This is a genomic window from Algibacter sp. TI.3.09 (assembly GCF_038154905.1).
Taxonomy (GTDB): Bacteria; Bacteroidota; Bacteroidia; order Flavobacteriales; family Flavobacteriaceae; genus Algibacter.
This window is the reverse complement of the sequence record NZ_JBAKAN010000003.1, coordinates 180,515-295,857: the sequence shown is the minus strand read 5'-3', so window position 1 is coordinate 295,857 and position 115,343 is coordinate 180,515. Positions and strand designations below refer to the sequence as shown.

The window sequence follows — 115,343 nt, the reverse complement described above, 5'->3', positions numbered from 1 at the left end:
CTGCGTATCTAAAAAGTATTCTCGTCTTAAGAACTCTAAAAAATAAGTGATTTTTTTATCAATAATAGTATCATGCTCCTTGGTTTCGTAATACAAATTACCAATGGTTTTGGTGAATGCTACGGTTGTATTCTCATTAGGTTTTATAATTTTTACGATACGTTGTCTGCGTTTTGCATTAAAAATCATGAAGCAAACCATTGTAAACAAAGCCAAATACCAAGCCCAACGCAAGGCTGGTGTTTTTAAAATAAACCTTAACGGTGAACTGCCTAAATCTTGCCCTATTTTATTGACCGAATCGAAATGAATGGTATCGTTTTCTACATAAGACAAAGCTGCTTCGGCATATTTTTTATTGTTCTTTTTAAGTAAATGATAATTAGTAAACACAACAGGTTGCAGATGTAAATAGAAATTCCCTGCTCCATATTCTATTTTTACAAAATTAATATTTTGGATAGAATCGAATTTTTGATAGCCTAAAACAGTTGTTGATACTGAATCTAATTTCGTGAAATAATAATTCCCTAAACCTTTTTCAACGGTTATAGAATCGGTTTTAAAGTTTGGGTTAGCAAAACTTAAAAGCGCTTTTCCTTTAAAATTATAATCACTTTTAATATCGACTCCTAAAGAATCTTGAATGTTTTTAGAAGGAAAATGAGACGCTAAGAAAACATCGTTTCCATGCGCAGCAAAGTCTAATAATTCTTGTGAAGATACATCGTCTAAACCAGAAAAATTATTAACCGCCATATACGTTCCGCTCGTATCGTAAAGACTATCTTCAAAATTGTAAAGCGCATCAAAATACTCGTAGGGTGTTGTTTTAATTGTTTTTATATCACTTTCTGGAAATAGATTTTTAAGTTCTTCGTAGAAAATAAAAGTCCCGTAAGGAATTTTATCAGTCTCATCAAAGGTTCTGTTCCAATTTATAGGTTCCTCTCTCGAAAACTCTATAGCTGCCGCTCCGGCAAATAGAACAACAAGCAAAACGATATATATCTTTATTGTTTTGTTCATGCTTTTATCGATTTTAAAAATTGAATAAAAGCTTCTTTCGCCTTATTAAACTCATGCTCGTTAACATCAAATTCGCCATACCATATGTAGTTGTACAAATATGATGTATATGAAAAACCCTTTTTTAAATCCTGCGAAACAATTTCGTTTTGATAATCACTATTTGTTTTTTCAACGTCGTATTCAATAATTTCGGCCGTAGTTAATCCTTTTAAAAGCCATAAATAATAATACCGAATAGCCAATCTATAATTGTGTTCTGCTTCCGCGGAAGCGATAAGTGTTTTAAAATCTACAGCATGAATATTAGCTTCTATATCACTAACAGGAATAATACTTTTATCCGATCCTTTGCCGAAAACCCATTTGCCTTCGCTATTCATTACAGCTTTAAAAATAAAGAAGATGACTAACAGAATAACGAGAACGGCTCCTATTTTAAGAGCTATATCTGCAAATGCAAAAGATTGCCCTTTATCTTGAACTTGAAAGAATTCTATAAAAAGTTCGTTTAACCATTGCTTAAATCGTGTCCACCAACCAGAACTCTCAACGGTTCTATCGTAAACAAATTCTTCACCAGTATAGATTTCTTTTAAATTTTCGAAATGTCGTTTTTCACCCCAAGTCGTATCTATTTGTAAACTATCCTGCTCAACCAAAACCACCTCTAAAGTTGTGATGCTTTTAGCTGAAATAGTTTCAGAATAAAAAAATAATCCGAATACTAAAAAAACGATATGTAAAGTTTGTTTTCTATTCACCCGAACCTATTTGATCGATAACACTTTTAGTATTTATATTCTCTTTATCTTCTTTTAGACTGTAAAACACAATACCTTGATTAAGCTGCACAACGTTACCTAAAACTGCACTAACAAAAAATGTTAAGAAGAATACAGCCAGCATAACCACCGTCATGGTAGCACCTAGATCTTCGTGAGAAGGTCCATCTTGCACCGTAGTAAACATGCTTGCCATACCAAAAAAGTAAGGGATAATTGAAATTATATTCTGTATAATGTAAACTATTAAATAGAACAAACCAACGCTACCTACTGCTGCCCAAAATTTAGATTTCAGTAACTCCCATGAGTATGTATAACATTCCCAAATGCCTTTTTCGCCTTCTAAATATTCCATTAATGCCATGCCATAAAAAAGCATAAACGCACCTGCTAAAAGCGGAAGCGCCATGATACCAATAATAGTAACGGTTAGAATTAGCGCACCAATAGAAAAAATAATAAGCATAGGTATACCAATAAGAAAACAGCAAAGTATAAATGTGAAAAGTTTACCGAGGTTTGCTTTATAAGCTTTTAAAATATCTCGCGTTTCAAAACTTGTACCATCGTTATGGTTATATAATCTTAAATAAATAAAGGGAAATGCATAAGATACTATTCCGGCAATAATAGCAACAATAACGAAAACAAAAACCATAGCCATAAATAGCACAAAATTATCATTTAGATACTCATCTAAAAGCGTAGTGCTTTTATTGTTTAGAATACTCCCAAAAACAAAATCGCTATAAAACTTTGTGAAGAAATAACCCAAAACTGCTAAAACCAATAAAAAGATACCATTTATAATAAAATATTCTCTAAAAAAGTGTTTTCCGTTTTGTTTAATAAACGCGAATGTATCTTGAAAAAACTCACTAAAACCTCTTGATTTATATAATTCCATATGATTTTTTAAGTTTTTTATTTACGATAAATGGGTAAACTAAATAGTAAAATGAAATAATACCTAGCGTTATTAAAATGATGCCAACCGATAACCAATTTGGCATAATGTTAGAATATCGAGTTACAAAACCTTCTAAAAAACCGGCTGCAATAGTAAACGGAAACGTACTAATTAATATTTTAACACCATCTTTCATGCCTCTTTTAAAGCTTGTAACTCTAGAATAGGTTTTAGGAAACAAAATACTTGCTCCCAAAAGTAAACCTGCTGCACCTTCGATAACAATAGCAAAAATTTCCATGGCGCCATGAATCCATATACCACGAACACTTTCCCAAAGCACGCCATGTTTTTGAAACATAAATTGAAAAGCACCAAGCATAATACCATTTTGTAGCAAAACATAACCTGTTCCGAGTCCGCCAAAAACCCCAAATATAAAAGACTTAATACCCACGTATAAGTTATTGAGCGTAATACCTATAAAACTCCCCCAATTACTACCACTTTTGTAAACAGCAACCGGATCTCCTTTTTCAATATTCTCCAAAGTCATGTTTACATAATGATCGCCTAAAATAAGACGAACAAACGAATCATCGAAAGCAGCCGACAAAACACCAATGGCAACAAATGTTAAGAAAATAGCGAATGCATAAAGTACATATCGCCTGCTTTGATAAACAATTAAAGGCACTTCTATTTTCCAAAACTGTATAAATCTATTACTATCTTCTCGCTTAGTTTTATAAATTTTTTGAAAAGCTTTGGCTGCTAAGTTGTTTAAATAAAGAATTGTTTTACTTTTGGGATAATAGGTTTGAGCGTAAGATAGATCGTTTACCAAATGAATATAAAGAGAAGCCAACTCGTCTGGATTTTTTAAAGTTTTTCCAAAAATAGCTTTTTCAAAATCTAGCCATTTCTCTTTGTTTTGTTTAATAAATGCAACTTCTCTCATGTGTAATCAAATTAAAACAATTCATGGTAGAGTTACAAATAAATACTACACAAAATGTTAATATAAATTTTACAGCAGCAAGTGTTGGTGAACGTATTTTAGCATATGGTATTGATTGGATTATAAAAATAGCCTACATTATTGTTGTTTATCAGCTGCTTTTTAACCTGTTTAAAATTCCTGCTTTAATTCAGGATATGGATAATTGGTCTCAAGGCGCTATATACGTCACCTGCTATTTTCCTGTTATTTTTTACACCTTAATTTTTGAAACTCTTTTGGACGGACAAACCTTAGGTAAACGTATCTTAAAAATAAAAGTGGTGAAAATAGATGGTTACCAAGCCTCTTTAGCCGATTTTTTGATACGTTGGCTTTTTCGTATTATAGATTTAAATATGCTTAGCGGTGTGGTTGCATTAATCTCTATTATTACCAGTAGTAAAAACCAAAGACTAGGTGATATTACGGCTGGAACATCGGTAATTACGTTAAAAAACAATGTAAACATTAGCCATACCATACTAGAAAATCTACAAGAAGATTACAAACCGACTTACCCGAATGTTATAAAACTATCGGATAATGATGCTCGAATTATAAAAGAAACATTTACCACTGCAAAAGCATCTCTAGATTATCCAACTTTAATAAAACTGCGCGAAAAGCTTATAGAAGTTGTTGAAATCAAAGAAGTCAAACAAAAAACTGATATGGAATTTATTGATGTTATTATGAAAGACTACAACTATTACACTCAAAATATGTAAGTGCGATATTTCTGTTTTTATCTTAAATAATTATCGAACATTTACCCATAAATAAATCTTATTAAAGAAAACCGAAACACTCCTTAAAAAGAATTAATTTCGCGCAAAAAAATAAGCGTTGTTAATACGTTAAACTTTTCAGCAATTACATATATCTACTGAATTTTCTAATAAAACATTTAACAACTATAAATTGAACTCATATGTTTTACATCGATATTTTAGGTATTGTTGCTTTCTCTATTTCGGGTGTTTTAATTGCGCTAGAAAAAAAGATGGATATTTTTGGTATTTTAATCATTGCCTTTGTAACTGCTGTTGGTGGCGGAACGTTGCGCGATTTGCTTATTGGCCATACACCAGTAAGTTGGATGCAAAACATCACGATTTCTTACGTTATTTTAGGCTCTACCATTGCTGCAGTACTTTTTAGAAGTAAAATTAATTACCTACGCACCTCGCTATTTTTATTCGATACCATTGGTATAAGCATATATACTATGGCAGGTGTTGAGCAAGGCATTGAAGCCGAGTTACACCCGTTAATTTGTATTGCTTTAGGAACAATAACAGCTAGCTTTGGAGGTGTAATTCGTGATATATTATGTAATGAAATTCCTGTAATTTTCCGAAAAGAAATTTATGCTACCGCGTGTATTATGGGTGGTGCCACTTATTTTATTTTAAAAGAATTTCCTATTCAAGAAAACTGGATTTTTATAATTTCTGGTGCTGTAGTTATTTTAATACGCCTACTTGCTGTTAAATTTAAAATCTCTTTACCACGACTTTATAAGGAAGAATTTGAACATTAAGTTTTTCGATTTAAGATACTTTTTTCAAGTATACCAAGCCTAGAAAATTCTTTCTTACAAACGGTATTAATGATATTTTCACTGCTTATCTTTTCTAAATAGTTAGAACTTACAAACTATAATAACCATAGTTCTTTTCGTTATTTTATTCTAACTAAACCAATATATCCAAGAATTAGAAGAAGCATAATCCCTCCCTGCTATTAACTCTATATATTTAACCCTTTTATGTTTTTTTTTATTGCTTAAACCATGCATTAGTTTTGGGAACAGTATTATCCAAATTTATCAAAACTGCACCCTCACAAAAAAATCGATGAAACATCGCTATTACAGATTTAACAATAAGAAAAATCAACATTATATAATGACTTGAAAAATAAATACTACATTTGGTTTGTTAACTTTATAGCTATAATAATCATAAACTAAAAATAAGATGGGATTAAAAGATATGTTTTCAAAATTAGTAAACAAAATGACTCCTGCATTTGATACTGAAGACTACACCTATGAGCAGTTGAAAGAAATGGAAGGCCAAGGCTTTGACGTCAAAGAGCTACTCGAGAAATACGAAAAAGGAGAAAATAAGAATCAACTTTTAGATCGTATCAGATTTGAAAATGTTGATATAGAAAAAGAAAAAATACCAAACCCTACAGATGTTAGTTTATTAATGCCATACATGAACAAACAACTCGATGAAAATTCTGAATTAATAAAGCAAAGTATGTCTGCTCCACTAATGGGAAAAGATAAATGGAAACAAAAACTGAAAGATGGTGAAGTTATTTTATCAACAGTAGTTCAATGTGCACCTAAATTATGGGAGATGAACGAAGATATTAGCTATGCCATGCTAGTTTGCGCAATGGTTGAAAATAATGACTACAAAAATAACCCTACATTTTTAAAAATTATTAGTGAGCTACTTAATAATTTTAGAGATGAAGATGAATTACCTGAAGGTTTATCAGAAAAAATGATTACACTTTATAATGATTTAGATAACCCAGATTCAACATTTGATATTAATCTTGATCAAACTTTATTAAATGCTTATAACCTTGAGTTTGAAAACAAAAAGGTAATATCTAATGATATTAGAGTCGCAACTATATGTTTTACTGGTATTAACAAGGAGAACTTACCTAAAAAAGCCTTAGCTACTGATGGAATATTACCCTTCTTCGCTTTTAATAACAGAAATGAATTTCATGTTCGCAATTACAACGTAATAAATGGAACATTATATAGTATCTAACGTTAATAAATTATAAAAAAAAAGAGTCTCACGAATAAAATTTGTGAGACTCTTTTTTATAATAAATACTGCATTTACTCTTTATAATAAAAGTTTAATTATCTGATTACTCTATTTAATAAAAACTAAGCATACAAATCAATTAGTTTAGTTTTTTACAATTCTTTTTATCATCGCTTTACTTTCTGTATTAATTTTTAATAAATAAACTCCATTGGGTAAATCCTTCATATCAAACTCAACAACTTTTTTATTATCTATAGAGCTATTATAAAGAGTAGAACCTAATACATTAAGAATTGATAAATTAGTGATATTATCACTTCCAATGGTACTTAATTCTACTGTAACTATAGAAGCTGCTGGATTAGGATACATTTTAAAATTTGAATCGTCATATTCTAATTCTACACCTAAAGAATTCCCGTTATCGTACTCAAATGCGCCAATATCAGGAGCGGTTCCGCTATACGATCTACTTAATTTTTGACCAGAACTCCAAGTTAACGCAACATCTAAAGTGAGCGTGTTAGTATCGTAATTTATGCTAGTAATAACAGCCCTTTCATTTTGGCCTTCTAATTGTATTGTATCTCCAGTAAAATCATCGATACCAAAATCATCAACAAAATAAGAAGCATCTGCGACTAACATTGTTTTGCCACTTCCTGATGATGAAGTTTCGGTAAGAAAACCACCTGCATCAATCATAGGGCTTCCTTCTGATAAATTAAAATTATAAGTCGATGCATCTACAAAACTAGGATCGACCTGAAGGCTGTTCAAAAATAATTCGGGGTAATTAGTTTCCCACCAAGTTAGCGATTTAGAGTCGGGGTTAGACGAAGAATCACGGCTACCATAAGCAATAGTATACAATTGGTCTATTTCAGAATTAAATATATTATTGTTATCTAATATTACATCTGTTGTTCTACCTGTAAAAATCTGAACCGGTTTATCATTTAGTTCTGTATACCACGACCAACGTGAATCTCTCTGAATAAATTTATTCCTAAAAAGAATGTTATTTTTTATTTCCTGATCATTGAATGTGTAAGATGTTGATCCCGATATGTCTATTGCACCAAACTCATTGTTATAAAAATCATTATTATAAACTCTGTTTCCATAATTAAAAGTAGCCTCATCGGAGTATAAGGTTAACGATATTGGAGGACCTTGACAATCGTAAAACACATTGTTTCTAATAATACCATTTTGTCCCGCGTATTGAATGCCTGAATAAGGAGATGCATTAACTGGAGAAGTTGTAAATGCAAAAACATTATGCTCTATTACATTATGCTTTGTATCGTTAAGCGAAGTAATTTTATTGTATGGAGAATCGCCATGTCCAACATTATCGCAATCGTAAACTTCCCCTATTTTTTGTAGCTCATTATGAAAATAATTTTCACGAATTACATTATAGTTACTACATTTTATTGTCCACAAAACGTGTTCGGCTCTAGTAATTGTGTTGTTATCAATTAAATTATAATTAGATTGAATTAACCCAATATTATCTTGAGTCGAATTATCTATTACATTATCAGTAATTCTGTTATAATTTGAGTCTTGAAAAAACAATCCTGTTTTAGAACTACCACCAGAGTCTAGAGCGTCTTTAAATGTATTGCTTTTTAATATAATATTATTGGCTCCTAGGGCATTTAACCACCTCCTTACATTTTTAATATTTAAACCTTCTATTGAAATATAATCTACTTCATAAATATAAACAGCTGGAGAAAGTGAAACTCCTGTAATGATAACTTCTTCGTTTTCAAAGTTTTTATAAACCACTCTCTCTATAGCTGTACCAGAGTTCATAGGTCTTAACTGAGAGGTAAAAATACCTTCTCGAATGTAAACAATATCACCAGCAGAAGCAACTGCTGCTGCACCAGCTAATGTATTGTAAGCATTACCATCGCTACCCATACAATTGCGATTACTAATTGAATATGTACCTAAACAAGGTGAACTTAATTGATTGTCTACATAAATTTCTTGTTGTGAAAATGTATTGATACATGTAAATAAGAAGATAAAAGACATTGATACTATAATCTTCTTATTGAAAATTGTAATTCTTTTTTTCATTTGGTTAACTTAATTTGGGGATTAAAATATATAGGTGATATTTTAACGAAAATAGGGTTAAAATGTCTCTATTATTTAAAATCTTAAGACTATTTATTCCTTTTAAAATAATAGCTCCATAAATAATTTAAATCTACAAATACCTAACAATATAAAATTAACTTTAAAATGATTAAAACAGAGAAAGATACCAATAAGACAAACCAAAATTTCCTCTTGTTGTTTAAATCTTTGTGGTATAAATAAAACTACATATACAAATCAGTACTGCAAAGCTTTGAAGACTATAAATAGAATTAACCCTTTTAAAGACTCGAGAATAAACTATTTATTTCCTTTAAAAAGACATTAATATAAGCGGGGAAAATTCACTTTTCACTTTATCAATACAAGTATTAAATTAAAACATTTTACGATTCCGTCAAACTTCCCCACTCTGTCCAAGAACCATCGTAAACCGATAAATTTTTATAACCAGAAATATCGGCCGCTAAAGCCAAAACACATGCTGTTAAACCAGATCCGCACGAAAATATAATATCATCATTTTTATCGGCTAACATATAAAAAGCTTTTTCTAGCTCTACTTGAGGTTTTAAAACACCGTCGGCTAATAAATCGGTAAAAGGTAAATTAACAGAATTTGGAATCGTCCCCATACGCAAACCTTCGCGAGGTTCTGGTACTTCACAGTTAAATCGTCCGGCAGAACGTGCATCTATAATTGTATGTGTTTTATTTGCTGAAGCTGTTTTTACATCATCAAAAAATTGCATGAATTTAGGTTGAAGGTTCGCGAAAAAATCGCCTATTGCACCTTCATAATTCGTCATAGATTCTGTGGCATAACCAGCCTTTAACCACTCAGGAAAACCTCCATTTAAAACCGCAACGTTATTATAACCAAACGCCTTAAATAACCACCAAACACGTGCGCTCGAGTAAATTCCCTTATCATCGTAAACTACAATGACACTATTGTTATTTACACCTAAATTCCGAGCTTCTCTTTGAAACTGTTCTTCGGAAGGAAAAGCACTAGGAAACGGATTCGACACATCGCTAAATTTCTTTTTAATATCGAAAAGCCTTGTTCCTGGTATTTGTTTTTGAGAAGCATTAAAAACTTTGTTTATAGTACCATCTAAAACAATAAGATTTTCATCGTTTAAATGCTCTTGAAGCCATTTTACAGAAACAATTGGTGTTGGTAAACTAATAGAAGTGCTCATGTTGATTTTGTGGTTTAATCAAATATAAAGAAATAAGTTGTTTTCTACATATATCTGTAATGTCCAATAATTTTAAAATCAAAAAGACAGTCTTCTAAAACTTGTCCGCTACCAATATTATGAACAATTAAATTACGTTTTCCGTCTGTAGATTTTTTATCGACAACTATACCTATATGTGTTATTGCACCTCCCAAATTCCAACACACTACATCTCCAGGTAAATAATCTTTAGCCTGCTCGGTGATTGCTTTTTCGGCGCCTTGTCTTTTAAAATATGTCATTAAATTAGGAACTCTCCGGTGATCAATATTTTTATCAGTTCTTTTAAGTCCCCAAATTTTAGGATAAACATTGAAATTGACTTTCATATCTTCATGAACATTTTTCTGCAAGTCTATTCCAATTTCCCGATAAGCTCGAATTACAACATCTGTACAAACTCCTTTATCGCTTGGCACATCGCCATTTGGATAGTCGATTGAGAAGTAACTTGGGTCGTAAACCACTTTTTGTTTTGTTAATTCTAAAGCACAGTGAGATAATTGAACAAATTCAACTTCTGCTTGTGAAAAGCAAAGATTGATGCTGAAAAATAAAATTATTAGAAAAGCCTTTTTCATATAAATAATAACGATAGTCTTCTGGGCATATTACACATCTACAAGCAAAGGTTTCATATAGATTAATAACGCAAAAGGTAATTATAATGAAAAACTACTAAACTCCCCTACTTCACATCCGCATAATTATCATCCCATTCTTGAGGTTTTGGATCGTGTAGTTTACCTAAAGATTTTGCCACAATCATAGCCACAGTAGCATCACCTGTTACGTTTACAACGGTTCTACACATATCTAAAGGTCTATCTACAGCAAAAATTAAGGCTAAACCAATTGGTAGTAATTCGGCAGGAAACCCAATAGATTCTAGCACAATTACAAGCATTACAATACCTGCACTTGGTACAGCTGCACTACCAATAGAGGCTAACAACGCCGTACCGATAATAACTAATTGATTGGTAAATGTTAAACCTTCTGGCCAAACTACTTGCATAATAAATACCGCTGCAATACCTTGGTATAAACTGGTACCATCCATATTTACTGTAGCTCCAACGGGTAGTACAAATCCGGCAACTTCACCGTCTACTCCCAAATGTTCTTCTACACGTTCCATAGTTACAGGTAATGTTGCCGCACTACTACTTGTTGAAAATGCTAATAATTGTGCTGGGCTAATTTGCTTTAAAAACCACATTGGCGATTTTTTAGTGTACACAGCAACCAAAATTAAATAAACACCTATCATTAAAACAAGACCTATAAATACACATAAAGCATATAATAGTAATTTTAAGAGTATCTCAGTATCATCGAAAGCTATAATTACATTTGCCATTAATGCAAACACAGCATAAGGTGCAGAAAGCATAATTAAGTCGACCATTTTCATGACCACATCGTTTAAAGAATTAAAAAAACCTGTTAATGGTTTTGCTTTTTCTTCTCCAATTAATAACAAACAGATACCAACAAAAAGTGCGAAAAATATAATTTGCAACATTGAAGCTTCAACAAAAGATTGAAAAATATTACTCGGAAAAATATCTACCAAAGCTTGTAATGGCCCAGCATTTGTTCGTGCAGATGCTTCGCTAATTTTATCGGCTATACCGGTATCGTTAGCGTAACGTAATTTAATTTTCTCAATAGTTTCTTCTGGCATTCCAACTCCTGGCTTTACTGTATTTACCAAAGCCAAACCTATAGCAATAGCAATTACGGTAGTCCCCATATATATTCCAAGGGTACGTAAACCCATGTTTTTTATTTTAGAGATATCTTTTAAATCGGTAATTCCTTTTATTAAAGACGCCAATATTAAAGGTACTGCAATAAGTTTTAGAAGATTGATGAATATTTTTCCGAAAGGAGCAACCCAGTTTCCAACAAAGCCGCGGCCTCCGTCTATACTATTCATTATAAAACCAAAAATGATTCCGAGAATCATTCCTATAATAATCTTCCAGTGCATTGCAAGTTTCTTCATAAATTTTAGGATACTTTTTACGTCTTTAAAATTTTGACACAATATAAGTATTTTTGGTATGAAAAAAAGCAGATTACCTATGAGTTTACTGCAAAAAAATGAAGATAAATTAGATTTTTAATTACAAATACGAATATTTGCACACAATAAATGAATGAAAAGTGGCTAAAATTGATATTTTAATAATTAAATTGAGGTGTTTTTTAGGTAAAACAAAACCTTCTTGAATTCTATAAATTGGCAGATAGATTTAGCCCCGATTGCAGCGACATCCTTTTTATGTGCTTAATATTTAAGTTATTAAACAAGGAAACAACCACAGGTTAAACTATAACTTTTTAAATACAGATTATGTTTCTGCACATAAAAAGATATAGCGAAAAGCGGGAAATCGCTTCTAAAAAATATTTTAGTTATAAAGCTTATTGATTAATTGAAAATCGGCTATTACAAGTGCTGCCATAGCTTCTACAATTGGTACGGCGCGTGGCACAACACATGGATCGTGACGTCCTTTACCTTGCATTTCTACATAATTACCATCTTTATCAATGGTTTCGTATTTTTGAATTAGCGTGGCTACGGGTTTAAATGCAACACTGAAATAAATATCCATACCGTTACTTATTCCGCCTTGAATTCCGCCAGAATAATTTGTTTTTGTAGTACCATCACTATTGAAAGCATCGTTATGATCGCTTCCATACATGGTGCTTCCATGAAATCCACTACCATATTCAAAACCTTTTACTGCGTTGATGGATAGCATGGCTTTACCAAGTTCGGCGTGTAATTTATCGAAAACCGGCTCGCCTAAACCAACAGGCACGTTTTTGATAACACAGCTCACAATACCACCAACGGTATCGCCTTTTCCGCGAACTTCCTTGATGTAAGTTTCCATTTTTGCTGCCATCTCTTGATCTGGACAACGCACAATGTTAGATTCCACTAAATTTAGGTCTAGCTCGTTATAGGGCTTATCTAATTTCATGGTACCAACTCCAGAAACGTAGGCTGTAATTTCGATACCTTTTAGCATTTGCTTCGCAATGGCTCCTGCCACTACACGACATGCGGTTTCGCGTGCAGAGCTACGACCACCACCACGATAATCGCGTACACCATATTTTTTATCGTAAGTGTAATCGGCGTGACTTGGACGGTAACTATCTTTGATATGACTGTAATCGTGAGATTTTTGGTTGGTGTTTTCGATAACAAAACCAATAGATGTGCCTGTGGTTACGCCCTCAAAAATGCCTGAATGAAATTTTACTGTATCGGGTTCTTTACGTTGTGTAACGATAGCAGATTGGCCTGGTTTTCTTCGGTTTAATTCGTTTTGAATTTCGTCTAAATCTAACTTAATTCCTGATGGACAACCATCTATAACACCGCCTAATGCTGGGCCGTGAGATTCGCCATAAGTTGCTAAAGTAAATAGTTTTCCGAAGGTGTTACCTGCCATGATTTCAATTTTTGGCTAAAATAAACTATAGTCGTGAATTTGACGAATTTAGTTGAATAAAAATATTGAGTAAAAACATGATTTATCTGCTTTTTACTTAATTATTATGCTTTTGCCTGATGCATTATTTTGGAATAAAAATAAAAACTATCAATGTTTGTTTAATTGAAAAAATCTTTAAATAAAGATATCTCGTATGTATGCCAATCTACCTAATTATCAATAATTAAATGTTTTAACAAAGCTAAAACACACGTAACACTTAGTTAACAATTACCTCATAATTAATTAATTATATAGTAAAGATTAAGTAATACAACTTCGATTTAATTATTAGAAATTTACAATGAACAACACCTCAGCTTTTGAAAATAAAACGTAAAATAGAAATTGCCGTAATATCGGATGTGCACCTTGGAACCTATGGTTGTCACGCCAAACACCTACTTACTTACCTAAATAGTATAGAACCTAAAAAACTTATTTTAAATGGTGATATTATTGATATTTGGCAATTTAGTAAGCGTTATTTTCCGAAATCGCATTTAAAGGTTATAAAAAAAATAATGACTATGGCTTCTAATGGTGTGGAGGTTATTTACATTACTGGTAACCACGATGAAATGCTACGGAAATTTAGCGATACCACTATTGGAAATATTTCTATTGTGGATAAAATAGTTTTAGACTTAGACGGATTGAAAGCTTGGTTTTTTCATGGTGATGTTTTTGATGTTTCGATACAAAACGCCAAATGGCTAGCGAAACTCGGCGGTTATGGCTACGATATGTTAACACTAATTAACCGTGGTGTAAATTGGTATCTAGATAAACGCGGAAAGGAACGTTACTCGCTTTCTAAAAAAGTAAAAAACGGCGTTAAAGGTGCTGTAAAATATATAAATGATTACGAAAAAGTAATATCGGAGCTTGCCATAGAAAATGGTTACGATTATGTAATTTGCGGACATATACACCAACCTAAAATGGAATATATTGAAAACAAACACGGCAGAACCATGTACTTAAACTCTGGTGATTGGGTAGAAAACTTTACTGCTCTAGAGTACCAGTTTAAACGTTGGAAAATTTACAACTTTAGTAAAGATAAACTAGCGCCTTTTATAGTTGACGAGGATTTTGAGGAAATGAAAATTAACGATTTAATTGCCGCTATTACCATAGTAGATCGTGTTAAGAAGAAGTCTAAAATTTAAAATTATCTAGTTACTCTACAGTTGAGTAGCAAAAATCTACATTTCGGTAAACTGTTTTATAAATACCTGAACATAAGTGAGATCTTTGAAGTGTTAAACAATTAAAACACAACATTATGAAAACTTTATCTCTTATTTTCGCTTTATTATTTTCAATAACTTTTACTACCGCTCAAACTTCAGAGAACAAAAGCAACAGTATTCATGTTAAAATAAATAAATTACCTTCTAATAAAGGGCATGTTATTTTAACTCTTCATAATGAAGAAACTTTTATGAAATCTGCTGGTGTAAAAAACATTAAAGCCGAAATTATTGATGGTAAAATTGATATAAATTTTGAAGATATTGAACCTGGAACTTACGCCATTTTAGTGCTACATGATGCCAACGACAATAATAAAATGGATTTTGAAAACACAGGAAGACCAAAAGAGGCTTATGGTACATCTAACAACTCTATGAGTTTTGGTCCTCCAAGTTTTACAGATTCTAAATTTGAGGTTAAGCAAGAGAATATTGAAATGGAAATTATACTTTAAATGTATTTTATTAAACATAAAAAAACTATAATGCCATTAACTGAAACTAAACAAAAGTAGATATCATTAATGAATCTTCTGAGAGTATAAATTCGAATAGCTAAAATCAATATTTAATTGAATTTCTCTTTCAAATATAAATTATCAGGGTATATTTTTTTATTGATGTTATTTAAAATAATAGCGTTTTCTTTTTCATTGCGTTTTACAGCCAAATCTACGACTCTATCAAGGTATGCCGCTTGTGGTTTAAAGGGAAACGCTAATTTTTCTGATAAATCTTGAAAGTGTTTGTCTAATAATGAAGGTTCTTTTATAAGTGCTTTCACATTAATTCTATATCCTTTAAAAACCGAACGTAAACCATCAATAAGCGACGGTAAAACAACACTACCATGATCTTCATCTTTATAATACTTGGTATCGAAATTTAAGCTTTTGGGACTAGTAGCTTCGATAAGTTTCAACATGTTTTTTTTAGCTATAAAATGTGCATCATGCTGTTTACTAGGTTCTTTTTGACTTCCTATGGAATTTGCATTTGCTAAAAATAAAGTGCTGCTTTTAAAGTCTGTTGTTTTGATAATGCGTTCTAGTTTTTTCACCAACACCTCATTATCCCACCATAAACTAGGATCGATAGCGATATAGGCATTAAAATCTCTCGATTCGTTTAACAATGTATTGATTGCAAACAATCCACCAAATGAGTGCCCTACTAGAATTTTATAATCTAATGTGTTGTAATTCTTGTTAATTTCAGGAATTAATTCTTTACTTATAAAGGCTTCAAATTTATCGGCACCTCCATTTTGATACGATAAACTAGAAACAGCTGTAGGAGTTAAATCTCTAGATCTATTTGTGTTTTTTATGGCAACAACAATACATTCTGGTATAAGCGGATAATATCCGTTAGATTGATTTTTTACCATACCAGATAACACGTGAAAATATTTTTCGCCATCTAATAAATATATTATCGGATATTTTTGATTTTTAAAGTCTGGATTAGAATAGTTTTCTGGTAGGTAAACCCAATATTCCCTAACCTCGTTTAACTCTTTAGATTTTATTGTTTTTATTTGTCCGATCTCAATATTTTGTGATTGCGATAAAAAAGAAAACAAGCAAAACGTATAAATTATTAATTTTCTCATAACTGTGATGGTATTAAACTAGAAAAGAGAACGCTAAAAAACGTTCTCTTTTTTTATTATTTCTTTTAACTAAAATACGCTGTAAAATAGGCCTACTTTAAAGTTGAAAGGTTTTTGAGGTATTCCGTAACCATTATAATATTCTTGATCAAAAAGGTTGTCTGCTTTTAAGCTTACTTTATATTTTCCTTTTTTATAAAACACAGTGGCATCTACAGTTGTATAAGATTCTGATCCAAAATTATTGGCTGTACTATTATAAATTTCACTCATGTGATTTGCACCTAAACCAAAGCCTAAACCTTTAGATTTTCCTTTTAAAACTTGATAACTTAACCAAAAATCCCAAACCGTTTCTGGTGTATAACTTAAACTATTACCAACAATGGATTCGTTACCAAAATTCACTTTTTCGAGAGTTGCGTTGTTTTTAGTGTACCCTGCAACAATATTTAATCCAGGTATTGGGTTAGCAATAAGATCTATTTCAAGTCCCTTACTTAAGGTTTCACCTGCTTGCGAACTAATACCATTTTCATCAACAATAATATCATTATCAATTTTAATATTATAGTAACTTATGGTACTTAGTAGTTTTCCTTCAAAAAAGTTCAACTTGGTTCCAATCTCAAATTGTTTAGCACGTTCTGGATCCCAAGTTACAATTTCCCCAGCTCCATTATCAGATGGTGCATTGTTACTCAATCCATCCATATAATTCGCAAATATCGCTGCCTTATCATTAAAAGGATTATATGCTAAACCAAGCTTTGTGCTGAGCGCATTTTGATTGTATCCGTTGGTAGATTCTGCACCATTCGCTATAGTATTATCAGCCATAAAACGATCAAAACGCAAACCTCCAGTAAAGGTCAATTCTTTATTTATCGTGATAGCATCAAAAGCATAAAAACCTAAAGTTTGAAACTTAGTAATGGTTTTATTTTTGGTTTGATCTGCTAAATTAGCTTCAAATTGTTCGTTTGTAAGCCCTGTAATTATAGGATTTGTAGTATCTACAGGATCTATAGCATTCCAAACACCTGTACGTTGTGTATCATCTAAATTATTGAAGTAGCTAACTCCCGTAACAAACTTATTATCTATTTTATCTACTTCAGTAACATTTAAAAAATCTTGCTGAATATGTGTACTTTGCGTTTCTCTTGGATCTAATTGCAAGTAATATCTACCTACAGTAGTTTCATCTAACATCACTGCTCTAAGATAATTAGCGTCTGTAAAACTACTAGCCTTTGTAAATGTTGTTTTGGCCGTCCAAGTATCTGTTAATTTATAATCTATTTTTATTTGACTTACTAAAGATGAAAAATAACCAACCATTTCATTAGTGCCATAATTGGTATTATAATCCCAGCTTAAATCGTCCCAAGAATTTACCTCATCAGAAATAAGACCACCAGCAACACCTCTAGCAAAGCTTAAATTACGCTTGCCTTGGTTATACTCTAAGTTTGCCATTACTGTTAACTTATCCGATAGTTCAAAGGTTAAAGATGGTGCAACCATAAACTCTTTAATTATTCCCTGATCTTGAAAGCTACTCTCGTTATTGTAAGCGCCATTAAATCTAAGATAAACATTTTCGTCCTTACTTAAAACCGTGTTATAATCTACCGTTGCTCTATTTTGATTCCAGCTACCTGCGATATAACCTAAATCGAGTTTTTTACCTTTATAAGCCTGTTTGGTTACTTTATTTACAATACCTCCAAAGTTTGCAATATTGTTAACATTAGAACCATAAAATAATGCAGCTGGTCCTTTAACAAGCTCTATGCGTTCTATATTTTGTGGATCTATTGGTGCTTTTATCCAAGCTATACCTCCGTTTCTAATATGAACATCAGATCTAAAACCTCTTAAATATACACTCACATTACCATCATTAGTTTGTACATATCCACCACCAGTGATACTCTTAAATGCTGAAGGTAAATCTGTAGCAATTTGTTCTTTCAATAAAGCATTAGTAACCACTGAATAAGATTGCGGATTATCAATATTTTTTAATGGCACTCTAGAAACATATTCAGATTCTTTATGTGCAAATTGATTCAAACGTTCGGCAACGATAATTACTTCACCTAATTGTTCTTCGTTTTCATCTAAAAGAATGTCCTTTATTTTAACATTAAGAGCATTTACTTCTATTTCGATTGTTTTGGTTTGCATCCCGATTAACGAAAATTCTAAAGTGTAATTTCCGTAAGGAATATTTTTAATTGCGTAAGTTCCATCAGCATCCGTAATGGCTCCCATTTTTGTAGACTGAACAATCACATTGATATAAGATGCCGCATTATTGTCTGATGTTATAACTTTTCCGCTTATACTCCCCTTATTCTGTTGGGCATATGTTGTAGTTATTAAAAACAATGCTAGAATTGTTTTTAAGATTTTTGATACTTTCATAATATTAATTTATTTTTTGTTTGAAATACAAATCGTTAGTTTTCTGATACTAAGCATACCTTTTTAATACATTATGCACTGCTATATCCTTAGTGTTGTAATTGCAAATAAGTTTGATATTTATACTTTTATTTATTTTAATTTAGACTAATTATAAATAATATTTATATTTTTGTGCAAATGTATATAATAAAGCACCTTGCGATATAACGCAAAACGATTTTTAACCAACGTAAAAGGAAGTCATGAAAACCACATTAAAAAGTTCCATTTTCAAAAACAATGTGTTGGTTAAAACCTTTGAAAAAGACTTTAAGGCTTCTATTTTTATTGAAAATACAACACCAATAGATTACGCTTTAGTAAAAGGAACGCTCACAGAACTATCTATTAACGGGTTACGGGTTTTAATAAGAAATGTTAAAACAGAAGATTACAGTATTGGTGTACATCACGATTTTCCGTTTTTTAAATTACAATTTGAAATTGAAGGTTCTAGCCTTTATAAGCCTTTAGATAAATGTGAACCTGAAGTTTATATCCCTAATGCACATTACAATTTATTCTACTTACCAAAAGTTCATGGTACATTAACCTATAAAAAAGGGCAGAGAAAAACCTTAGAAGTTTTATTTACGGAAAATTATTTAAAAGATATAATAGGTGAAAATTTCAAGGAAATACTTCATCGATTTGGAACGGCAATATCAAGAAAAACAGCTTTTTTTATGTGGCAGAAAAGCCAACCCATAACTAATGATTTGCAAAACCATATTAATGAAATTGTATTTTGTAATTATCATAAAGATTTAAAAAAACCTTATTTAGAAGCAAAAATAAAAGAGTTGCTTATTTTATTATTAGCACAAACCAATGATGAGATTAATAAGGATACACCTTTTAATCTTCCAGAAATCGATTATAATGCCATACTTAAAGTAGAAAACTATATAAACGCACATTTAAAAGATACCTTAACCATTCCGGAATTAGCAGTTATTGCAGGCATGAACACCACGAAACTAAAACAGGGTTTTAAGCTTATATTTTCAACAACTATTTTTAAATACATATCTTGTTTGAGGATGGAGCAAGCTAAAAAACAAATTGTAGAAAAAAAATGTACAGTAGCAGAAGCAGCATATCATGTTGGTTATAAGCATCCGCAACATTTTACAGTCGCTTTCAAGAAAATTTACGGCTATTTACCAAGCAATCTAACTTAGTGGCAAAACAAATATTTTTAAACATAAAAAAGGCGACCTAAGTAGGTCGCCTTTTTTCGCTATTAATCAATTGGTTTATTTTAAATCGTTTCGTTCAACCAAGCTTTCATCATCCAAACTGTTTTTTCTTGTTCGGTAATAAAATCGCTCATCATAGAACCTGTTCCTTCATCGCTAGCATCGCCAGCTTTTCCTAATATTTCACGTTCAATTTTTAATAATTGAGCTAAAGAATCTACAATTAACCTTACAGCTAAATCATCTTGAGAAATATTTTTACCAACTGGTACTTGTGCTTTTGCAGCATAATCTTCAAAGGTATGTAAAGGTGTATCGCCTAACGTTAAAATACGCTCTGCAATTTCATCTACCTTGGTATTAGCATCGGTATACAATTCTTCGAATTTAACGTGTAAATCGAAAAAACGTTTCCCTTTAATATTCCAGTGAATACCTCTTAAATTTTGATAATATATTTGAAAATTAGCTAAAAGATGATTCAAATCTGTTGCTATTTCTTGTGTTTTTATGGTATCTAAACCTATTGTATTTAAAGTCATTACGATGTGTTTTTTATGTTCATACAAATTTAAGCCATAAAAAAACCTTTTTAGCATAAGTTTTATTGATAGTTTTTATATTTTTATAGTCAAAATTGATTCTTATGACAATTACCCAATTATCTTATGTTTTGGCTGTTGCCGAAAACCAGAACTTCACTAAAGCTGCCGAAAAGTGCTTTGTTACGCAGCCTACTTTAAGTATGCAAATTCAGAAATTAGAAGATCAACTCGATATTTTAATTTTCGATCGAAGTAAAAAACCTATTGAACTTACCGATGTTGGGCGAAAAATTGTAACGCAAGCTAGAAACATTGTAAACGAATCTTACAGAATTCAAGATATTGTAGATCAACAAAAAGGTTTTATTGGTGGTGAATTTAAATTAGGAATTATACCAACGGTAATGCCTACGCTACTACCTATGTTTTTGAAAAACTTTATAAAGAAACATCCTAAGGTAAAACTTAAAATTGAAGAATTAACTACGGAAGAAATAATGACTCGTATAAAAGATGGTCATTTAGATGCTGCCATTGCCGCAACTCCTTTAGAGGATGAAAACATAAAAGAGCGTGTACTCTATTTTGAGCCTTTTGTAAGCTATATTCCCAAAAGCCATAGATTGCATAAAAACAAAACAATTGATGTATCAGATTTAGATGTCGATGATATGCTGCTTCTAGAAGATGGCCACTGTTTTAGAGATGGTGTAATAAACTTATGTAAAGCGTTTAAAAATCAAACCGATGAAACGTTTCAACTAGAAAGTGGAAGTATAGAAACTTTAATTAGACTATCTAATGAAGGTTTAGGCATGACGCTTCTACCCTATTTACATACCCTAGAAATTAACGAAAAAGAAAAAGAGAATCTACGTCACTTTAACGAGCCATCGCCCGCTCGTGAGGTGAGTTTAATTTATCATAAAAGTGAATTAAAAATGCAGATTATCGAAGCCTTACAAGATGTTATTTCGGGTGTGGTTCGTGGAGCGATTGCTTTCCAAAATGTAAAAATTATTAGCCCATTACCGAAGTAGAAATTATTCCGATAAGGTTTATATAAAATAAAAAGATTCACAGCGGTTTAATTTCTCTGTGAATCTTTTTTGTTAGCAAACACTTGGTTTAACTCTATTTTTAATAAAATCTCTTAAAGCGCAAAGTTGACGTAAATAGAAAAACGGTTTTTAGATTTTACATTCCCACCAAATAAATCTTGACTTAATGGCGCAGTGTAATTTGCTCCGAAAATAAATTTTTCAATAGCAAATTCAGAACCTATAGTACCGCTTAATATCTTTCCATCAGTATCTGCTAAGGTTTCACCGTATTGAGTGATTTTATCGTAAACATCACCAGAAACCCCAATAAATGGCATTATATTATAAGTTTCCTTCGGAAAGGTTGTGAACAAATTAGCCGAATAACTAAACTGATTTCCAAATTGATAATCGTTTTTATTTTCGCCTTTCACATAATACGTCATAAGCGTATTTACTCCAAATTTATTAGTTCCATAATTATAGCCAACAGCAAAAACACCATCTACACTACCGGTACCAACCTGAAAACCAGGATTAACATTATCTGCTAGGGCTTCTTCAAACTTACCCGTTGGTAGTTTTGCGCCAACGCCAAATTGTAACGAATGTCCAGAAGCTATACGTTCGGTATTAAAGGTTAGAGAGTCACTTTCTTTTTTATAAAACTGTAGTTTATACCAGCCCATAACACTACTATCTCCCAAACCATTTAGGTTTTCATTATTCCCTTCGGAATATTCTCTATTTAAATCTTGATAAGGCACATTCACACTCACATAAAAAGCGTCATTTATTGGTAATTGCGCCCATAATTGATACGTGTTAAAGGTTTCTTTAGTTATCGGAGAGTTAGAAAAAATTCCATCTTTAGATTCGAAGTTTTGATAGATATAACGGATGCCAACAAAATTAGCATTGCTTAATGTACCAAAACCAAAACTACCTGAACTAGTAGAACAACCACACAAATCGCACATAACACTTAATGGTTCAAAAACATGTTCGTGAACACCAAATGGCGGATCGATCTCGCTTGCCTCCATTGCCACTATGTTTAACATAAAAGCAACCACAAGAATGCTTGTTTTTTTAATATTCTGAAAATCGATCATCGGTTAAAAATTCGTTATCTGTTAATGTATAAAGAAATGCGATAATGCTCTCTTTTTCGTAATCGGAAAGGGCGATACCCAAACTTCCATCTTCTCTAGTAAATACCTCATCTACATTACCATTATCGGTCATGCCAGAATCGTAAAAATCTAAAACGGCTTCTAAAGTAGAAAAACGCCCATCGTGCATATATGGTAATGATAACTCTATGTTACGTAAACTCGGCACCTTGAATTTGTATAAATCGGTTGGGTCTTCAAAAATAACATAACGTCCTTTATCATCAAGCTTCGGATTTATTGACAAGCCATTGTTGCGGTAACTATGGTCCGTAAATAAATCGGTAGCATGGCATGTTGCGCATTTATTTTGAAAAGTATTTAAACCGTCTAATTCAATTTCGGTTAATACCACAGCATCTTCACTTCTTACATATTTATCATATTTTGAGTTTGATGATACCATCATGAGCATAAATTGCGAAAGTGCTTTTAGCATGTTTTCGCTATTTATCTCACCATCTTCAAAAGCTTTTGGAAATTGTTTTTGATAATAAGCATCTGCACTAAGTTTACTTAATACATTGCTTAAGGTTTCTCCCATTTCTACGTCGCTCGTTAATGGAATTATAGGTTGAAAATCTAGATGTGTTGCGGCTCCATCCCACATAAACTCCGATTGATACGCTAAATTTTGAATGGGTTGCGCATTACGCGTTCCAATACCTCCATTTACACCATGGCTAACCGTATGTTCGTGATGTGTAAAAGCAAAGGCTTGCTCATGGCAAAAGGCACACGGAATAGCATCGTTAGCCGATAATTTACCATCGTAAAACAAACTTTTCCCTAGCTCGAAACCTGCTTCCGTTACCGGGTTATTATCGAGGTTATAAACCATTTCTGGGAAATTAGCCGGTTGATCTACATTTAAGTAAACCGGAACATAAATTTCTGTATCGGACGATTTAGAACAAGACAACACACTGATTATTGCCCATGCAATAAGAACTATTTTTTTCATTTTAATAAGTGTTAAACCAGCGAAGTAAATGCTACTTCTTTGGTATTAATAAAGACACTCCTTTGTTTGTTAAAACAAATAAGTTTCCTCGGTAGATTGTACCGAGGAAATTATTATCTAAAAAAAATTAGTCGTTATGTACGTGGTGTACAGAAAATATACCACTCATGTTTGTTGCAATAACACCTGTTGTAATTTCATCGGTATGCACTTGCGCATAACCATCATCGAAACTTACAGAAGTTGCACCATCAAAAACCTGAGCAATATCTGCCTTAATATGTACAGATGGCTCATTACCTTCTCTTACTAATACTTCGTTTGGAAAAGTTAACGTTGTTTCTTTGTAGTTATCTATAGCCGTACCAACGCTTCCCATGTGAATGTTTAATGCTACATCAGTTTCTGTTTCAGAAGTATAAGTTCCATCGAATCTCATAAATCTGTATCCGGTTGCCCAAGACCACATCATACCTTCATCTTGAGCTGTGGTAAGGAAATCTCCTTGACCATCTGCTCCAGAAGCATAACGCTCTTGATCGACACCAATTCCAAAAGTTACTTGAGTATAATTTGCTGCATCTACATCTTCTAAAGTAATATAGATTTCGCCTGCATTGTTTCCGTTTGCTTCGCTTACAATAAAGATGTTATCTTCTGCTGGATATGTGTAAACATTACCGTCGCTATCTGTTAAGCTTACATTAGATATTAAATATTTTAACGTTTCTAATTGGTAAGTTTCACCGTTATCTTTAGTGTAAGTTGTTCCAAAAATAAAATCTTGATCACCAACACCGTTATCGAATTTAAGGATTAAATCTCCTGTTTGACCTGTTAAATCTTCTGTATTATCATCGTCGTCTGATGAACATGAAGCGATAGTTACACATAGTAAAAGTGCGAATGTATATTTTAAAATTTTCATTAGTAATGGTATAAGTTTATAACAGCCTAATCGTCATTATTTGGACGGCTGCTAAATTATTGTAAAATTGATTTTAATAAGTATGTTTAAGGCTGGTTTGCCTTTTTAAGAAATCAAATTACACCATTGGTGGGCGAAAATGGTTATGCTCGTATAAATAAGCATAACTACTATTGCAGATTGTATTTACTATTTTATTTAAAGGAATTTGAGTTTCCTTAAAATTGAAATTTTCGTTTTCTTGAAAGTATAAAGCGAATAAATACTCGGTTAATAGTACTACTGTTTTACTATCGTCTTGAGGATTGGTATCGGTTTGTAATTGTTTTGCTAAATGACATTTACCGTTACAGGCGAGTTCTTCTTTTTCTTTGTTTATACAAAAAACTTCGGTAATATAATCCACATTTATTTCGTAATAAGCCAAATAACTCAAGTTATAGAGCGGCTTAATTACAAAAGTGATGAGCAATATGAATACAAAAATCTTTTTCAAGCGTAATTTTATAGTTTGGCAAATGTAAAAAAGTTTAGATTATTTTTATCAGAAAAACTTGCGTTAATTTAAAACTTTAACGGTTTTCTAATTTTAATAACTGCACTTACCGATTGCCCTGCGTTAAGGATTGAACGGCCTGTTTGAGCTCCCCGACCAACGGAAGGGAGCGAGTAGTGAAAGCCTGCCGCTTACTGTGCCCTTAAAAGCACAGTAAGGGGAACGCCCTAATTTTTATTCCAAAAAAAAAGCGACCATTTGGCCGCTTTATAACTTAATGGTCTAGTAATACCATACATTGATTTAATTGTGGGTTTTGCTGAACGAGCGATTGTATGAAGATTCTAAGTTCTTCTATCTCGTAAGGTAATAGTCGGTTTAGGGCCTTTTTTACCTCTTTGCAAAACAACGATGTGTCGAAACTAACTTTATTAAGCACTGTTTTAGTGTACTCAAGCATTGCTCTTGCCATAATATTGGGTTGGGTTTAGGTTTGTAATAAAAAGTAGATTTATTCTATAAGCTTGGGATTATTAGATTATAAATTTAGTAAAAAAAATATCAATAAATATAATTTTAGATAACATTAACACATATAAAACTATTTGTTTATAATTATTTAACGCTCTAATTACGAGTATGAGAATTTATGAGCGTTATTTTTAGAAATATGCAAAAAGCTTAACAAACTCTGTGAGCTCGCAGTTTGGCGCATAAAAAAAGAGCCTCGATTAACTGAGGCTCTTTTTAGATGATGTGAACTAAAGTTTTATTTTACTAAAACTTTTTGTGTGTACATTTTATCTTGACTAATCAGTCTTAAAATATAGGTTCCAGCTGCTTTATCTTTTAAAGATATTACAGAGTTTGAAACATCTAAAGTACCTTTAAGCACTTGCTCTCCAAGAAGATTATATAAATAGTAAACATAGTTACTGTCTGTATTAACTAATTTTACATTTAAAACACCGTTTGAAACTGGGTTTGGATATAAAACTGGTGCTTGAGAACTTAAATCGGTTACTTCGTCTGTTCCTAAAGTTACTAATGGCCCTGTACCTAGGCTTGCTTGCCAGCTACCTCTACCGTAAGTTGCTGCTCTAAGTATTCCTGTAGATTCGGTTGGATAAAAGATTTCTAAATCTTGAACGGCACATTTAGGTAAATCTGTTAAAAATGGCACTGCAGACTCTACTAAATTATCGATAGCATAAACGCCTAAATCGGCACCTATATAAACCTCATCGTAAAGGCTGTTTTTTCTATAAATTACTGTGTTCATTGGGATATTAGGCAATCCGTTTGATACGTTTACCCATGTTACTCCTGCATCTGTACTTTTGTATACTTTTTCACCATCTGAATATCCTGAAAACACCACCCAAACCTTAGATGCATCTGTATTAGAGATGGTTAAATCTTTTAATTTAGCATTTGCAACTGGTAAACCTGCAGAAATATCTACCCAGGTAGAACCTGTATTTGTAGATTTTGAGATAATGTTCTCTTTGATAACATAGATTACATCGTTATCACTTGGAGCTATTTCAAAACTTAAAATATTTTTATCTACTGGACTTGGTGCAACTGCTCCTGTTTTGTTATGTGTAAACTGATTGTTTCCTGAAAACATATCTGTGCTTACATATAAATGCGGACGACCACCAATATAAATATTATCTACATTACCTGGGTCTTGCTCTATTGGGCTAAACCATTCGCCTTCTGGCAAAGGTGTTGTCCAAGTAACATCTCTATAGTCAGCACCACCATCTGTAGATAAAAAGAAATCTCCATTGGTTGTAGAAGATACAATATAGTTATCGTTAGTTCTATCAATAAATCCATCTTCTCCATCACCACCACTTAATACAGACCAAGCGCCATTTTTATGTAATAGCGAACCAATATCTTGTAAGCCTGCGAAATAAAAATCTTCGGTTGTTTCAGATAATTCAATATTAGTTTGTTGCCCTACTGCAATGTTAGCAGTAAGATCAATCCATGAAATACCATCGTCTGTACTTTTATAAATACCACCATCGCAAGTAGCGAATAACGTAGTTGTAGCCGTATCTCCAGGTAAATATTGAAGATATTGTACATCTGCATGCATATAAGCCTCTGGAGCGTCACCTTGCCCCGGATGGTTTGGGTCTGTACCTCTCCAATACGTAATACGCGTCCAGTTTAATCCACCATCGACAGATTGCCATTGGTTTACACCTCCAATTGTAATTTTATCTTCATTATTTGGAGACACTGCTATTGCTAAATCGTGGTTAGCTTGCCCACCTTCTGATGCTGCAGTTGGAGCCATATCTGAATGTAAAATATTTGGTGTAGATGCAGATGATTGTTTTGTAAATGTATCTCCACTATCTGTTGAACGATAAAACCCTTCAAAGCCCGAATCACTCGTTCTTCCAACAATAGCGTAAACATAATCACTATCAGCTTCTGTAACTGCTAATTCAATTCTCACAACACTATTAGGATCGGGTAAACTGCTTGAAGTATTTTCTACCCAAGTAACACCACCATCTATAGATTTATAAATTTTATCACTAGCTGCATAAAGAATATCCGAACTTCCTGGTTTGAATTCAATATCAAAAAAATCTGAAGTAGAGCTTGTAGGTACATCATTTGGAGCATTATAGCTTTCCCATCCATCTGATGTTCTAAATACACCACCATCGGTAGCTATCAACATTGTTTTTGAATCTTTTGGATCCATAACAATTTTTTTAATCTTATAATTATCTTGTGCTGTCCAAACTAAATCTGTTGTATTCCAGTTTGCCCCACCATCGGTAGATTTCATTACACCTATACTACGTCTATCACTACCTCTATCTCCGGTAGCTAAATACATAATATCTGTATTATCTGGATCTATAACTAAACCAGAACAGCCAATTATTGGTAAATAATCTGAATTTGTTGTCCAAGTCGTTCCGCCATCTGTTGTTTTCCAAAGTCCACCATCTGGAGCACCAACATACATTGTTGTAGTTGGATTATTTGGATCGAAAGTCACAAAATTTAAACGGCCAGAACCAGAATCGTATCCCGAAGCAATAAAGTTTTGATTTAAAGACACCCATTGAGACGATGTTAATGTTGCCTTCATTTTACTATTAGCATTTCTAGCTAATTTATTGTTGTAACGTTGTTGCCATTCAATGAAGTTTGGATACGTGTGAGATGGCAAAGACATATCTCCAGACGGGTAAATTTTGTCTGCAATTTGGTTTTCCCAACGTTTAAATATTTTATAACCTTGTCCCTTTGCTGGAGCTTTATTTTCCCAGTACTTATTAAATTTTTCTTGAACATTATAAAATGTTTCATTTTTACTAGATGCCATTTTCGCCCAACTTTTATCATTTTGCCCAAACGATAAAATTGAAAAGCATACAGTTAATACAAATACGTAGAGTTTTCTCATTTCTTGATGAATTAATTAAGTTTAAATAAATATGTTTTTTGTGCTGATTAACTAAATGACATAAGACTTAGTTTTAGACTTAACCATTACAATACAAATATCTCTACCCTGTCTTTAAATAAATAATTTTAAACTACTCAGCTACTACACACTTCAGTAAATATCTATCATTGCAGTAATTCTAGAAATAAAACATAAAGCTTTGTATAAACTAAGATTTTGAAAAACAACAAAGCGATTCTTTCTTATAAAACATACTTTTGAAAACAAAAAAACGATTACCTAATCAAATAGGTAACCGCTTTTAGGACCAAAACATAACTATTAAACTTTAGTAATAGCAAACTAGTTTTTAATAGAAATATCTTAATTTATTCTCAACCTTACTTTTGCTCATTAAAATTCTAATATATCGTTTCCTTTATCGAAATGAAGTTTATTCCCGATCTATATAGATACTAGTAGTTTAATTAATGCAACAACAAATATCTAAAAGATATAATGATTATTAATATTTTAAACTACTCAAGTACTACTTGCTCTATAAAAAACTATGTTTTACACACTACTGAAGATCTTAATTATAGCCTTCTACTTTTTTTAAACTCTTAAAAGAAATATTGAGGTACTCTACTAATGTAAAATCACTTTTTTGAAGATCCATTTTTTTTGTAATACGATATCTCTTTCCTTCAACAGCTCTAGTGGAGCTATTTAAAAACACCGCGATTTCCTTACTTTTAAAACCTACAAATAAATAGTAGCATATTATAACTTCGGAATCGGTTAACTGAGGATATTCATTTTTTATTTGGGTGAAGAAATCTATATTAAACTCATTTACTAATTCTAAATGGTTTTCTGTTTTATCTAATAGCAACGACGAATCTAAATGAAGATTTTTTAATAATTCCTTTATTTTTTTTCGCTGTGCATCTCCCGAGTCCATAGACGAGATAGACTTAATTTCCTTTTTAACCTCAACAATATAATCTTCTAAACCATGGACCTTTACTTTTAGTTTTTCGTGAGTCGATTTTAAATAGGTAAACTCATCGTTACTTTTTTCAAAGTTGTTAATTACCTTTTTAGTCTTCTTTTTATTTAACGTATAGAGTACGAAAAGTAAAATTAAGAGCACCGCTAAAGCTATAAGCCACTTAATAATGTGCCATTTTTTCTCTTGTTCTTCTTTAAGTTCTGTTTCTACGGTTAATAATGAATCTCCAATGTTTATACTAGAATCCATTATTTCATCCAACATTTTATGTTCAAAAACTTTTAAAGAATCTATATATTGAGTTTTAGCTTCGTGGTTCTCCTTTAAATCGTAATAATTAATTTTTAGATTGAAGTAGTTTCTTAAATCATAATCGTTCATTGTGTGCTTTAGCAATTTAGATTCTGATATGTAATAAAAACTAGAGTCTACCTGCTTGTTTTCTAAATAAAAATCGGCTAGACCAGTCTGTATCGTTGCCAAATGCGATTGATATAATGATTTAGAAAGCGTTGCGTTTCCTTCTAAAGATTTTAGAATATTGAAATATTTATGACTTTTACCAATATCTCCTAAATCAATATAATTGGAGCTTAACATAAAAAGCGCGTACATATAATAGTAAGCATCATCTTTTATGCTTTTGTAATTTTCTAATTGTTCTAGAATAAGTTTATTACTTTTTTTAAAATTCCCGCTAAAAAACTCCACATAAGCAGGCATTTGCATAACCTCTACTAAACCATTTTTATTTCCGCTTAGCTCATAAAACTTTTTAGCGTTATCTAAATATTTATAAGCGCTAGAATCTTTTTTGATTAAATAAGTATTATAAAAAAGCTCTAATGACGCGGCACCGGCAGCGTCATAATTTTTCTCTAACTCCGCATATTTTAAAGCTAATGTAAAATTTTGGTAGCGTTTAGCCGTCTCATTAAATTTATCATTAATTAAAGCCTTTAACTCGTAATAACAAGCCAAATGATTCTTTACATTTTTTTTAATAGGGTTGGGAATAGAATCTAAGTACTGTCGCGCTATTTTAGGGTTCTCGGAGAATGAATCGCTTGCCAATTCTAAAAACCTTAAATATTTATCTTCATGATTGTGCTGAGAAAAGACACTAAAAACAACAAAGAAAGGGATTAATAATATAAACTTATTTAAGAATTTAAAATTCAAAATAATTAGAGGGGTTAATTAGTTTATGCGTTTGGTTAAACAAAAGTAGCTAATAAACAAAAAAAAGCTGTGTTAAAACACAGCTTTTTTTATACTCTTAAATCTATTAAAAATTAAAATCTATTATCGCCATCTAGTATATTACCAATACCACCCAATATACTACCTTCTCCTTTTTGACTACCTCCGCTTTGTGGCGCCGATGCCAATACACGACCTGCTAATCTGCTGAATGGTAAAGACTGAACATAAACCGTCCCTGGACCTTGAAGTTTTGCAAAAAATAAACCTTCGCCTCCAAAAACCGTGTTTTTTATTCCTCCTATAAACTCAATATCGTAATTTACAGTTTGATCGAAACCAACAATACAGCCTGTATCTACTCTAAGTATTTCTCCTGCTTTTAATTCTTTCTTCGCCATCGTTCCTCCGGCGTGCACAAAGGCCATACCATCACCTTCTAATTTTTGCATAATAAAACCTTCGCCTCCAAAAAGACCTCTTCCTAGTTTTTTAGAAAACTCTATACCTACGCTAACACCTTTAGCCGCGCATAAAAATGCATCTTTTTGGCAGATAAATTTACCACCAAATTCCGATAAATCTATTGGTATTATTTTTCCTGGATATGGCGATGCAAATGATACATTACGTTTACCTACTAAATTATTGTAAAAGGCCGTCATGAATAAGCTTTCGCCTGTTAATATACGCTTACCTGCACCTAAAATTTTCCCTAGAAACCCAGAATCTTTTTGAGATCCATCGCCAAAAATAGTTTCCATTTTTATGCCATCGTCCATCATCATGAAACTACCGGCTTCGGCAATTACACCTTCTTCTGGATCGAGTTCTATTTCTACATATTGCATTTCTTCGCCGTAGATTCTATAGTCAATTTCGTGTGCTGTCATTTTTAAAAGGTTTTATTTAATTAAAAATTAATTCATTTACTTGTATGTTGCAGTAATTGTGAATTTGTTACAGAGTTAAAAAAGTTTATTTGTGCAATTGCTTAATAGTTTTATTAAATCCCTTTCTAGAAAAAGTCTTATCTACAAGAGTAAACACTGAATACAGCAACTGAAAACTACCCCTTCACCTTTACACTCCATTGAAATTTAAAGGTAGATACCACAACACCATCTTGGTTTACACCTACAGATTCCATCCAAAGGGTTTGCCCCTCGCCTGTTGCAATTGTTTTCTCTAAAGCTTCGTCTATTAAATGTCCGTCGTTGCAAGTAAATGTAATACGCCCAGTAGCTTTTTTTGTAAAGGTTGCTGTTTGCGTAGTAACTAGCATAGATATACGTTTTCCTGAATCTTGGATTTTAGAAATCATTAAAGCACCTGTAGAAAACTCGGCTGCCATACCTTGTACCGCCCAAAACATAGACTTAAATGGGTTCTGGTTTATCCATTTATATTTAACAGTTACTAAGCACTTATCTTTATCTATATGTTTTGTTCTAACGCCACAGAAGAAGGCCGCAGGAAGCTTAAACATAGTGTAAGTATTTAGTTTTCTTGGTGTTAAAGTCATATTTATTTATTTTAGTTTTCACGAAGTTATGAAAAATTTTAACGTCGTGTATTTGTTAATTTTATGTTAAATTACAGTACTATGCGTTACAAAGTACCTTCTTTTAAACATATATTTGCATAAGAAACTATTATATGTTTTAATATTATGCCAGATAACCATCAAAAAAACATCGCAACTTTTATTCATTTATCGACATTTAGTCGGTTCTTTTTCCCTTTCGGAAATTTTATTGGACCTATTATTTTATGGGCGGCTAATAAGGATAAATCGGATTTTATAGATCGCCATGGTAAGCAAGCTATTAATTTTCAAATTAGCATTTTGCTTTACGCTATAATCTTGGGTACGTTATCGGTTCCCTTTTTTATTTTCAAAATATTTAATGGTTTTGATTTTATAGATTTCAACGGGTTCCAAAATTTCCATATCACTATTGGCAAACCTTCTGCTCTACTTTACATAGGTGGCTTTCTAGGTGTGGTTGCTGTTATTGGTTTTATTATAGAACTCATTTGTATTGTAAATGCGAGCTTAAAGGCTAGAGATGGCGAGGTTTATAATTACCCGCTAACCATTGAGTTTTTGAAATAAACAAACCAATGATGTTAAAACACAACCTAGCAAACATGCCCGCGTTAGGGATTGCAGTGAAAAGCCCACAGGGCTCCCGATGGTAATCGGGTGCACGAGGACTTGTAGCGGAAAGCCCGACCCTGTTCCTGAACTTTTTTCAGGATAAAGGGTAACGCCCAAAATAAAAAATTAAATTTCATCAATAATCAATCATCAAAATCAATCAAAAAATGAACAGTTTCACAAAATTAAAATGCTTTAGAATATGAAGATAGAAAACACAAAAGCACAAATGCGTAAAGGGGTATTAGAATTTTGCATACTCTCGGTTTTAAAAGACGAGGATGCTTATGTTGCCGAAATTCTAAGCACCTTAAAAGATGCAAAATTGCTGGTTGTGGAAGGTACCATTTATCCGTTGCTTACGCGACTTAAAAATGCGGGACTTTTAAACTACAGATGGGAAGAATCGACCTCTGGACCTCCACGGAAATATTATGGCTTAACCGAAACGGGCAAGCTATTTTTAACAGAATTAGATACCACTTGGAGTGAATTACACCATGCAGTAACCATAGTAACTAGCCAAAAACCACCAAAAAAATGAATAAAACAGTAAATATAAATTTAGCAGGTATATTTTTTCATATTGATGAAGATGCTTACATAAAACTGCAACGTTACCTAGAGGCTATTAAACGTTCGTTTACAGACTCGCAAGGTCGATCGGAGATTATAGCTGATATTGAAGCGCGAATTGCTGAGCTTTTTAACGAACGCGTGCAAATGGACCGCCAAGTTATTAGAGTAAAAGAGGTGGACGAAGTAATCTCTATTATGGGCCAACCGGAAGATTATTTGGTGGACGATGAGATTTTTGAAGATGAACCGCAACCAACACCTAGAAGGAAAAAATCGAATGCTAGAAAATTATTTCGTGATACAAACAACTCATATATTGGTGGCGTATCTTCAGGGTTAGCTCATTATTTAGGTATAGATGCTATTTGGATTCGTTTGGTTTGGGTTTTATTATTTTTTGGATTTGGAACAGGTATTCTACTTTATATTTTACTTTGGGTATTAGTACCTGAAGCTAAAACAACAGCTGAAAAAATAATGATGGCTGGCGAACCGGTTAACATTAGTAACATTGAAAAAAAAATTAAAGACGGCTTTGAAAACGTATCGGAAACGGTGACGGATGTTGCTAAAAATGTTTCGGATTCGGTATCTAACGCTACAAAAAACATAGATTTCGAAAAACAAGGTAGTAGAATAAAATCGACGTCTAGATCGTTTTTTGAAGCTATTGGAGACATTATTATGTTCTTTTTTAAAGTGATTGCTAAATTTATTGGTGTGTTACTTATTTTTATTGGTGCCGCTGCTTTAATTGCTTTAATTATTGGCCTATTCTCGGTTGGTGTTGCCAACTTTGTGCACATACCTGGTTTAGATTTAGTAGATATTGTTAATGCTGGCGAAACTCCTATTTGGTTTGTATCACTACTTACGTTATTTGCTGTTGGTATTCCCTTCTTTTTTCTATTCTATTTGGGCTTAAAAATTTTGGTAAACAACTTAAAATCTATTGGTAATGTTGCTAAATTCACTTTACTAGGGCTTTGGATTATATCTGTAATTGGTTTAATTGTTATTGGTATTCGCCAAGCTAGCGAGCATGCTTTTGATGAAACCTATATTGAAAAAACAGAACTACCCATTACAGCTATAGATACTCTAAGTATTAAAATGGTTGGTAACGATAATTTAAGTTCGAGCTTTTACCGCGACCACAGTGATTTTAAATTAGCGCATGACGATGAAGGGAATAAAATAATTTATTCTTCGGATATTGATATTAGAGTAAAATCTACCACAGATAGCGTAATTACAGTTGCTTTAGAAAAAAGTGCCGATGGCCGCGATTATCAGAAAGCAAGAACTCGTGCTAAAAATATTGATTACAACTTCGAGCTTAAAAACAATGTTTTGCTGCTAGACTCTTATTTTACAACCGATCCTAAAAATAAGTTTAGCGATCAAAAAGTAGATGTGGTTCTTTACATTCCGGAAAACATGGTTGTAAACTTTAAGAAAAACACAGAGCCTTATATTTATTACAGAAATTATGATGGTAATATTATTAGAAGACAACATGTAAACCACGATCTTAAAATTCTTGACAATGAGGTTGAATGTCTAGATTGTCCTGTTGAAGAAAATGAAGACATGGAAATTGAAATTAATATGCCTAACATTAAAATAAACGAGGATGGTATTGAAGTAATATCTGACCAGAACCATTTAAAAATAAATGAAAATGGTATTAAAGCAGAATCGGACGAAGTTAAACTGAACATTGACAAAAACGGAATACATATTAACACAGAAGATTAATAATTGAAATGTTTTATATCAAAAGATTGCTAAACATCAATTCATCAACCTAAAACAACAATTCAGGTATTTAAAGTTTTAATCAAACGCTTTTTAAAAGATATTTGAATTATAAATAAAGTACAACACAAACTTTCATCAATCAAAAAACAAATAACTATGGCAACTCTAACAAAAATTATAGTCACAACACTTCTAAGTTTATGCTTATTCTCGTGTAACTTCAACATCAACATGCATTCTGGCGTTAAAGGGAATGGCAATTTAAAAACCGAAACCAGAATGGTTACCGAACCGTTTTCAACCATTAAAGCCACCGAAGGCTTAGACGTTTACCTTACACAAAGTGACAACGAAAGTATTATTGTTGAAACCGATGAAAATTTACAAGAGCTTATTATTACTGAAGTTGTAGATGGTGTTTTAAAAATCCATACTGCAGAAAGCATTGGTAAATCTGTTGCAAAAAAAGTAACGGTAAGCTTTAAAACAATCGCTAATATTATAGCAACTAGTGGTAGTGATGTGGTATCGACCAACACTATTACAGTAGAAGAATTAGATTTAAAAACAACAAGCGGTAGCGATATGTCTTTAAAACTAAACACCAAAGTTTTAAACTGTAAGTCTACAAGTGGAAGCGATTTAAATTTATCTGGCAAAACTGAAAAACTTAATGCAGAAGCGACTAGCGGAAGTGATATTGAAGCCGAAGAACTTATTGCACAATACAGTAATGTAAAAGTTACTAGCGGTGCAGATATAAGTGTAAACACCGAAAAAATACTAGTTGCCAAAGCTACAAGCGGTGGCGATATCAAATATTATGGTGATCCGGAAAAAGTCGATAAATCGAAAAACTCTTCTGGAAACATAACTAAGAAGTAATTTAGGTCATTATTTGCCTTTAAAATAGAGCCATTCCGGACTAAATATAAGTTTGGGATGGTTTTTGTTTTATCTTTGTTCTAATATTTAATTAATGTACAAAATGAAACAAAAATCCCTTACACTACTAATAGCAATAAGTATTTGTTTTTTGGGCCAAGCCCAAAGTGTAGAAAAAGTAAAAGGTAATAGAAATGTAACCATACAACAAACTCCCGTAAACTCTTTTAAAACCGTTATAGTTGATGAAGGTTTTGAAATTGATTTAGTTTACTCCAAAGAACCATATGTTGAAATAGAGACTGATGAAAACCTTCATGAGTTTTTTGTTCTTAACGTTAGAGATAGCGTACTTAATATCGATTTAACAAAACGGGTTACGTCGAAAAAAAGATTGAACATAAAAATTGCTTACGATGATTTTTTAACAACCATTGAAACTCGCGATGATGCGGAAGTACATGGTCTATCTACAATTAATGCAGATAACATGACATTAATTACATCGGGTAATTCTGAAGCTGGGCTGACAATAAAAACGGAAAACTTCAATTTTGAAGGATTAGATAAATCTAAAACGAAATTGAATGTAACTGCAAAAACATCTAAAGTTATTTTAAACGGAAACAGCAGATTAGAAGCTTTAATCAATTCGCCAATTTTAAAAGCCGATTTATATCAAAGAGCAAATGCTGAAATTGAAGGGAGCTGTGATAACCTAACACTTAGAACAGACAATAACGCACAGTTTACAGGTAAAAATTTCACTATTAAAAATTGTGATTTAATTTCTGAAATTGCTAGTGAAGCTATATTAGAAGTTACAGATACTATAGCTGTAGAAATTTCTGGAGCAAGTTCTCTATACCTTTACAATGAACCTCAAATTATTGTAAACAAACTAGCGAACACATCTAAAATTCAGAAAAAAGAAAAATAATTCAACACAAAATTAATTAAGGTAGCTTTCTGAGAAACGCTACCTTTTTTTTGTTTTACATTAAGCACACACACCTATAAATCACTTTAAATCAAATACATATAAAATCAAAAACGAAATTCAATTGTTAAGTGCTCAAAAACATAAAGTTACAGAAATAGTTACTCTTTATTAAATTTATCAAAATTAAGAATAAACCAAACTATATTTTTTCAGTCTAATAGTATTAAAGGTTATATTTAACCTTTCGAGGCTCTCAAAATAAAGATTAACATTAACTACCGTAACTGTAAATGAATAAATTGGCGTTTTTAAAAAAAGTATCATTTTTAGTTATATTTCTTTTCTGTCTAACAAGTTTTGCCCAACTAAGTAAAACACACTTTATACCTCCTTTAACTTACGCCGATTCTGATAATGCTTTACCACAAGATCAGTATATATATTTATCTACACCTTCTGTAACTGATGTCGCTTATACTATTATCCCTGTTGGGCAACCAACATCAACGTATATATCTGGGGTAGTTTCAAATTCATCTCCTGTAGTTATTTTTTTAGGCAATGGAGATAGTCAGCTATTCATGCCACCTATACAAACAAGTACCGTTATCAATAATAAAGGCTATATTATAGAGGCCCAAAATAGTATTTATGCCTCAGTTAGAATGAATGCTGCAACTACTGGCGCACAAGCTGGAGCTTTAGTTAGTAAAGGTTTAGCCGCCCGTGGAGAAACTTTTAGAATTGGAACTTACACCAACGAAAACCCCCAAGACAATTATCTCAATTTTGCTTCTGTAATGGCTACCGAAAATAATACAGAAGTTGTATTTAGTGATTTACCGGCGGGTTTAATTATAGAAAATTATTCAGGAACAACCCCAATAACGGTTAATTTAAACAAAGGAGAAAGCTATACTATTGCAACTAACAGCAACGAAAATACGATTAACAGAGATGGATTAATTGGGACTTTAGTTAACTCAGATAAACCCATTGTTGTAAACTGCGGATCTGCAAATGGTAGTTTTCATAACGGTAATGGTAGAGATTATGGTATCGATCAAATTGTGGGCCTAGATAAGGTAGGTACAGAATATATTTTTGTGAAAGGTGATGGTTATGATGGTTGGGAAAACATTCTTATTGTAGCACATTACGATAATACTTCAGTTAGTATAAACGGAAATGCTGCAATTACCACTATAAATGCAGGCGAGTATTATTTAATTGAAGGCGATCAATATATTAACGGCAACATGTACGTAGAAACCTCTCAACCAGTTTTTGCATATCAAGGTATTGGAGCAACACCAAGCGAAGCTAACCAAGGCATGTATTTTGTGCCACCATTAAGCTGTGAAACACGTGGAAATTTAAATAATATAGCTAATATTCAATCTATAGGAAGTACAGATTTCGAAGGAGGTGTTTCTATTGTTACTAAGGTTGGAGCAACAGTTACCGTAAACAATATAGCTTTAAGTAATTTTTTCACAACAGGACCAACTGCAGTTACAGGGAAACCGGACTACGTGACATATAAAGTTGTAGACCTAACCGGAAACATTTCTGTGCAAAGCACAGACGAGTTATACTGTGCTTATTTCAATTTTAATGGAGCGGCGACTTCTGGTAGTTTTTATTCAGGTTTTCCAACACCGCCAGAAATTAATTTTAATGCCGTTTTCGAAAGTCTAGGAAACTGTATTCCAAATGTAACTTTAGAAGTTGCTAACATGGATAACTTTGATAGTGTTGAATGGTTTTTTGACGATGGCTCAGGTAGCGGCTTTGCTACAACAGGCATTACAACATTTCAAATTACACCAACCGTTTCTGGAACTTACAAACTTGTTGGAGAATTACTTTGTTCAGGCTTAAAACTAGAATCTCTAGAGGTTCCTGTAAGTATCTGTCCAGATGATAGAGATAACGATGGTATACCAGACAATATAGATATTGATAACGATAACGATGGAATCTTAAACTGTACAGAATCTTACGGTAATCAAATTATCAATTTATCAAATATTAATAGTGGTAGCATACCTGTAGGAGCATATACTTTTTCAGGAACCACAACTGTAGCTAACAATACAGTTACTACACCAATTTTCGGAAATAGCGAAGGTATATTCACTAGTGAAGTATCTGTTAAAACTGGCGATCCAGAAAGCAACACAACCTACCAATTAAGCTTTAACAAACCTCTTAATTTATTGGTAAACTATCCCGATAATACTTTTAGCGGTAGTGGCACACTAAACACTAATCAAGAGTTTATTATTCGAGTGCCTAGTACAAGAACGATTACCCTTCTAGATCCTGACGATCAACTTTTAATAGATAGCGATTTCGATGGTATTTACGAAACAGGAATCACGCAAATTTCAGCTTTCGAAATTCGATTTAAATCAAAAACATCATTAGCTTTTGGAACTGCAACTTTCAGTTTTTCGGCTCATAGCGTTAACCAAATAACTTATATTCATAAAAACATTTCAGATACGAATAGCAATCAAGCTACGTTTCAAATTGCTGCAACTTGCGTTGGAAATGATAATGACCTAGATGGTATTGATGACAGTTTAGATTTAGACAGCGATAACGATGGGATTCCTGATTTTATAGAAAATCAAGGACAACTTGTTACGCTATCAATTATAGATGCAGACTCTAACGGATTGGATGATGTTTATGATATTACGGTAACTCCAATAGACACAGACAATGATGGCGTACCTGACTATCACGATTTAGATAGTGATAATGATGGTATTTATGATTTAGTTGAAACTGGTGTATTAGGCATAAATTTATCCGATACCGATTTGAACGGTATTGATGATAGCCCTAACTTTGGAACAAACGGATGGACAGATAACGCAGAAACCTCAGCGGACAGCAACCAAATAGGATATACACTTAGCGATTTTGACAACGACACTATATTTAGTTATATTGATTTAGATGCCGACGGAGACACATGTTTTGACGTTATTGAGGCAGGGTTTTCTGATGCAAATACGGATAACTACCTTGGAGATACTGCAACGATTACAGTAGACATTAACGGACTAGTAACTAATGCTTCAGACGGATACACGCTTCCTAATTCAAATTATTCAACCAGTGCTACATTATCAATAACTACGCAACCCGTTGATATTACTATTTGTGAATCTTACGATGCTTCTATTACAATAATTTCAGATGAGGCTGAAACATTTCAATGGGAAATAAGCACAGATGGCACCACTTGGAACACCGTTATTGATGATACCAACTACAACAACTCACAAACCACAACTCTAACTATTACTGATACACCTATAACTTTTAACAACAATCAATACCGTGTAAAGTTAGATAGAAGCGGAAATGGCTGTGGCTTATATTCAGAAAGCATGACGCTTGCTGTAAATGCGCTTTCAAATGTTAATTCGCCTGTTATTTTAATTCAATGTGATGATGCTGATCCATCAACACTTGGTTATAGTTATTTCAATTTAACCGAAGCTAATGATGAGATTTCATCAAATGCAGCGAACGAAACATTCAGTTATTATTTAACTGAAGCTTCGGCTAAATTAGGAGATGAGACGAGCCCTGATTTTATTGCAGACCCAACTACTTTTATAAATAGAACAATTAGTAACGACATAGTATGGGCGCGGGTAGATAATGCACTTAACTGCGGGAATATTGCAGAAATTCAACTTAATGTTTCAACTACAGTAATCCTTTCTAGCCTATCCGTTACGTTTAATCAATGTGATGATTTTCTTGATATTGACGGGAATAATACCGCCAACAATAACCAAAGAGATGGTATTGCAACATTCGATTTTAGTAGTGTAAATACAACTTTATTAAGTTTAATTCCTGCTGGACAAAACCCGTTACCACCAAGATATTATAGAAATGAAGCAGATGCTTTAGCAGAAATAAATGAAATTATAGATATCTCGAATTACAGAAATATTGGGTATCCAAATTCGCAAATAATTTACGTACGTGTAGATAGCTCTATATCTAATGATTGTTTAGGTTTAGGCGGCCATATTTTATTAACCGTAGAAACTTTACCAATTGCGAATCCTGTTACAATTACCAGAGCATGCGATGATGATTCTGATGGCGCCTACCCTTTCGATACTTCTAATTTAGAAAGCGATATTTTAGGAACACAAAACCCTGCGAATTTTAATATTTCGTATTTTGATACTGCTGGAGATCCTTTATTATATACTGACGGTACTCCCGTTGTTAGTCCAATTTCATCTACATTTCTAACAAGCAATCAAACCATAACGATTCGAGTTACAAATGCAACATCTTCGGCTCCCGACGGACCATGTTTCGATGAAACTACAGTAGAATTTATAGTAGACGAAAGCCCTATTGCTAACCCAATAACCCCAATTATTGTATGCGATGGTGAAACTGGAGACATTGATGATGATGGTATATTTCCTTTTAACACCTCTAACTTTTCTAGTACCATTTTAGGAGCGCAAACCGGTATGGATATTAATTATACATATATAAATGAATCTGGAGTTACAGTCACAAATTCATCTTTACCAAACCCTTTAAATTCAGAATCTCAAAATATTTTAGTTGAAGTTACTAATTCGGCTAACACAAACTGTATAGCAACAACCACTATAGAATTAGTTGTAAACCCGCTTCCAGATTTCACTGTAGACTCTCCCTTAATTGTTTGTACCTCAGACCCAACTTTCAGTGTAAACTTAGATCCTATTGAAGCTAGTGTAATCGATAGTTTTACTTACGAGTGGTATTTTGAGGATGGTACATTATTATCTAACCAGCCTACTCTAGACAATGTATCTGTTGCCGGAACATACACGGTAACACTTACTAAAACAGATGGAACAGGATGCTCACGCACACGTGATATTATAGTTACAGCTTCGGAGTCTGCAAATATTACTCAAGACGATGTTACTATTGTAGATATCTCTAACAACAACTCCGTCACTATAGATACTACAAATTTAGGTTCTGGAGATTATGAGTATGCCTTACGCGAAGAGGGCTCAAACTTTATTACTTACCAAGCGGAACCCGTGTTTACAAATGTACGTCCAGGCTTTTACACCATTTATGTAAAGGATGATGTTTGCGGAACTACAGAATTAGATATTTCGGTAATTGGTTATGCTAAATTCTTTACACCAAACAGCGATAGTTATAATGATTATTGGCAAGTAAAGGGCTTAAACGCTCAAACACAACCAAACTCGTTAATCTTTATTTACGATCGTTATGGAAAACTACTTAAACAATTCTTAGCAGGTTCAACAGGTTGGGATGGTACATTTAATGGAAATCCTTTACCTTCTGATGATTATTGGTTTAATGCTCAGCTCGAAGATGGACGACATTTTAGCGGACATTTCACTTTAAAAAGATAACACATTTATTTTGCGTAATTTTGTAAAATGAAGTTTAAAATTGAATCAGAATTTAAGCCAACAGGCGATCAACCAAACGCAATTAAACAATTAGCGGCAGGTTTCAATGCCGATGAAAAATATCAAACTTTATTAGGGGTTACTGGGTCTGGTAAAACATTTACTATTGCAAATGTTATAGAAGAAGTACAACGCCCAACTCTAATTTTAGCGCATAATAAAACTTTGGCAGCGCAGTTATACTCGGAGTTTAAACAGTTTTTTCCGAATAATGCTGTTGAGTATTTTGTGTCTTATTACGATTATTATCAACCAGAAGCTTACATTCCTGTTTCTGGAGTGTACATCGAAAAAGATTTATCTATAAATGAAGAAATAGAGAAAATGCGTTTAAGCGCAACCTCTTCCCTACTTTCTGGACGTCGTGATGTTATTGTAATTGCGTCGGTATCTTGTATTTACGGTATTGGAAACCCTGTCGAATTTCAGAAAAACGTAATTTCATTAAAGCAAGATCAAGAAATTTCACGAACTAAACTCCTTCATACCTTAGTACAAAGTTTATATTCTAGAACCGAAGCCGATTTTAGACATGGAAATTTCAGAATAAAAGGTGATACTGTCGATATTTTTCCGAGTTATGCTGATGATGCTTTTAGAATACACTTTTTTGGAGATGAGATTGAAGAAATCGAGTCTTTCAATATTCAAACTAATGAAATTGTTGAAAAATACGAACAAATAACAATTTATCCTGCAAACATGTTTGTAACATCTCCCGATGTTTTACAAAATGCCATTTCGGAAATTCAGGATGATTTAGTTAAACAACATGATTATTTTAAAGAAATAGGCAAACACCTTGAAGCCAAACGCTTAAAAGAGCGTACGGAATTCGATTTAGAAATGATACGTGAATTAGGGTATTGTTCTGGTATTGAAAACTATTCGCGCTATTTAGACCGCAGACAGCCAGGAACACGACCTTTCTGTTTACTCGATTATTTTCCGGACGACTATTTAATGGTTGTAGACGAAAGTCACGTTACCGTTTCTCAAGTTCACGCCATGTATGGTGGTGATAGAAGTCGAAAAGAAAATTTAGTAGAATACGGCTTTAGATTACCTGCCGCTATGGACAACAGACCTTTAAAATTTGAAGAGTTTGAAGCCATACAAAACCAAGTAATATACGTAAGTGCCACACCAGCCGATTACGAATTACAGAAAACCGATGGCGTTTATGTAGAGCAAGTTATTAGACCTACCGGACTTTTAGACCCTATTATTGAAATTAGACCAAGTTTAAATCAAATTGATGATTTAATTGAAGAAATACAAATACGCGTAGAAAAAGACGAACGTACTTTGGTTACCACGCTTACCAAACGTATGGCGGAGGAATTAACCAAATATTTAGACCGTATTCAAATTCGTTGTCGTTACATACATAGTGATGTTGACACTTTGGAGCGTGTTGAAATTATGCAAGATTTACGTAAAGGCTTATTTGATGTTTTAGTTGGTGTAAACTTACTTCGTGAAGGTTTAGATTTACCAGAAGTATCTCTAGTCGCTATTTTAGATGCCGATAAAGAAGGCTTCTTGCGTTCGGCAAGATCTTTAACGCAAACCGTTGGTCGTGCCGCTAGAAACCTTAACGGAAGAGCAATAATGTATGCTGATAAAATCACTAAAAGTATGCAGAAAACGATGGACGAAACCGATTACCGTCGTGAGAAACAAATTGCCTACAATACCAAATTCAACATCACACCAACAGCACTAAACAAAAGTTTAGATAATGTATTAACCAAAAATTCGGTAAGTACTTACAGTTATGAGCTAGAAGCTGCTAAAGCCGCTGAGCCAGAGAGTGAGTATTTAACCAAAGGTGAATTAGAAAAGAAAATTAGAGAGAAACGCAAACTTATGGAAGAAGCTGCAAAAGCATTAGACTTTTTAGTTGCAGCTAAACTACGTGACGAAATTAAAGCATCTCAAGATAAACTAGAAAAGCTAAAGAATTAAATCTTTAGCTTTTCTATAATCCTATACTTTTCAACTAAAATTAACACTTAATAGCTTTTCCTTAAAGGAAAAAAGAATGAGTGATAGGATGTTATTTTATAAAGTATACTGTCTTTCTAATTATACTGTGTTTTAAAAATATCTATTAAAACATCTGGTGGTACAATTTTATTCGGGAAACTCTCCATTAAATAAAGTACTTTAGTGATAGACTCGTGACTTAATCCCATACGTAAACCAAAATTGTACAATTTAATTACGCCCTTAGAATTGTTTCCTCCGCCATGTTCTTGCTCTATATTCATTAATAGCACAAGTCTATGGAATTGTACAATACGTTCGCTATGCGATTTTAGGTGAGTATAGTTTATTGGATTTTTAATTAAATATTCAAAATCCTCACGTTCTATCTCTAATTGCTTGGCAACGCCTAGCAAAAAGTTATATTCTATATTTTTTATATCCTTGTCGTGCTTCGCAAAAGCAATCATTTCGGATAGGAGATGCAATTTCTGAGCTCTATTAATCATTTTAAACTAATTTTGAGGGTTATACCATAAATTTAAGCAGAAACATTAAAAACTAATCGAAGATATAATGTAGCTTATCGAAAAGGCCATGGTATTTTATCGTGTTTTTCTTTATTTCATCAATGTTTAAAAAAATTTCATCTAATAAAATTGCGTTTTATCATTTAGAGTCTTTATTAACAGAATATTAAGAAGCTCTCAAACCACCTAATAAACCAAGAGGTTCCAAAGAAAGACTACACACAACTTCCCTGTTTTCAGTATTTTACAGAATTACCTCACATAGAGAAAACAAAAACATCAGCTTGTATTATTTCAAAAGTAAAAATCGATGAAATGCACACCGTTACTAAGTTTACCCCATAAAATCATTATTTTATTTAATGAAGTAAGAAATACTAACAAAAATTCTATTTAAAATATTGAGTTAACTTAAATTTTAATATCTTAATTTTACATTTCTCGATAAAAGGACGATTTAAAACCTATTTCAAACTGTAAAAACAGCAATTGCTATTCAAAATATGACAAATAACGATATTTTAAAAAAGTTACGCGTGGCATTAAAACTACGTGATGATGAAATTGTAAAAATTTTAGAACTTGTAGATTTCAGAATTTCTAAAAGTGAATTGGGTGCGTTCTTTAGACGCGACGATCACCCGAAGTATATGGAATGCGGCGATCAAGTTTTACGTAATTTCCTTAACGGCTTAGTAATTCATTTAAGAGGGCCAATGCCTAAAAAAGGAGAAAAGAAACCACAAAAAAAGGAGTAGCGATTAGCTACTCCTTTTTTTTATGAATTAAAAATCTAATTAATCTTGATTAGATTCTGTTTCTGTAATATCTAGATATTTTGCAATGCCATTAGCACCAATATCATTTCCTGGGTTACCATCTTCATCTATATCTTCATATATAGAGAAAACACCATCATTATCATCATCTGTATCAGCATAATCTGGTGTTCCATCACCATCAGTATCATCATCCGTAGTATCTTCTAAATCATCATAATTAACTGTAAATTCACCATCACCATTTAAATCTTCAAGATAAGATGGCACACCATCAAAATCATGATCGTTTACAGTAGTCTGTAATAAATCGAATTTAAAAATTAAAGGTGAGTAAGCTGAAATATCTGTTAAACTAGAAGAAAAATAACCAAGTCCTGAAGGAAGAAACATAACGCCCGCTCCATGGTTAGAGTAAGCTACAGTACCATCTGCTGCATCTGCAATAGTTTCAGCTGTATTAAAGTCGGTTAAAACTTTTCTCCAAGCCGGAATTAAATCTATTAAATCTAGATTCACAGGATTAACAGCGCTATCGAAAACAGTACCATCTAATCCAGATCCTTCATATCTCACTCTTACATCATCACAAAAGTGTGGAGATTCATCGCCACCACCATCATTTAAATGTAAAATGTATACAATATAATCAGTTTCTGCATAAACCACTTCTTTCGCATCTAGTACAAAATCGGCATCGGCATTGTTCAATAAAGAACTTAGCAAAATGCTACCTTCTGGCAAAGTCTCACCATCTAATAATTCTGTTAATTCTAAATCACCAATATTAGGATTTACATTTTCTCCTTGAAAATCACTTGCATTAAAGTAATGGCTTTCTAAATATGTAAGTAAAGCTTCATTATCTTCAACTTGCTGTTCTGTTCTATCATTTTCTTCAACAACAACCACGTCATCAGCGTCGTCATCCTTCTTACAGGCCGAAAAAACTAAAACTAAACTTAATATTAAAAAACTTATTTTTCTTAAACTCATTATTGCGTATTTTTGACGCGCAAGATACACTTTATTCAAGAATATTTAATCTTGCACAACAACATTAACGAAGTTTTTACAATAATTGTATGCGGATTGATAAGTATTTGTGGTGTATTAGATATTATAAAACGAGAACCTTGGCTACAACGGCTTGTAAAAAGGGCCAAGTTAGAATAAATAACGACCAAGTAAAACCAAGTAGAGATGTTTATCCTCAGGATATTGTTGAACTCCGAAAGAACCAAATTAACTATCGCTTAAAGGTTAACGATATTCCGGAAAGCCGTGTTGGTGCAAAGCTTGTAGATCTTTACAGAACAGATACAACTCCAAAGGAACAATTTGAAGCTCAAGAACTTTTAAAATACTCGAAAGATTATTATAGAAAAAAAGGAGTGGGTCGCCCTACTAAAAAAGATCGTAGAGATATTGATGGCTATACTGAAGATCCTCTTTTTGATGAAGAAGAATAATTATTTTTCTAAAAAAAGGTTTAAACCGAACGCTTATATCGTCAACTTTGATTGATATAAAACTGCTAGAACGAATAAAAAAACTTAATTTTATACTTTAAACGCTATCTATTATGACTGCCACAAGTAACATTATTTTAAATCACACCGAAATTAACCACAAAATACGTCGTATTGCTTTTCAAATTTATGAAAGTAACATGGACGAAACAGAGGTGATTTTAGCAGGAATAGACAGTAATGGCTATGTTTTTGCAAAAAAACTAAAATTGGCATTGCAAAAAATTTCTGAAATTAATGTTTCACTGTGTAAAGTAAGTATCGATAAAAAAAATCCGTGGCAAGAGATCAAAACGTCTATGGATCCCGAAGATTATAAAAACAAATCTATTGTATTGGTAGATGATGTTTTAAACTCCGGAACCACACTAATTTATGGCGTTAAACACTTTTTAAATGTGCCTTTAAAACAATTTAAAACGGCTGTTTTAGTAAACAGAAACCATAAAAAATACCCTGTAAAGGCAGATTATAAAGGTATTTCGCTTTCCACCTCGTTGCATGAACACGTTAATGTTATTTTAGAAGGTAAAAACTTTGAAGCTATTTTAGAATAAGCTATCAAAAACATCTTTTGTAACTTCCTTTTTAGATCTACCATCAATAGACACCTTAACATTGGCTTGATTATAGTAATAAGCACGCTCAAATAAGTGTTTACCTATAAATTCGGCCATAGCCTCCTCGGTTTCAATATGCGCTATTAAAGGGCGTGTTGCCTTTTTCTTCATTAACTTTTCAATTAATGTAGGTATAGATGCCTTTAAATACACGCTCCTTACGTTCTCGGCACTTAAAATAGCATCCATATTACTACTGTAGCAAGGCGTACCTCCACCAACAGATAAAATAATATCTTCTTTAGATTCAAGTTGCTCACGCAAATAAAGTGCTTCTTGTTTTCTGAAATAGATTTCACCTTTAGATTTAAACACCTCGGAAACCGAAGCATTTTCTTTAGATTCAATTAAATCATCTAAATCAATAAAATTATAATTTAGTTTTTTTGCTAATCTCTTTCCAATTGTTGACTTTCCGGAAGCCATATACCCCATTAAAACTATTATCATTTTTTCGTTAAGAATTGATTTTTAAAAACATACGATTTACAGATGCAAAAAAACGAAATTTATTTAAAAAAAGTGTTGTTTTATTAAAGAAAGGTTTTATATTTGCACCCGCTAACAGCAATGTTAACAACTTTGAAATAATGACCTGGTAGCTCAGTTGGTAGAGCATCTCCCTTTTAAGGAGAGGGTCCTGGGTTCGAGCCCCAGCCCGGTCACAAAAAACCTATAGATTGAAAAATTTGTAGGTTTTTTTATTAAAGTTTTTATTAATAAAAACTTAAGTTTAATTACAAATATAATTGTTTTTCTAATTAAAGATGTTATATTTGCACCCGCTAACAATTACTGTTAGTATTTATTTTGAAATAATGACCTGGTAGCTCAGTTGGTAGAGCATCTCCCTTTTAAGGAGAGGGTCCTGGGTTCGAGCCCCAGCCCGGTCACAAAAAAAACCTTTAAATCTTTTGATTTAAAGGTTTTTTGCTTTTTATAAGTTTCTTGTATTTCGCTCTAAGCACTTTTTAATAAAACAGAAGCTTCGAGACCTCAAACTATTTTAAGGTCTCAAAAACTATCCTAAAAGTATTCTATTAACTATTTAAATGTGCTGTTTACATATTTCGGCGGTACTGCCCTCCTACTTCAAACAAGGCATTTGTAATTTGCCCTAAAGAACATACTTTACAAACTTCCATTAAGGCTTCGAATATATTTTCGTTATTCACGGCTTTATGTTGAAGCTCTTTTAATAAAGCTTCTGTTTTATGTGCGCTATGTAGATTTTTTAATGTTTTAATTTGAAATTGTTTTTCTTCTTCGGTAGCACGAATAACTTCCGCAGGTAAAACCGTTGGAGAACCTTGGCTACTTAAAAAGGTGTTTACTCCAATTATCGGAAAATCACCATTATGTTTTAAAGTTTCATAATACAGACTTTCTTCTTGTATTTTACTACGTTGATACATGGTTTCCATAGCTCCTAAAACTCCACCACGTTCTGTTATTCTATCAAACTCTAACAATACGGCTTCCTCTACCAAATCGGTTAATTCCTCAATAATAAACGAGCCTTGTATTGGGTTTTCATTTTTATTTAAACCTAACTCTTTATTAATAATAAGTTGAATAGCCATAGCGCGACGTACGGACTCCTCTGTTGGCGTTGTAATCGCTTCATCATAAGCATTTGTATGTAGCGAGTTACAGTTGTCGTAAATAGCGTATAAAGCCTGAAGTGTTGTACGGATATCGTTAAAATCGATTTCTTGAGCATGTAAACTTCTTCCAGATGTTTGAATATGATATTTAAGCATTTGTGCTCTGGCGTTGGCGCCATACTTATGCTTCATGGCTTTTGCCCAAATTTTACGAGCTACACGACCAATTACCGCATATTCCGGATCGATACCATTGGAAAAGAAGAAGGACAAGTTTGGTCCGAATTTATTAATATCCATACCACGGCTTAAATAATATTCCACGTAAGTGAAACCATTAGATAAGGTTAATGCCAATTGAGTAATGGGGTTTGCTCCTGCTTCGGCAATATGATATCCGGAAATAGACACCGAATAAAAATTACGCACATTATTATCTATAAAATATTCTTGCACATCGCCCATCAATCGTAATGCAAATTCTGTTGAAAAAATACAGGTGTTTTGAGCTTGGTCTTCTTTTAAAATATCGGCCTGAACGGTACCTCTAACTTGAGCAATGGTATTTATTTTAATTTCTGCATAAACATTTGCGGGTAACACCTGATCTCCTGTTACACCTAAAAGCATTAAACCTAAACCATTATTACTTTCAGGTAAATCGCCGTTGTATTTTGGGCGCTCTTTACCTTTATAAATTTCAGCTATTTTGGCTTCTACTTCATCTTCTAAATTATTTTCTTTTATATAAATCTCACATTGTTGATCGATGGCTGCATTCATAAAAAAGCCAAGCAACATTGGTGCAGGACCATTAATCGTCATACTCACAGAGGTCATTACGTGTGCCAAATCGAAACCAGAATATAACTTTTTAGCATCGTCTAAACAACAAATAGAAACGCCTGCATTTCCAATTTTACCGTAAATATCTGGACGTAAATCCGGATCGTTTCCGTAAAGTGTAACACTATCAAAAGCGGTTGACAAGCGTTTTGCCGGCAATCCTGCACTTACATAATGAAACCTTTTATTGGTACGTTCTGGTCCGCCTTCGCCAGCAAACATTCTTGCGGGATCTTCTCCTGTTCTTTTAAAGGGATACAAACCAGATGTGTATGGAAATTCTCCAGGTACATTTTCTTGTAAGCACCATTTTAGTAAATCACCCCAAGCTTGATATTTTGGTAAAGCTATTTTAGGAATCTGTAAATGCGATAACGACTCGGAATGTGTTTCAATATTAATGTCCTTATCCCTAACTTTAAAGCTATAGATTGGGTTTTTATATTTATTTACTTTCTCGCCCCAAGTGGTAATAATTTCCCAGTTGTAAGGATCGAGGTTTAATTTTACTCTGTCGAATTCTTTTATAAGTAGTTTCAATAAACTTCTTTGAGATTCTTCGTCAGGCGTTCCTCCTTCTTTCGGAATCACAATTCCTTTATCATTCTGAGCTTTTTGAAGAATTTCATCATCATTTAATCCTAATTTTCCAATAAGCGACATCTCGACTTCGCTCGATGACACATTCATTACAGAACAAATGGTTTTATAAATTCCGTAAAGCTTCTGTGCCACTTCAAACTGTTCCAAGCCTTTTTTATCGTAAGCACGGTTGTTTTCAGCAATTTCAGATAAATAACGTGTTCTATTTGGCGGAATTACAAAAATCTTTTCACTCATTTCATTAGAAATGGTAAAGGTTGATTTTAAATCGGCACTCGCCTTTTCAACCAAAGTGTCCATAATCGCTTTGTAAAGCGTATTCATTCCTGGGTCGTTAAACTGAGAAGCGATGGTTCCGAAAACCGGTAAATCGTCCTGATGGGTATCCCACAGATTATTATTACGCATGTATTGTTTTTTTACATCGCGTAAAGCATCTAGCGAACCCCGTTTATCAAATTTATTAATAGCTACCAAATCGGCAAAATCGAGCATATCAATTTTTTCAAGTTGCGTTGCTGCTCCAAATTCCGGCGTCATTACATATAAGGACACATCAGAATGTTCGATAATTTCCGTATCACTCTGCCCAATTCCCGAAGTTTCTAATATAATAAGATCGAACTCTGCGGCTTTTAAAACCTCAACCGCTTCATTTACATATTTTGAAAGTGCTAAATTAGATTGTCTCGTTGCCAAACTTCGCATATAAACACGCGAATTGTTAATAGCATTCATACGGATTCTATCACCTAGAAGTGCTCCACCTGTTTTTCTTTTAGAAGGATCTACAGAAACAATACCAACTGTTTTTTCGGGAAAATCTATTAAAAACCTGCGTACAAGCTCGTCTACCAAACTCGATTTTCCTGCACCTCCGGTTCCGGTAATACCCAAAACTGGTGTTTTTGAATTTTTATTTTTATTATGAATTTTATCTAAAACTGCTTTTGAAATCTCCGGAAAATTCTCTGCCGAAGAAATAACTCTAGCTATCGTTTTATCATTTTTATTCTTTAAAGTATCAACATCTATATCGAGTTGATCGCCAATGGCAAAATCTGATTGTTGTACCAAATCATTAATCATGCCCTGCAAGCCCATTTCACGGCCATCATCTGGAGAATAGATTCTTGAAATACCATAATCCATCAAATCTTTTATTTCCGAAGGTAAAATAACACCGCCGCCGCCGCCAAAAATTTTAATATGCTCTGCGCCGCGTTCCTTCAACAAATCGAACATGTATTTAAAATACTCGTTATGCCCACCTTGGTACGATGTTAAACAAATAGCATTAACATCTTCTTGAATGGCTGTATTTACAACTTCTTCCACACTTCTATCGTGACCTAAATGAATCACTTCCACTCCAGTAGACTGAATAATTCGACGCATAATATTAATAGAAGCATCATGACCATCAAATAATGATGCAGCTGTAACTATTCGAACTTTATATTTTGGTTTGTAGGAAGAAATTTGTTTCATTCTTAAAAAATCTTATGATTAGAACTGCGAATTTACGGAATATTCAAAAATATCAGCAATTTGCAACGGATAATCTAATTTTAAAATACAAACTCCAATTTATCTAATTTTAACTTACATTTAACAAAAATTAACAAGTACGTTTTAATGAATAAAATCACCATACTCATTCACTGTAAAGATCTACCTGGCATCATTGCATCGGTAACCAACTTTATAACTGAAAAACAGGGTAATGTTATTTACTTAGATCAGCATGTAGACCGGGAACAGAACATATTTTTCATGCGTTTAGAAAGCGAATTTCAAGACGTTAACTTTTCAACAGAAACTTTTAAAGCGTGTTTTAAAAGCAATATTGCCGATGAGTTTAATATGAAATGGCGCATATATTCTTCTGAAAAGAAACCTAAAATGGCGCTTTTTGTTTCTAAATACGATCATTGCCTTTACGATTTGTTAGGCCGTTATAATTCTGGTGAACTTAATTTAGAAATTCCTTTTATAATAAGTAACCATAACGACTTAAAACCTATTGCAGATAGTTTTAAAATACCGTTTTACCATATTCCTGTTACCAAAGACACTAAAGCACAAGCCGAAACCAAGCAATTAGAGTTGCTAGAAGCGCATAATATCGATTTTATTGTGCTGGCTCGCTACATGCAAATAGTTTCTGGTACATTAATTAATAAATACCCAAATAAAATAATAAATATACATCACTCCTTTTTACCAGCCTTTGTGGGCGCCAAACCTTATCACTCTGCTTACAAGCGCGGTGTTAAAATTATTGGAGCTACAAGTCACTACGTAACCGAGGAGTTAGATGCCGGACCAATTATTGAGCAAGATGTTGCACATGTATCGCATACATATACTATAGATGCACTTATTGCCAAAGGAAGAGATTTAGAAAAAATAGTGCTAGCTAATGCGATAAAATCACATTCAAACAGAAAAGTTATGGTGTATAACAATAAAACCGTAATTTTTTCGTAACTTTTTAATCCATTAATAATCAACACTTAGAACCCTTAAAACCCCTCGAAAAAGTGCTCTTAACTAACACTTTTTAATTTTTTATCAATATAACTTGTGACTTATCAGTTTTTCCTGTGTCTTAATAATGTGGAAAAACAACCATTAACTAAATTTTAATTTTTATGAAAACAAATTTATTTTTAAGCCTAGCTTTAATTTTCGGAATCGGGTTTACCCAAGCTCAAAACTTACCAGCAAATCCTGATCCAGGAAAATGTTATGTTAAGTGTATTACAAAAGATGAATTCAAAGACATCGAAGAAACTATCGAAGTATATCCAGCATATTCTATTTTAGAAGTAGTTCCTGCAACATACAGAACTGTAGAAGATCGTGTATTAGTAAAAGAAGCTGCTAAAAAATTCGTTTACGTTCCTGCAACTTACGAAACTGTTGAAGTACCTTACGTAAAGAAAGAAGGTAGAACAGATTTAAACATCAATCCTGCAACTTTCGGTTCTAGTTCTAGAACTTTCGAAACTTACCCAAAAACTTCTGGATGGGAATACAAGGAAACTGCTTGTGATTCTCCTAACAAAGAAGATTGTGTTGTAGCATGTTTTGTTGAATACCCTGCTCAATCTAGAGATGTAAGCTTTACAACTTTAGCTACAGATGCTTCAACTAGCCAAGTGCCAGTTACAGAATTAAACACAGTATACAAAAAACGTGTTATCAAAACTCCAGCAAGAATGGACGAAATTGAAATTCCTGCAGAATACTCAACTATCAAACGTCAAGTTGTTCAAACTCCAGCATCTACAAGAAGCGTAACTGTACCTGCAAAAATGCAAACTGTTACAAGAACTGTATTAGCTAAAAAAGGTGGAATTACTACTTGGGAAGAAGTTGATTGTGGATTATTAAAATCTAACGTATTACCAATTTTTTACGAAACAGGTAGTGCTCGTATCACTCCAGCGTCTAAAAAAATTATCGACGAAACATTATTACCTTTATTAAACAGCAAGCCTGTGAGCATCGAACTAATGTCTCATACAGATGCTAGAGGAAATGATGATTTCAACATGTCTTTATCACAACAACGTGCTAACTCAGTAGTAAACTACTTAGTATCTAAAGGAATCTCTAGAAACCGTTTAACTGCAAAAGGATACGGAGAAACAAGATTAGTAAACCGTTGTGCTAATGGTGTTGATTGTTCAGATAACGAACACCAAAAGAACAGACGTACAGAATTTAGAGTTATACAATAAAAACATTGTAAATTCTATTACAATTTTAAACTGAGGGGTTAGTTTAATTATCGAAAAGGGCATCTTTTAATTAAGGTGCCCTTTTTATTTTATATCATTTTTTTGGCGTTACCACAAGGGTCGGGCTTTCCGCTACAAATCCTCGCGCCACCGATTACCATCGGCCCCGCTGTGGGTTTTACACTGCAATCCCTAACGCAAGTATTTGCCATCCAAATCCCTTCTCAATTCAGCATTAACATTTAGCTAAACCAGTTCTCCATGATTATTAAAATAAAAATCTACGAGCACTAATAGACCAACGGTAATGTTTTAATTAAAATAAGAAAAAACTTCAATTCTTATTTTTTAAACTAAGGTATATCTCTATATTTAATGCTTAATTCAATTAAAACACTCAAATAAAACAACATGAAAAAAGTAATTTTTGCAGCAACATTAATGTTTCTAGCCATTATCAACACATCTTGCGATAGTAATGATGATAAAGATGATACTTCGGAAACTCAATATCCAATTACCCTTAAATTCTCTCACGTAGAAGAAAGCTTCTCTTATATTAAAGATGGAACAGAAACCGAAGAAGTACCCGATGATGTTTTAGCCGCATATTACGAAAACAGCGGACTTGGGCGTAATAAAGCAGAAATAGAAGAGGAAAGTAAAGACTATTATGTTAAATTTATAAGTGACACAGAGGTGGTGGTTGCTCAATATGGCGAAATCTATAATGTAGATTACGTATTTGAAGACGGATTTCTTCACGTCTATTATGAAGACGAAGATGAGGATGGAGAGATCATTAAACTTTTACTTGGTAAAGGCGACCTTAATAAATTAGAATATCTATACTCTTCTATAGTGCATAAAGTAGAAAACGGAAGTAGCGGATCTGCCAGTGCTTACGAAGATGCCGGAGATATACCATATTTTCCAACAACTTTTGACAACTCTGTAAATTTCCATAATTACGAGAATATTACAGATATACAAGGTGATGAAACTTATTTGTTAATACACAACTTAGCTGATGTATATATTAAAGAATAAATAATTTCCTTTTACAAAATAAAAAAGCTCAAGATTTATATCCTGAGCTTTTTTATTTTAAAGTAATTAGTTCTCCAACGAACCTAACGTTTATTGTAAACATACTCTGGGTATGTTGTAACTTTCTTTTCTACCTTTATTCCGTATTCTCCAAGATTAGAAGACATAAACTCAAAATATTTGTAATGAATTTGCCAATCATGTAACTCTTCATTTTTAAACTTCTTATCAAAAACAATAGGAGTTTCTAACAAAAAAGATAATTGATAAGCAATATCGGTTATGGAAGCATTATCTGCCTGTATATCTGAATCGCCTATTAAATATTTTGAATTATTTATTCCCCAGTCTATTTGGTTAGTATCCCAAAACTTAGCATCATCAATATTAAAAACCAATACATCTCCTTCCTTTTCATACTCCTTACGGCGTAACTTTAAAGCTTTACTAATACTGTTTTCTTTATTTTCAAAGGCTTTAGAACCTTCTTCAAAATACATTTTATAATACTTATTATCCTCTTTAGAAATTTTAATTTGCGCTTTATTACTGTGCAACGCGTAAGCCATAATGTCTTGCAAACGACCTTCAATCTCTAAATAACCATTTCTATTAACAGCCTGAATTCCGGAACTAACACCATGATCTACTTCCATTTCTAGAAAATCGAAATCTCTTCTTCGTTTTATGGGGTTCTCTATAGCGACCTCTTGTTTGTATTCTTCTAACTTAAAAAAATCATCAACAGCAATAGTTTTTTGATTTCTAGCTAAAAACCCACCAATTTTATAAGCCTTTAAATCGGCTGCATGCCCTTCCCATAGTTTTTGTCCATCAGCATTAAATAAAATACCATAAGGTAGACTAGCAATATTGTTTAAAGCAAAAGTTTCGCCTTCATAATCTGTGGCAACGGCCAAACCTGTATTGTGTTTAACCATAAACTTATTTACTACTTCTGCACTTTCTTGAGTTAAAGACAGAATGTAAAAGTTTTTAGGAAACTGCTGTTGTAACGATTCTAAATATTTAGAAACATGAATACACGGGCCACACCATGTTGCCCAAAAATCTACAAAATACAACGCGTTTTCATCCGTGGTTGCAATCGAAGATTTTTTAATGTTCTTTGATATATGTATTTGCCCAAAAAAAATCATTGGAGTTAAAACACATAACAAGCAAAGTACTAATTTTCTTATTTTCATTATAATACAGCTTAATATAGAGTCAATTTAATAATATATTGTGATACATACAATAATTGTGCTAAAATAGTATTTTAAAAAAAGAGAATGGTTTTCATTTGTAAAATATATCTTTGTCTTTTAATATAAAACCCAATATCATGATTCGTAAAGCACTCGTTTTCTTACTAATATTTAATCTTACGGCATGTGCCGAACTTCAACAAGTAGTTAGTCAACTACCACAAGCAAGTGGCGCATTAGGCACTACCGAAATAGCATCAGGCTTACGTGAAGCTCTAGATTTAGGTATTGACAAGCAAGTAACAAAACTAACACAAACCGATGGTTTCTTTAAAAACGATTTAGTTAAAATTTTATTACCAGAAGAATTACAAAAAGTAGACAAAGCCCTTAGAGACATAGGCTTAAGCAGCCTTGCAGACGAAGGTTTAAAAGTACTTAATAGAGCGGCAGAAGATGCTGTAAAAGAAGCTACTCCTATTTTTGTAGACGCTGTAAAAGACATTACGTTTGCAGATGCTAAAAATATTTTACTCGGTAGCAACGATGCTGCAACACAGTACTTAACATCTAAAACACAAACAGCTCTTTACGATAAATTTAATCCTGTAATAAAAAGCTCTTTTGGAAAAGTAGGTGCCGATCAAGTATGGAGTAATTTAATTACTAAATACAACGCATTACCATTTACTAGTGATGTTAATCCAGATTTAACAGATTACGTAACAGGTGAAGCTTTAAAAGGTGTTTTTACAATGATTGCCGTTGAAGAAACTGAAATTAGAACTAAAGTATCTTCTAGATCTACAGATTTATTAAAAAAGGTTTTTGCTTTGCAAGACTAGATTTTTAAATATAAATAAAAGCCGCATACAGTTTTAAATTGTATGCGGCTTTTTTTATTGTATTAATTGTTATAAAAAAATAACCGGCTTACACAAAACGTATCCAACTGAAAATCAATTAAAAAGAATTAAATAATTAAACAAAAAAGTGTATATTTATGTTCTACTTAATTCCCTTTAATCGTTATGAACCGAGTTGACAGTATTAAAACAGACCAACATAGATTAAGCCAACGTTACAAAGAACTTATAGAACAGGCTTATAATTTCCGACAAACAGATTCCGCTTTAAGTGATATTTCGGAATATCGAGCTATAAAGCTTCTCCATAAATTAAACCGATTAAAATACCTGATTAGAGATACTAATATTTATGAGTAGCATCTTTTCTTAATTCAACTAAAACTGATTATAGAACAAAGCCAAAATCACATTTTTAATTATATAGAGGTGTATACTTCATAGTTATGCTTCCGTTAGCTAAAGGCTCCTCAAAATCGATACCTATCCTAACAGCTTCTTTTCCTTCTCGTAAATATTCTACAGGAACATGTTCTGGGTTAATAATAACTTTATCGCCACTACTTTTTATTTCAACCTTCACTTTTTGATTTTTCCCCGTAAGTATAATAGTGCTTTCATTAACAATTTCATATTTAGAAAACGTCATAATTGCCGTTCCAAAAACTACGGGTTTTGTCGTTTTAAAATCGTCTTGAATCGTTATTGTTCCCGTTCCAAATTTATCATTCACCATTGTTCTAGATAAAGATTCAAGCACAGGCAATTCATACGCCGCACTAATATCCATAACCACTTTATCTTCTGTATCAGTGAATTTGGTTTCTGTTATTTTTCCTTCAAATTGACGTCCATTAGATTGCAAAGTATCATCTATTCTAGGAACAGGGTGCCCCCAAGAACTTCGTGCTTTATTTTTTGGAGAGAAAGACCCCGCACGATATGATGGTGCACCGATATCTCCTGAAATTAAATCTTCCCCTAAAACTAAAATATAAGTTCCTACATCACTATGATTGTGGTTTTCTTTATTGTGCCCAGCTTTAACCGCTACAGAAAATGGTACATTTTGTTTTCCTCGCGAAATAACCATTCCAAAATCGTTAAAATAAGAATGATTTGGTACTTCAAACGTTCCTAAATTTGTTGTATTTCTTGTTGTATAATCTTCTGGGTTTTTCCAAACAATAAGTTGTTCTACAGCTTGATCTAAAATATTTTCAATAGGTTTTCTTGCCCCATATTGTTTTGCTGCCAATACATAAGCAAAATTTCCTTCGTTATTTTTAACGATAGAGCTACCATCGGCAAAAGGTGCAAATTTTTCATTTTGAATATGGAAATTCTCAGGAAAATCGGCTACTCTATTCAGTTTATCAGGATCATGACCTTCAAATAAATTAATTTTCCCATCGGTATAATCGAAAAGTATTTCGGCTAAATATAAGTAATGGCCAAAACCATAACGCCAATACCCAACACCCTCAGAACAATATCCGTCGGCTCCAAAACCACTGACATAATGTTTCATACTATTAATTGCAGAACCTATAGCAGCAATACGCTCATCTCCATCTGTTGCATTTGCTATAGACGTAAAAACGGCACCACTAGTACACACGGCATTCCAATTACTTTTACCATCAATCCAATGGTTATTTTCATCGGGAACCTTACAGCTTTGCAAGTAATTATCCGTGATTCTGTATTGAAGTTGTGCTTTAATTTCGTTTCTAAACTCTGGTGATAATTGATCTTCCAAAAGCGTTTCAGCTACAGCTAAAACCGACCCAAAACGTCTTGCTCCTAAATCTATCGAAACTCGTTTTCCTTCAAGAACGCTATTATTTCTGTCGTCATGGTTGGGATGCAACCACGATTTCATATCCATAATCGCTCTTAAATACGTTTTAATTTGAGGCACAAAGCGTCCATTATTTTCTAAACATTCAGCTAAAACAAAATGCTCTAAACGTATCATGGTATCGTAATACCTCGGTTTATAAATAGCCCGATTTCCTTCTTTATTGGCTCTTCTATAAATTTCATCTGAAATAGGAACTTCAGGAGCTTCATTCAAAAATGATAATGCCTTTTTTAAATAAGTTTTACCCGATTCGGTTTGGGCGACTTCATTCCAGAATGTTCTATCACTAATTTTTGGTGCCGGTTGAAAGGCTTCATTCGGAATCACCTTTTTAAGCATTTCTATTTGCTTCTCCGAGGGATAAATAGTTTCCCCGTTGGCTTGTTTTAAATATTCCTTAATATCTAATTTATCTTTTTCAATATCAGTACATCCAAAAATAAACGTAAATGATAATAAAGAACAAAAATAAATTGCTGCTTTTAGACTTCCCTTGAAATTCATGTTTGTGATTTTTTCAGATTATTTTATTGATCGAAAAGTTCCAATATTGAATTTCTTTTCTTCGTTATTAATCCGTATTGTTACTGGCACTTCATTATCTAAAAATAATTCGCCATTCTTTTTCTCAAGTACTACATTTCCTTTTTCACTTGCTGAAACCTTAATCTCTTTTGTTTCTAATTCGGTTCCATTACCCATGAACAATATAAAATCACCGTTTTTTTCCTTACCGAACACAGCATATATTGCATTTGTAGCCATGTTGTTATATTTCACCTTTTGATTATTAGTGGTTGAAAAAACAAAATCTTCTCTTCCTGATTTGTGTTTCACATGAAGCCCAACAAATTCTTTACTTCCGTTTTCATCTTTAAAACTTGATATGTTTACAATACTTTTTCCTTTTGTTGAAGTAAATGGTTCATAAACTGAAACAAATGGTTGTTCCCAAGCAGCTCCAAATTGTCTCGCTGCAAAAGTTAAATACGGTGCCTTATCTACGGCATATGGCAAACCATGATTTCCTTTGAAAGCTTTATGTGGAGGTGATTTTAGCGAAAATATTTCTCTGTTTTCTGCGCCCATCATCCAAAGATTCATAAACACATCTTCTTCTCCTTCTGGCCTATCAATCTTCCATTGCGCCTGATAATCTTTATTCGTTTTTATTGATTTTTTATCCCATTGATAATCGAACGCGTATAAATAACCGCCAGCAAAAGCCATTTCTTCCGAAGGCTTAAGATCTAAAGGATTTCCTGACGCATCTAAAACCTCCATGCTTTGACCTAAATTATGATAAAAGTAATCGTGAAATTTATCGCCTTCACGTTGCTTTTTAGAACGAAAAACATCTACATAATATCCCGTGATTTCTCCTGTTTTTACAATACTCACCAAACGACTTTGATCACTTCGTGTTTCTGGCTCTAGAAAGTAAACATCGGAATAGGTGATATTTTGATAATAATCTTTCTTTTGTTCTGACTTCGGGTATTCTCCCATCAAATCGAACGCATGATTACTAAACATTTCGGTATAAGATGATACGCCATCTACCATAACTGTATTGTGTGCTGGAAACTGCGAATAAAATTCTAAGTATATAGGTTGTAAATAACCTGCACCCTTACCAGGATCTCCACCTTGTACAAAACCTTTTCCGTACAATTCCATGTTAATTCCATTAGCATGCATATGATTTCCTAATGATCCATTTAAGGAAGCCATCATTCCATTTTTCCCAGTGCCCATACGTTGTACATGCCAGCTTACATTGGGCGCATAAAAGGTTTGAGTCATATAATCGTCAATATCACTTTTTGTATATTTTGGATTTAGCTCTAAAGGTTTACTTGCAAAAAATGAACTAATATTAGCCCTCGGCTTTCTGTTTTTATCTGATTTTTGGTCCTCTGCAAATAAGCGATATAATCCTGTAAAATCTTCTTCTAAGGTTTTATTATTATTTTTCTGAGCAACACGAATTAAATTTGAAATAGCCTCCGTGCCTATACCTCCGTAATTAGAATCGCCAAAAGCAACTGTTTGCCCATTAGGAAATAAGTATTGCGGTAACATTTTAACAGCCTTCTCCATCACTGGCATGTATGGTAAAATATTATGATCGAAAGTGTTGTCAAAATCTTTAATAAACGTTGTTAAATCTTTAGTTACACCTTGAGAATACCCAGGACACTCCGCCCAAACACCATTATTCGGATCATATCCAAAATTCATGAATTTGGTTAAAGACCACTGACGTGCGGAAGTCTTATTTAGAATATAATCGATATAGTATTCCCTTCCCTTTTTATCTTCGTAAAAGGCATCGTCTTTTAATACCATTGCCGCCTTTAAAATAACCTTAGCTTGATGCAGATTCCAGTTGTTTTGTGGTACTCCATTTTTAATAATTTGATCTGTCCATCGTTTTATGGTTTTATCATACATAGGAATATTTTCAGCATGATTAGCTTCAATATACTGATGTAAAAAATCATACAGTTCAGCCACATCTATAAGCACACTTTCATGAATCACCTGAAAATTGGTAAAACCAACAAGCGTTTGAATATGTCCATTAAGCAAATCAATTGGCTCGCTTCTATAAGACATTCCTTCTAAATACGTATGAATAATAGCATTGGCAAACTTGGCATATCGTTCATCATTTTCCAACCAATAAATAAATGCGGCATCACGTGCTAACTCAATGATTTGTTCGTTGATTGAATAAATTACCCGACCTGTTTTAGCTATTGCAGCCCATTCAAAAGGATTTCCATCTTTACTTTTATTGGGTAAATACAAACCTCGTGGATCGTCCATGTAGGGAAGAATATCTTCTAATTTTGGTGTTCCGTATGGTGTAGTATAATCTCTAGAACCTACAAAACGAACGGTAGGCACAGGGGCTTCGCCATCTGCATGAGAATAATTCATGCCATTTACATAAACATTGGTTGATTTTGTTTTCCAATACATTTGTAACCTAGAAACCATCCATTCTGGGTCGGTAACATGGCGTTCTACATATGTATCAATACGATTATGAATACCTTCTAAAACATTTGCAGCCCACTGTTCTTTCTTGATTGTTTTTTCTAAATTCTTTTTTTCGGATTGCGTGATATGCAACCGTGGATAACCTTGCTCTAAATTTCTAGGAAGCGGAATTTGAGCAAAACCACTTAACGAGAACGCACTAAAAACAAGTAAAAACAATGACACAGAAACGCTTTGCTTTCTATTTATTTTTTTCTTTTTAACCAACATATATAGGTTTACTTTAAAGTTACTTTTACTATTTTATTTGATGAATCGTAACGCCCATTTTTAGAAATACCATTCACTTTAAGTGTTGATTTCTTATTAGAACTATACAAACTCACTGTTGCATTTTCTTGACCTTGATAGATTACTTTTGGTGTTGCCGAAAAACCTTCTACTAAAGCCGTGTATTTCGATAAAGAATGCATTAAAACTTGATTATCACGACGCAAATAACTGCCGTGCCCGATAAACATTTCATCAATATTATTGATTTTTGTTTTATCAACATCAGCTTTAAATTTTAAAACTGTTAAATAAGCATCGGTTTCCCAACCATTCATATTAATGACACTATTACGGTGTTTTAGTCTGCCATCGGCCAAAAGATTAAAATACACTTCTGTTGTTTCACCATTTTGCGTGATAGAAACTCCTAAAAAGTCTTTCCCTTCAAAACGTTTAATAACTGGTAAGTTCTCTTTATTTTCTTCAGTTTTTAAAGTAATTGCAGAAATAAATTTGGTTCTAGCTGTTTCTTCAAAATGACTGATAGACCAATATTTTGATCTGTTTTCTGGATGATGATCTTCATATCCCAACTTTTCTTCTAAACGCATTTGCTCAGGAAAATCGTGAGGTAATCCTCCTTCCGGAAAAGTTGCTGGAAATAATGAATTTACAATAACCTCAGCATCGCCATCTTTTATAGATAGGTCTAAATCTTTACGTTTAGATTCGCCATTGTAATGCAGTAACCACTCGAACTTGCCTGGTTTATGTGCTAATAAGTCGTCTATCACTAAAATAACATCGCCAACCCAAATAAAATTACGATAATTACGTGCTAATGTTTGTGCATAAGGTCCTGTGGCATTGGCTAAAATGTATTTAAAATTGTCGCCTTCAATTAAATTATGAAGCGATCCGGGGTTTGCAACTCCGAAATAAGGATCTTTTCTATTCTGACCTTCACCATTAAAAAGCACTACATTATGCGCTTCACTTTGGCAATAATATTGAGTGTAAAGCGGATTTCCATAAGATGCATTTCCAGAATCTATAATTAAATTTTTTCCATTATGAAACAAAATATACGATCCGGCATCGGCATGCGTATGGTTCCAAGTAAAACCAGATTTCACGGCTAACATGGTAGCATTTTTATCCCAGGAATTACGCATAGTTGCCCACCCCATATCTTTAAACAAATGTGATGTTGCTAATTTAGGTGCATAATTACTCGCTATTTCTGGTAATTTAGGGTGTAAAATGAGTCCGTTAGGTGTATCTAATTGCAAACCTTCTTTATCATTTCCCGCACTGGTTTGATTAATGTACCATGCATAATCGTTTTTCTTATAGCCCAATTGCCATAGCAATGTTAAGCATGCGTTTCCTGTTTTATTGATAAAACTATCTCCAAAGTTTACAGACATTGGTTTTCCTTCTTCAACATAATAAGTGGTTTGAATAAAGAAATCGCCTATTTTATCTAAAATTGGTAAATCGACCTGTTTTGTGTTTGGTAATGCCGATTGCAACGCAAAACGAAACAATAAATATTGAGAAATACCGTAAGACGCATAGTTTATACTTTCGTAAAAGCCACCGTCCTGATCGAATGTTGGTGGTTTATTCTGCAATACACTACCCGAATAGTTAACAAATTCGGTAGCGGTTTGAGCAATATCATTCACCCAATTTTTAGCTTCCGGAACTTCGTTTCTAATTGCTAAGGAGCTAAAACCTGCCATATAAACACAAGCACTCCACCAGTTATGCCCCATAGTATCAAACGTGTGAAAGTTTGAATTTGGCAGTAACCAATCGTCTAAAGCAGGTTGAATACCAACGCGCACTAAATTTTCAGCAATATCCTTCCGTTCTTTTTTAGTTAAGTAATCATAAATACAATCAAACCCTATAGAAACGAAAAAGCTAGTATGCGATGTATTTAAACCCCCTTTCCAAGCTGGTGTTCTGTTTAATAAATTAGCGCCTTCCCAAGTATCTTTTGAAGTATAATCTATCAATATTTTTTTAATAGTTTGGGCATATTTCTCATCACCCGTCATACGATAGGCTAATCCTAACACTTGACAATTATCGGCTTTAAATCTATCTTTTAAAACTAATTCATTAGCATATTTTAATTGCTTTTCCCAGCTGTTTTTTATATCATCATCAACCGTAATTTGCTTTTTTAAATTAGCAATATTACTATCGGTGTACAACAGATAATTTCTTTTTTGGGCTGTGACTATCATCACAAAAAAGCAGCAAATAATAAATGAAATTCCTTTTTTCATAGTTCTAAAATGAAACATTAATGTTTAATATTTATATTCTATTCAATATTACTTATTTGTACATTAAATAAATATAAACCATTAACCATTGTGTGTAAATTATAGCTTTTATCTATCGATTCTTATTTTTTTTAATCACAATAAGTCATAAAAAAAAGCCAAGACTAACTAAAATTACTTTTAGAAAATCTTGGCTTCCGTAGTATCTACAATCAAAAAATCTTGCAGATTATATTTTTTACATCATGTTCTACTTCTTCAAAGCCTTCTTTATAGCCGCTTTAACCAAAGGTTCCATAATAGCATAACCATCTAAATTTGGATGTACCGTATCTCTACCATAAGCCTTTATTAAACCTTTATCTGCATTTACCATTGGTGTGTAATAATCTAAATACACAATGTTATTCTTTTTAGCATATGCTTTAATTAAGCCATTAAGTTCGCTAATTTTTGCTATAGGTTCTACCGACGGACTCCAAGAATAGCTACTAGCAGGAAGTACAGAAGCTAAAACTACTTTTATGTTATTGGCTTTAGCAATTTCGGCCATTGAAAAAATATTATCTGCAATTTCTGCGATAGAAATAGGACCTCTATTTCCAGCAATGTCATTAGTTCCTGCATGTATCACTACAGCTTTCGGATTTAAATTAACCACATCTGGTTTAAACCTTAACAACATTTGAGATGAAGTTTGCCCGCTAATACCACGACCTACATAATTGTTTTCAGTAAAGAAATCGTCATGAAACATCACCCATTTTTCGGTGATAGAGTTCCCCATAAACACCACTCTATTTTCTTTTTTAGTTGGTGCTTTCAATTCTTTATTTGCTTTTCTATACCTTCCAAAATTTGCCCAATCATCATTAGGTATTAATTGAATTTTAATAACTGAAATTTGCCCTACAGGTGCCTGTTCAGGTAATAAAACAGTTAATTTATCATCAATCAATTTTATTTTTATTTTTTTATCAGGATCAGAAAGTAATCTCGCCTCTCTTGGTTTAATGGCTCTATTTATAACTAGTTTACCATCTTCTGGCCAATTAACAACATGTGCCATTAAAAAACCTTCTTCACCTTCAGCATATGCCCCCCATTCTGGTTTTTCATAAGGCAAGGTTTGAGAAAATCCAACACCAACATTTAATGTAAAAGCAATGGTAAAAATTATTAACGCCTTGTAAACATTCATCTTTTATATATTTTATGTTTTACTAGTTTAAACAGACAAACAACCCAAAAGTTGTCTGTCTATTAATCACTATATAATCTACTTAATACTTCAATTAGTTTGCTAACTCAATTTTAACAACAGAAACCGTGGCGTCCGGCGCTAACATTGGCACATCTACTAATACATCTCTAGATGTTGCTAAAGCATTTAATGTTTTACCAGGAGCTGATAATAACGTTGCTTTTTTAACCTTAATATCTTTATTTAATTTTAATACACCATCTTTTGGCCAATCGAAAACATGTGCATAAACAACGTTATCTTTTTTAGTATAACGACCCCATTTTGGTTTCTCATAAGGACTTGCAGAAGCACCATAAACAGCTTCACCATTTATTTTTGTCCATTCTCCCATAGCATTTAAGCGTCTAATACTTTCAGCAGGAAATCTACCAAAACCATCAGGGCCAATGTTTAATAAGAAGTTACCACCTTTAGAAACGATATCTACTAATTTCTCTATTAAATCCTCACTGCTTTTCCAGTTATTATCCGATGGTTTGTAACCCCAAGACCCATTCATAGTCATACAAGCTTCCCAATCCGAATCAATTCCGGTATCTGGAATTTCTTGTTCTGGTGTTCCAAAATCTCCAGCAAATTCTCCTGGATGATTGTTCATCCCATCCATTCCTGTTCTACCTTTATCAACTCTATTATTTACAATAGTGTTAGGTTGAATATCACGAATAAAACTGTAAAGTTCTTTTCCCATTTCGGTAGTATAATCAGAAATCCAATCGCCATCAAACCACACCACACCAATGTCTCCATAGTTAGATAAAAGTTCTTTAACCTGAGGTTTCATATAATTTTTAAAATACTCTGGAAATTCTGGATTCACAACCGATGGATCATCATGCTGCGCAATATTATAATTTGGATACAAGTTTCCTTGTGCTTGCGGATGGTGCCAATCTACGATAGAATAGTATAAACAAAATTTAATACCTTGTTTTTTACAAGCTTCAGATAGTTCTTTCACAATATCACGCTTAAAAGGCGCCGTATCCATCACGTCATAATCAGACACTTTAGAATCCCATAATCCAAAACCTTCATGATGCTTAGAAGTCAATACAATATACTTCATCCCAGCATTTTTAGCCATACTTACCCAAGCATCAGCATCAAACATAACAGGATTAAACATTTCTGGAAATTTCTCGTAATCTTTAACGGTGTAATCTAACTTATCCATGGCCCACTCTGCACCACCTCCAGCTATTTTTGTACCACGTTCTCCACCAATGATAGAATACGCTCCCCAGTGGATAAACATTCCGAATTTAGAATCGCGCCACCATTCCATACGTTCGTCATCAGACAATTTTTTCTTGCTGGAACTTTGAGCAAAACCCACATTAGTGTTTAATGCAATCACCAATGCTAGCAATAGTATTTTGTTTAAATTTTTCATTTTCTTTTATTTAGTGTTTATAGTTATTTTCTTTTCTGTTTTATATGTATCTAAACTGTTTTGCATTTCTTTTACTACTTCTGGATATTGTGCATACAGATTATTAGTTTGAGAAATATCTATTTCAAGGTTATAAAGTTGTGCTGGCGGTGCATCTTTCTTTATTTTACCATTTTCAATATCACTATTAATTTCTCCGGCAAAAGATATTGCTGCTGGTCCTCCAAAACCATGCGTACCTTGTTTACTGGAAGTAAAACCTCCACCACCTTGTGCTCCAATATATAGCCATTTTCCTTTACGTAAAGTAAGGTGTGATTTTTTTTGAGGAGCTAATAACACTTCATTTCTTATTTGCTTATTGGTTTGACCAGTTATTGCTGCTAAAATATTTTTACTATCCATGCCTTGTCCTGCTTCAAGTTTTTGTCCCGTAAGCGCTGCAAAAGTTGCTAACATATCAACATTACAAATTAACTGATTAGAAACTTCGGCTGCCTTTATTTTATTTGGCCAATGTGCTATAAATGGAATACGATGACCGCCTTCCCAAGCATCAAACTTAAAACCTAATAAATCACCATTTAATCGGTGTCCATCTTTCCATGCCTCTTGCCCTGTAGCATTAAACATACCTCCATTATCACTAGTAAATAGTACTAAAGTGTTTTCCGCTACGCCCATTTCTTCAAGGGTCTGCATAACTTCACCAACAATCCAATCTAATTCATGAACAAAATCGCCATACAAACCACTTTCACTAGTTCCTATAAATTGTGGTGCAGGTGTAAAAGGATGGTGAATATTCGTTGTGGCAAAATACATAAAGAAAGGGTTTTCTTTTTGCGATTTCATCCAACTAACGGCTTTATCTTTTAAATGAGTTCCTACTTGATCATCCACATATAATACATGTGCTTTATCTGCACCTCCAATAGCATTTAAGTGCATTTTTTCAAAAACTTTTTTTGTTTTTGCTTTTTGCCCATAAACAAACGGATCATCTTCTGTCAATCCTACAACATCATGATTTTCAACATATACAAAAGGCGGATGACTATTTACAACAGGTACGCCATAATAGTAATCAAAACCAAGTTCGTTTGGACCAGGTGTTAATGGTTTATTCCAATCTACAGGTTCAGTTGTTCCAAAACCAAGATGCCACTTTCCAACACAAGCAGTTGCATAACCCGCTTTTTTAAGGATGGAAGCTATAGTTTCTTTTTGAGTATCAATCACTAACTTATTCTTAAGAAAAACAGGGCTATTTAAACTGCCATGTCTAACAGGATATTCCCCCGTAAGTAAAGCATAACGAGATGGTGTACAAACTGCCGATGCTGCATGTGCATCTGTAAACATTCGTCCTTCTTTAGCTAATTTATCGATATTTGGAGTATGAAGTTTTGTGGCACCATAACAACTCAAATCACCATAACCAAGATCATCTGCATTAATTAAAACAATGTTAGGAAACTCTTGTTTTTCTTGAAAAGCAAAAGATAATTGGCTAACAATTGAGATTAAGCAAAGTATTAGAACGTTATTACCGTAAACCATTATATTATTTTTTAGAGCTATCCTTATTTAGTGTTTATAGTTATTTTCTTTTCCGATTGATTACGCATAATAACCAAGTCCAATTTATTCGTTTTATTTTCAACATTAATTTGAAAAAAATCTTTTACAGTTTTCACCTTTTTACCGTCAGCCTCAAGAATCACATCGCCTTTTTTAAGTCCGTTATTTTTCACAGCAGGGCTACCCGACCAAACTTTTAAAAGAATAACACCTTCTGGAGTATTTAAACCATAAGCCGATTGTTCTTGCTCAGATTCTACACTTTTTAAGTCGTTACGTAACCAAGCCACAACAAGATTTCCTTTTTTATTTTCTTCGGAAGGATCTCGCATCACTGGAATTTCTGGCGTTTTGGCCATTTTTTTCAACTCTGCATTCTGAACTCCAAATTGATCCATAGGAAAGTTTTTGAAACCTATTTTTAATGCAGGTGAATTTTCAGCAACCGAAAAGTCTAATGATGCTGGATCTTTAAACATCGGATCGCCAAAAGCACTATGTAAATCTCTATTGTAAATCTGTGCTTTCAACATCGATTCTTCATTCGGAAAAAAGTTGTAATCCATCTCTTTTCCCCAACCAGACAATCTAACATCTTGATAGCTTTTTTGAACAATATTATGTTTAAAAACATCTTCACTATTAACAAACCAAACATGTGGATGCAGAGAATTATTCACCATAATATTATTTTCGGCAACACGATTAAAACCTTCACGCAGTTTTAGTCCGCTATTTAGCATCAAATTGTTATAAATATGATAATTTGATGAACCATCATCTAAATCAACATCCCAACCATGATCGCAACGAAAACGGTTATTTCTAATAATAGTCGTTTTTATGGCGTCCCATTTTGGCATATCTGCATTAGCCGTAGTTAAACTATCCATAATACCACGGTTTGGATGCCAAAAACGGTCTCTTCCCCATGAGTTAAACGAACCATGATCGCTAGTTTCTAAAACAGTGTTAAAGACATCATTAAACTCCAAAACATGTCCGCCCCAAGTACCATCCCCAATATTAATACCAGCTCTTGGCACATCGTAAATACTATTACGACTTACCGTAATATCCATCGCCATAGCAATTTGCACACCGGCCGTTTGTTTTTCAACACGACCAATACGGTGAATTAAGTTATTATCCACCAAACATTCACGCGGATACAATTCACCTTTAGGTCCAGAAACAGTATCCATTTCTGCAACAGGCACAAACTCTCTATAAGTTAAAGCTGGCGATCTTACAGCCGACACATCGCCCACAAATGAAACAGCACTCGCTCCACAATCGTGAATATAATTATCCTTAATTTCTAGTCCTTTATTATATTTACTCGCCATAATAACGTTACCACCTAAGTTGGTAAATTCACTATGCTCTACTTTACAGTTTTCAGTGCCTTCAAAAAAGACTACAGCACCACGATAAATCGTCCAGTCGCTACGTAATAACGGCTCGAAATCTTCCATAAATGTACGTGCAGTATTTTCGAATTTAATACCCGAAATGGTAACATCTTTTACAGGGTTTTCCAAAGTTCCAACCACTTGAATTAAATCTTTTAATACTGACACTTCAAGATTTAAATCGTTAATAGCACTTATACTTTCTGGCCAATAGAATAATTTATTTCGTTTTTTATCTAAAAACCACTCGCCTGCACTATCAAGTTCTTCAAACACATTTTCTACCATACGGTATTCTTCATGTGGTTTTGAACCTCTATTGTTTTGTTGACCTCCACTTAAAATTGGTGTTCCATCATCGTTAACTCCTGTTATTTCAAAATGAAAACCGCCCCATCTTCCGTTGTGTAATGCATTAAAAATTGCACCTTCAGGATTTGCCCAAGTTGCAACACGCTCTTTAGAAATAGCATCGGCAGCATAACCTTGCCAATATTGAGCATTCTCATCATAATTTGGATAACGCGCTAAAATTTGTGGTTTTCCGTTTACTAAAAACTGATCGAAATCTAAACCTGCAGGAATGTCGGTTACAAAAATATTATTGCTAAAAGTCTTCCATTTAGCCTCTAAAACCTGAGATCCTTTTATACTAACTTCCGAAGCACCGGCACCTTTTATAGTTAAACCACTTAATGAGGCTGGTATGTTTATAGCCTCCGATAAACGATATGCTCCTGGTAAAATATTAATAACAACCTCAGCATCCGTATTAGCCGATTTTATTTCAGTTGCTTTTTTTATAGCTTCAGAAATATTTGAAAAAGGCGCATCCTTACTTCCGTTTGCATTGGCTACTTCATTTTGAGATACATAAATTTCCGTAATATCCGTGGTCGACGAACAAGACATCATAAAAACAAAAAATATTACAATTACACTTAGTTTTTTCATCTTAATTTTCAGCTTTAGTTATTGTTGCTTTTCCTTTTAAATAGCCCAGCGATTGTAAAAACAAATCGGCTTCATAAACCGTTTCATAGTAATATTTACCTTTCTTTTTAGACTTATTAAAAAAGCCATGTTCTTGCCCTTCATATATAAAAAGATCACATCGACTTCCTACCGCTTCCATTCTAGATTTATATTCTTTTCCTGTTGCAACCGGTATGTGTTTATCATTATCTCCTAAAAAGAAAATAGTTGGTGGTGCGCCTTTTGTAATATTATGCATTGGTGAAATTTCCATATAACGATCGCCAATACGCTCGTAACCATAACCGCCTTCGCCATTATCTATTACAGGGTTAAACAAGATTAAAGCAGTCGCTTTTGGACTTACCGAAAGATCATCTGTAGATTCATTTAAACCCGGAAGCAATGTTGTTGCAGCTGCTAAATGCCCTCCTGCAGACCCTCCAGAAGCCACCATTTTCTTGGTATCGATTCCGAAGTCTTTCGCATGAATTTTTAAATAGCGCATAGCCGACTTCGCATCTTTTACAGCTTCAAAAGGCGATGTTTTATTACGGCTTTTTACACGATAATCTACCACCGCAGTCACCATACCTCGCGAAGCAAAATATTTAGATTGATCTTCAAACTGCGTAATGGTTCCGCCATTCCATCCGCCTCCAAAAAAGAAAACTATAGTTGGATATTTTTTCTTCTTTTTAAAGTTATCAGGAAAATAAACACGAAGCATTAAAGAATCGTTATTAACTACTTTGTAAATCGCATCTTTAGTAACAACATCTTGATTATTTTGACCATTACATGATGCAAAAATCATTAAACCTAATACTGCAAAAAGCGCTTTTTTAAAATTCATTGTCTATCTATTTTTAATTTTTATCGAATACAATTTCTGCGTTTTCATAACCTTTCTCTATTTTAAAAACTAACTGGTCGTCTCTATTCCGATTGGTTGTTCCTTTTCTACTTCCTACTAATTTACCGTTTTCATATAAACGTAATTCCGCAGGTTTGTCTCCTTTTACAAAAGGCATGTTTATAGTGATTGCTTTATCGGTTTGAAACTTAAACCCTTGGTCTGTTTTTTCAATAGATAGAGTAAATGGCTCGCCAGCTGCTACAATATCCCAACCGTTATTTTCAAATTTATACATTCCTGAAAGGAATAAAAACTCTAATTTATCACTTTGTTCCGATTGTCTTGTAACAGAAAGTAACCCTTTTTGATATAGGGCATCATTTTTAACAATATCAGATTCTGAAGCATTAAGAATGATACGATCCTTAACCGTTTTATCATTCATTAACACATCAATAACTTGCGTATTTGGGTAGTCTCTAATAGTTGAATATGATACTGCATTAACCGGGTTTTCTTCACCTTCGAAATAAGGATTAAAAACCATCGCGAATGGATTTGCCCAAGCCGATGCATTACGCTTTACAATTAAAGTTTGTATAGAATCGCCAATAACCTCAGCAGGTGCCGTACCAGACCCTCTTTTTAGTACGTTAGATTTTGGAGCCAAAGCTGTGTAAATACTTTGGTCCGCACTTCCTTTAATCCAAATTTTCATTAAATTATCTGGTGCGTCGCTGGTTTTCAATCTAAAAAGTGCCTGAACATCTTTGGTTGTTTCCAACTTCTTTTTATTTGTAATATAATCGTAAGCTTTAATATCTCCCTGTTTACTTCCAAAATCTGAAGTTGATTTTAAAACAAGTGCTTTAAAATTCGAATCTAAAATTTGAAGCGATTGTCCTAAATTATGATAAAAATAATCGTGACGTTGGTTACCACCTTCTTCTTTTTTAGAACGAAATACATCTAAAATATATCCTTTTTCACTATTCGATTTTATAAGAGCCGTAAAACGTTGTTGGTTTGCTTTTGTCTTTGGTTCAAAAAACGACACCTTAGAGAAAGTTAACTTATCAAAAGTAGGTGTTGTGCTAACCTCCGGGAAGTTATTATCCAATTTAAAAGGATGGTAACCACGCATGGCATTATAATCTGACACCCCATCCACTACAACCGTGTTGTGCGCCGGAAATCTAGAATAATATTCTCTATGGTCTGTATGCCAATAACTAGAACCTTTACCCATATCTAGACCTAAAGCATATTTATTAGCAAATAATTCGATTGAAATACCATTTACATGGGAATGATTTCCGAAGGAACCAGCCGTAGAAATCATCATAGCATCATCGCCTTTGCCTAATCTTTGATTAAACATACTCACGTTAGATGCATAAAATGTTGGTGAGGTTAACTTCTCTAAGCCATTTTCGTTCGCATCTCCCTTTTTTAAATGATCAACATAAAAAAACAATTGAAATAAATCGTTTGCCTCACGCTCATATTCCCCTTTAGAAATCATTTGGTCTAACAAGCCAGAAATAACCGCTTCTTTTTCTTCATTGCTATATTTACTATAATTTGAAATTAAAAGTTCGAAATTTTCTGGAGGTAATGTTTTATGATTCGAATCGCCAAAACCTACCGTGTAACCACTAGGAAATAAATATTGAAACGACGCTAATGCTGCTTTCTCTATAATAGGAAATTTAGAAAGCTCATTATTGTTAGTCGAGTTATCTAATAAAGTAAAAATATTAAGTAAAGTGGTAATAACATGCACAGAATATGAAGCACACTCTGGCCACATACCATTTTCTTGATCGTAAACTAGCAACGATTCTTCAATTGATAATTGACGTTCTGTAGATGTAGCAAACGTATGATCTAAAAAGTACTCACGACCTTTTCCGTTTTTGTAAGCATCATTATTATCTAAAGTTAAAGCGACGTAAGTTAAAAACCGAGCCTGAAAAAGATTCCAGTTATTATCTGGTATCCCGTTAGTAATAATTTGATCGCCCCATTTTTGAAACACCGCTGCACTATGGTCTAAATTTACTTTTTCATCTTCAAAATAATCATACAGAAAATCGTATGTGGTTAGTAAACTAATTAGAATTTTTTCATGAATGACTTCAAAAGTTGCCAATCCAGAAATACGCTGTTGTGTTCCGTTTTCTAAATCGATAGGCGCATCTCTGTAATACATGCCTTCTATATAGGTTTCGAAAACTGGCTTTGCAAATTCAGCATATTTTTTATCGCCAGTAACCCAATACAAAAAAGAAGCATCTTCAACCAAACTCATAATATGGCGGTTAGTACCTTCAATGGCATGCCCAATTTTAGATGGGTGAACCCATTCTTTTTTCTTTGTTTTTTTATCAGCTAAATAATAACCACGAGAATCATCAAAATAAGGTTCAACGTCTTCTAATTTAGGTGAAGAATATTCCGTGGCCCAATCTCTAGTTCCCGAAAAACGAACGGTTGGTACAGGTGCAGTTCCTTCAGAATAAGCAAACTCACCACCTTTTAGAAACACTTTATTATGCTTCGTTTTCCAATTCATTTGTAATCTAGAAACTAGCCATGTTGGGTCGTTCTCCACATACTTTAAATACTTTTCTAGATTAGCAATTTTCTTATCGACTAAGCTTTTTTTCCACTCAATAGATTTTATGCTGTTTAAAAAATCCTTTTTAGCGGCATTGGTAGCATAAATTCTAGGATGTCCAGATTCTTGTGCTTGCAACATAGAAGCACAACAAATGATACCAACCATTAGGGGAATTAAAAAAAATTTCGTTCTCATTTTCATACTCTTTTTTTTGCTATTTAATTTCGATATGTTGTCCCGCAGGATATGTTTTAGACTTCCCTTTTTTAAGTTGAATTAAAACAGGTTGATTAGAAGAATAGAAATATTTACCATTTTCAATTTTTAATTCTGCCGTAACCGTATCATTAACCGCTTCAATTTTTAAATCGCCTTTTTGGATATATTTTCCTTTTCCTAAATACAAATATTGAAACGCATTATTTTCTTCGGAAACAACCGCAAATGTGCCTTGAAACTCTATGTCTTGAGGTGTTTGATAAACCTGACTATCTGTAGCATTCAAAATATATTGTGTGCTATTTTTAGAGTTTACAGCGATACTAACAAAATGCTCTGAAGTTTTTATTTTTTCAATGGTTTTAATTGATTTCTCTCCCGTTTCGTAAGATTCAAAAACAGATACAAACGGATGTTTAGCTCCGTTAATTCCATTTTGTCTAACAATTAAAGTAGGCGTTGTTTCAGGGCTTTTATTTACTTGCCCAGGCGTAATGTCACTACGTAATGTTGTTGGTGGTGCATCTACCGCGTAAAGTGCTCTTTTGTTTTGCCCCATCATCCACATGTTAACATGTAATGCAGGTGATACGCTGTTGATATCCCAAGTGGCATTAAAATCTTCGGAATAGTTTACCTTTCTTTGATTTTTGAAGAACCTATAATTGTCATCATATTTCACACCTAAATCATCAACGTTCTCTAAGCTTAAAGCCTTATTTAATGCGTTTTTAAGTGTAACGGTATTTCCTAAGTTATGATGAATATAATCGTTATCAGCTTGATCCGATCTAAATACATCTACATAATATCCAGAAGTTTCGGAAGTACGAATCATAGCTACTAAGCGTCGTTTTTCATCAGCAGAAACATCAGAAAATGAAACATTCTGAGATGTTTCCGAAGTATTATAAAACCCATTTGTAGTATCTACAGCTGGATCCATAGCGTTTATGGTAATATCGCCTTTTCCATATCCAGGAACAATGGTATTAGAACCTGTAATTCCTCTGTGATAACCTGCATCTGAAGACCAATACGATTCGTAAGCTGAAGCATCAGGCGCTAAAGCCCAACCTTTACCATAGAATTGCATAGCCAAACCATTTTCTGCCAAATGCGACTGGTATTTCCCTCCATACAAAGTAAACATTAAACCATTGTTTTCATCGTTTCCGTTTCTCATAATAATGTGTTTATGAAAAGGAGAATAGGCCGCTTTATGAAAAGGCAAATCGCTTCCTGAACCTTGTAATGGTTGATTTAACACAATACCTTGCCAGTTAGACATATTTCTATCATACTGACCAGAAGCTATGTTTTTACGGATAACAGTTGCCATTTTTTCGGCAGTTTCCGTATCACCTTCCCAAGTGGCATAAGTTAATAAAGATTCAAAAGAAGAAATATTTGCAGGACCTCCACGCATATCTCCAAAAACCACTAAATTTCCGCGAGCATCCAACCAACCTAAATTTGCCAAGGCTGCTTTAGAAATAATTGGATTTCCTGCCAAAGTATTGATTCCCGATTTATAAAGTTTAACACCCATTTCTAAAACCAAAGGAATCATAGACGAAGCATAGCCTGGAGATTCTGGCCATAAGCCAGTTGTTGTATTGTAATAATCCATTATTTCTGGCAAAGCCGCACAGTAATCACTAGACTTTTCGGTGTAAAACGGAATGTAATATTCCTTTCCTTTTCCGTCTTCATAAAAATCGTTAGGCTCTAAAACGAGCATGCTACCCAAGACGTTTTTGTAACGGTTTACGTTCCAGTTTCCTTTTTTTCCACCACGAATAAGTCCGATATCTATAAAACGTTTAAAAACAACACCTGCAACATCAGCTGGTGTTTTATTAATAGCTTTTAAGTGCTCGTGCGGGTTTTCATTTAAATAATCATAAAGAAAATCGTAAGCAATAGCAGTTGGCATTTGTCTATCATCGTGAATTACTTCATAATCATAATAGCCCATAATACCACCTGGCTCGTAACCACCAGAACCTTTTGTCGATTTTTTAGGATCTAAAGGCGGTTCCATATAATAAGTGCCCAATAACCAAGTCCATAAAATATCTGAAGAAAACTTAGCATATTTTTCATCTTCGGTTACATAATAAGCAAACGCAGCTTGTTCGGCTAGCGTTAATATTTCCATATTATTAGCACGTATCATGTGTCCGGTTTCCTTATACGGAATTAAAACAGGCGTTTTATCGGCACTAGAACGACTTATACCAAGCAAATCTCCCGATTCGCTATACGGAATTCTATCTTCTAAAGGCACGTTTAAATAATCGTTCCAAGTACGCATACCCGGTAAACGCACGGTTGGTAATGGCGCATTGCCTTCACCATAATCCCAGTTTTGATTTTTAATATAACATTGTGTAAAATGAGCACCATCTTTCCAATACATCGCTAATCGAGAAACTATCCATTCCGGATCTTCAACATGACGATTTACATGCGGATCTATTGTAGAAAGCAAATTTTCCCAAGAAGCTTTTGCCCAAGCTTCATTTTTAATTTTAGCAACTATTGAAGCCTTATCCGATTTACTTGCATAAAGTTTAGGATGGCTTGTTGCTTTTTGTCCATAGCTAGAGCTTTCAACTAAAAACAAAAGGATTAATAAGGGTGCTAATTTTGATAATTTCATCTAACTAAAAAACTGTTTTATGATTTCTATTTTATGAAGTCTGAATATAAATTCAGACTCTATATTTTAAATATTATTTCTAATGCAACGGCACCGTTTCAATATCTGGGTTGTTTTGAGCTTCAAGATATTTTCTAAGAATTTCTTGATCTAACTCCGAACTATCACCATACTGTTCACGTAATTCCGCTAGTTGTTTTTTAAGCTTTACAACTACATCAGCATAAGCAGGATCGTTTACTACATTTTTCATTTCTTGTGGATCATTTTTGCGATCGTAAAGTTCCCATTCATCCACATCATAATAAAAATGTGCTAGCTTATATTCTTGTGTAATAATGGCATAATGTCTTTTCACCATGTGAATACCTGGATATTCGTAATAATGATAATACACCGCTTCTCTAGTCCATTCGTCTTGATTTCCTAATAAAAGAGGTATTAAACTTTCACCTTGCATATCACTAGGTGCTTCAATTTGAGCCGCTTCTAAAATGGTTTGCGCAAAATCTAAATTCTGAACCATTTCAGTGTTTGTAATTCCAGCCTCAATAACGTTTGGCCATTTAATTAACAATGGTGTTTTAAACGATTCATCATAAACAAAACGCTTATCGAACCAACCGTGTTCTCCTAAATAAAATCCTTGATCGGATGTGTAAATCACCATAGTATTTTCATCTAAACCAGAATCTTCCATGTAATCTAACAAACGCCCAACATTTTCATCAACAGATGCAATACAACCTAAGTAATCTTGCATGTAGCGTTGGTAACGCCATTTCATTAATTCCTTATCATCCATTTCTGAATATTTCGCTTTGAAATCTTCCATAACAGGACGATAAACAGAATCCCAAACAGCACGTTGTTCTGCATTCATGGCGCCTACTTCACGCTCAAAAGCTTCCAAATCCCAACCAGACTCATCTTTTAAACCTAGCTCTGCCATAAGCTCAGGATAAATTTTAGCATCTCCAGCCCAGTTCATGTGCTTTAACAAATTCATTTCTGCAGTTTTTGCAGCAGTACCTCTACCTTCGTAATCATCGAACAACGTTTCTGGCTCAACAAATGTTTTTTTAGTGTATTCTTTAAAATGTCTTGGTGCTGGCAACCACTCTCTATGTGGTGCTTTTTGCATTGAAAATAACATGAATGGTTGCTCATCGTCTTTATTTTTTTCTAACCATTCTAAAGTCATATCCATTATAATATCCGTTACATAACCTTCTACTGTAATTTGGCCATCGTTGGTATTAAAAATAGGATTATAGTAACGCCCTTGCCCTGGTAAAATTTTAAATTCATCTACACCTTTTGGATTGTTTCCAAAGTGTAATTTACCGAACATAGCTGTTTTGTAACCTGCCTGTTGCATTAACTGTGGAAAGGTAGTTTGCGACTCATCGAAAGGAAATACGTTATCTACTTTACCATGAATATGGCAATGTTTACCCGTTAAAATAGTAGCTCTAGAAGGCGCGCAAATAGAGTTTGAAACACAGGCATTGGTGAATTTAATTCCCTCGTCTGCAATACGATCTATATTTGGCGTTTCAATTAAATGATTGCTGTACGCACTAATGGCCTGATATGCATGATCATCAGACATCATAAAAATAATATTTGGTCGTTTAGCAGGAAGTTCTTTTTTAACTACTACAACCTCTTTTTTTTCTTTTGATTTACAGGAAACAATTCCTATTAAAAGAAATACCGTTAATAATTTTAAAATAGTAAGTTTTTTCATAATTGTATTCTAATGATTATTTGTAGTTAGATATTTAAAATTATAACAGCTAAAGAATTACTTGGAATTTCAACCGTTTTTCCTTCATCATTTCCTATTTGGCATTCGTAAATCTGCGCTTCATCTTTACTGTTTTGAAGGAGTACATAAACTTTCCCTTGATGCTTTATTGAAATCAAATCGGCTCGAGAAAAGTTAGCAATACGCTTTGCGCCTGGCACTAAATACTGACTCATAAAACCAATAACAGCATAATCGGGGTTATAAGTTACTTGTTTTGAGTTTCGGTCTATATTAATTAGCGAATTTTGCTTCCAGGCCCAACCACTTTCAGTAGTTTCATTTAAAATCATATTCCAATAACAATAATTTGGAACCCCTCTATTAATATAATTAGCAATCTCTTTTAATCGATTTGATGCTTGTCCCCAATTATTTTTTCCATCATCACAATTTCCTTCGGTATGCATTAAGTTTACTTCTGGATAGACATCTTTGGTTTGCTGAATATAAATTCCACCTGTATATTGAATTCCAATACCATCATACAAGTTTCTATATTCATCGCTAGCGGCAATTTCAAGAGCATCTAAACGGCCGTAGCTTCTAAAAGTTCCTGCCCAAATTTCAGTATCAATATTGTCCTTTTCAAATTGTGGACGTAAATATGATTTTACTAATTTGTTCATTTGAGCTACCGACATATCGTTAGACGGATATTTAGTATTTGCATCATTTTCATTTTGAATAATTAACCTATCTACACTAATTCCTTTTTCAGCGTAAGCTTTAATATATTTTGAAAAGTATAACGCATAAGCTTCATAAATTTTAGGCTCATCTATTAATTGATTTTTATCTAGAAATTCTTCTCCTCTATCCATAAAACCTGAATATTTCATCCATGATGGTGGACTCCAAGGTGAAGCAAATAATTTTAAGTCCGGATTCGCTTTAAATGCTTTTTGTAAATAAGGGATAACTGTTGTTTTTTCTCTTTCAATTGAAAAATACTTCATTTTATAATCGTCTGCTTTTTCAGCATAACTATATGCATCGATCCCAAAATCACTAGCACCTACAGCTGTTCTATTAAAGACAAGTTGAGCACCTTGGTTTAGACTAAAAAGATTCGTTATAACTTGATCTTGTAATGCCGATGGTAGCGACATTAAGGCCTCTCCTCCTATTTCATTAAAAGCACCTCCAAAACCTTCCAAAGTTTGAAACTCGATATATGGATATAATTTTATTTTATTCTTTCGGTTAATAGGTGTTTTTGAATCTTTCCCTATAAATTTATTTACATTAATTTCACCATTGGTAATTTTCCCCGATAATTTAATAGCATGTACCTCTATATTGCTTTGAGACCATACAGTTACCATTGATAAAAGACAAAAAAGTAGTGTCGTCGAATTTTTCATAATTATTTAACTCTTTTTATTTGGACAGCAAAACCATTATTGCTTTTTACGTTTAAATTTAATTTTGATTTATTTGAAACTTCAATCTCTTCTATTTTAACATGAGTTCTAGTTTCGATAGTCTCGTCGTCTGTATATAATTTAGCTTTGTAACTTTGATTTTCATCTAAAAAAGAAAAATCTAACAACACGTTTCGAGCCGCTTCTCCATTAATTCCTCCAATATACCAGTCGTTTCCTTTTCTTCTAGCAATAACACCTATCTCTCCAATTTCTGCTTCTAGCACCTTAGTTTCGTCCCAAGTGGTTGGTACATTATCAAAAAACTCTAATTCCGGTTCATTACCAATAGTCTTGGTATCACCCCAAAGTCCATCTTCTTTAATTGGAGCCAATGGCGCTTTATCATACCAATACAAAAACTGTAACGGACTAAAAACACAAACCGTTTTTGCTAATTGAGAGGCATGCGACCCCATGGCGTTCACTCGAGAACTATAATAACAAACCGTATTATCCGATGCGCCAGCAAGTGTACGTGTAAACATACTAATAAGGGTGTGCGCGTTAGGTACCGTTTCTTCGTCTCCTCGAATACCTTCTTGAGTTAAAAAGTTTGGATAGGTTCTAGAAAATCCTGTTGGTCTATATTCATCGTGTACATCAATAATCATTTCATACTGCGCTGTTTTTTTCACAGCCTCGTGCATCCATGCAGTAGCATCTTGATCGCCTACACGAACAAAACCGTATTTAATTCCGGCAACACCCCATTTTTTCAATAATGGTAAAACTTCATCTATTTGTTTCTCTAAAGCCCGACGATTTATATATAGAATTAAACCAATCCCTTTTTCTTTTCCATAAGTCGTAACAGCTTCCATATCTAATGGCCCTTTAGATCTTTTTGGGTCTAAAGTTACTGTGGTAGCATCTGAGCTATTCTTCATTTCATCGCCATACCAGCCTGCATCAAACATAATATATTGCATATTATGCTCGGCTACAAAATCGATAGCGGCATAAGCGCCTTGCGTGGTAAGCGTGGTTTCTCTTAAAACTTTACCTGGCTTAATCCAAGATTCATCTGCAATAGCAGAAGGGTCATTTAAATTTTGAATTAAATAATTATTCTCTAATAATTCACCTTCATTTTTAGCCATCATAACAACACGCCATGGCGATTGAAATGGTAATTTTTTACGCACTTTCGCTCCAACTTCTAAACGTTTAGAAATGATAGCTCCAGAAATGGTATCCTGTTCTTGCTTACCCATTTTACCATCTAAACTAGAAAGAATACTATATTTTGAAGACGTCCCTTTATCGAAACTTAAACGTGCATAATCCACTAACTTTGCTTCAGCTAAAGCAACTTTTAAACTATCGTGAATTTCGATTACAAGCGGACGCTCACAACCTTTTCCGAGTATAGATAATGGAATTTTTTTATACTCACCTTGTGCCGTTAAAACACCAGGACCACGTTTTGGTGTAGCCCAAACGTTATAATCTTCCTTAAAGTTGTAGTGAATATTTTCGGCTAAGCCTATTTCTTCTATATTTTGTTGCTCCGGAATTTCATAGGCAAAGGCAACACCTTCGTTGTATGCTCTACCAATAATATTTACCTGAGTTTCACCCAATTTTAAAAATATTTTTATTTGATTATAATGGTCTGTAATTGTGCTTAACTCAGCAAAATTAGATTTCCACTCGTTATTTTCTGTGGATATTTCGGTTTTTAATATGGACAAATCACCAGAAAAATCAATCTCATTAGATAATAACTCCAATATTGAAGATTGAATAACCTCTTGCTCACCGTATTTTACTAAAAAGGTAATCGCATCACTATTTTCATAATTCAAAAATGTGATATTATTAATACCGTTAGGAGAAACAACCGTTGTTATTTCAGCTTTTTTACAACTAACAAACAACATCAAACAAAGCAACACTAAACTATAATATTTTAATATTTTCTGCATTATCTTATTATTTTAATCCTATTGCAATCTCTTGAAAATTCATGGCTGGCACTTTAAAGTTAACCACATTTTTACCATTCATTTTTAAACGCTCACCTCTTAATTGTTTAAAACCAAAAGTTAAAACCACTTCACCTTTTTTATAAGTATCTGGAATGGTTAGCAGCATCACATCATCGCAAGTTAATTGCATATTATTGCCATAAACTAAAGTTGCCGCACCCGATTTTTCACCTAAAATTTGAATAGAAAAACCATCTTTCTCAATAAACTTCCCTGTGCCTAAAAAAAGTGTTGTTTTGTTTTCTTCGGAAGTAACCATACCGAATGTACCGTTAAAATTGATGTTTTGAAAAGGGTATTTACCAATAACATCCGATGAAAACATAATATCCGTTCTATCTTTAAGACTTTCTATTTTTAATCCCACATAGCTTTTATTTTAGGAAATATAAATTGCCCATAATTTGCCTGTGCAAAACAGAAACTAACACTAATAAATAGGACTATTTTTTTCATTTCACTAAATATCTATTCATTACGAACCCAAATATGACTTTCATTTAATAAATCTTTATACTGCACTAAAAATTCTGCTTTCATTTTCTCAAAAACTTCTGGTTCTTTCGAAGCTAAATCTTCAGATTCACTAATGTCATTTTTCAAATTGAATAATACAAAATTGGTGAGTTCAGCATTTTTAACATAAGCTTCGTTACCATCGTATAGATTATGAATATTTGGAAGCACTTTATTATCCGACTCCAATCGCGCCATAATTTTCCAATCGCCACTTCGCATAGCAACTCGACGCTCATTAATAGCATCATAAAAGGCCCATATTAATGGCTTTGCACGTTCTAAATCACCTGTACTTAAAAAGTTTTTAATGGATTGCCCATCTAGGGTTCTTTTAGGTAGTTCGGCACCAGCGATATCAACAAACGTTGGTAAAAAATCTAAGGCAGACACCACTTTTTCTGAGGTTCCGGTAAAAGTTTCTTTTCCTAACCAGTTTACAATACAAGGCACTCTAAAACCAGCTTCGTTAGTCCAAAGTTTCATACCTTTTAATGCTCCAGGTGTTCCATAAGAATGTTTCGCTCGCGAATATCTCATAAAAGTTTCTGGTCCGTTATCCGAAGTAAAAATCACTAAAGTATTATCTCCATATTTTTCCTTTAAAAACGCTACCAAACGCCCCACAGCAAGATCTACATTTTCAACATTGGCAAAATATTCTGCTTGTTGAAGGTTGTCTGCCAATGGTAAATATTTTTGAACTAAATCTTCTGGTGAAGCAATAGGTTCGTGCGGTTCGTGAAATGCCACTTCTAAGAAAAATGGTTTATCGCTTTTTTTGTTTTCAAGCCAATTAATAGCCTCGTTCACTACAATTTGACTACTAAAACCTTCTATTTCGCCAACTTTTTCGCCATTTCGAACAAAATTCTTTGGGTTTTGATGACTTGGGGATGCATTATTATGTGTTGAAAACCAATGATCGAATCCAAAATCGTTAGGTTGTGGCTGTTCTTTAGAATTAAAACGAGAATTACAATGCCATTTTCCTGACAAGCAAGTATCATAACCCGCCTTTTTCAACAAGGCAGGAATAGTAACCTCATCGGCCTGCATGTGTACTAAATCGCGGTTATCTTCACTCTTTTTAGGTCCAGGAATAAAATCGTAAACACCAGCTTTATTTGGGCTTCTTCCGGTAAGTAAACCTACACGAGAAGGCGAACAAACAGGAGCTGTAGAATAGAAATTAGTTAATTTAATTCCTGATTCCGCCAATGCATCTAAATGCTGTGTTTGTATAATAGAATGCCCAAAAGACGATAAATCTCCATACCCCAAATCGTCACACAAAAGCAGAACAATATTAGGTTGTTTAATGTCCTCTTGAACTTTACTTTCAACCGTTGCTTTTGTTTCATTTTTACAAGAAAAACTTCCCAAAAGGAAAACAAAGGCTAGATATTTTACAAAATTGAAATGCATACTTATTTCTTAGTTGAATTAAAAAAGTCGTTAAAAAACACCATTTGATAGGTTATTGAATTCGCCCAATATCGATTGGTATGTGCCCCAGGTCTTTCGATATAATCGTGCGGAATTCTGCGTTCTAAAAGTTTTTTATGCAAACGCACATTAGCATCGTAGAAAAAATCGTCTACACCACAATCGAACATAAACTTCAGGTTTTTACCATCAAGTAAATGCGTCATGTTAATAACCGTATTTTGCTCCCAAGTTTCTGGTTCTTCGGCATAAATGCCTAAACGCTTTGCGATTTCCCATTGTAATGGAAAGCCTCTTATGTCTAAACCACCACTCATGCTCGCGGCAACACCCCAAATATCGTTATGTTTAAAAGCTAAATATAAAGCGCCATGACCGCCCATACTATACCCCGTAATGGCGCGATGATTTTTATCGGCTATAGTATTGTAATTGCTATCAACCTCAGCAACAAGCTCTTTAGAAACATAAGTTTCATATTGCATATTACTTTCTTTTGGGCTATCAAAATACCAACTGGTTTTATGCCCATCGGGACACACAATAATTACATTGTATAAATCGGCATAAGCTTTAATCTTTGGAGCCTTACCCAACCAAGCTTTATGGTCGCCACCTGCGCCATGAAGTAAATACACAACTGGTAAATCTGGTCCGTTTTTTTTATAAGAATCAGGAGTTATTACTACGTTTTTTATGTCTTTATTCATGGCTGTACTATGCACAACCAACGTATCAATTTTTGATGCATAAAGCGATAATGATGCACAAAAAACGAGTAAAAATCCAATTAACTTTTTCATATAAACTGACTTATTATTTTTTCTTTAACATGATATCTTCTAACTCTTCTAAAGTTTTACCTTTAGTTTCTGGCATCATAAACGCAACAAATAACAATTGGAAAACCATCATTATAGCAAACACAAGGAAAACAAGACCACCTCCTACTAATTTCAATAAAAAAGGAAATAATGATGGAATAACTGCCGCTAAAACCCAGTGGGTCGAGCTACCAAAAGCTTGACCAGAAGCACGTAAATGATTCGGGAAAATTTCAGAAATAAACACCCAAATTACAGCGCCTTGACCTACAGCATGAGCTGCTATAAATAAAAACAAGAAAGCTGGAACTGCCATACCTGTCCATTCTAATAAGAATGCCGCAGCTAAAAGACCTAATGATGTAATATAAGCTACAGAACCTATGTACATTAAGGTTTTTCTTCCTAATTTGTCAATTAAAAATACACCTAATAATGTAAACACAAGATTGGTTACCCCTAAACCGATACTATTTAATAATGCTGAACTTTCTCCTAATCCTGCCTCTTCAAAAATACGTGGCGCATAATATAATACCGCATTAATTCCTGAAAACTGATTAAAAAAGGCAATAAAAAAGGCTAACATTAACGGAAATCTATATTTTTTAATTAATATAGTTTCAGACTTATCACTTTTTTCTGCATGTGAGTTAAACTCTTTAATTTGAGCATCAACATCTGCGGTTGGATCTATTATTTGTAATACCTCTCTTGCCTCTGCTTCTCTTGATTGAGATAATAACCAACGTGGACTTTTTGGTAATTTTAAAGCAAATAAAACGTATAAAATTGCAGGAATAGCTTCAACTCCAAGCATCCAACGCCAAGCATTTTCTCCAATATCACTTAATAGATAATTGGATAAATAAGCGATCATGATACCAAAAACAATATTAAATTGATACATCGCCACCAAACGCCCTCTGTCTTTTGCTGGTGCAATTTCAGAAATATAAGCAGGTGCAGCAATTGTAGATGCTCCTACACCTAAACCACCAATAAATCGCGCAAAGGCAAATACATAAGGATCGTTAGAAAAAGCTGAACCTATAGCCGAAAGCGCAAACAAAACACCAATAACAATTAACGTACTTTTACGTCCGTATTTATTAGTTGGAATACCTCCAAAAATAGCTCCGACAACAGTTCCCCAGAGTGCCATACCCATAACTACAGCGCCATGAAAAGCTTCTGATGAACCCCATAAAGCTTGTAATTTTTTATCGGCACCCGAAATTACTACAACATCAAATCCAAATAGAAAACCTGCAAGTGCTGCGGTAATGGACCATAATAATATTTTTTTGTTCATGATATGTTTGTGTTAGTTTTATTTAAATATTTAATTAGTTATGTTATTTTTTAAGAGGAATAACCATATTCCATGTTTTTGTACCGTTGCTAAATCCGCCAGGGCCATCCATTGTAGCAAAGAAAATATGTGTCGGCTTTCCGTTTTCTACAAAAACAAAAGGTCGTTCTAATTGTCCTTGTTTAATGGTTTTTCCATTGTTCCATTTTACCGTTTTTGTATAAGCTCTTGGATTTTCATCTATTATCCAATCGATACCGTTTTCAGAATGTGCTACCAATCCATCACCTTTTCCTCCAGTAATTAAACCTCTTTGGTCTTTTGCTATCATGTGGTAACCAGCATCATCACTCCATAAATGTGGATCTTCAACCTCTCCAAAACGTTCCATAGAAAATAATGGCTCGTCACCGATTACGGTATAGTCACCATCAAAACTAGGTGCTGTGGCCACGCCGATACTCATATCGCTTTGCGAAACGCCATCTTCCTTATAACTTCTTCCTTTAAAAAGTAAAACTACCGAACCATCTTCTTTAATTAAAGGTGACGGATTGGAGGTTAAAAAACTATAATATGAATTTGGTTCCACCTCTAAAATTGGTTCATTCTGACGTTTCCATGGGCCGTTCGGACTTTTAGATGTTGCTATGCCAATACGTTTTCCCCAACGCGCAGCAATACACCATTTACTTGATAAATCGAAATCGCTTAAATTTTCTTCCGTAACGGCCTCAAAAGGATGTGTAGATCCCATGTAGTACAGAATGTAAGTGTCTTTATATTTTACAATTTTAGGGTTATGGCACGATTTACCATCCCAATATTGTGTACCACGATCACCTAAAGCGACATCTTGAAACTGATAAGGTCCTTCTGGAGTTTTTGATGTAGCATGTACAATTTCTGAAGCCACCATCCAGCCTGGATGAAACGGTAACATTTTTGGCCAGCGCGATGCATACATATGGTACAAACCATCGTCTCCCTTAATAACAGAACTACCCCAAACCCAATAATCATCCATTTGTAAACCACCATCAATAGGCGCTTCATCTAAATTATTATAAAGACTATTTTGTGCACCGCAAGAGAACAAACATCCAATAAACAAGAGAAAAATATATTTCATCATTTTATAAAATCAATTAAACGGTGATTATTTTTTTACGGGTTGAAGTTTAACATCCTTCAAATTAATGGCATTCCATTTTCCGGCTACAGGCATTAGAGAAAACTCATATTTACCAGGTTTATCAACTGTAAATTGTCCTAATTCTGCTTTTTTAAATCGTTTTGGATTACTTCCTGTTGCGGCAACGTTTACATTTATAGAAGTTCCTGCAAGTGCTACTGTAATTTCAGTAGATTCACTTCCTGAATAGCCAAGCTCCACATTAAACGTGCCTGGTTTATCAATTTCGAAAGACCAATATACTCGAGCTGTTTCGCTATCCCAATCGCTAACGCAATCCCACTCTTCTTTGTATAGCGCGCCTGGCCCTTGTAAGTTTTCATATTGCGCTCTGTAAGCTGTAAGTACAGCCAATCCGTTTTCATCTTGCCCTAAAGCTTTTACAGGTAATGCATTTGGCATTTCTTTCAACTTTAAAACAATAACAGAAGCTACGCTATCTGGCGCTTTCCCTGTTAATTTTACCTGAATTCCATGATCTAAAGTTTCGGTTTTAAACGTTCTGCTTTTATCGGTAAGTAAATAACAAGATTCTACATTATTTTTTAATCGAATTGGCAACGCTGCTCCATCTTCCCAGTTGTAAACATGAAGATACAGTAATGCCTTATTTTCAATGGTTTTCATGGTAATACGTCCCCAATCTGGTTCGGTAGAAGTTGGACTTGCTTGTGTACCGTAAATCGCTTTGGAATTTGTATCCATCCAAGCACCAATGGCTTTCATGCGCTCAACAGCTTCGGTTCTTAAAATGCCTTCTCGGGTTGGGCTTACATTCAATAAATAATTTCCGCCTTTACTACTCTGATCTATTAAATTATGAATTAAAGTAGGTATCGATTTAAAATTATCATCGTCGCTACGGTAACCCCAACTACCGCTAACGGGTTGGCATAACTCCCAATATTTCGCTTCGGGTTGATGTCTTGGACCGTTTCTTTCAAAAGTTTTATGGTCTCCGGGATAATCATCACCCAAACGGTCGTTTGTAATAATCCATGGTTGTAATGCTGTAGTAATGTGGTGCAGGCTATCGACAACAGATTTTGTCATTTCGCGAGGTGTATCCCACCAAAAATTTGATATCGGACCATATTCTGTAAGTAATTGTTTTACTTCTGGAAGTGCTTTTTCGTAAACATACTCGTCGCTACTAACACGCTCAAAAGATTTGTCCCAACTGTTACCTAAACCACCCGGGTGATGCCAATCTTGCGCTTGCGAGTAATAAAAACCGAATTTAAGGCCTTGCTCTTGGCAGGCGATAGATAATTCTTTTAAAATATCACGCTTAAAAGGCGTGGCATCTACAATGTTATAATCGGTGGCTTTAGAATCGAACATAGAGAATCCATCGTGATGTTTAGCCGTGATAATCATGTATTTCATTCCGGCTTGTTTAGCTAAAGCCACAAACTCGTCGGCATTAAATTTAGTGGGGTTAAATTCGTCTGCAAATTTCTCGTATTCAGCTACCGGAATTTTGCCTTTATTCATAATCCACTCAGCACTATTTGTTTGTGCTTCGCCATTATAAAAACCCGCAGGAACTGTATAAATCCCCCAGTGAATAAACATACCAAATCGGGCGTCTTGCCACCATTCCATACGCGCTTCGTCTGTTATATTTTCCGGATCGATATTCGTCTCGACAACTACAGTTTTTTCTACTTTAGAACCACATGCTGTTCCTAAAAGAAACACAAACAACATTGCACAAATACCTGATTTTTTCATCCTTGAATTTTTTATTATTTATTCTAAAAAAACATAATAGATACAATAATAAAAATAATAGACTTTTTACGGTATAAATCATGAGCCTTTCCATATAAACTATAGCTTATTTATGCGCTATATTAATGAAATAGGCTACTAACAAGCCGTTGAACGATTTTAAACAAAAATAAAACGTTACATTTTACATGAAATTATGTAAACTTTTTTATGAATTTTCTACACAAAAAGCCCCCAATAAAATTAAGGATTAGTTGCCTTCAAAATAAAATCTACAATAGGTTTTGGGTCTTTTAAAGAATGTGGATGATGCCCTACTTCAGGTTTATGAATCATGGTTAACTCCCAACCTAAACCATTTAAACGCTGCTCTAATAAAGCACTATTTTCTGCCACGGGAACAACCTTATCTGCATCGCCAACAACAATTAAAATTGGCACTTTTTGAACGGCAATATACTCCATATGATTTATAGGATTTCCCGAAAATTGAGACGCTACTTCTTCAGTAAAATCATAGCTAACTAAGCAGGCTTCCCATGCTTTTTTAGAGCCATCGCCTGTGCCTTGTCCAGCAGGCCAACTTTTAAAATCGCAAACCGGTGCATCGGCATAAATGCAAGCTACTTTTTCGGCATTTTGATTCGCCCAATTAAAGATGATTAACCCACCTCTACTCATGCCTTCTAGCACGACTTTAGGGTTTAATTTATATTTTTTTATAATGAAATCGTAAAAATCATTCCAAATATTAACAGCCTTCGGACTTCCGAATAAATTAGCCACTTCAATATACACCACATGAAAACCCGCGTTTAAAAGTGCGATATCGGTTTGTGGTTCATGACCCCAAAATCTAGCACGCCAAATCCAGTTTTTACTTGCGTTTGCTTTCTTCGGAAACACCACTTTATAAGCCACTCCATTTAAGATTGCTTCCTTTATTTTAAAACCATTCCACTCCTTTTTTACGACTTCATTTTCTTCGGAAATATTTCTAATTGAAGTTTCAAAATTAGCTTTTGCTTCCACAGAACTTATTTCAGAAGAAAAACAATGAAAACTGATAAATATGATGATGAATAAACTTAAATTTCTTTTCATTTTTGAATTTTGTTTAATGTACTGGATTTTCGATAATTGCTCTTGCATCCTCAGGACTTGTTTTTTGTTTTCCGGTTAACAGATAAATAATCATACCAGCATCCGACGGATCGAAATCTCCCTTTTTAACACAAGTTAATTGCCTTTGATACAACCAATCTAATTGTTTTTTCGCTTCTTCCGAAGTATTTCTTATAGGTGAAGTATTTATCCAATCGAACATGGCTTTTGGCGCTTTCATACCTTCGTAATCTTTCCCGCCATTTTGATCGGATATTCTATCGCAAATCAATCCGTAAGATTCAAAATTTTCTTTAATTTCATTCCAAGTCCAACCAGAATGTTCTTCCCAATCGTAAGGTTTATCAGAATGTCTATCGTTCCAATTCGAATGAGAAATAATTCTCACATATTTTAATTTTGCTTTTTTTGATTGTGAAATTGCAGATCCCACAACATGCATAGGCCCTGCAGCGACAATAGTTAACGGATTGCTCGCCTTAGATTTATTAATTTCTTTTACAATGGCATTAATGGCTTTGGCAGAATCGGCAACAGCTTCTAAGAAATTACTCTTTTTAAAATTGTATATTTTTTGACCTTCTAAAGCACTGATTAACATCTCGGCTTTTCCTTTTTTCATTTGATGGTCGCTACCCCAAATATGATCACTAAACGTGTAAACGGTAAGTTTATCCTGAAGCCCTTTTGCCGCCAATAGTGCCAATGTAAAAGGTGTAGCAGCCCAATCGTCGTGATCGTGTTCATTACCATCAGAACTTACCACAATACGACCAATAGAATACGGTACAGTTTGTGCGGAAATATTAGAACTAAAAGTTAGTGCGATACAAATAAGAATAAAAGCAAGCTTTTTCATTTTAAAATGTGGTATTTATTAAATATTTTCTAGTTTCATTAAACGTAATAAGGCTTCCATGTAATAATAATCGGCGTAAATAATTGGCACATCCATTTCTTTATTCTTAGGGTGATTTCCTGTAGAATGCAATAGCAAGGCATCATTTTTAGCATTACTCAAATAAGCACTAGATGATAGATTTTCAACCAATGTTTTACCTGCTTTTAAATATTTAGATTTTAATTTTTCATCTTGAACCAAACCTGATAATTCCATTAAACCACATGCTGCAACCGCTCCTGCAGAAGCATCTTTTGGTGCATTAGGAATTTTAGGGTCGTCGAAATCCCAAAACGGAATACCATCTTCCGGTAAACGGTCTAAAAATTTATCTGAAAGTTTTATGGCAGTATTTAAAAAATTAGAATCACCAGTTTCACGATATGCCATGGCAAAACCATAAATTCCCCAACCTTGCCCGCGTGCCCACATAGACTCGTTAGCATAACCTTGGTGTGTGTATCCTTGTAAAAAAGCTCCTGTTTCTATATCAAAAGATCCGACATGAAATGCAGAACCGTCTTCCCTAACCAAATACTTCATGGTTTGTTCAGCATGACTTTTGGCTATATCGTACAAACTTTTATCTCCACCATTTTTAGCTGCCCAAAAAAGCAATTCTAAATTCATCATATTATCTATAATGGTGTTGTGCTTGTATCTCTTAATTTGAGAAGGCCAAGATAAAATACTACCAACTTTCGGGTTGTATAATGTAGCTAGTGTATCGGCTGCTGCCAACAAAATCTCTTTATAATTTTGGTTTCCTGTTAATCTAAAACCATTACCATAACTGCAATATAATTGAAAACCAATATCGTGATTTCTAGCAGGACTGTATGCTATGGTTTTTAATGTTTCGGTGAATTTAATAGCTTTATTTTTTAGAACCTCATCTCCAGACTCTTCATAAGCATACCATAAAATCCCAGGATAAAAACCGCTACACCAATCTTTTGTTTTAACATAGCTCCATTGTTTGTTATTTTCATCTATATGCCTCGGGAAACTATCGTAAAATGTAAGTTTTTGAGTTACTGTTTTTATTTTCTCTACGTTTTGATTTAAAACCGTGTTTACATCAAACTTTGATAATTGATTTATAGCTGTTTCTTTCTTTACAGAATTACAGGAGAAACATACAAATAACATTAAACACAATATTGATTTTATTAACCGCATTTTTTCAGTTTTAAAACATTCACATCAAACCTATCAATCAACCTGATGTTTCTTTAATTTTTATGCAATTTAAAATTTATAAGATTCCTTCTTGTTAAATTATCATTCGAAAACTATAAATTATGGTTTAAAATTACGGTTTCCGATATAATTAAGAGTTACTTTAACACTAACATCCTTTTAGGGGTGCATAAAGAAAATTACATTACAATAAATAGCTTTCACTCTTTTATGTAAGAATACTTCTAAATAAAACACACAAAGCTTCTCTTCTTCCTAAAGATGACTGTTTCAAGAAAAAAGAATCATAATTTATATTGATTGGTCTATAAGTTATCATGAACAACTAAAATTTTAAATACCATTGTAATTCTAAAACTAGATTAAAACCACTCTCTCATTTTGATATGATTTAAAAATGAATATTTCATTACTAAGTTGTAAAAAAAACAAAAGGGTATCTAAACAAACAAACTAATTATTTATGATGAAAAAAATCAAAAATCAGACCAGTCTGAAAAAACCACTAAGCCTATTTTGGATGATAGCTTTTTTGGTTTGTAGCATGACTAATGTTGGGTACGCAAACCCAATAAATCAACAAAACAGAACTATTACAGGAACGGTTGTTAGTGCAGAAGACAACTTCGGAATCCCTGGAGTAAATGTAATTGTAAAAGGTACCTCTACTGGAGCCGTAACAGATTTTGATGGAAATTATAGCATTACTGTTCCTTCAAACAGTTCGGTCCTTTCGTTTTCTTACATAGGGTATTCTAGCAAAGAAGTTACAGTTGGAAACAACTCTACTATTAATGTAACGTTAGATTTAGACATAGCAGCCTTAGACGAAGTTATTGTTGTAGGTTTCGGTACACAGAAGAAAGCAACCCTTACAGGTGCTGTTACCCAAGTAAAGGGTGACGATGTTTTTAAAGGAAAAGGAACATCAAGTGCAGCATTAGCACTACAAGGAGAGGTTCCTGGTTTAGTTGTAACTAGAACATCATCTCGTCCTGGTAATGACGGTGCGAATATCCAAATTCGTGGAGATATTTCAGTAAATAACATTGGGCCACTTATTTTGTTAGACGGACTAGAAATTGCAGAATGGCAATTAGCAACTATTAATGCAAACGATATAGAAAGTTATTCTGTATTGAAAGATGGAGCTGCTGCTATTTTTGGAACCAAAGCTGCTGGTGGTGTTATTTTAGTAACCACTAAAAAAGGTAAGCAAGGTAAAATGAAAGTGAATTACAAAGCTGAAACACAAATGAATTTTGCTGGAGACATGCCTGTTTCTAGCTTAAAAGACTGGGGTAAATTATGGTTACTTGCCGGTGAAAACGACACCTTTGGATATACCGATGGTAATGGTGCTACACAACAAGCTACAGGAACATATCGCTTTTTTACACAGGAAGAAACACAAGATATTGTTGATGGAACTTATCCCCTTGCACCAGAATCTGTTTTTTGGTTAGGTAAAGATCATCGCTTGGCTGATGTTAATCAATACGATGCTGTTTACGGAACTACAATCTCTGAAAGACACGATTTATCTCTTTCTGGTGGTAGTGAAAATGCAACTTATAGAACCTCGTTTGGTTATGCTAACGAACGCTCTCCAATATCATTTGTTTATGATGGAGCTAAACGTTACAACTTTCGAACAAACTTAACATACAAAATGAGTGATATGGTGAAAACAGATTTCAGCGTATCTTACGATAGCAGAAAAGTTGACGAACCTACTCAAGGTGTTGGTCATGGTGTACAAGACATGTACTTATTTCCGCTTTATAATCCACAAGGCCAATACTACGATATCTTTGGAGCAAACAACTTGTTAGCAAAATTAGATGAAGGTGGACGCACAGTAAACAGAGAAGAAATTTTTAGACTAGGAGCGAAAATCACTTTAGATTTAAACCAATACGTTGAAGGACTTTCACTTACCTATAATGGTAATATGAGTTCACGTAACGGAACTAGAATGGAACGTACTACATCTGTTACTATGTACGATTGGGACGGAAATGTCTCTAGTACACCTACATCGTTGTTAAACTCTGGTGTTAAGTATTTTGATACTGATATCCGTTTCCAAAACCATGTATTACAAGCAAATTATTTAAAATCTATCGGAAAGCATAATTTCGGTGTTCTTGTTGGTACAACAGCAGAACAACAACAAATTAACAGAGCATATACTGCTAGAACCAATATGTTAAGCGATGAATTGGATGATATTAATACAGGAGATATAACTACTCAAGTTACGGGAGGTTCTCCTAAACAATCTAACGGAAGCACGTTTAACTCTGGTAGTGAAGCTGTTGGTTTAATATCTTACATTGGTAAATTTAATTATGATTATAATGGCATCTATCTTTTAGAAGCTTTAGGTCGTCGTGATGGGTCTTCAAGATTAGATCCTGATTATCGTTGGAAAAATTTCTTTAGTGCATCTGGAGGTATTCGTTTATCAGAATTAAGTTTCGTTAACGACTTGAACATTTTTAATAATTTAAAAATAAGAGCTTCTTATGGAGAAACAGGTTCTGTAACAGGAATTGGCGCTTATGATTACTTATCAAGCATCAATACAAGTTCTACCATTTTTGGAGCTGCCCCTTCTTTAGCTAATACCGCATGGGTTGCGGGTTTAACAACTACTCAACGTTCTTGGGAACGTGTAGCAACAACTAATTACGGTTTAGATTTCACTATCTTGGATAATAGGTTAAGTGGTACCGCTGAAGTTTTCCATAGAGAAAACAACGATATGTTAGTACAAATTACTTACCCTCAATTAGGTGGTTTTTCTGCTCCGGATACAAACAGTGGTGATTTCGTTTCAGATGGTTACGAGATCTCTTTAAATTGGAGAGATCAAATAGGAGATCTTAAATACAGAGTTGGAGTTATGTTTTGGGATAGTAAAAGTGAAGTTGCACGTATGGAAGGACAAACTGCAATTACTTATGGTGTTAACAAAATTGTCGAAGGAGATCCATTGAATGCTATTTATGCTTACAAAACAGATGGATTATTTCAAAATGAGGAAGATATACTAGATTACTACAACCAAGTTGGTTTTAGCGATGTTACTAGCCAATCTATGAAGTCTGGATCTTTATTACCTGCTTATAGAAGTTCAAACCGATTAACGCCAGGAAGTGTAAAACGTGTAGATGTAAATGGTGATGATGCGATTACAACAGATGATTTAGTTTATGTTGGAGATGCCAATGCACACAACAGTTATAGCTTTAGCCTTGGTTTAGAGTATAAAGGGTTTGATTTTAGTGCCTTCTTTCAAGGTGTAGGAAAACAGAATATTGTACGTGATGGAGCTTTAGCATACCCATTCCGTTCTTGGTGGACAAACCAAAACCCAACTTACCTAACATCTTCTTGGACCCCAGAAAACACGGGTGCTTCTAACCCTGTAATATCTTACAACGGACAAAGAAACAACTGGAACTACAGACATATTAATGATATTAATGTTATTAAAGCATCTTACCTACGTGCTAAAGTACTTTCATTAGGTTACACGTTACCTCAAGATATTTTAGACAGAGTTGGTTTAGATCGCATTAGACTGTCTTTAACAGGAAATGATTTATTTGTAATCGATAATATTAAAGATGGTTTTGATCCTGAAAAAGGAGATTCTGCAGGACAAGGTAGCACTGTTCCTTATACCTCTACTATGGTATTAGGACTAGAAATTACATTTTAATAAAAATTAGTTTAAAAGAAATATATCAAGAATATGAAAAATATAAATAGAACCTTGAGAACCAAATGTCTCTTACCTGTTTTAGCTATTTTTATGCTAACGGGTTGTGATGACTATTTGGATCAAGAACCACAAGACGCACTAACAGAAGCTCTGTATTTTGAAACAGCTGAACAATTTGAAAACTCTGCCAATTACCTATATACAAGGTTAGGTTTTGATTACGAAGGTGATCAAGATTCACAAGGAGATACATCATCCGATTTATCAGGAAACATTCCTGCAACGGATGCTTATGGACAAGGGAGCTCTACAACGCCAACTACCGACGATATTTGGAAAAACAACTATAGTTATTTACGTGCTGTAAATCAGTTAATTGAAAAAGCCGAAGATTACCCTGGAAACCAATCAGATATTGAAGGGCCTGTAGGGACAGCATACTTTTTTAGAGCATGGCACCACAACAACTTATTGAAACGTTTTGGAGGTGTACCTATAGCTATTAAAGCTTTTGATGTAGATTCAGAAGAATTATACGCACCAAGAAATAGCCGTTATGAAGTTGTTGCACAAATGATCGAAGATTTAGATATGGCTATCGCTTTATTACCTTCACAGAATTCGTTATCAACGTCAGATCAAGGTAAAATATCCTTAGAAGCTGCAAAATCTTTAAAAGCTCGTGTTTTACTTTACGAAGCTACTTGGGAAAAATACGTTGGAACAACTACGGATGGAGATGGTAGCTCTACAGGTGCAGGTTCTAATAAACCTTCTGGATACCCATCAATTGAAAACATGTTTACAGAGGCTAAACAGGCGGCTTTAGAGGTTATCAATAGTGGCGCGTTCGAACTTTGGGATTATAGAGATGAACTAGGTGAAGAGCATTTATTCTACTTATACAACTTAGAAGATGGAGGTTCAAACCCTATTGGTTTAACAAAAGCAGAAAATAAAGAATTTATTTTTCAAACCGTTTTCGATTTTAGTTTAAGAAAAATAGGAAAGAATTTAACACATGCTAAACCAATTACTCCATCTAGAAAAATGATGGATATGTATTTATGCACAGATGGTTTACCTGTTCAACACTCATCTGTTTTTGAAGGCTATGATACAATGTTATCTGAATTCCAAAATAGAGATTTTCGTTTAAAGAGTTTTGTTAGCGAACCATTAAAAGAATATTGGGGATGGGGATCTAACACTAACGGTGGTGGTGCTCAATACGGTGTAGCATTTTCTGAAAGTGGCGTTGCTTTTGATTATCGTTATGTTCCTCAATTAACATCTCCTGGTGCTGGTCGTAATATCGGATACCAAGGACGTAAATTTACAACTGAATATATTTTAAGAGAAACGAACCAAGAGTCTTTTAATTACCCACAAATTCGCTTAGCGGAAGTTATGCTTATTTATGCTGAGGCTGCCGTAGAATTAGGAAACGGAGCTATTAGTGATGGTGACCTTGATATCTCTATCAATAAAATTAGAGAACGTGCAGGTGTGGCTTCTTTAACTAATGCTTTAATCGCTCCTTTCAGTGATTTAACTATGTTAGGTGAAATTCGCCGTGAACGCGCTATAGAACTAGATGGAGAAAACTTCCGTTTTGATGATTTAAAACGCTGGGGAACAGCTGTAGAAGAATTGTCTAGAAATGTTTGTACAACATATATTGAAGGCACAGAATACGAAACTGCTGAGAACCCTAAAAACCCAGGAACAAACATATGGTTACCAAGCGCTTTCCCTCTTGGTTTAACCCAAGCCGAAGAGCCTGTTTCAACATACTCAGGAATTGCTTCAACAAAACCTGGTGCTTTAATTTTAGATCCGTCAGGTAATAGAATATTTTCATTAAAGAACTATTTAGATGCTATTCCAACGAATCAAATAGATCAAAACCCAAACTTATTACAAAATCCAAATTGGTAATATAAAATAGAAATATTTTAAACAAAGTTTTTTTTATTAAAACGGTAAATCGAAATTTCGATTTACCGTTTTTTTTGTTCATATAAAACCTGCTCTATGATAAAAAAATCATATAAAGGCTTTCACTAGCGGCCATACCCATAGAAAAGAATCATAAGTGATAGCTATTTATTAATGATTTATAAAAACTCCTTTTTACAATTTCTAACATTGTAACTCTAAAACTATTTAAAATATTCCTAACAGCAAGAAATATTGAATCTTAAAACATCAATAATTCAACTAACCCTAAACTTGGAAGATTTTAAAGCATTAAACTAAATTATTTATGATGAAAAAAATCAAAAATCAGACAAGTCTGAAAAAACCTTTAAGCCTATTTTGGATGATAGCCTTTATGGTTTTCGGCATGACGAATGTTGGGTACGCAAACACAAACCCAACAATTGAACAAAACAGAACCGTTACGGGATCCGTTGTTAGCGCAGAAGATAACATGGGAATCCCCGGAGTAAATGTTATTGTAAAAGGTACCTCTACTGGAGCCGTAACAGATTTTGATGGAAATTATAGCATTACTGTTCCTTCAAACAGCGCAGTTATTTCATTTTCTTACATAGGTTATGTAACAAAAGAAATTACTGTTGGTAGTAATTCTAAAATTAATGTTTCCTTAGAATCTGATGTTGCGGCCTTAGACGAAGTTGTTGTTGTAGGTTATGGTACTGCTAAAAAAGAAACATTAACAGGATCTGTAGAACAAATTAAAGCTGAAGTTTTTGAAGATTTAGCCGTAGCAAGTCCTGCTCTAGCCTTACAAGGCAGAACACCTGGTTTAGTTGTGTCTCGTACATCATCACGCCCAGGAGACGAAGGTGTAGATTTTCTTATTCGTGGAGCTAGTTCAGTAAACGGTATAGAACCTCTTGTAGTTATCGATGGTATTCCGGCGATAAACGCATCATCTTTTAATGATATGAACCCGAATGATATTGAATCTATTAGTGTACTAAAAGGTGGTTCGGCATCCGTTTACGGTTCTCGTGCTGCAGGTGGTGTTATTTTGGTTACCACTAAAAAAGGAAAAGGTGAAGTTAAAGTAAACATAAGTTCAGTATTACGTATAGGAACAATCGGTATTCGCCCACCTACACCAACTATGCAAGAATGGGGTAATTTATGGTTAGCTGCAACATCTCAAGATGCTTCTCCAAATTTCGGTCCTTGGGGCGGAACTGAAACTTTAGAAAGGTTTGCAGCAGGAGAAGAAGGAATCTATAATTTCCCTAATGCTTTAGGTGATGTATATATTAGTGATTCTAATAGATTTGACGAAATGTTCGGAAACTCTTACTCTCAGCAACAAAACATCAGTGTTTCTGGAGGTAGCGAAAAAAGCAATTTTCGTATTGCCGCTGGATATGATGAAAATGTAGGTGGTTTAAAAGTTGCTGATGATAGCAGAGACCGTTACAATTTCTCTTTAAATTATGGGGTTAATGTTTCTGAACGATTTAAAATAAGCACGAACGTAACCTATTTTCATACTAAATTCTCAGGGCCTTCTGGTGGTTTAGATAGAGAAGCAACTACTTACGATCCTCCTATTTTTGCTTCTAGAAACTCTTTAGGACAATGGTACGGAAACTTTGGAGGTAATATTGCCGGCGCTAGAAACTCTGTCGCCAGAGTTGTAGATGGTGGTCGTGAGAACAAAATTGCTAAACAATTTAAAATATCTGCATTAGCAGAATATCAAATCACAGATAATTTAAGTGTAACAGGCTCTTATGCGGTAAGCGAACAAAATACTGAAAATCAAATATACCAATTGACGGTACCAACATATAACTGGTTTGGTGATGTAGCACCTGCTCAAATTAATAGCCAATCGTATATTGAAGAAGAAACAGGCCGTATTACATACAAAAACTACAAAGGCGCTTTAAATTACAGTAATAATTTTGGAGACCATAACGTATCGGGATTATTAGCTATTGAAGCTGACATAAACACATCTAAAGGCCTTAGAGCTAGACGAAATGGTTTTATTGATTATGGTGTTTACGATTTAGATTTAGGAGCTACAGATCAAGCTATTCAAACAGAAGGCGGCGGAAATACTTGGGGCTTTTACGGTTATATAGGTCGTATTAACTATGACTATAAAGGTAAATACTTATTAGAATTGCAAGGCAGACGTGATGGTAGTTCTAGATTTGCAGAAGGAAAAAAATGGTCTAACTACGGAAACATTTCTGGTGGTTGGGTATTAAGCTCAGAAGATTTCTTGAAAGATAGCGATATTGTATCTTTCTTAAAAATAAGAGGTGGATACGGTGAGTTAGGAAGCACATCAGGTATTGATAATTTCGGCTACTTGTCTACAGTTAATTTAAGTGGTACAACTATTTTCGGAACTTCTGCTGGATTACAAGCAACCTCTAGTGCAAGCGATTTATTTAGTTTAACCACTACTTGGGAACGTATTGTTTCTAAAGAAGTTGGATTAGATTTTAAATTATTTAACCACAAATTATTTGGTTCTGTAGATTTTTTCCAAAAAGATAATAAAGGTATGCTTATTAAAGGTGTTATCAACCCAATAATAGCTCCAGAAGCACCATTTACTAATATTGGTACCTTACAAACTAAAGGTTGGGAAATTATGCTAGGATGGAAAGATAGAATTGGTGAGTTTGATTTAGGTATTAGTGCCAACATGAGTGATTCTAGAAACGAAATAACTCAATATGACGGTGCTGAATCTATTGTAGCCGGTTTAAACAGTGTAGAAGATGGTGAAAACATCGTTGGAAAGCCGATTAATCCATTTTACATGTGGGAAACTGCTGGTTACTTTAAAGATCAAGCTGAAGTAAATGATTATTACAATAGTCTTGATGCAGGAGGAAATTTACCTTCGCAAACATCAGCCGCAGCTTTACGACCAGGAGACACACGCGTTGTAGATACTAATGGAGATAATGTTATTGATACTAAAGATTTAGTGTATCAAGGCGATTCTACACCACATTATGTTTACGGATTAAATTTAGATCTTAAATATAAAAACTTCGATGTTAGTGCGTTTTTCCAAGGAGCAATAAACCAGAACGTATTGAGAACAGGTTATTTTAGTAGACCTTTTATTAGAGTATGGCAAAACCAATCTAACACATGGTTAGGACGTACTTGGACAGAAGAAACACCAAATGCTGAATTCCCAAGATTAACTACAAATAGTACTTTAGCGGAATGGAATTATCAAGATAAAGATTTCATGCTTCAAAATAATAGATACGTAAGATTGAAATCTCTTATTATAGGTTACAACATTAACGACTTAAAAATTGGTAATACACCAATTCATACGGTACGTCTTTACTTTTCAGGGAATGATTTATTCGAATTTACTTCTGTAAAAGATGGTTACGACCCAGAATCACAGGCCGATACAAACGCCAGTGCTTATCCTTTTATGCGTACTTGGGCTTTTGGTGTAAAACTATCACTATAACCCAATTAATTCGCGTTTAATAAATAATAAAACACATACAAATGAAAAAATTAATATATATAATACTGCCCTGCGCCATGCTATTCTTTACTGCTTGTGAAGAGGATTTTATAAATTTAACGCCGCCAGCAGACATTACCGAAGCTGTATATTATACCGAAGCAGAACATTTTAAAACAGGCTCTAATAATTTCTACACCGATTTATTACCGTGGACTGCATTGGGCGATTTTCTTGATCATGCTTCCGATTTAAACGGATATAAAGAAGATTCACCACTCCAAACTTATAGTCGAGGTGATACCTTTGCACCTGTAACAGATGATTACTATAATGATGCTTACACCGCACTTCGAGATATCAATCTTTTAATTGAAAGAGCTGCTAACTATAGTGGTGACCAAAGCGAGATAGCCGAATACGTAGCAGTTGCTAAGTTTTTTAGAGCTTATCATCATTTTGCTTTAGTACAACGTTTTGGAGGTGTTAATATAGTAACACGATCGTTAGATGTTGGCTCAGAAGAAGCTTCTAGCCCTAGAAACAGTAGATACCAAGTAGTTGCTCAAGTTTTAGCAGATTTAAATGATGCGATATTAGGTTTACCAAGAGAGCAAGATATACCGTCTACCGATAAAGGAAAAATTAGCAAATGGGCGGCTATGGCCTTAAAAGCAGAAATTCTTTTACATGAAGCAACTTGGATGAAATATGTTGGCATCAGCACAGATGGTGATGGCATTGCATCTGGAGCAGGTAGCGAAGGTTTTGATGCTGCAAATATTGATATATATTTAAAAGAAGCTGCTGAAGCGTCAAAAACGATAATGGATCAAGGTGGTTTTGAACTTTGGAACCACAATGATGTTTTAGACAACATGAGCTCTTACTATTTATTTATGCTTGAGGATAACGAATCTAACCCAGCGGGATTAGATAAATCTTCAAATAACGAATATATTTTTTACGGTAAGTACGACTTTCTATTAAGACAAGGTAGAGCTTTATTAAGTCATACCTCAGTAGGAAGATTAATGCCTACGAGAAAAATGGTTGATATGTTTTTAGCTGATGATGGTTTACCAATAGATAAATCGCCAAGATTTCAAGGTTACACAAATGTATCCGACGAATATCAAAATCGTGATTACAGAATGCGTGCTTACTTTACCAATAATGAAACTCATGAAATCCCAGAAGATGGCTCAGTACTTTTAACTGGTCAAGATAATTATGGATACTACAACTCTAAATTTATATCTTGGAAATGGCCTGTTTACAGAGCGTCGTATACCGAATCTCCAGACTTACCCTATATACGCCTAGCTGATATATATTTAACATATGCTGAAGCTCTATATGAATTAAATGGAAGTTTAACTGATGAGCAAATGGACGAATCTATAAACCTAGTAAAAGCAAGAGCCGGGTTACCTGCTATTAGCAATACCTTTTTAGCGGCTAACGGTATGGATTTACTTACCGAGATTAGAAGAGAGCGCACAATTGAGCTTTATGCTGAAAGTTCTAGGTATAACGATTTACGTCGTTGGGGTCTTGCAGAACAAGAACTAAATCAAGATATTTTTGGTGCCGTTATAGAAGGTACAGCTTTTGATGGAAACCCAGACCTTTATACACCTGGATCTTACATCTACGGAGAAAAAACAACGACAACAGCCGTAGGTGAAAGAAGATGTATTCTACTTGAACCCGAATCTGTACGTAACTTTTCTAGAGACAACTATTTATACCCGTTACCAACGGCTTTATTTAATACTAACGACAACCTACTACAAAACCCAGGTTACTAGTAAAAGGTAAAAGACAAATTCATATTAAATACTTTATCAAACCGGCAAATCGAACTCTTCGATTTGCCGGTTTTCTTTTTAATCCACCCAAAATAAAACTTTAAGAACATTACATTTAAAAATACATTATAAGTTACTTTCCTATAAAAACTATACACACACCTCTCAAAACCCTTAAAATAACTGATAATTTATAGATATAGAACCATAAATTATAGTCGGCAACCTTAAAATGAGATAATTTTGTAAAAGGAAGTCGTTAATATATCATTTTGATTTCAGTTGATATAAAAACGATAACTTATAAAGTTTGAAATTAAGTATTATATAGTTTGAGTTAGTTTTTTTTTAATTGAAAATAAGCAGTTATAATTTTATAGCTGCTTTTTTTATGTTCTTTCATCAAACATCATTTCATATTAAAACAAAAAAAAGCCACCAATAAAGGCAGCTTTTATTTAGAGTGACTAACTCAAAATAATTATATATGTTAATAATTATTTTTTCTTTTTCTCGGCTAGAGTTTCTTTTATTATTAAACCCGCATCTGTAGCTCCATGAATTTCGGCATATTTAGCAGCTGTCATTTTTTTAGAATTCTTAGCTTTTAAATCTGCTCCATGTATTATTAAAAGTTCCAGAATTTCAGTTCTGTTAAACTTTGCGGCATACATAGCCGGCGTCATGCCATTAGAAATTTGATTCACATCTTCTCCTAAAGATAACAACTTCATAACAGTATCAATATCACCCAAAGCGATAGAGACACAAAAAGAGTTCACTTTAAAATAGCGTACACTTTCTAAAGTATTAGGAGTTGAATTTAAAGGTGTTGCATTTACTGTTCCTAAAGAAAAGCATAAGGCGATTGCGGAAATAATGATTGATTTTTTCATGATGAAAGATTTTTGATTTGATTAAATTGATTATGTTTTTTGATATACTTAAAAGACGACGGAAACTTAAAAGTGTTACATAAAAAATAAAAAACATTGAGTTTTCATCATTTAATTTCAATATAATTAAGCAAAACCTCCATTTTCAAACATATTAACAAACCCCTATTAAATAGGCTATTTTCAGGCTATATTTAATGGTCACTTAGGCCAAGTTATGTATCTTTGTAGTGTTTCATAAAATTTTTAAATAAAATGAATAAAAAAGTAATCTTAATGATTCTAGACGGTTGGGGAAACTCTCCAGACCCAAAAGTTTCAGCTATCGATCATGCAAATACACCTTTCATAGACTCTTTATATAAAAAATACCCATTCGCTACTTTAAGGACCGATGGTCTGCATGTTGGCTTGCCAGAAGGCCAAATGGGAAATAGTGAAGTTGGCCACATGAATTTAGGAGCCGGTAGAATTGTGTATCAAGATTTAGCTAAAATTAACTTAGCTATAGAAAAAGACACGCTTAAAGATGAAAAAGTATTAATAGATGCTTTAAAATATGCTTCTGACAATAATAAAAATGTTCACTTTTTAGGTTTACTAAGTGATGGTGGTGTACATGCGCATACTAGCCATTTACGTGGTTTTATTGATGCTGCTAACAAAGCAAACGTAAACTCTTATGTACACGCTTTTACAGATGGTCGTGATGTAGATCCAAAATCTGGTAAAGGTTATGTTGAAGCTTTACAAAAATATACTGAAGGTACAAAAGCTAAAATAGCAACCATTACAGGGCGTTATTATGCCATGGATAGAGATACGCGTTGGGAACGTGTAAAACTAGCTTACGATGCTATTGTTAATAATGTGGGTACTAAAACAGATAACCCTGTTGCAGAAATTCAGGCTAACTATGATAATGATATTACCGATGAGTTCATCAAGCCATTAATTATCACAGAAAATAATGAAGCTGTAGCTAAAGTAGAAAAAGATGATGTTGTAATCTTCTTTAATTTTAGAACAGATAGAGGTCGTGAGTTAACCGAAATGTTAAACCAACAAGATTTCCCAGAATACGATACCCAAAAATTAGATTTATACTATGTAACCATCACAAACTATAGTGATGCGTTTAAAGGTATAAAAGTGATTTTCAATAAAGATAATATTACAGAAACACTTGGTGAGGTTTTATCCAAAAATGGAAAAAAACAAATTAGAATTGCCGAGACTGAAAAATACCCACACGTAACATTTTTCTTTTCAGGCGGACAAGAAACTCCTTTTGAAGGCGAATCTCGAATTTTAAAAAACTCGCCAAAAGTAGCGACTTACGATTTACAACCAGAAATGAGTGCTTTTGAGTTAACCGACGCTTTAGTTCCTGAATTACAAAAAGGAGAAGCCGATTTTGTTTGCTTAAATTTCGCAAATGGTGATATGGTTGGGCACACTGGTGTTATGGAAGCTGCAATAAAAGCTTGTGAAGCTGTTGATACTTGTGTAAACAAAGTAGTAACAACAGGTTTAGAAAACGGATACACTACCCTATTAATTGCCGACCACGGTAACTGTGAAACCATGATTAACCCAGATGGTTCTCCAAATACAGCGCACACAACAAACCCAGTGCCTGTTATTTTAATAGATAACGAATTAAAAAGTATTAAAGATGGTGTTTTAGGAGATATGGCTCCAACTATTTTAAAACTTATAGGTGTAGAGCAACCAAAAGCAATGACGCAACATCCTTTAATTTAAAATACAATAACTTAGGCTTTGTAAACTACCGTTAATAATTATGAATTTTAATAACACAAAAATAATTGCTGTCGATTTTGACGGCACGATAGTAGAAGATGCTTATCCTAAAATAGGAAAGCCTATGATATTTGCTTTCGAAACCTTAAAAAAGTTACAACAAGAAGGGCATCGTTTAATTCTATGGACCTACAGATGTGGTAGTAGATTAGACGAAGCCGTTGCTTTTTGTGAAGAAAACGGTATCAGTTTTTATGCTATAAACAATAGTTTTTCTGGTGAAGAATATACTAGTGATATTAGTAGAAAAATTAATGCTGATATTTTTATTGACGACAGAAGCATTGGCGGCTTTATTGGTTGGGGAGAAGTTTATCAAATACTTACCAACGAAACACCAGTAATTCCAAAACAGAAAAAAGGCTTTTTTAGCTTCTTGAAATAGCTTGAATTTGAAGTCTCTTCATTTCAAACAAAATTCAATCCTAGCAATTTAAGTATCTTTGACCTTATTTTTTAGAATATGATAGTAATAAAAACAAAAGAAGAAATTGAATTAATGCGCGAAAGTGCCTTAATAGTATCTAAAACATTAGGCGAAGTTGCCAAGGCATTAAAGCCAGGTGTAACAACGCTTCAACTTGATAAAATTGCCGAAGAACATATTAGAGACCATGGTGCTATACCTGGTTTTTTAGGCCTTTACGATTTCCCGAATACGCTTTGCATGAGTCCGAATACACAAGTAGTACATGGTATTCCTAATAATACACCTTTAGTTGAAGGCGATATTATTTCGATAGATTGTGGTGCTTTAAAAAACGGATTTTATGGCGATCACGCTTATACTTTTGCAGTAGGAGAAATTGCTCCCGAAACCGAAAAACTACTTCAAGTTACTAAAGAATCTTTATACGTTGGTATTCGCGAATTTAAGGCGAATAACCGTGTGGGAGATGTTGGTTATGCCATTCAAAAACATTGTGAAGATCATGGTTATGGTGTCGTTCGTGAATTAGTTGGTCATGGATTAGGTGCAAAAATGCACGAAGATCCAGAAATGCCAAACTATGGTAAACGCGGTAGAGGTAAAAAGTTTGTAGATGGTATGGTAGTTGCCATAGAGCCAATGATTAACTTAGGAACACACCGTATTAAACAACATAGAGACGGTTGGACTATTACAACTTTAGACGAAAAACCATCGGCACATTTTGAGCACGACGTAGCTTTAGTAAACGGTAAACCTGAGTTACTTTCAACCTTTGCTTATATTTATGATGCTTTAGGTATTACTTCTAATGAGGAAGATGAATTCCGCCAAAACGCATTAGTACTTTAAATGAATACATCCATAAAATCTATTGAACTCGCACTAAAACCGTTGCGAGAAAAACTCAATTCGCATAAATTATACAGTGATTTAGCTTCGGTTGAAGATATTAAAACATTTATGGAACAGCATGTTTTTGCTGTTTGGGATTTTATGAGTTTGCTAAAAGCGCTTCAAAATCATTTAACTAACACATCGGTACCTTGGACCCCTGTAAAACATCCTTCTACGGCTCGTTTTATAAATGAAATTGTTCTAGGAGAAGAAAGTGATGTTAACGAGCTAGGCCAACCTTACAGTCATTTTGAAATGTACTTAGATGCCATGCAACAAATTGGAGCAAGCACAACAGATATAAATAAATTTATAAAAAACATAGTAGCTGGCGCTTCAGTTTCTGATGCGCTAACTGCTTTAAATTTACCAAAAGAAACTCAAGCTTTTGTAGATTTCTCTTTTAAAACCATTGCCACTAATGCACCGCATAAAATTGCTGCTGCTTTTACCTTTGGAAGAGAAGATGTAATTCCCGATATGTTTTTTCAAATTATTAAACAATCGGAACAAAAACACAAAGCCTCTTACAGTAAACTTACTTATTATTTGGAGCGCCATATAGAATTAGATGGTGATGAGCATGGCCCATTATCTTTAAAAATGGTTGAAGAATTATGCCAAAACGATTCTCAAAAATGGGATGATGTTTTAGAAACTGCACAAGATGCGCTAAAATATCGTATTGCGCTTTGGGATGGCATTTCAAACTTAATTTCATCAACAGAAGCTCTAGAAGCATAAACATTGAAAAAACTTTTTAAACTTATATTAAACACCATTCCGAGACCTTTATTAATAAGGTTAAGCTATGTTATTCGTCCGGTTTTAGCTTTCTTTTTAAGAGGAAATACTTTTACCGACCCTATAGACGGAAAGGGGTTTAAAAGTTTTTTACCATACGGTTATGGGCAACAACGTAATAATGTTTTATCGCCTTCTACATTAAGTTTAGAGCGCCATAGATTACTTTGGTTGTATCTAAAGAATGAAACCGATTTCTTTTCTTCGGAAAAAAAAGTGCTTCATTTTGCTCCCGAACAGTGTTTTTTGAAACGCTTCAGAAAGTTAAAAAACTTAGATTATACTACTACAGATTTATTATCGCCTATTGCTGATGTAAAGGCTGATATTTGCGATTTACCTTTTGAAGATAATAGTTACGATATTATTTTTTGTAATCATGTTCTAGAGCATATTCCAGATGATACCAAAGCCATGCAAGAGCTTTACCGTGTTCTTAAACCCGGTGGCATGGGCATTTTTCAAATTCCGCAAGATTTATCTAGAGTTACTACTTTTGAAGATGATACTATTACCGACAAAGCAGAACGTGCCAAAATATTCGGACAGTATGATCATGTTCGTGTTTATGGCCGAGATTATTTTGATAAGCTACGCAGCATAGGTTTTAAAGTAGATGAAGTAGATTATACCGCAAACCTTTCCGCGGAAGCGATAAAAGAATACTGCTTAGCTCCAGGTGAAATTATTCCTGTAGTTTATAAATAACATTTTTAGTTTTTCTTAATATTATGACACAATCTATTATACTTGCAACAGGAGCCATTTTTGGTATGTTATCTGTAATTTTTGGTGCTTTTGGAGCGCATGCTTTAAAGAAAATACTATCGACAGACCAATTACAAAGTTTTGAAGTTGGAGTAAAATACCAAATGTATCATGCTATTCTGTTAGTTGCATTGGGTTTGAATCCTGAATATGTAACGATGCCAATGTATTGGTGCTTTACCATTGGTATCGTGTTGTTTTCTTTTAGTATTTATGGATTAATACTATCGGATGCTCGAGGTAAGAAGTTAAAATTTCTGGGACCTATTACTCCTCTAGGTGGTTTACTTTTAGTAACCGGTTGGTTGCTTTTGTGCATTGCTGCTTTCTAATAAAATTAAGGCTAATCAGTTATTTTTAATTTTCCCCAAAGCCATTCAAGCTTAAGGTCTCGAATTCATTTTTATCATTTTCAAATATTAGAAACACTTTTAATTCAGGATGCGCTTCTAAAAAAGTCTTCACCCCTTCTATTCCCATAGCTTTAAATGCGGTAGCATAAGCATCTGCCGTCATGCAATTATCTGCAATTACAGAAATGCTTAACAGGTTCGTTTTACTCGGATAACCCGTTTTTGTATCAATAATATGTGCATAACGATTACCATTAGCATCTACCTTAAATTTTCTATAAGTACCAGATGTTGCCATCGCTTTATCTTTTAAAGAAAGTACTTTATTAATAGATTGTGTACCGTTAAAATTAGGATTCTCTACACCTACTGTCCAAATCTTTCCACTGGCTTTATTAGAACCTCTTGCTCGTAATTCTCCCCCAATATTGATTAAATAATTTTTAACTTTTTTACTTTCAAGAAATTCTCCAACCACATCCACGCCATAGCCTTTTGCTATAGCATTGAAATCAATAAAAGTTCCTTCTGGTTTAATAATTCCATCTCCTTTTAAAGAAACCTTATCCAACCCTACAGATTGCATAAGCTTATCGATTTTAAGGCTATCTAAATCCATTATTCTTCCTTCCGGACCAAAATCCCATGCATTAACTACAGCTCCAATAGTAGGGTCGAAAGCACCATTAGTTGCTTTATAAATAGCTTCGGAATTAGAAAAAACTGTTTTAAAGTGATTATCTATATTAACCAACTCATTTCGATTGAGTTTTGAAATATCAGAATTATCAATATAGGTAGACATTGATGTATTAATTACAGCAAACAAACTGTCGAGTTGTGCTTCATAATTAGTATCTGTATCGTAAGTTACTTGGTAAAAAGTTCCGAAGACGGAACCTTCTAATTGTGTGTTTTCCGCAGTGGTTATTATTTTATTAGGAGCTTTCTCTTTACAAGCAGAAATCACTAAACAGCAGAGTACTAATTTTAATATATTCATTTAATTTAAATTAGTTTCTAAAACCTGTATACCGTTATATTCCAACAAATACTCTTCGTTTAAATAAAGTGGTTCACTTTCACCTTTAACACTCCCAATTCCAACGCCTGCATATAATACTTTAGCATCATTTTCTCTTGCATGTTTTTTAAAGCTTTCCATCCAAACCACATCATAATTATTTGGATTTTCAGGAAGAATTACTGCTCTCACAATTACAAAGAAATACTGCTTAGTTTTATCCATGCAAACAAATTGCGGATGTCTTTTTAGTTTACTATTTATAGCGATAAACTCGAAACCACGGTGTTCTAAATCTTTACCAACATGGTTCATGGCTAAATTATGAAGTTCTTGTTTTGATAATGCTTTGCTCATGCTGCAAAAATAAGTAACCCTATTTAAACCGCACAAATTTAAAGCTAAGAAATGAATAATATTACGCGCTCATAGGTAGCGAAAAACAAAATGTGGTGCCCATGCCTTTTTCTGAAGTAAACCATATTTTCCCAGAATGCGATTCTACAATTTTTTTACAATGTGCTAAACCAATTCCGGAGCCTTCATATTCTAATCTAGAATGTAACCTTTGAAAGATAGCAAAAACACGATCTTGATACTCTTTGGCAATACCAATACCATTATCAGTCACCGAGAACTTCCAATACTTCTCAGCACCATTATCAGTGTCTTCTCCTTCTGAAATTTCGGTACATTCAATATTAATTCTTGGTTTTACATTAGGGTCTCTAAATTTAATACCGTTTGTAATTAAATTTTGAAAGAGTAAACGTAACTCAACTTCATTACCTTTTATAATTGGCAAATCTTTATAACTAATTTCTGCTTCAGTATTTTTTATTGTGTTCTGTAAATCTGCCGTTAAAACATCTAACAAGGGCATGCAATTAACATCTTCAAAAACTTTAGTTCTACCTAATCTGGAATATTGTAAAAGCGCATCTATTAACTTTTTCATACGAACACTCCCCTCTTTGATGAAGCCTAAAATCTGCTGACCATCTTCATCAAATTGGTTATGATAATCTTCGCTTAAAACATCAATAAAACTAGAAACCGTATTCAAGGGTTCTTGTAAATCGTGACTTGCGATATAAGCGAATTGCTCTAATTCCTTATTTTTTGACGTTAATAAGGTAGATTGCTTTTTTATTTCTTTATGCTGAATACTTAAGCGAATGTTTAATTTTTTATTTTTAACATAAGCAAATAGTAACGATAAGCAAGCAATAAATAGCAAACTAGATAATATCGATAAGATGATATTATGCTTTCGCTGCGTATCGATTATAATATTCTTCTCTTCAAGTATAGCCGCTTTTTCTTTTATATGAGTTGTTTGGATTTCTAATGTTTTTTGATGATTTAAAATTTCATTATTTACAGAATCAATCTCATTTTGTTGTCTATTTATTTGGGTAATTTGTTCGTCTAACTTCTTTTCTAATTCCCTTTCTAAATTTAGATTTTCGGCTAATTGTCTTGCCTGCAATTCACTATCTAAAGCTAATGTTTTTAAAGAATAATCTTTAATATAAATAACTTCATCCTTTTCACTAATGGCATTAATTTGATTGCCAATTGTTTTAATCTGGCTTTCAATAATTTTCTTTTGTTCTTTATTCTCCCTATTAGCGATGTAAAGTTTTTGTTCAGCTTTTTTATAAAGAGACTCTTTAATTTCTTTTGAGGTTACGGCGTGCCCTGCAAGTATTGGTGTAATTTTAAGCTTAGCCTCTCTTATGTATTGGCGGTTAATATCGTATTTGTAACCATCGTCTACTTGCACCATGTTAATCATTGAGGAACTTGTAGGGTAGCCTTCGGTGATAATAAGCACTTCTAATCCTTTACTTTCTTCTAGAATAGATTTTAATAAATACTCGTAAGTGCTATTTACATAAACAACATTATAGTTTTTTATATCTTCTAGATTATTTATTCGATCTACCTGGATAAGCTTTTCAAAGATTCTTCTGTTTTTTGAAATTTTAGACAGACTATTTTTAATCTTATCTGGTCCCATAACCCCAATTTTGAAGGTTGTAATTTTAGATATTTTAGACCATTTAACTTCTTCTGTTAAGTTAAAGACCATAACAGCGCGTTGCTCTTCAACGGAAGAAACTTGATTGTTTTTCACATCTTGTCCATACGATAGCGTAGTAAACAAAAATATACACAGGAATAGACCAACAAACTTTGGAAACCCAATTGCAGTGTTTTTAAAAGCGAACATAGTAAAACCAATGTCGCCATTTAAATATTTAAAATAATTGTTTAGCATTCTATATTACTCCATTCAAAAAACACCTTTAAAAGAAACTTAAAAAGGGTATTATTAACTTGATATTATTATATAATACCAGTATGTGTTATTTATTATTTTTGAGGGGACAAATGGAATAATTAACTCTTAATTTCAAGCTATATTATTAACTTAAACATTACTTATTTATATTTTCATTAACTACTTAACTTCAACAAAACATCATTAAACAGTTTTGAATCTAAAGGTTTTTTTACAAAATCTAAAAGTGTGTTGTACGTTTTAAATTGATTTATATCATTTGGGTCATCTGAGGATGAAAGAATAACTATTTCGATATCCTTAATTAATCCTGAATCTATTTTATAAAATACATCTAAAAATTCCCAGCCATTCATAGCAGGCATATTAATATCTAAAAAAATAATATCAGGTCTATCCTGTGGGTTTAACACCTGCTTCTCAAGGTAATCTATAGCCTCAAAAGCGCTATCTACTAATACAGTAGAACTAACGTTAGCGTTTTTTTTAGCGATATGTTTATTTAAAAAATTGGTCGCCTTATCATCATCGATGAATAAAATTCTCAATTGTTTATCTACAATACTCATGTTATTTAGAAAATAAGTTCTTACCTATAAAAATTCAAGATGAATTCCTACGTGCTAATTTAATCATTTTATCGGTTATACGCCTTTATTTTCGACGAAATACACTAATATTAACTTTTTCATCATTTAAACTCAAGACAACAACAACGAGACACATCTCAAAATCAGAGTGTAAGAAAAAAAATTCAACTTAATTTAAAGCAAAAAAAACCAACACTTTCGTGTTGGTTTTTTTAATATATATTGATTTTAGAGATTATCCTCCAAAATCATCAAATCTAATATGCTCATCAGGGATTCCGAAATCTTCACCCATTTTTTGCACTGCTTTATTCATTAAAGGTGGTCCACAGAAGTATAATTCTATATCTTCTGGTGACTCATGCAATGATAAATAGTTATCGATAACACAGTTGTGAATAAATCCAACAAAACCGTCTCCTGGTGC

General features: G+C 33.5%; 86 protein-coding genes and 2 tRNA genes (2 of these 88 running past the window's edge). 34 read left to right on the top strand and 54 right to left on the bottom strand.

Translation table 11 applies throughout. From position 1 onward, the window contains the following. The 4 genes in view from V6246_RS13100 to V6246_RS13085 are tightly spaced (each overlapping or abutting the next) and all read right to left on the bottom strand, a layout consistent with a single transcriptional unit that may run on beyond the window. Positions 1-1,029, bottom strand: the 5' portion of a protein-coding gene (locus tag V6246_RS13100) for a DUF4350 domain-containing protein (protein WP_341560912.1). It extends 168 nt beyond the left edge of the window; 1,029 of the gene's 1,197 nt are visible here — the first part of the coding sequence; it begins with the start codon at positions 1,027-1,029; its stop codon lies beyond the left edge, outside the window. Beyond that, positions 1,026-1,793: a DUF4129 domain-containing protein gene (locus tag V6246_RS13095; protein WP_341560911.1), complete on the bottom strand. Its 768-nt coding sequence runs from the start codon at positions 1,791-1,793 to the stop codon at positions 1,026-1,028. Before V6246_RS13095 ends, V6246_RS13100 begins: the two co-directional genes overlap by 4 nt. Then, complete coding sequence (locus V6246_RS13090; RefSeq protein WP_341560910.1) at positions 1,786-2,724, bottom strand: hypothetical protein; 939 nt, start codon at positions 2,722-2,724, stop codon at positions 1,786-1,788. Before V6246_RS13090 ends, V6246_RS13095 begins: the two co-directional genes overlap by 8 nt. Beyond that, positions 2,711-3,688: a stage II sporulation protein M gene (locus V6246_RS13085; RefSeq protein ID WP_341560909.1), complete on the bottom strand. Its 978-nt coding sequence runs from the start codon at positions 3,686-3,688 to the stop codon at positions 2,711-2,713. The genes V6246_RS13090 and V6246_RS13085 overlap by 14 nt, the downstream gene beginning before the upstream one ends. A 23-nt stretch (positions 3,689-3,711) precedes the next feature. Here V6246_RS13085 and V6246_RS13080 point away from each other — a divergent pair, with 23 nt between their 5' ends. The 3 genes from V6246_RS13080 to V6246_RS13070 all read left to right on the top strand — a co-directional run bounded on the left by V6246_RS13080 (position 3,712) and on the right by V6246_RS13070 (position 6,537). Next, the gene (locus V6246_RS13080; protein WP_341560908.1) at positions 3,712-4,458 is read left to right on the top strand and encodes an RDD family protein; all 747 of its coding nucleotides are present in this window, start codon (positions 3,712-3,714) and stop codon (positions 4,456-4,458) included. A 203-nt stretch (positions 4,459-4,661) separates the two neighbouring features. Beyond that, entirely contained in the window at positions 4,662-5,273 is a 612-nt protein-coding gene (locus V6246_RS13075) for a trimeric intracellular cation channel family protein (protein WP_042495557.1), read from the top strand. A 439-nt stretch (positions 5,274-5,712) separates the two neighbouring features. Further along, positions 5,713-6,537, top strand: coding sequence for a hypothetical protein (locus tag V6246_RS13070; RefSeq protein ID WP_341560907.1), 825 nt, complete (start codon positions 5,713-5,715; stop codon positions 6,535-6,537). A 147-nt stretch (positions 6,538-6,684) separates the two neighbouring features. On the opposite strand, the gene V6246_RS13065 is transcribed toward V6246_RS13070, so the two are convergent. The 5 genes from V6246_RS13065 to aroC form a co-directional block, all read right to left on the bottom strand. After that, positions 6,685-8,646 (bottom strand): T9SS type A sorting domain-containing protein, encoded by a 1,962-nt coding sequence (locus tag V6246_RS13065; protein ID WP_341560906.1) that lies wholly within the window; start codon positions 8,644-8,646, stop codon positions 6,685-6,687. Positions 8,647-9,056: 410 nt separating this feature from the next. Continuing rightward, positions 9,057-9,878, bottom strand: a complete 822-nt coding sequence (locus V6246_RS13060; protein WP_341560905.1) for a sulfurtransferase — start codon at positions 9,876-9,878, stop codon at positions 9,057-9,059. 44 nt (positions 9,879-9,922) lie between these two features. Beyond that, complete coding sequence (locus tag V6246_RS13055; RefSeq protein ID WP_341560904.1) at positions 9,923-10,501, bottom strand: DUF1287 domain-containing protein; 579 nt, start codon at positions 10,499-10,501, stop codon at positions 9,923-9,925. 107 nt (positions 10,502-10,608) lie between these two features. Next, a complete protein-coding gene (locus tag V6246_RS13050; protein ID WP_341560903.1) occupies positions 10,609-11,934 on the bottom strand; it encodes a dicarboxylate/amino acid:cation symporter in 1,326 nt (441 codons plus the stop codon). 409 nt (positions 11,935-12,343) lie between these two features. Then, positions 12,344-13,405 carry a chorismate synthase gene (gene aroC / locus V6246_RS13045; RefSeq protein WP_341560902.1) on the bottom strand — a complete coding sequence of 354 codons (1,062 nt, stop codon included), beginning with the start codon at positions 13,403-13,405 and terminating at the stop codon, positions 12,344-12,346. A 365-nt stretch (positions 13,406-13,770) separates the two neighbouring features. On the opposite strand from aroC, the gene V6246_RS13040 reads away from it, so the two are divergent. Both V6246_RS13040 and V6246_RS13035 read left to right on the top strand, forming a co-directional pair. After that, positions 13,771-14,622: a UDP-2,3-diacylglucosamine diphosphatase gene (locus tag V6246_RS13040; protein WP_341560901.1), complete on the top strand. Its 852-nt coding sequence runs from the start codon at positions 13,771-13,773 to the stop codon at positions 14,620-14,622. Between the two features lie 116 nt (positions 14,623-14,738). Further along, the gene (locus V6246_RS13035) at positions 14,739-15,164 is read left to right on the top strand and encodes a DUF2141 domain-containing protein (protein ID WP_341560900.1); all 426 of its coding nucleotides are present in this window, start codon (positions 14,739-14,741) and stop codon (positions 15,162-15,164) included. A gap of 113 nt (positions 15,165-15,277) precedes the next feature. On the opposite strand, the gene V6246_RS13030 is transcribed toward V6246_RS13035, so the two are convergent. Further along, the gene (locus V6246_RS13030; protein WP_341560899.1) at positions 15,278-16,324 is read right to left on the bottom strand and encodes an alpha/beta hydrolase; all 1,047 of its coding nucleotides are present in this window, start codon (positions 16,322-16,324) and stop codon (positions 15,278-15,280) included. Positions 16,325-16,393: 69 nt separating this feature from the next. Then, the gene (locus V6246_RS13025; protein ID WP_341560898.1) at positions 16,394-18,760 is read right to left on the bottom strand and encodes a TonB-dependent receptor; all 2,367 of its coding nucleotides are present in this window, start codon (positions 18,758-18,760) and stop codon (positions 16,394-16,396) included. Positions 18,761-19,005: 245 nt separating this feature from the next. Here V6246_RS13025 and V6246_RS13020 point away from each other — a divergent pair, with 245 nt between their 5' ends. After that, on the top strand, positions 19,006-19,986 hold the full coding sequence (locus tag V6246_RS13020) for a helix-turn-helix domain-containing protein (protein ID WP_341560897.1): 981 nt from the start codon (positions 19,006-19,008) through the stop codon (positions 19,984-19,986). An 80-nt stretch (positions 19,987-20,066) separates the two neighbouring features. Here V6246_RS13020 and V6246_RS13015 read toward each other — a convergent pair whose 3' ends face one another. Next, complete coding sequence (locus V6246_RS13015) at positions 20,067-20,546, bottom strand: Dps family protein (protein WP_341560896.1); 480 nt, start codon at positions 20,544-20,546, stop codon at positions 20,067-20,069. A gap of 104 nt (positions 20,547-20,650) precedes the next feature. On the opposite strand from V6246_RS13015, the gene V6246_RS13010 reads away from it, so the two are divergent. Next, positions 20,651-21,589: a LysR substrate-binding domain-containing protein gene (locus tag V6246_RS13010; protein ID WP_159019694.1), complete on the top strand. Its 939-nt coding sequence runs from the start codon at positions 20,651-20,653 to the stop codon at positions 21,587-21,589. Between the two features lie 113 nt (positions 21,590-21,702). On the opposite strand, the gene V6246_RS13005 is transcribed toward V6246_RS13010, so the two are convergent. The 9 genes from V6246_RS13005 to V6246_RS12965 all read right to left on the bottom strand — a co-directional run bounded on the left by V6246_RS13005 (position 21,703) and on the right by V6246_RS12965 (position 32,337). Beyond that, entirely contained in the window at positions 21,703-22,638 is a 936-nt protein-coding gene (locus V6246_RS13005; RefSeq protein WP_341560895.1) for a hypothetical protein, read from the bottom strand. 46 nt (positions 22,639-22,684) lie between these two features. Continuing rightward, entirely contained in the window at positions 22,685-23,731 is a 1,047-nt protein-coding gene (locus V6246_RS13000; RefSeq protein WP_341560894.1) for a cytochrome-c peroxidase, read from the bottom strand. A gap of 127 nt (positions 23,732-23,858) precedes the next feature. After that, the gene (locus V6246_RS12995; RefSeq protein WP_341560893.1) at positions 23,859-24,659 is read right to left on the bottom strand and encodes an MbnP family protein; all 801 of its coding nucleotides are present in this window, start codon (positions 24,657-24,659) and stop codon (positions 23,859-23,861) included. Between the two features lie 118 nt (positions 24,660-24,777). After that, on the bottom strand, positions 24,778-25,086 hold the full coding sequence (locus V6246_RS12990) for a hypothetical protein (protein WP_341560892.1): 309 nt from the start codon (positions 25,084-25,086) through the stop codon (positions 24,778-24,780). 343 nt (positions 25,087-25,429) lie between these two features. Next, positions 25,430-25,627 carry a hypothetical protein gene (locus V6246_RS12985; RefSeq protein WP_159019690.1) on the bottom strand — a complete coding sequence of 66 codons (198 nt, stop codon included), beginning with the start codon at positions 25,625-25,627 and terminating at the stop codon, positions 25,430-25,432. A 297-nt stretch (positions 25,628-25,924) separates the two neighbouring features. Further along, a complete protein-coding gene (locus tag V6246_RS12980) occupies positions 25,925-28,609 on the bottom strand; it encodes a T9SS type A sorting domain-containing protein (RefSeq protein ID WP_341560891.1) in 2,685 nt (894 codons plus the stop codon). 577 nt (positions 28,610-29,186) lie between these two features. After that, positions 29,187-30,791, bottom strand: a complete 1,605-nt coding sequence (locus tag V6246_RS12975; RefSeq protein WP_341560890.1) for a helix-turn-helix transcriptional regulator — start codon at positions 30,789-30,791, stop codon at positions 29,187-29,189. Between the two features lie 113 nt (positions 30,792-30,904). Continuing rightward, positions 30,905-31,705, bottom strand: a complete 801-nt coding sequence (locus tag V6246_RS12970; RefSeq protein ID WP_042504803.1) for a TIGR00266 family protein — start codon at positions 31,703-31,705, stop codon at positions 30,905-30,907. Between the two features lie 176 nt (positions 31,706-31,881). Next, complete coding sequence (locus V6246_RS12965; RefSeq protein WP_341560889.1) at positions 31,882-32,337, bottom strand: DUF4442 domain-containing protein; 456 nt, start codon at positions 32,335-32,337, stop codon at positions 31,882-31,884. A 147-nt stretch (positions 32,338-32,484) separates the two neighbouring features. Between V6246_RS12965 and V6246_RS12960 the strand changes: the two genes are divergently transcribed. The 7 genes from V6246_RS12960 to uvrB all read left to right on the top strand — a co-directional run bounded on the left by V6246_RS12960 (position 32,485) and on the right by uvrB (position 44,625). Beyond that, positions 32,485-32,931 (top strand): DUF4870 domain-containing protein, encoded by a 447-nt coding sequence (locus V6246_RS12960; protein WP_341560888.1) that lies wholly within the window; start codon positions 32,485-32,487, stop codon positions 32,929-32,931. Between the two features lie 247 nt (positions 32,932-33,178). Further along, the gene (locus tag V6246_RS12955) at positions 33,179-33,520 is read left to right on the top strand and encodes a PadR family transcriptional regulator (protein WP_159019684.1); all 342 of its coding nucleotides are present in this window, start codon (positions 33,179-33,181) and stop codon (positions 33,518-33,520) included. Beyond that, complete coding sequence (locus tag V6246_RS12950; protein WP_341560887.1) at positions 33,517-35,316, top strand: PspC domain-containing protein; 1,800 nt, start codon at positions 33,517-33,519, stop codon at positions 35,314-35,316. The genes V6246_RS12955 and V6246_RS12950 overlap by 4 nt, the downstream gene beginning before the upstream one ends. A gap of 159 nt (positions 35,317-35,475) precedes the next feature. After that, the gene (locus V6246_RS12945) at positions 35,476-36,204 is read left to right on the top strand and encodes a head GIN domain-containing protein (RefSeq protein WP_341560886.1); all 729 of its coding nucleotides are present in this window, start codon (positions 35,476-35,478) and stop codon (positions 36,202-36,204) included. Positions 36,205-36,307: 103 nt separating this feature from the next. Next, positions 36,308-37,144 carry a GIN domain-containing protein gene (locus tag V6246_RS12940; RefSeq protein ID WP_341560885.1) on the top strand — a complete coding sequence of 279 codons (837 nt, stop codon included), beginning with the start codon at positions 36,308-36,310 and terminating at the stop codon, positions 37,142-37,144. Between the two features lie 302 nt (positions 37,145-37,446). After that, positions 37,447-42,594 (top strand): T9SS type B sorting domain-containing protein, encoded by a 5,148-nt coding sequence (locus V6246_RS12935; protein ID WP_341560884.1) that lies wholly within the window; start codon positions 37,447-37,449, stop codon positions 42,592-42,594. 27 nt (positions 42,595-42,621) lie between these two features. Beyond that, entirely contained in the window at positions 42,622-44,625 is a 2,004-nt protein-coding gene (gene uvrB, locus V6246_RS12930) for an excinuclease ABC subunit UvrB (protein WP_341560883.1), read from the top strand. 116 nt (positions 44,626-44,741) lie between these two features. Here the strand turns inward: uvrB and V6246_RS12925 are convergent, their stop codons facing one another. Beyond that, positions 44,742-45,155: a hypothetical protein gene (locus V6246_RS12925; RefSeq protein ID WP_042495622.1), complete on the bottom strand. Its 414-nt coding sequence runs from the start codon at positions 45,153-45,155 to the stop codon at positions 44,742-44,744. Between the two features lie 524 nt (positions 45,156-45,679). Between V6246_RS12925 and V6246_RS12920 the strand changes: the two genes are divergently transcribed. Next, positions 45,680-45,934: a DUF1456 family protein gene (locus V6246_RS12920; protein ID WP_042504819.1), complete on the top strand. Its 255-nt coding sequence runs from the start codon at positions 45,680-45,682 to the stop codon at positions 45,932-45,934. Between the two features lie 39 nt (positions 45,935-45,973). Here V6246_RS12920 and V6246_RS12915 read toward each other — a convergent pair whose 3' ends face one another. After that, entirely contained in the window at positions 45,974-46,951 is a 978-nt protein-coding gene (locus V6246_RS12915; RefSeq protein ID WP_341560882.1) for an FKBP-type peptidyl-prolyl cis-trans isomerase, read from the bottom strand. A gap of 89 nt (positions 46,952-47,040) precedes the next feature. Between V6246_RS12915 and V6246_RS12910 the strand changes: the two genes are divergently transcribed. Together V6246_RS12910 and V6246_RS12905 are read left to right on the top strand one after the other, a co-directional pair. Further along, complete coding sequence (locus V6246_RS12910) at positions 47,041-47,427, top strand: RNA-binding S4 domain-containing protein (RefSeq protein ID WP_341560881.1); 387 nt, start codon at positions 47,041-47,043, stop codon at positions 47,425-47,427. A gap of 113 nt (positions 47,428-47,540) precedes the next feature. Continuing rightward, positions 47,541-48,044: a phosphoribosyltransferase domain-containing protein gene (locus tag V6246_RS12905; RefSeq protein WP_341560880.1), complete on the top strand. Its 504-nt coding sequence runs from the start codon at positions 47,541-47,543 to the stop codon at positions 48,042-48,044. Here the strand turns inward: V6246_RS12905 and V6246_RS12900 are convergent. Continuing rightward, a complete protein-coding gene (locus tag V6246_RS12900; protein ID WP_341560879.1) occupies positions 48,036-48,557 on the bottom strand; it encodes a shikimate kinase in 522 nt (173 codons plus the stop codon). The genes V6246_RS12905 and V6246_RS12900 overlap by 9 nt on opposite strands. 142 nt (positions 48,558-48,699) lie before the next feature. On the opposite strand from V6246_RS12900, the gene V6246_RS12895 reads away from it, so the two are divergent. Next, positions 48,700-48,772 (top strand) — tRNA-Lys (locus tag V6246_RS12895). Between the two features lie 155 nt (positions 48,773-48,927). Further along, positions 48,928-49,000, top strand: a tRNA-Lys gene (locus V6246_RS12890). A 168-nt stretch (positions 49,001-49,168) separates the two neighbouring features. Here V6246_RS12890 and V6246_RS12885 read toward each other — a convergent pair. Beyond that, on the bottom strand, positions 49,169-52,654 hold the full coding sequence (locus V6246_RS12885) for a methylmalonyl-CoA mutase family protein (protein WP_341560878.1): 3,486 nt from the start codon (positions 52,652-52,654) through the stop codon (positions 49,169-49,171). Positions 52,655-52,801: 147 nt separating this feature from the next. Between V6246_RS12885 and purU the strand changes: the two genes are divergently transcribed. The 3 genes from purU to V6246_RS12870 all read left to right on the top strand — a co-directional run bounded on the left by purU (position 52,802) and on the right by V6246_RS12870 (position 55,965). Beyond that, positions 52,802-53,656, top strand: a complete 855-nt coding sequence (purU, locus tag V6246_RS12880) for a formyltetrahydrofolate deformylase (protein WP_341560877.1) — start codon at positions 52,802-52,804, stop codon at positions 53,654-53,656. A 164-nt stretch (positions 53,657-53,820) separates the two neighbouring features. Then, positions 53,821-54,915 carry an OmpA family protein gene (locus tag V6246_RS12875; protein WP_341560876.1) on the top strand — a complete coding sequence of 365 codons (1,095 nt, stop codon included), beginning with the start codon at positions 53,821-53,823 and terminating at the stop codon, positions 54,913-54,915. Between the two features lie 411 nt (positions 54,916-55,326). Beyond that, positions 55,327-55,965, top strand: coding sequence for a hypothetical protein (locus tag V6246_RS12870; protein WP_341560875.1), 639 nt, complete (start codon positions 55,327-55,329; stop codon positions 55,963-55,965). Between the two features lie 83 nt (positions 55,966-56,048). Here V6246_RS12870 and V6246_RS12865 read toward each other — a convergent pair whose 3' ends face one another. Beyond that, the gene (locus V6246_RS12865; protein WP_341560874.1) at positions 56,049-57,173 is read right to left on the bottom strand and encodes a TlpA family protein disulfide reductase; all 1,125 of its coding nucleotides are present in this window, start codon (positions 57,171-57,173) and stop codon (positions 56,049-56,051) included. A 140-nt stretch (positions 57,174-57,313) separates the two neighbouring features. Between V6246_RS12865 and V6246_RS12860 the strand changes: the two genes are divergently transcribed. After that, on the top strand, positions 57,314-58,021 hold the full coding sequence (locus tag V6246_RS12860; protein WP_341560873.1) for a DUF4197 domain-containing protein: 708 nt from the start codon (positions 57,314-57,316) through the stop codon (positions 58,019-58,021). Positions 58,022-58,207: 186 nt separating this feature from the next. Continuing rightward, entirely contained in the window at positions 58,208-58,402 is a 195-nt protein-coding gene (locus tag V6246_RS12855) for a Lacal_2735 family protein (RefSeq protein WP_304405795.1), read from the top strand. Positions 58,403-58,457: 55 nt separating this feature from the next. Here V6246_RS12855 and V6246_RS12850 read toward each other — a convergent pair whose 3' ends face one another. The 22 genes from V6246_RS12850 to V6246_RS12745 all read right to left on the bottom strand — a co-directional run bounded on the left by V6246_RS12850 (position 58,458) and on the right by V6246_RS12745 (position 93,954). Next, positions 58,458-60,413 (bottom strand): hypothetical protein, encoded by a 1,956-nt coding sequence (locus V6246_RS12850; RefSeq protein ID WP_341560872.1) that lies wholly within the window; start codon positions 60,411-60,413, stop codon positions 58,458-58,460. Positions 60,414-60,431: 18 nt separating this feature from the next. Then, on the bottom strand, positions 60,432-63,188 hold the full coding sequence (locus V6246_RS12845) for a six-hairpin glycosidase (RefSeq protein ID WP_341560871.1): 2,757 nt from the start codon (positions 63,186-63,188) through the stop codon (positions 60,432-60,434). A gap of 11 nt (positions 63,189-63,199) precedes the next feature. After that, positions 63,200-65,497: a heparinase II/III domain-containing protein gene (locus tag V6246_RS12840; RefSeq protein ID WP_341560870.1), complete on the bottom strand. Its 2,298-nt coding sequence runs from the start codon at positions 65,495-65,497 to the stop codon at positions 63,200-63,202. A gap of 250 nt (positions 65,498-65,747) precedes the next feature. Further along, positions 65,748-66,698 carry an SGNH/GDSL hydrolase family protein gene (locus V6246_RS12835; protein ID WP_341560869.1) on the bottom strand — a complete coding sequence of 317 codons (951 nt, stop codon included), beginning with the start codon at positions 66,696-66,698 and terminating at the stop codon, positions 65,748-65,750. A gap of 94 nt (positions 66,699-66,792) precedes the next feature. Then, entirely contained in the window at positions 66,793-68,160 is a 1,368-nt protein-coding gene (locus tag V6246_RS12830; RefSeq protein WP_341560868.1) for an alpha-L-fucosidase, read from the bottom strand. 6 nt (positions 68,161-68,166) lie between these two features. Beyond that, positions 68,167-69,723 carry a sulfatase family protein gene (locus V6246_RS12825; RefSeq protein WP_341560867.1) on the bottom strand — a complete coding sequence of 519 codons (1,557 nt, stop codon included), beginning with the start codon at positions 69,721-69,723 and terminating at the stop codon, positions 68,167-68,169. A 23-nt stretch (positions 69,724-69,746) separates the two neighbouring features. Then, positions 69,747-72,113: a right-handed parallel beta-helix repeat-containing protein gene (locus V6246_RS12820; protein ID WP_341560866.1), complete on the bottom strand. Its 2,367-nt coding sequence runs from the start codon at positions 72,111-72,113 to the stop codon at positions 69,747-69,749. 1 nt (position 72,114) lies between these two features. Further along, the gene (locus V6246_RS12815; RefSeq protein ID WP_341560865.1) at positions 72,115-72,990 is read right to left on the bottom strand and encodes an alpha/beta hydrolase; all 876 of its coding nucleotides are present in this window, start codon (positions 72,988-72,990) and stop codon (positions 72,115-72,117) included. Positions 72,991-73,003: 13 nt separating this feature from the next. Then, a complete protein-coding gene (locus V6246_RS12810; RefSeq protein WP_341560864.1) occupies positions 73,004-75,814 on the bottom strand; it encodes a heparinase II/III domain-containing protein in 2,811 nt (936 codons plus the stop codon). 19 nt (positions 75,815-75,833) lie between these two features. Continuing rightward, positions 75,834-78,506 carry a hypothetical protein gene (locus V6246_RS12805; RefSeq protein WP_341560863.1) on the bottom strand — a complete coding sequence of 891 codons (2,673 nt, stop codon included), beginning with the start codon at positions 78,504-78,506 and terminating at the stop codon, positions 75,834-75,836. Positions 78,507-78,585: 79 nt separating this feature from the next. After that, entirely contained in the window at positions 78,586-80,259 is a 1,674-nt protein-coding gene (locus V6246_RS12800; RefSeq protein WP_341560862.1) for a sulfatase family protein, read from the bottom strand. A gap of 26 nt (positions 80,260-80,285) precedes the next feature. Continuing rightward, on the bottom strand, positions 80,286-81,686 hold the full coding sequence (locus V6246_RS12795; protein WP_341560861.1) for a glycoside hydrolase family 30 protein: 1,401 nt from the start codon (positions 81,684-81,686) through the stop codon (positions 80,286-80,288). A 2-nt stretch (positions 81,687-81,688) separates the two neighbouring features. Beyond that, positions 81,689-83,677 carry a glycoside hydrolase family 97 protein gene (locus tag V6246_RS12790; protein WP_341560860.1) on the bottom strand — a complete coding sequence of 663 codons (1,989 nt, stop codon included), beginning with the start codon at positions 83,675-83,677 and terminating at the stop codon, positions 81,689-81,691. 7 nt (positions 83,678-83,684) lie between these two features. Further along, positions 83,685-84,107, bottom strand: a complete 423-nt coding sequence (locus V6246_RS12785; RefSeq protein ID WP_341560859.1) for a hypothetical protein — start codon at positions 84,105-84,107, stop codon at positions 83,685-83,687. 101 nt (positions 84,108-84,208) lie between these two features. After that, positions 84,209-85,684, bottom strand: coding sequence for a sulfatase-like hydrolase/transferase (locus tag V6246_RS12780; protein WP_341560858.1), 1,476 nt, complete (start codon positions 85,682-85,684; stop codon positions 84,209-84,211). A 2-nt stretch (positions 85,685-85,686) separates the two neighbouring features. Then, positions 85,687-86,508, bottom strand: coding sequence for an alpha/beta hydrolase (locus V6246_RS12775; RefSeq protein WP_341560857.1), 822 nt, complete (start codon positions 86,506-86,508; stop codon positions 85,687-85,689). A 13-nt stretch (positions 86,509-86,521) separates the two neighbouring features. Beyond that, a complete protein-coding gene (locus V6246_RS12770) occupies positions 86,522-87,844 on the bottom strand; it encodes a sugar porter family MFS transporter (protein WP_341560856.1) in 1,323 nt (440 codons plus the stop codon). A 43-nt stretch (positions 87,845-87,887) separates the two neighbouring features. Continuing rightward, entirely contained in the window at positions 87,888-88,976 is a 1,089-nt protein-coding gene (locus V6246_RS12765; protein ID WP_341560855.1) for a glycoside hydrolase family protein, read from the bottom strand. Between the two features lie 27 nt (positions 88,977-89,003). Beyond that, positions 89,004-90,776, bottom strand: a complete 1,773-nt coding sequence (locus tag V6246_RS12760) for an alpha-L-fucosidase (RefSeq protein ID WP_341560854.1) — start codon at positions 90,774-90,776, stop codon at positions 89,004-89,006. Between the two features lie 243 nt (positions 90,777-91,019). Continuing rightward, positions 91,020-91,880: an alpha/beta hydrolase family protein gene (locus tag V6246_RS12755; RefSeq protein WP_341560853.1), complete on the bottom strand. Its 861-nt coding sequence runs from the start codon at positions 91,878-91,880 to the stop codon at positions 91,020-91,022. A gap of 13 nt (positions 91,881-91,893) precedes the next feature. Continuing rightward, a complete protein-coding gene (locus tag V6246_RS12750) occupies positions 91,894-92,760 on the bottom strand; it encodes a hypothetical protein (protein ID WP_341560852.1) in 867 nt (288 codons plus the stop codon). Positions 92,761-92,778: 18 nt separating this feature from the next. Next, positions 92,779-93,954, bottom strand: coding sequence for a glycoside hydrolase family 88 protein (locus V6246_RS12745; protein ID WP_341560851.1), 1,176 nt, complete (start codon positions 93,952-93,954; stop codon positions 92,779-92,781). A 514-nt stretch (positions 93,955-94,468) separates the two neighbouring features. On the opposite strand from V6246_RS12745, the gene V6246_RS12740 reads away from it, so the two are divergent. From V6246_RS12740 to V6246_RS12725, 4 genes are all read left to right on the top strand, one after another. Then, positions 94,469-97,738: a SusC/RagA family TonB-linked outer membrane protein gene (locus V6246_RS12740; RefSeq protein ID WP_341560850.1), complete on the top strand. Its 3,270-nt coding sequence runs from the start codon at positions 94,469-94,471 to the stop codon at positions 97,736-97,738. Between the two features lie 33 nt (positions 97,739-97,771). Further along, positions 97,772-99,682: a RagB/SusD family nutrient uptake outer membrane protein gene (locus V6246_RS12735; protein WP_341560849.1), complete on the top strand. Its 1,911-nt coding sequence runs from the start codon at positions 97,772-97,774 to the stop codon at positions 99,680-99,682. Between the two features lie 328 nt (positions 99,683-100,010). Then, the gene (locus tag V6246_RS12730; protein ID WP_341560848.1) at positions 100,011-103,202 is read left to right on the top strand and encodes a SusC/RagA family TonB-linked outer membrane protein; all 3,192 of its coding nucleotides are present in this window, start codon (positions 100,011-100,013) and stop codon (positions 103,200-103,202) included. Positions 103,203-103,243: 41 nt separating this feature from the next. Beyond that, positions 103,244-105,016 (top strand): RagB/SusD family nutrient uptake outer membrane protein, encoded by a 1,773-nt coding sequence (locus V6246_RS12725; RefSeq protein WP_341560847.1) that lies wholly within the window; start codon positions 103,244-103,246, stop codon positions 105,014-105,016. 497 nt (positions 105,017-105,513) lie between these two features. Here the strand turns inward: V6246_RS12725 and V6246_RS12720 are convergent, their stop codons facing one another. After that, on the bottom strand, positions 105,514-105,912 hold the full coding sequence (locus V6246_RS12720; RefSeq protein ID WP_341560846.1) for an ankyrin repeat domain-containing protein: 399 nt from the start codon (positions 105,910-105,912) through the stop codon (positions 105,514-105,516). Positions 105,913-106,167: 255 nt separating this feature from the next. Here V6246_RS12720 and gpmI point away from each other — a divergent pair, with 255 nt between their 5' ends. The 6 genes from gpmI (at position 106,168) to V6246_RS12690 (ending at position 110,970) form a co-directional block, all read left to right on the top strand. Further along, entirely contained in the window at positions 106,168-107,679 is a 1,512-nt protein-coding gene (gpmI, locus tag V6246_RS12715) for a 2,3-bisphosphoglycerate-independent phosphoglycerate mutase (protein WP_341560845.1), read from the top strand. Between the two features lie 40 nt (positions 107,680-107,719). Then, positions 107,720-108,124, top strand: coding sequence for a BT0820 family HAD-type phosphatase (locus V6246_RS12710; RefSeq protein WP_159019649.1), 405 nt, complete (start codon positions 107,720-107,722; stop codon positions 108,122-108,124). Between the two features lie 78 nt (positions 108,125-108,202). Next, entirely contained in the window at positions 108,203-109,021 is an 819-nt protein-coding gene (gene map, locus V6246_RS12705) for a type I methionyl aminopeptidase (RefSeq protein ID WP_341560844.1), read from the top strand. Then, positions 109,022-109,810, top strand: coding sequence for a DUF3050 domain-containing protein (locus V6246_RS12700; RefSeq protein ID WP_341560843.1), 789 nt, complete (start codon positions 109,022-109,024; stop codon positions 109,808-109,810). It abuts the gene before it with no gap. Positions 109,811-109,813: 3 nt separating this feature from the next. Continuing rightward, on the top strand, positions 109,814-110,578 hold the full coding sequence (locus tag V6246_RS12695) for a class I SAM-dependent methyltransferase (RefSeq protein ID WP_341560842.1): 765 nt from the start codon (positions 109,814-109,816) through the stop codon (positions 110,576-110,578). A 23-nt stretch (positions 110,579-110,601) separates the two neighbouring features. Continuing rightward, the gene (locus V6246_RS12690) at positions 110,602-110,970 is read left to right on the top strand and encodes a DUF423 domain-containing protein (protein WP_341560841.1); all 369 of its coding nucleotides are present in this window, start codon (positions 110,602-110,604) and stop codon (positions 110,968-110,970) included. Positions 110,971-110,995: 25 nt separating this feature from the next. On the opposite strand, the gene V6246_RS12685 is transcribed toward V6246_RS12690, so the two are convergent. The 5 genes from V6246_RS12685 to nqrF all read right to left on the bottom strand — a co-directional run. Next, positions 110,996-111,994 (bottom strand): FAD:protein FMN transferase, encoded by a 999-nt coding sequence (locus V6246_RS12685; protein WP_341560840.1) that lies wholly within the window; start codon positions 111,992-111,994, stop codon positions 110,996-110,998. Then, positions 111,995-112,372, bottom strand: a complete 378-nt coding sequence (locus tag V6246_RS12680; RefSeq protein WP_159019643.1) for a Na(+)-translocating NADH-quinone reductase subunit F — start codon at positions 112,370-112,372, stop codon at positions 111,995-111,997. A 61-nt stretch (positions 112,373-112,433) separates the two neighbouring features. Further along, positions 112,434-114,302 carry a YfiR/HmsC family protein gene (locus V6246_RS12675; RefSeq protein ID WP_341560839.1) on the bottom strand — a complete coding sequence of 623 codons (1,869 nt, stop codon included), beginning with the start codon at positions 114,300-114,302 and terminating at the stop codon, positions 112,434-112,436. A gap of 179 nt (positions 114,303-114,481) precedes the next feature. After that, the gene (locus V6246_RS12670) at positions 114,482-114,895 is read right to left on the bottom strand and encodes a response regulator (protein WP_341560838.1); all 414 of its coding nucleotides are present in this window, start codon (positions 114,893-114,895) and stop codon (positions 114,482-114,484) included. A 256-nt stretch (positions 114,896-115,151) separates the two neighbouring features. After that, on the bottom strand, positions 115,152-115,343 hold the 3' portion of the coding sequence (gene nqrF, locus V6246_RS12665) for an NADH:ubiquinone reductase (Na(+)-transporting) subunit F (RefSeq protein ID WP_341560950.1). 1,116 nt of this gene lie beyond the right edge of the window; only the last 192 of its 1,308 coding nucleotides appear in the window; its start codon lies beyond the right edge, outside the window; its stop codon occupies positions 115,152-115,154.

What these genes read in the sequence shown, in the direction of transcription:
- V6246_RS12830 (WP_341560868.1), bottom strand. Translation starts at nt 68,160, where the DNA reads ATGAAAAATTTAAACAAAATACTATTGCTAGCATTGGTGATTGCATTA.
- V6246_RS12735 (WP_341560849.1), top strand. Translation starts at nt 97,772, where the DNA reads ATGAAAAATATAAATAGAACCTTGAGAACCAAATGTCTCTTACCTGTT.
- V6246_RS12980 (WP_341560891.1), bottom strand. Translation starts at nt 28,609, where the DNA reads ATGAGAAAACTCTACGTATTTGTATTAACTGTATGCTTTTCAATTTTA.
- V6246_RS12940 (WP_341560885.1), top strand. Translation starts at nt 36,308, where the DNA reads ATGAAACAAAAATCCCTTACACTACTAATAGCAATAAGTATTTGTTTT.
- V6246_RS12995 (WP_341560893.1), bottom strand. Translation starts at nt 24,659, where the DNA reads ATGAAAATTTTAAAATATACATTCGCACTTTTACTATGTGTAACTATC.
- V6246_RS12885 (WP_341560878.1), bottom strand. Translation starts at nt 52,654, where the DNA reads ATGAAACAAATTTCTTCCTACAAACCAAAATATAAAGTTCGAATAGTT.
- V6246_RS12690 (WP_341560841.1), top strand. Translation starts at nt 110,602, where the DNA reads ATGACACAATCTATTATACTTGCAACAGGAGCCATTTTTGGTATGTTA.
- uvrB (WP_341560883.1), top strand. Translation starts at nt 42,622, where the DNA reads ATGAAGTTTAAAATTGAATCAGAATTTAAGCCAACAGGCGATCAACCA.
- V6246_RS12955 (WP_159019684.1), top strand. Translation starts at nt 33,179, where the DNA reads ATGAAGATAGAAAACACAAAAGCACAAATGCGTAAAGGGGTATTAGAA.
- V6246_RS12950 (WP_341560887.1), top strand. Translation starts at nt 33,517, where the DNA reads ATGAATAAAACAGTAAATATAAATTTAGCAGGTATATTTTTTCATATT.
- V6246_RS12810 (WP_341560864.1), bottom strand. Translation starts at nt 75,814, where the DNA reads ATGAGAACGAAATTTTTTTTAATTCCCCTAATGGTTGGTATCATTTGT.
- V6246_RS12820 (WP_341560866.1), bottom strand. Translation starts at nt 72,113, where the DNA reads ATGAAAAAACTAAGTGTAATTGTAATATTTTTTGTTTTTATGATGTCT.
- V6246_RS12920 (WP_042504819.1), top strand. Translation starts at nt 45,680, where the DNA reads ATGACAAATAACGATATTTTAAAAAAGTTACGCGTGGCATTAAAACTA.
- V6246_RS12780 (WP_341560858.1), bottom strand. Translation starts at nt 85,684, where the DNA reads ATGCATTTCAATTTTGTAAAATATCTAGCCTTTGTTTTCCTTTTGGGA.
- V6246_RS12675 (WP_341560839.1), bottom strand. Translation starts at nt 114,302, where the DNA reads ATGCTAAACAATTATTTTAAATATTTAAATGGCGACATTGGTTTTACT.
- V6246_RS12805 (WP_341560863.1), bottom strand. Translation starts at nt 78,506, where the DNA reads ATGAAATTATCAAAATTAGCACCCTTATTAATCCTTTTGTTTTTAGTT.
- purU (WP_341560877.1), top strand. Translation starts at nt 52,802, where the DNA reads ATGAATAAAATCACCATACTCATTCACTGTAAAGATCTACCTGGCATC.
- aroC (WP_341560902.1), bottom strand. Translation starts at nt 13,405, where the DNA reads ATGGCAGGTAACACCTTCGGAAAACTATTTACTTTAGCAACTTATGGC.
- V6246_RS12910 (WP_341560881.1), top strand. Translation starts at nt 47,041, where the DNA reads ATGCGGATTGATAAGTATTTGTGGTGTATTAGATATTATAAAACGAGA.
- V6246_RS12700 (WP_341560843.1), top strand. Translation starts at nt 109,022, where the DNA reads ATGAATACATCCATAAAATCTATTGAACTCGCACTAAAACCGTTGCGA.
- V6246_RS13035 (WP_341560900.1), top strand. Translation starts at nt 14,739, where the DNA reads ATGAAAACTTTATCTCTTATTTTCGCTTTATTATTTTCAATAACTTTT.
- V6246_RS12865 (WP_341560874.1), bottom strand. Translation starts at nt 57,173, where the DNA reads ATGAAAATAAGAAAATTAGTACTTTGCTTGTTATGTGTTTTAACTCCA.
- V6246_RS12875 (WP_341560876.1), top strand. Translation starts at nt 53,821, where the DNA reads ATGAAAACAAATTTATTTTTAAGCCTAGCTTTAATTTTCGGAATCGGG.
- V6246_RS12740 (WP_341560850.1), top strand. Translation starts at nt 94,469, where the DNA reads ATGATGAAAAAAATCAAAAATCAGACCAGTCTGAAAAAACCACTAAGC.
- V6246_RS12770 (WP_341560856.1), bottom strand. Translation starts at nt 87,844, where the DNA reads ATGAACAAAAAAATATTATTATGGTCCATTACCGCAGCACTTGCAGGT.
- V6246_RS13015 (WP_341560896.1), bottom strand. Translation starts at nt 20,546, where the DNA reads ATGACTTTAAATACAATAGGTTTAGATACCATAAAAACACAAGAAATA.
- V6246_RS12775 (WP_341560857.1), bottom strand. Translation starts at nt 86,508, where the DNA reads ATGAAAAAGTTAATTGGATTTTTACTCGTTTTTTGTGCATCATTATCG.
- V6246_RS13060 (WP_341560905.1), bottom strand. Translation starts at nt 9,878, where the DNA reads ATGAGCACTTCTATTAGTTTACCAACACCAATTGTTTCTGTAAAATGG.
- V6246_RS12960 (WP_341560888.1), top strand. Translation starts at nt 32,485, where the DNA reads ATGCCAGATAACCATCAAAAAAACATCGCAACTTTTATTCATTTATCG.
- V6246_RS12815 (WP_341560865.1), bottom strand. Translation starts at nt 72,990, where the DNA reads ATGAATTTTAAAAAAGCGCTTTTTGCAGTATTAGGTTTAATGATTTTT.
- V6246_RS12825 (WP_341560867.1), bottom strand. Translation starts at nt 69,723, where the DNA reads ATGGTTTACGGTAATAACGTTCTAATACTTTGCTTAATCTCAATTGTT.
- gpmI (WP_341560845.1), top strand. Translation starts at nt 106,168, where the DNA reads ATGAATAAAAAAGTAATCTTAATGATTCTAGACGGTTGGGGAAACTCT.
- V6246_RS12860 (WP_341560873.1), top strand. Translation starts at nt 57,314, where the DNA reads ATGATTCGTAAAGCACTCGTTTTCTTACTAATATTTAATCTTACGGCA.
- V6246_RS12870 (WP_341560875.1), top strand. Translation starts at nt 55,327, where the DNA reads ATGAAAAAAGTAATTTTTGCAGCAACATTAATGTTTCTAGCCATTATC.
- V6246_RS12855 (WP_304405795.1), top strand. Translation starts at nt 58,208, where the DNA reads ATGAACCGAGTTGACAGTATTAAAACAGACCAACATAGATTAAGCCAA.
- V6246_RS13070 (WP_341560907.1), top strand. Translation starts at nt 5,713, where the DNA reads ATGGGATTAAAAGATATGTTTTCAAAATTAGTAAACAAAATGACTCCT.
- V6246_RS12750 (WP_341560852.1), bottom strand. Translation starts at nt 92,760, where the DNA reads ATGAAAAAGCTTGCTTTTATTCTTATTTGTATCGCACTAACTTTTAGT.
- V6246_RS12760 (WP_341560854.1), bottom strand. Translation starts at nt 90,776, where the DNA reads ATGAAAAAATCAGGTATTTGTGCAATGTTGTTTGTGTTTCTTTTAGGA.
- V6246_RS13020 (WP_341560897.1), top strand. Translation starts at nt 19,006, where the DNA reads ATGAAAACCACATTAAAAAGTTCCATTTTCAAAAACAATGTGTTGGTT.
- V6246_RS13065 (WP_341560906.1), bottom strand. Translation starts at nt 8,646, where the DNA reads ATGAAAAAAAGAATTACAATTTTCAATAAGAAGATTATAGTATCAATG.
- V6246_RS13075 (WP_042495557.1), top strand. Translation starts at nt 4,662, where the DNA reads ATGTTTTACATCGATATTTTAGGTATTGTTGCTTTCTCTATTTCGGGT.
- V6246_RS13030 (WP_341560899.1), bottom strand. Translation starts at nt 16,324, where the DNA reads ATGAGAAAATTAATAATTTATACGTTTTGCTTGTTTTCTTTTTTATCG.
- V6246_RS12965 (WP_341560889.1), bottom strand. Translation starts at nt 32,337, where the DNA reads ATGACTTTAACACCAAGAAAACTAAATACTTACACTATGTTTAAGCTT.
- V6246_RS13050 (WP_341560903.1), bottom strand. Translation starts at nt 11,934, where the DNA reads ATGAAGAAACTTGCAATGCACTGGAAGATTATTATAGGAATGATTCTC.
- V6246_RS12670 (WP_341560838.1), bottom strand. Translation starts at nt 114,895, where the DNA reads ATGAGTATTGTAGATAAACAATTGAGAATTTTATTCATCGATGATGAT.
- V6246_RS12915 (WP_341560882.1), bottom strand. Translation starts at nt 46,951, where the DNA reads ATGAGTTTAAGAAAAATAAGTTTTTTAATATTAAGTTTAGTTTTAGTT.
- V6246_RS12840 (WP_341560870.1), bottom strand. Translation starts at nt 65,497, where the DNA reads ATGAAAAAAGGAATTTCATTTATTATTTGCTGCTTTTTTGTGATGATA.
- V6246_RS12790 (WP_341560860.1), bottom strand. Translation starts at nt 83,677, where the DNA reads ATGCAGAAAATATTAAAATATTATAGTTTAGTGTTGCTTTGTTTGATG.
- V6246_RS12850 (WP_341560872.1), bottom strand. Translation starts at nt 60,413, where the DNA reads ATGAATTTCAAGGGAAGTCTAAAAGCAGCAATTTATTTTTGTTCTTTA.
- V6246_RS12925 (WP_042495622.1), bottom strand. Translation starts at nt 45,155, where the DNA reads ATGATTAATAGAGCTCAGAAATTGCATCTCCTATCCGAAATGATTGCT.
- V6246_RS13080 (WP_341560908.1), top strand. Translation starts at nt 3,712, where the DNA reads ATGGTAGAGTTACAAATAAATACTACACAAAATGTTAATATAAATTTT.
- V6246_RS12970 (WP_042504803.1), bottom strand. Translation starts at nt 31,705, where the DNA reads ATGACAGCACACGAAATTGACTATAGAATCTACGGCGAAGAAATGCAA.
- V6246_RS12985 (WP_159019690.1), bottom strand. Translation starts at nt 25,627, where the DNA reads ATGGCAAGAGCAATGCTTGAGTACACTAAAACAGTGCTTAATAAAGTT.
- V6246_RS13085 (WP_341560909.1), bottom strand. Translation starts at nt 3,688, where the DNA reads ATGAGAGAAGTTGCATTTATTAAACAAAACAAAGAGAAATGGCTAGAT.
- V6246_RS13090 (WP_341560910.1), bottom strand. Translation starts at nt 2,724, where the DNA reads ATGGAATTATATAAATCAAGAGGTTTTAGTGAGTTTTTTCAAGATACA.
- V6246_RS12795 (WP_341560861.1), bottom strand. Translation starts at nt 81,686, where the DNA reads ATGAAAAATTCGACGACACTACTTTTTTGTCTTTTATCAATGGTAACT.
- V6246_RS12835 (WP_341560869.1), bottom strand. Translation starts at nt 66,698, where the DNA reads ATGAATGTTTACAAGGCGTTAATAATTTTTACCATTGCTTTTACATTA.
- V6246_RS12900 (WP_341560879.1), bottom strand. Translation starts at nt 48,557, where the DNA reads ATGATAATAGTTTTAATGGGGTATATGGCTTCCGGAAAGTCAACAATT.
- V6246_RS12725 (WP_341560847.1), top strand. Translation starts at nt 103,244, where the DNA reads ATGAAAAAATTAATATATATAATACTGCCCTGCGCCATGCTATTCTTT.
- V6246_RS13010 (WP_159019694.1), top strand. Translation starts at nt 20,651, where the DNA reads ATGACAATTACCCAATTATCTTATGTTTTGGCTGTTGCCGAAAACCAG.
- V6246_RS13025 (WP_341560898.1), bottom strand. Translation starts at nt 18,760, where the DNA reads ATGAAAGTATCAAAAATCTTAAAAACAATTCTAGCATTGTTTTTAATA.
- map (WP_341560844.1), top strand. Translation starts at nt 108,203, where the DNA reads ATGATAGTAATAAAAACAAAAGAAGAAATTGAATTAATGCGCGAAAGT.
- V6246_RS12730 (WP_341560848.1), top strand. Translation starts at nt 100,011, where the DNA reads ATGATGAAAAAAATCAAAAATCAGACAAGTCTGAAAAAACCTTTAAGC.
- V6246_RS13005 (WP_341560895.1), bottom strand. Translation starts at nt 22,638, where the DNA reads ATGGAGGCAAGCGAGATCGATCCGCCATTTGGTGTTCACGAACATGTT.
- V6246_RS12745 (WP_341560851.1), bottom strand. Translation starts at nt 93,954, where the DNA reads ATGTTATTTGTATGTTTCTCCTGTAATTCTGTAAAGAAAGAAACAGCT.
- V6246_RS12765 (WP_341560855.1), bottom strand. Translation starts at nt 88,976, where the DNA reads ATGAAATATATTTTTCTCTTGTTTATTGGATGTTTGTTCTCTTGCGGT.
- V6246_RS13000 (WP_341560894.1), bottom strand. Translation starts at nt 23,731, where the DNA reads ATGAAAAAAATAGTTCTTATTGCATGGGCAATAATCAGTGTGTTGTCT.
- V6246_RS12680 (WP_159019643.1), bottom strand. Translation starts at nt 112,372, where the DNA reads ATGAGCAAAGCATTATCAAAACAAGAACTTCATAATTTAGCCATGAAC.
- V6246_RS12720 (WP_341560846.1), bottom strand. Translation starts at nt 105,912, where the DNA reads ATGAAAAAATCAATCATTATTTCCGCAATCGCCTTATGCTTTTCTTTA.
- V6246_RS12945 (WP_341560886.1), top strand. Translation starts at nt 35,476, where the DNA reads ATGGCAACTCTAACAAAAATTATAGTCACAACACTTCTAAGTTTATGC.
- V6246_RS13055 (WP_341560904.1), bottom strand. Translation starts at nt 10,501, where the DNA reads ATGAAAAAGGCTTTTCTAATAATTTTATTTTTCAGCATCAATCTTTGC.
- V6246_RS12710 (WP_159019649.1), top strand. Translation starts at nt 107,720, where the DNA reads ATGAATTTTAATAACACAAAAATAATTGCTGTCGATTTTGACGGCACG.
- V6246_RS12685 (WP_341560840.1), bottom strand. Translation starts at nt 111,994, where the DNA reads ATGAATATATTAAAATTAGTACTCTGCTGTTTAGTGATTTCTGCTTGT.
- V6246_RS12800 (WP_341560862.1), bottom strand. Translation starts at nt 80,259, where the DNA reads ATGAAAAAACTTACTATTTTAAAATTATTAACGGTATTTCTTTTAATA.
- V6246_RS12755 (WP_341560853.1), bottom strand. Translation starts at nt 91,880, where the DNA reads ATGAAAAGAAATTTAAGTTTATTCATCATCATATTTATCAGTTTTCAT.
- V6246_RS12905 (WP_341560880.1), top strand. Translation starts at nt 47,541, where the DNA reads ATGACTGCCACAAGTAACATTATTTTAAATCACACCGAAATTAACCAC.